At 42.0% G+C, this 99,741-nt stretch carries 98 protein-coding genes and 1 pseudogene; 65 read left to right on the top strand and 34 right to left on the bottom strand.

Features of this window, described 5'->3' with window-relative positions; all coding sequences use genetic code 11:
- Positions 1-776 (bottom strand): TonB-dependent receptor plug domain-containing protein (locus BUC10_RS14730; RefSeq protein WP_165614914.1); only part of this gene is annotated, 776 nt, incomplete at its 3' end.
- 343 nt (positions 777-1,119) lie between these two features.
- On the opposite strand from BUC10_RS14730, the gene BUC10_RS14725 reads away from it, so the two are divergent.
- The 37 genes from BUC10_RS14725 to BUC10_RS14545 all read left to right on the top strand — a co-directional run bounded on the left by BUC10_RS14725 (position 1,120) and on the right by BUC10_RS14545 (position 24,985).
- Positions 1,120-1,899 carry a hypothetical protein gene (locus BUC10_RS14725; protein WP_073181031.1) on the top strand — a complete coding sequence of 260 codons (780 nt, stop codon included), beginning with the start codon at positions 1,120-1,122 and terminating at the stop codon, positions 1,897-1,899.
- A gap of 180 nt (positions 1,900-2,079) precedes the next feature.
- Positions 2,080-2,454 carry a 30S ribosomal protein S12 gene (gene rpsL / locus BUC10_RS14720; RefSeq protein WP_031445118.1) on the top strand — a complete coding sequence of 125 codons (375 nt, stop codon included), beginning with the start codon at positions 2,080-2,082 and terminating at the stop codon, positions 2,452-2,454.
- Positions 2,455-2,460: 6 nt separating this feature from the next.
- Positions 2,461-2,937: a 30S ribosomal protein S7 gene (gene rpsG / locus BUC10_RS14715; RefSeq protein ID WP_073181030.1), complete on the top strand. Its 477-nt coding sequence runs from the start codon at positions 2,461-2,463 to the stop codon at positions 2,935-2,937.
- A gap of 8 nt (positions 2,938-2,945) precedes the next feature.
- Positions 2,946-5,072: an elongation factor G gene (gene fusA / locus BUC10_RS14710; protein ID WP_073181027.1), complete on the top strand. Its 2,127-nt coding sequence runs from the start codon at positions 2,946-2,948 to the stop codon at positions 5,070-5,072.
- 12 nt (positions 5,073-5,084) lie between these two features.
- Positions 5,085-5,390, top strand: a complete 306-nt coding sequence (gene rpsJ / locus BUC10_RS14705) for a 30S ribosomal protein S10 (protein ID WP_007094989.1) — start codon at positions 5,085-5,087, stop codon at positions 5,388-5,390.
- Between the two features lie 165 nt (positions 5,391-5,555).
- On the top strand, positions 5,556-6,173 hold the full coding sequence (rplC, locus tag BUC10_RS14700; protein ID WP_073181025.1) for a 50S ribosomal protein L3: 618 nt from the start codon (positions 5,556-5,558) through the stop codon (positions 6,171-6,173).
- The gene (rplD, locus tag BUC10_RS14695; RefSeq protein ID WP_073181023.1) at positions 6,173-6,802 is read left to right on the top strand and encodes a 50S ribosomal protein L4; all 630 of its coding nucleotides are present in this window, start codon (positions 6,173-6,175) and stop codon (positions 6,800-6,802) included. Before rplC ends, rplD begins: the two co-directional genes overlap by 1 nt.
- A 6-nt stretch (positions 6,803-6,808) precedes the next feature.
- The gene (rplW, locus tag BUC10_RS14690) at positions 6,809-7,099 is read left to right on the top strand and encodes a 50S ribosomal protein L23 (protein ID WP_073181021.1); all 291 of its coding nucleotides are present in this window, start codon (positions 6,809-6,811) and stop codon (positions 7,097-7,099) included.
- 9 nt (positions 7,100-7,108) lie between these two features.
- Positions 7,109-7,933 (top strand): 50S ribosomal protein L2, encoded by an 825-nt coding sequence (gene rplB, locus BUC10_RS14685; protein WP_073181019.1) that lies wholly within the window; start codon positions 7,109-7,111, stop codon positions 7,931-7,933.
- Between the two features lie 12 nt (positions 7,934-7,945).
- Entirely contained in the window at positions 7,946-8,224 is a 279-nt protein-coding gene (gene rpsS, locus BUC10_RS14680; RefSeq protein WP_073181016.1) for a 30S ribosomal protein S19, read from the top strand.
- Positions 8,225-8,231: 7 nt separating this feature from the next.
- Positions 8,232-8,639 carry a 50S ribosomal protein L22 gene (gene rplV, locus BUC10_RS14675; RefSeq protein ID WP_073181014.1) on the top strand — a complete coding sequence of 136 codons (408 nt, stop codon included), beginning with the start codon at positions 8,232-8,234 and terminating at the stop codon, positions 8,637-8,639.
- Positions 8,640-8,647: 8 nt separating this feature from the next.
- Positions 8,648-9,364, top strand: a complete 717-nt coding sequence (gene rpsC / locus BUC10_RS14670; RefSeq protein WP_073181012.1) for a 30S ribosomal protein S3 — start codon at positions 8,648-8,650, stop codon at positions 9,362-9,364.
- 20 nt (positions 9,365-9,384) lie between these two features.
- Entirely contained in the window at positions 9,385-9,804 is a 420-nt protein-coding gene (gene rplP / locus BUC10_RS14665) for a 50S ribosomal protein L16 (protein WP_073181010.1), read from the top strand.
- A gap of 19 nt (positions 9,805-9,823) precedes the next feature.
- Positions 9,824-10,015, top strand: coding sequence for a 50S ribosomal protein L29 (rpmC, locus tag BUC10_RS14660; protein ID WP_073181008.1), 192 nt, complete (start codon positions 9,824-9,826; stop codon positions 10,013-10,015).
- A gap of 13 nt (positions 10,016-10,028) precedes the next feature.
- A complete protein-coding gene (rpsQ, locus tag BUC10_RS14655; protein ID WP_073181006.1) occupies positions 10,029-10,289 on the top strand; it encodes a 30S ribosomal protein S17 in 261 nt (86 codons plus the stop codon).
- 2 nt (positions 10,290-10,291) lie between these two features.
- Positions 10,292-10,660: a 50S ribosomal protein L14 gene (rplN, locus tag BUC10_RS14650; protein WP_073181004.1), complete on the top strand. Its 369-nt coding sequence runs from the start codon at positions 10,292-10,294 to the stop codon at positions 10,658-10,660.
- Positions 10,661-10,677: 17 nt separating this feature from the next.
- Positions 10,678-10,989, top strand: coding sequence for a 50S ribosomal protein L24 (gene rplX / locus BUC10_RS14645; RefSeq protein WP_073181002.1), 312 nt, complete (start codon positions 10,678-10,680; stop codon positions 10,987-10,989).
- 2 nt (positions 10,990-10,991) lie between these two features.
- Positions 10,992-11,543, top strand: coding sequence for a 50S ribosomal protein L5 (gene rplE, locus BUC10_RS14640; RefSeq protein WP_073181000.1), 552 nt, complete (start codon positions 10,992-10,994; stop codon positions 11,541-11,543).
- Between the two features lies 1 nt (position 11,544).
- Positions 11,545-11,814, top strand: a complete 270-nt coding sequence (gene rpsN, locus BUC10_RS14635) for a 30S ribosomal protein S14 (protein WP_073180998.1) — start codon at positions 11,545-11,547, stop codon at positions 11,812-11,814.
- A gap of 17 nt (positions 11,815-11,831) precedes the next feature.
- Positions 11,832-12,230 carry a 30S ribosomal protein S8 gene (gene rpsH, locus BUC10_RS14630; protein ID WP_073180996.1) on the top strand — a complete coding sequence of 133 codons (399 nt, stop codon included), beginning with the start codon at positions 11,832-11,834 and terminating at the stop codon, positions 12,228-12,230.
- A 19-nt stretch (positions 12,231-12,249) separates the two neighbouring features.
- Complete coding sequence (gene rplF / locus BUC10_RS14625) at positions 12,250-12,792, top strand: 50S ribosomal protein L6 (protein WP_073180994.1); 543 nt, start codon at positions 12,250-12,252, stop codon at positions 12,790-12,792.
- Positions 12,793-12,803: 11 nt separating this feature from the next.
- Entirely contained in the window at positions 12,804-13,157 is a 354-nt protein-coding gene (rplR, locus tag BUC10_RS14620) for a 50S ribosomal protein L18 (RefSeq protein ID WP_073180992.1), read from the top strand.
- A 7-nt stretch (positions 13,158-13,164) separates the two neighbouring features.
- Entirely contained in the window at positions 13,165-13,689 is a 525-nt protein-coding gene (rpsE, locus tag BUC10_RS14615; RefSeq protein ID WP_073180990.1) for a 30S ribosomal protein S5, read from the top strand.
- A 12-nt stretch (positions 13,690-13,701) separates the two neighbouring features.
- Positions 13,702-13,881: a 50S ribosomal protein L30 gene (gene rpmD / locus BUC10_RS14610; protein WP_055397075.1), complete on the top strand. Its 180-nt coding sequence runs from the start codon at positions 13,702-13,704 to the stop codon at positions 13,879-13,881.
- 12 nt (positions 13,882-13,893) lie between these two features.
- Complete coding sequence (gene rplO / locus BUC10_RS14605) at positions 13,894-14,346, top strand: 50S ribosomal protein L15 (RefSeq protein ID WP_073180988.1); 453 nt, start codon at positions 13,894-13,896, stop codon at positions 14,344-14,346.
- A gap of 11 nt (positions 14,347-14,357) precedes the next feature.
- The gene (secY, locus tag BUC10_RS14600) at positions 14,358-15,701 is read left to right on the top strand and encodes a preprotein translocase subunit SecY (RefSeq protein ID WP_073180986.1); all 1,344 of its coding nucleotides are present in this window, start codon (positions 14,358-14,360) and stop codon (positions 15,699-15,701) included.
- A 92-nt stretch (positions 15,702-15,793) separates the two neighbouring features.
- On the top strand, positions 15,794-16,009 hold the full coding sequence (infA, locus tag BUC10_RS14595) for a translation initiation factor IF-1 (RefSeq protein WP_014031991.1): 216 nt from the start codon (positions 15,794-15,796) through the stop codon (positions 16,007-16,009).
- 4 nt (positions 16,010-16,013) lie between these two features.
- Positions 16,014-16,130 (top strand): type B 50S ribosomal protein L36, encoded by a 117-nt coding sequence (ykgO, locus tag BUC10_RS14590; RefSeq protein WP_013621733.1) that lies wholly within the window; start codon positions 16,014-16,016, stop codon positions 16,128-16,130.
- Positions 16,131-16,132: 2 nt separating this feature from the next.
- Positions 16,133-16,507, top strand: a complete 375-nt coding sequence (rpsM, locus tag BUC10_RS14585; RefSeq protein ID WP_073180984.1) for a 30S ribosomal protein S13 — start codon at positions 16,133-16,135, stop codon at positions 16,505-16,507.
- 102 nt (positions 16,508-16,609) lie between these two features.
- Complete coding sequence (gene rpsK / locus BUC10_RS14580; protein WP_073180982.1) at positions 16,610-17,002, top strand: 30S ribosomal protein S11; 393 nt, start codon at positions 16,610-16,612, stop codon at positions 17,000-17,002.
- A 101-nt stretch (positions 17,003-17,103) separates the two neighbouring features.
- The gene (gene rpsD / locus BUC10_RS14575; protein WP_073180980.1) at positions 17,104-17,709 is read left to right on the top strand and encodes a 30S ribosomal protein S4; all 606 of its coding nucleotides are present in this window, start codon (positions 17,104-17,106) and stop codon (positions 17,707-17,709) included.
- Positions 17,710-17,727: 18 nt separating this feature from the next.
- A complete protein-coding gene (locus tag BUC10_RS14570) occupies positions 17,728-18,720 on the top strand; it encodes a DNA-directed RNA polymerase subunit alpha (RefSeq protein WP_073180978.1) in 993 nt (330 codons plus the stop codon).
- 61 nt (positions 18,721-18,781) lie between these two features.
- Positions 18,782-19,285: a 50S ribosomal protein L17 gene (gene rplQ / locus BUC10_RS14565; protein WP_073180976.1), complete on the top strand. Its 504-nt coding sequence runs from the start codon at positions 18,782-18,784 to the stop codon at positions 19,283-19,285.
- Positions 19,286-19,382: 97 nt separating this feature from the next.
- Complete coding sequence (gene carA, locus BUC10_RS14560) at positions 19,383-20,495, top strand: glutamine-hydrolyzing carbamoyl-phosphate synthase small subunit (protein ID WP_073181068.1); 1,113 nt, start codon at positions 19,383-19,385, stop codon at positions 20,493-20,495.
- 117 nt (positions 20,496-20,612) lie between these two features.
- Positions 20,613-21,905: a phosphopyruvate hydratase gene (gene eno / locus BUC10_RS14555; RefSeq protein WP_073180973.1), complete on the top strand. Its 1,293-nt coding sequence runs from the start codon at positions 20,613-20,615 to the stop codon at positions 21,903-21,905.
- Between the two features lie 120 nt (positions 21,906-22,025).
- Positions 22,026-23,561 carry a glycogen synthase gene (locus BUC10_RS14550; RefSeq protein WP_073180971.1) on the top strand — a complete coding sequence of 512 codons (1,536 nt, stop codon included), beginning with the start codon at positions 22,026-22,028 and terminating at the stop codon, positions 23,559-23,561.
- A 140-nt stretch (positions 23,562-23,701) separates the two neighbouring features.
- Complete coding sequence (locus BUC10_RS14545) at positions 23,702-24,985, top strand: citrate synthase (RefSeq protein ID WP_073180969.1); 1,284 nt, start codon at positions 23,702-23,704, stop codon at positions 24,983-24,985.
- Positions 24,986-25,041: 56 nt separating this feature from the next.
- Here the strand turns inward: BUC10_RS14545 and BUC10_RS14540 are convergent, their stop codons facing one another.
- A complete protein-coding gene (locus BUC10_RS14540) occupies positions 25,042-25,506 on the bottom strand; it encodes a hypothetical protein (RefSeq protein ID WP_073180968.1) in 465 nt (154 codons plus the stop codon).
- 288 nt (positions 25,507-25,794) lie between these two features.
- On the opposite strand from BUC10_RS14540, the gene BUC10_RS14535 reads away from it, so the two are divergent.
- Entirely contained in the window at positions 25,795-26,709 is a 915-nt protein-coding gene (locus tag BUC10_RS14535) for a dimethylarginine dimethylaminohydrolase family protein (RefSeq protein ID WP_073180966.1), read from the top strand.
- 13 nt (positions 26,710-26,722) lie between these two features.
- Here the strand turns inward: BUC10_RS14535 and BUC10_RS14530 are convergent, their stop codons facing one another.
- On the bottom strand, positions 26,723-27,754 hold the full coding sequence (locus tag BUC10_RS14530) for a LacI family DNA-binding transcriptional regulator (RefSeq protein ID WP_073180964.1): 1,032 nt from the start codon (positions 27,752-27,754) through the stop codon (positions 26,723-26,725).
- 340 nt (positions 27,755-28,094) lie between these two features.
- Here BUC10_RS14530 and BUC10_RS14525 point away from each other — a divergent pair, with 340 nt between their 5' ends.
- From BUC10_RS14525 to ctlX, 6 genes are all read left to right on the top strand, one after another.
- Positions 28,095-29,939, top strand: coding sequence for a sodium:solute symporter family protein (locus BUC10_RS14525; RefSeq protein WP_245812839.1), 1,845 nt, complete (start codon positions 28,095-28,097; stop codon positions 29,937-29,939).
- A 1-nt stretch (position 29,940) separates the two neighbouring features.
- On the top strand, positions 29,941-30,894 hold the full coding sequence (locus BUC10_RS14520; protein WP_073180962.1) for a DUF4434 domain-containing protein: 954 nt from the start codon (positions 29,941-29,943) through the stop codon (positions 30,892-30,894).
- A 10-nt stretch (positions 30,895-30,904) separates the two neighbouring features.
- The gene (locus BUC10_RS14515; protein WP_073180960.1) at positions 30,905-32,059 is read left to right on the top strand and encodes a n-acyl-d-glucosamine 2-epimerase; all 1,155 of its coding nucleotides are present in this window, start codon (positions 30,905-30,907) and stop codon (positions 32,057-32,059) included.
- A gap of 89 nt (positions 32,060-32,148) precedes the next feature.
- On the top strand, positions 32,149-33,174 hold the full coding sequence (locus BUC10_RS14510; protein WP_245812838.1) for a glycoside hydrolase family 10-like protein: 1,026 nt from the start codon (positions 32,149-32,151) through the stop codon (positions 33,172-33,174).
- Between the two features lie 4 nt (positions 33,175-33,178).
- The gene (locus tag BUC10_RS14505; RefSeq protein ID WP_073180958.1) at positions 33,179-35,020 is read left to right on the top strand and encodes an FAD-dependent oxidoreductase; all 1,842 of its coding nucleotides are present in this window, start codon (positions 33,179-33,181) and stop codon (positions 35,018-35,020) included.
- Between the two features lie 114 nt (positions 35,021-35,134).
- Complete coding sequence (ctlX, locus tag BUC10_RS14500) at positions 35,135-36,064, top strand: citrulline utilization hydrolase CtlX (protein ID WP_073180956.1); 930 nt, start codon at positions 35,135-35,137, stop codon at positions 36,062-36,064.
- Positions 36,065-36,215: 151 nt separating this feature from the next.
- On the opposite strand, the gene BUC10_RS14495 is transcribed toward ctlX, so the two are convergent.
- The 3 genes from BUC10_RS14495 to BUC10_RS14485 form a co-directional block, all read right to left on the bottom strand.
- The gene (locus tag BUC10_RS14495; RefSeq protein ID WP_073180954.1) at positions 36,216-37,703 is read right to left on the bottom strand and encodes a peptidase associated/transthyretin-like domain-containing protein; all 1,488 of its coding nucleotides are present in this window, start codon (positions 37,701-37,703) and stop codon (positions 36,216-36,218) included.
- Between the two features lie 96 nt (positions 37,704-37,799).
- A complete protein-coding gene (locus BUC10_RS14490; protein ID WP_073180952.1) occupies positions 37,800-39,236 on the bottom strand; it encodes an SDR family oxidoreductase in 1,437 nt (478 codons plus the stop codon).
- Positions 39,233-39,658, bottom strand: a complete 426-nt coding sequence (locus tag BUC10_RS14485; protein WP_073180950.1) for a hypothetical protein — start codon at positions 39,656-39,658, stop codon at positions 39,233-39,235. The genes BUC10_RS14490 and BUC10_RS14485 overlap by 4 nt, the downstream gene beginning before the upstream one ends.
- Before the next feature lie 105 nt (positions 39,659-39,763).
- Between BUC10_RS14485 and argS the strand changes: the two genes are divergently transcribed.
- On the top strand, positions 39,764-41,542 hold the full coding sequence (gene argS / locus BUC10_RS14480; RefSeq protein ID WP_073180948.1) for an arginine--tRNA ligase: 1,779 nt from the start codon (positions 39,764-39,766) through the stop codon (positions 41,540-41,542).
- Between the two features lies 1 nt (position 41,543).
- Here the strand turns inward: argS and BUC10_RS14475 are convergent, their stop codons facing one another.
- From BUC10_RS14475 to BUC10_RS14465, 3 genes are all read right to left on the bottom strand, one after another.
- Positions 41,544-44,111, bottom strand: coding sequence for a TonB-dependent receptor (locus tag BUC10_RS14475; protein WP_245812837.1), 2,568 nt, complete (start codon positions 44,109-44,111; stop codon positions 41,544-41,546).
- Positions 44,092-45,003 (bottom strand): FecR family protein, encoded by a 912-nt coding sequence (locus tag BUC10_RS14470; RefSeq protein ID WP_073180944.1) that lies wholly within the window; start codon positions 45,001-45,003, stop codon positions 44,092-44,094. Before BUC10_RS14470 ends, BUC10_RS14475 begins: the two co-directional genes overlap by 20 nt.
- A 145-nt stretch (positions 45,004-45,148) precedes the next feature.
- A complete protein-coding gene (locus BUC10_RS14465) occupies positions 45,149-45,646 on the bottom strand; it encodes an RNA polymerase sigma factor (RefSeq protein WP_073180942.1) in 498 nt (165 codons plus the stop codon).
- Positions 45,647-45,759: 113 nt separating this feature from the next.
- Between BUC10_RS14465 and BUC10_RS14460 the strand changes: the two genes are divergently transcribed.
- From BUC10_RS14460 to folD, 3 genes are all read left to right on the top strand, one after another.
- Positions 45,760-47,514, top strand: a complete 1,755-nt coding sequence (locus tag BUC10_RS14460) for a hypothetical protein (RefSeq protein ID WP_073180940.1) — start codon at positions 45,760-45,762, stop codon at positions 47,512-47,514.
- A gap of 99 nt (positions 47,515-47,613) precedes the next feature.
- The gene (ffh, locus tag BUC10_RS14455; RefSeq protein WP_073180938.1) at positions 47,614-48,942 is read left to right on the top strand and encodes a signal recognition particle protein; all 1,329 of its coding nucleotides are present in this window, start codon (positions 47,614-47,616) and stop codon (positions 48,940-48,942) included.
- Between the two features lie 36 nt (positions 48,943-48,978).
- Positions 48,979-49,863: a bifunctional methylenetetrahydrofolate dehydrogenase/methenyltetrahydrofolate cyclohydrolase FolD gene (gene folD / locus BUC10_RS14450; RefSeq protein WP_073180936.1), complete on the top strand. Its 885-nt coding sequence runs from the start codon at positions 48,979-48,981 to the stop codon at positions 49,861-49,863.
- 5 nt (positions 49,864-49,868) lie between these two features.
- On the opposite strand, the gene BUC10_RS17880 is transcribed toward folD, so the two are convergent.
- Positions 49,869-50,015 carry a hypothetical protein gene (locus BUC10_RS17880; protein ID WP_165614913.1) on the bottom strand — a complete coding sequence of 49 codons (147 nt, stop codon included), beginning with the start codon at positions 50,013-50,015 and terminating at the stop codon, positions 49,869-49,871.
- 111 nt (positions 50,016-50,126) lie between these two features.
- Here BUC10_RS17880 and BUC10_RS14445 point away from each other — a divergent pair, with 111 nt between their 5' ends.
- Positions 50,127-50,753 (top strand): DUF2306 domain-containing protein, encoded by a 627-nt coding sequence (locus tag BUC10_RS14445; RefSeq protein WP_073180934.1) that lies wholly within the window; start codon positions 50,127-50,129, stop codon positions 50,751-50,753.
- A gap of 2 nt (positions 50,754-50,755) precedes the next feature.
- Here BUC10_RS14445 and BUC10_RS17920 read toward each other — a convergent pair whose 3' ends face one another.
- Entirely contained in the window at positions 50,756-51,178 is a 423-nt protein-coding gene (locus tag BUC10_RS17920; protein WP_073181062.1) for a VOC family protein, read from the bottom strand.
- Positions 51,179-51,370: 192 nt separating this feature from the next.
- Between BUC10_RS17920 and BUC10_RS14435 the strand changes: the two genes are divergently transcribed.
- On the top strand, positions 51,371-52,168 hold the full coding sequence (locus BUC10_RS14435) for a 3-keto-disaccharide hydrolase (protein ID WP_073180932.1): 798 nt from the start codon (positions 51,371-51,373) through the stop codon (positions 52,166-52,168).
- A gap of 16 nt (positions 52,169-52,184) precedes the next feature.
- Complete coding sequence (locus BUC10_RS14430) at positions 52,185-53,627, top strand: Gfo/Idh/MocA family protein (RefSeq protein WP_073180929.1); 1,443 nt, start codon at positions 52,185-52,187, stop codon at positions 53,625-53,627.
- 72 nt (positions 53,628-53,699) lie between these two features.
- On the opposite strand, the gene BUC10_RS14425 is transcribed toward BUC10_RS14430, so the two are convergent.
- Positions 53,700-54,539: an alpha/beta fold hydrolase gene (locus BUC10_RS14425; protein WP_073180927.1), complete on the bottom strand. Its 840-nt coding sequence runs from the start codon at positions 54,537-54,539 to the stop codon at positions 53,700-53,702.
- Between the two features lie 91 nt (positions 54,540-54,630).
- On the opposite strand from BUC10_RS14425, the gene BUC10_RS14420 reads away from it, so the two are divergent.
- Entirely contained in the window at positions 54,631-55,059 is a 429-nt protein-coding gene (locus BUC10_RS14420; protein WP_073180925.1) for a winged helix-turn-helix transcriptional regulator, read from the top strand.
- On the opposite strand, the gene BUC10_RS17875 is transcribed toward BUC10_RS14420, so the two are convergent.
- From BUC10_RS17875 to BUC10_RS14405, 3 genes are all read right to left on the bottom strand, one after another.
- Positions 55,056-56,018, bottom strand: coding sequence for a YybH family protein (locus tag BUC10_RS17875; protein ID WP_073180923.1), 963 nt, complete (start codon positions 56,016-56,018; stop codon positions 55,056-55,058). The two genes, BUC10_RS14420 and BUC10_RS17875, sit on opposite strands and share 4 nt — an antisense overlap.
- A 76-nt stretch (positions 56,019-56,094) precedes the next feature.
- A complete protein-coding gene (locus BUC10_RS14410; RefSeq protein WP_073180921.1) occupies positions 56,095-56,640 on the bottom strand; it encodes a hypothetical protein in 546 nt (181 codons plus the stop codon).
- Positions 56,641-56,643: 3 nt separating this feature from the next.
- The gene (locus BUC10_RS14405) at positions 56,644-58,161 is read right to left on the bottom strand and encodes a helicase HerA-like domain-containing protein (RefSeq protein WP_073181060.1); all 1,518 of its coding nucleotides are present in this window, start codon (positions 58,159-58,161) and stop codon (positions 56,644-56,646) included.
- A 120-nt stretch (positions 58,162-58,281) separates the two neighbouring features.
- On the opposite strand from BUC10_RS14405, the gene BUC10_RS14400 reads away from it, so the two are divergent.
- On the top strand, positions 58,282-58,914 hold the full coding sequence (locus BUC10_RS14400; RefSeq protein WP_073180918.1) for a 7-carboxy-7-deazaguanine synthase QueE: 633 nt from the start codon (positions 58,282-58,284) through the stop codon (positions 58,912-58,914).
- 21 nt (positions 58,915-58,935) lie between these two features.
- On the opposite strand, the gene BUC10_RS14395 is transcribed toward BUC10_RS14400, so the two are convergent.
- Together BUC10_RS14395 and BUC10_RS14390 are read right to left on the bottom strand one after the other, a co-directional pair.
- Positions 58,936-59,739 carry a hypothetical protein gene (locus BUC10_RS14395; RefSeq protein WP_073180916.1) on the bottom strand — a complete coding sequence of 268 codons (804 nt, stop codon included), beginning with the start codon at positions 59,737-59,739 and terminating at the stop codon, positions 58,936-58,938.
- A gap of 43 nt (positions 59,740-59,782) precedes the next feature.
- Positions 59,783-60,493, bottom strand: a complete 711-nt coding sequence (locus tag BUC10_RS14390; RefSeq protein ID WP_073180914.1) for a class I SAM-dependent methyltransferase — start codon at positions 60,491-60,493, stop codon at positions 59,783-59,785.
- An 82-nt stretch (positions 60,494-60,575) separates the two neighbouring features.
- On the opposite strand from BUC10_RS14390, the gene BUC10_RS14385 reads away from it, so the two are divergent.
- Together BUC10_RS14385 and BUC10_RS14380 are read left to right on the top strand one after the other, a co-directional pair.
- Complete coding sequence (locus BUC10_RS14385; protein ID WP_073181058.1) at positions 60,576-61,070, top strand: YkgJ family cysteine cluster protein; 495 nt, start codon at positions 60,576-60,578, stop codon at positions 61,068-61,070.
- A 21-nt stretch (positions 61,071-61,091) separates the two neighbouring features.
- Entirely contained in the window at positions 61,092-61,928 is an 837-nt protein-coding gene (locus BUC10_RS14380; RefSeq protein WP_073180911.1) for a sterol desaturase family protein, read from the top strand.
- On the opposite strand, the gene BUC10_RS14375 is transcribed toward BUC10_RS14380, so the two are convergent.
- A complete protein-coding gene (locus tag BUC10_RS14375) occupies positions 61,919-63,157 on the bottom strand; it encodes an exo-beta-N-acetylmuramidase NamZ family protein (protein WP_073180909.1) in 1,239 nt (412 codons plus the stop codon). The two genes, BUC10_RS14380 and BUC10_RS14375, sit on opposite strands and share 10 nt — an antisense overlap.
- 3 nt (positions 63,158-63,160) lie before the next feature.
- On the opposite strand from BUC10_RS14375, the gene BUC10_RS14370 reads away from it, so the two are divergent.
- From BUC10_RS14370 to BUC10_RS14350, 5 genes are all read left to right on the top strand, one after another.
- Positions 63,161-64,399, top strand: a complete 1,239-nt coding sequence (locus BUC10_RS14370; RefSeq protein ID WP_073180907.1) for an ABC transporter permease — start codon at positions 63,161-63,163, stop codon at positions 64,397-64,399.
- 136 nt (positions 64,400-64,535) lie between these two features.
- Positions 64,536-65,516 carry a PLP-dependent cysteine synthase family protein gene (locus tag BUC10_RS14365; RefSeq protein WP_073180906.1) on the top strand — a complete coding sequence of 327 codons (981 nt, stop codon included), beginning with the start codon at positions 64,536-64,538 and terminating at the stop codon, positions 65,514-65,516.
- A 35-nt stretch (positions 65,517-65,551) separates the two neighbouring features.
- Positions 65,552-66,958, top strand: coding sequence for a CotH kinase family protein (locus tag BUC10_RS14360; protein WP_073180904.1), 1,407 nt, complete (start codon positions 65,552-65,554; stop codon positions 66,956-66,958).
- Between the two features lie 2 nt (positions 66,959-66,960).
- The gene (locus BUC10_RS14355) at positions 66,961-68,268 is read left to right on the top strand and encodes a M20/M25/M40 family metallo-hydrolase (RefSeq protein ID WP_073180902.1); all 1,308 of its coding nucleotides are present in this window, start codon (positions 66,961-66,963) and stop codon (positions 68,266-68,268) included.
- Complete coding sequence (locus tag BUC10_RS14350; RefSeq protein ID WP_073180900.1) at positions 68,265-69,038, top strand: aldose epimerase family protein; 774 nt, start codon at positions 68,265-68,267, stop codon at positions 69,036-69,038. Before BUC10_RS14355 ends, BUC10_RS14350 begins: the two co-directional genes overlap by 4 nt.
- 287 nt (positions 69,039-69,325) lie before the next feature.
- On the opposite strand, the pseudogene BUC10_RS14345 reads toward BUC10_RS14350, so the two are convergent.
- Together BUC10_RS14345 and BUC10_RS14340 are read right to left on the bottom strand one after the other, a co-directional pair.
- Positions 69,326-70,693: pseudogene (locus tag BUC10_RS14345) on the bottom strand (exonuclease domain-containing protein); the annotation flags it as partial.
- Between the two features lie 70 nt (positions 70,694-70,763).
- The gene (locus BUC10_RS14340) at positions 70,764-71,780 is read right to left on the bottom strand and encodes a helix-turn-helix domain-containing protein (RefSeq protein WP_131819090.1); all 1,017 of its coding nucleotides are present in this window, start codon (positions 71,778-71,780) and stop codon (positions 70,764-70,766) included.
- Between the two features lie 174 nt (positions 71,781-71,954).
- Between BUC10_RS14340 and BUC10_RS14335 the strand changes: the two genes are divergently transcribed.
- Entirely contained in the window at positions 71,955-72,434 is a 480-nt protein-coding gene (locus tag BUC10_RS14335; protein ID WP_073180893.1) for a (2Fe-2S)-binding protein, read from the top strand.
- A 5-nt stretch (positions 72,435-72,439) separates the two neighbouring features.
- Complete coding sequence (locus tag BUC10_RS14330) at positions 72,440-74,599, top strand: xanthine dehydrogenase family protein molybdopterin-binding subunit (protein ID WP_073180891.1); 2,160 nt, start codon at positions 72,440-72,442, stop codon at positions 74,597-74,599.
- A 50-nt stretch (positions 74,600-74,649) separates the two neighbouring features.
- Here the strand turns inward: BUC10_RS14330 and BUC10_RS14325 are convergent, their stop codons facing one another.
- From BUC10_RS14325 to BUC10_RS14300, 6 genes are all read right to left on the bottom strand, one after another.
- The gene (locus BUC10_RS14325) at positions 74,650-77,883 is read right to left on the bottom strand and encodes a VCBS repeat-containing protein (protein WP_073180889.1); all 3,234 of its coding nucleotides are present in this window, start codon (positions 77,881-77,883) and stop codon (positions 74,650-74,652) included.
- Positions 77,884-77,983: 100 nt separating this feature from the next.
- The gene (locus BUC10_RS14320; protein WP_165614912.1) at positions 77,984-80,260 is read right to left on the bottom strand and encodes a TIM-barrel domain-containing protein; all 2,277 of its coding nucleotides are present in this window, start codon (positions 80,258-80,260) and stop codon (positions 77,984-77,986) included.
- Between the two features lie 147 nt (positions 80,261-80,407).
- Entirely contained in the window at positions 80,408-81,940 is a 1,533-nt protein-coding gene (locus BUC10_RS14315) for a RagB/SusD family nutrient uptake outer membrane protein (RefSeq protein ID WP_073180884.1), read from the bottom strand.
- Positions 81,941-81,959: 19 nt separating this feature from the next.
- On the bottom strand, positions 81,960-85,184 hold the full coding sequence (locus BUC10_RS14310) for a SusC/RagA family TonB-linked outer membrane protein (RefSeq protein WP_165614911.1): 3,225 nt from the start codon (positions 85,182-85,184) through the stop codon (positions 81,960-81,962).
- Between the two features lie 237 nt (positions 85,185-85,421).
- Positions 85,422-86,549: a FecR family protein gene (locus tag BUC10_RS14305; RefSeq protein WP_073180880.1), complete on the bottom strand. Its 1,128-nt coding sequence runs from the start codon at positions 86,547-86,549 to the stop codon at positions 85,422-85,424.
- A gap of 117 nt (positions 86,550-86,666) precedes the next feature.
- A complete protein-coding gene (locus BUC10_RS14300) occupies positions 86,667-87,227 on the bottom strand; it encodes an RNA polymerase sigma factor (protein WP_073180878.1) in 561 nt (186 codons plus the stop codon).
- Between the two features lie 309 nt (positions 87,228-87,536).
- Here BUC10_RS14300 and BUC10_RS14295 point away from each other — a divergent pair, with 309 nt between their 5' ends.
- Genes BUC10_RS14295 through BUC10_RS14285 form a run of 3 tightly spaced genes read left to right on the top strand, consistent with a single transcriptional unit; the run spans position 87,537 to position 95,746 of the window.
- A complete protein-coding gene (locus tag BUC10_RS14295) occupies positions 87,537-89,561 on the top strand; it encodes an MGH1-like glycoside hydrolase domain-containing protein (RefSeq protein WP_084732669.1) in 2,025 nt (674 codons plus the stop codon).
- A gap of 3 nt (positions 89,562-89,564) precedes the next feature.
- Entirely contained in the window at positions 89,565-92,591 is a 3,027-nt protein-coding gene (locus BUC10_RS14290; RefSeq protein WP_073180876.1) for an aminotransferase class III-fold pyridoxal phosphate-dependent enzyme, read from the top strand.
- A 14-nt stretch (positions 92,592-92,605) separates the two neighbouring features.
- Entirely contained in the window at positions 92,606-95,746 is a 3,141-nt protein-coding gene (locus BUC10_RS14285) for a glycoside hydrolase family 2 TIM barrel-domain containing protein (RefSeq protein ID WP_073180874.1), read from the top strand.
- A gap of 11 nt (positions 95,747-95,757) precedes the next feature.
- Here BUC10_RS14285 and BUC10_RS18035 read toward each other — a convergent pair whose 3' ends face one another.
- From BUC10_RS18035 to BUC10_RS14250, 8 genes are all read right to left on the bottom strand, one after another.
- Positions 95,758-95,892, bottom strand: coding sequence for a hypothetical protein (locus BUC10_RS18035; protein ID WP_262493206.1), 135 nt, complete (start codon positions 95,890-95,892; stop codon positions 95,758-95,760).
- Between the two features lie 174 nt (positions 95,893-96,066).
- A complete protein-coding gene (locus BUC10_RS14280) occupies positions 96,067-96,369 on the bottom strand; it encodes a hypothetical protein (protein WP_073180871.1) in 303 nt (100 codons plus the stop codon).
- Between the two features lie 150 nt (positions 96,370-96,519).
- Positions 96,520-96,804, bottom strand: a complete 285-nt coding sequence (locus BUC10_RS14275; protein WP_084732668.1) for a DUF2188 domain-containing protein — start codon at positions 96,802-96,804, stop codon at positions 96,520-96,522.
- A 91-nt stretch (positions 96,805-96,895) separates the two neighbouring features.
- Positions 96,896-97,141: a GIY-YIG nuclease family protein gene (locus BUC10_RS14270; protein WP_073180869.1), complete on the bottom strand. Its 246-nt coding sequence runs from the start codon at positions 97,139-97,141 to the stop codon at positions 96,896-96,898.
- Between the two features lie 397 nt (positions 97,142-97,538).
- Positions 97,539-98,213: an MBL fold metallo-hydrolase gene (locus BUC10_RS14265; protein ID WP_165614909.1), complete on the bottom strand. Its 675-nt coding sequence runs from the start codon at positions 98,211-98,213 to the stop codon at positions 97,539-97,541.
- Positions 98,214-98,263: 50 nt separating this feature from the next.
- Complete coding sequence (locus BUC10_RS14260) at positions 98,264-98,539, bottom strand: DUF1801 domain-containing protein (RefSeq protein WP_262493210.1); 276 nt, start codon at positions 98,537-98,539, stop codon at positions 98,264-98,266.
- A 58-nt stretch (positions 98,540-98,597) separates the two neighbouring features.
- A complete protein-coding gene (locus BUC10_RS14255) occupies positions 98,598-99,131 on the bottom strand; it encodes a DUF4199 domain-containing protein (protein ID WP_073180863.1) in 534 nt (177 codons plus the stop codon).
- Positions 99,132-99,211: 80 nt separating this feature from the next.
- Positions 99,212-99,640, bottom strand: a complete 429-nt coding sequence (locus tag BUC10_RS14250; protein ID WP_073180861.1) for a response regulator transcription factor — start codon at positions 99,638-99,640, stop codon at positions 99,212-99,214.
- Between the last annotated feature and the right edge of the window lie 101 nt (positions 99,641-99,741).

Genomic DNA, 99,741 nt, shown 5'->3' with positions numbered 1-99,741 from the left:
GGTCCAGCTTGTGAAGAACCACCTTTGGTTGTAATAAGGATAACCCCGTTACGACCCTGTGAACCGTAAAGTGTTGCAGCAGCAAGACCTTTAAGTACGTTTACACTTTCAATAGTGTTAGGGTCCAAATCCAAGAATCTACTGGAACCGTTGTTACCGTTTACGAAATCGTTACGGTCATCCTTCCTACCTTGGGAGTTGGTATCCGTACTGAAAGGAACACCATCTATAATGAAAAGAGCCTGGTTGCTACCACTGAACGTTGTTTGTCCCCGGATAACGATGTTGGTACCAGAACCTGAAAGACCACTTTGTTGCGTGATCTGTACCCCAGAGGCCTTACCTTGAAGTACCCTGGCAACATCACCTTCAGGACGCTGTTCTAGGTCTTCGGAACCAACTTCGGTTACCGCATAACCCAAAGCTTGCTTCTCCCTCTTAATACCAAGGGCTGTTACAACAACCTCCTCAAGAGCTTGGGTATCCTCCTCCATTTGGACGTTGATAACGTCACTCGCACCAACATCCCTTCTTGCAGGACGTTGCCCGATATAGGTAAAAAGAAGAGCTTGACCTTGACTGGCGCTGATCGCGTAATTTCCATCAAAATCAGTTTGGGTACCATTAGTGGTACCTTCAACGACAATATTGACCCCAGGTAGCGGCAAGCCATCGGCGTCCGTAACATTACCTGTAATCGTCTTGTCTTGTGCAAAGGAAATCTGCACAACAAACGCCAATAACAGCGTTAACAATCCATTAAGTTTTGTTCTCATTTTAAAATTATTTGAATTAGCTAGCCGCTAAAATCATAATTTCATGTTAATAATCCAAACTAATTTTACTAAATTTTTAAGACTAAGTTTACAAATGCGTTTCCGCTAAAAAGACATTTGTAAATTGTTGACTATTCAATTTGAAGCACTCAGAATTATTAGGAATGCAATTTTTAAAGTCTAAAAATCTGTTAGGGTTCTTTGAAATAAGGGGCTTCAATGTTGCAGATGTAAAAAAAACATCTATTTCACCGGAAATAAAACAGGACGGTGTTAAATCGACTTATGCTTGAATTTTACCGGAATATTATTTGTACTTTATACCTTAATATATATAAGGGATATGAGAACAGTTGTTTGCGCATGTTTTTTACTGATTTTTAGTACTTCCGTTTTAGCTCAAGGCAATGCCAATGTGCAACCTGGGGTCATTAATTTTTATGAGAAGGGTTTGCAAGGAATAGGTCCTGATTTTGGCAACAACCCGGCTTCTGAAAATTTCTATAACCAGATGAGGGATAAGTTGGCCGATTTAGGTGTTGAGCAAAAACTAAATCTTGATGATATTGATGGGTCCATTTATTTTAATGAACAGTTTGTAAAAGGAGAAATTCGGTTTAACGGTAAAAAGGAGCGTGATATGTATATGCGGTATAATGCCTTTAATGATGAGTTTGAGATAAAAAACACGAACCTTAAAGAGGACAAGGCGCTTGCTTTGCTAAAAAATGTAAATATTTCCTGCGTGTTGGCGGGAGATGAGTATATATATGGGGTTTTTAAGGATAAGAAGAATGAGAAATCCCAGGGATATCTAAAAAGTGTTTTAAATGTTGGCGGCTATGAACTGCATAAAAGAAATATCAAGCACTTTAAAGCGGGTAAGGAGGCGAAAACTTCGCACGCTGTTTCCTTTCCGCATCGATTTGTTGATGAAACCCATTTTTATATTTCCCTTGATGATGGGGTTCCTGCTTATATAAGTTCCAAGAAAAGGGATTTTTTGTCACTTTTCCTTCCTGACCATCAGCAGAAGATTAAACAATTTATGAAATCCAGAAATATTGATTTGAAGACGGAAAAGGGGTTGGTGAATGTGATTGCATTTGCCGGAAACCTTTGAAGCTTTGGGTGGGTTTTTTCTTGAGTCAATCACTTAACGCCCAGCTAGAATCTGGGTGACTTATTTCTATTTTTAGGAAGTGCCTGAAATTTAATCTTTCAGGATTTGAATTATTCCGAAATATCATTACATTTGCAGCCCTCAAAACGAGGGTTGTTTTGATTTTTAATAGAAATTTTAATGCCAACAATTTCACAATTAGTACGAAAAGGAAGAGTCACCATTACCAAGAAGAGTAAATCGGCTGCTTTGGATTCGTGCCCTCAACGTAGAGGGGTTTGTACGCGTGTATACACAACTACGCCTAAGAAACCTAACTCTGCCATGCGTAAAGTGGCCAGGGTAAGGTTGACCAACGGTAAAGAAGTTAACGCATACATCCCTGGTGAAGGTCACAATCTCCAAGAGCACTCGATAGTATTGGTCAGAGGTGGAAGAGTTAAGGATTTACCCGGAGTCCGTTACCACATTGTTCGTGGTGCATTGGATACCGCAGGGGTAGCAGGTAGAACGCAACGTAGATCTAAATACGGTGCAAAACGTCCTAAAAAATAAGAAGCGATGAGAAAAAGACAGGCAAAGAAAAGACCTTTGTTGCCAGATCCAAGGTTTAACGACCAGTTGGTGACACGCTTTGTGAACATGATGATGTGGGACGGAAAGAAATCCGTTGCCTTTAAGGTGTTTTATGATGCGATTGATATCGTGGATGAAAAAAACACAGACGAAGAGAAAACAGCTTTGGAGCTATGGAAGGATGCGCTTTCCAATGTAATGCCGCACGTTGAGGTTCGAAGTAGAAGAGTCGGTGGTGCTACATTTCAGATTCCAATGCAGATTCGTCCGGACCGTAAGATTTCTACAGCCATGAAATGGTTGATCAGCTATGCCAGAAAGCGTAATGAAAAATCCATGGCCCAAAAATTGGCTGCTGAAATTTTAGCTGCTGCCAAGGAGGAAGGTGCCGCTGTCAAGAAAAGAGTGGATACCCACAAAATGGCAGAGGCCAATAAAGCATTCTCACACTTTAGATTCTAGTCAAAACAATGTCAAGAGATTTAAAATACACAAGGAATATAGGTATTGCGGCGCACATTGATGCCGGAAAAACCACTACTACTGAGCGTATTCTTTTTTATACCGGTGTAAGTCACAAGATTGGTGAGGTGCACGATGGTGCGGCAACTATGGACTGGATGGAGCAAGAGCAAGAGCGTGGTATTACCATTACCTCTGCTGCTACCACTTGTACATGGCAATTCCCTACCGAAAACGGACAGCCTACCGCTGATGCCAAAGGATACCACTTTAATATTATCGATACTCCCGGACACGTGGACTTTACCGTTGAGGTAAACCGTTCCCTTCGTGTTTTGGACGGGTTGGTTTTCTTGTTCAGTGCTGTTGATGGTGTTGAGCCACAGTCTGAAACGAACTGGAGATTGGCCGATAACTATAAAGTGCCTCGAATCGGTTTCGTGAACAAAATGGATCGTCAAGGTTCCAACTTCTTGATGGTGTGTAACCAGGTTAAAACCATGCTTGGTTCCAATGCGGTTCCTATTGTTCTGCCTATTGGTGAAGAAGCTGACTTTAAAGGTATTGTTGACCTTGCTAAGAACAGGGCAATTGTATGGCACGATGAGAACTTTGGTTCTACTTTCGATGTTATCGATATTCCTGAAGACATGAAAGCTGAGGTTAAGGAGTATAGAGCTGCTTTAATTGAAGCCGTTGCGGAATATGATGAGGAGTTGATGGAGAAGTTCTTCGAAGATGAAGATTCCATTACTGAAGAAGAGGTGCATGCCGCTTTGAGAGCCGCTGTTATGGATAGAGCTATCATTCCTATGGTTTGTGGTTCTTCATTCAAAAACAAAGGAGTTCAATTCTTGTTGGATGCCGTTTGTCGTTACTTACCATCTCCAATAGATAAAGATGATATTGTAGGTACTGATCCAAACACTGGAAACGAGATTACAAGAAAACCAGACCCAAAAGAGCCATTCTCTGCTTTGGCGTTTAAGATTGCTACAGATCCTTTTGTTGGTCGTTTGGCATTCTTTAGAGCCTATTCAGGTAGGTTGGATGCAGGTTCTTATATCTTGAACAACCGTTCAGGTAAAAAAGAGCGTATCTCGCGTATTTACCAAATGCACTCTAACAAGCAAAATGCTATTGAGTATATAGAGGCTGGTGATATTGGTGCAGCTGTTGGATTTAAAGATATCAAGACTGGTGATACCATGTCTTCAGAGAAACATCCTATCATACTGGAAAGTATGGATTTCCCTGATCCTGTAATTGGTATTGCTGTTGAGCCTAAAACCAAGGCAGATGTGGATAAATTAGGTATGTCTTTGGCAAAATTGGCTGAAGAAGACCCAACATTCCAGGTTAAAACCGACGAAGCTTCAGGTCAGACCATTATTTCAGGTATGGGTGAGCTTCACTTGGATATTATTGTTGACCGTTTGCGTCGTGAGTTCAAGGTTGAGGTTAATCAAGGGCAACCTCAGGTTGAGTACAAAGAAGCGATTACACAATCTGCTGATCATAGAGAGGTCTACAAGAAGCAGTCTGGTGGTCGAGGTAAGTTTGCCGACATTGTCTTTACTATGGAGCCTGCGGGTGAAGAAGTGGTTGGATTAGAGTTTGTGAACACTATTAAAGGAGGTAATATTCCTAAAGAATATATTCCATCTGTAGAAAAAGGATTTAAAGAGGCTATGAAAAATGGTCCTTTGGCTGGATTTGAGATGGATAGTATGAAGGTTACTTTAAAGGATGGTTCTTTCCACCCAGTGGATTCGGATTCACTTTCCTTTGAATTAGCTGCAAAAATGGGATACAAAGCTGCTGCTAAGTCTGCAAGATCAGTATTGATGGAGCCTATCATGAAGATTGAGGTGTTGACACCTGAAGAAAATATGGGTGATATTGTTGGTGACCTTAACAGACGTAGAGGAACTATTAGCGATATGAGCGATAGAGCCGGTTCCAAAGTGGTTAAAGGGGAAGTGCCTTTATCAGAAATGTTCGGTTATGTGACTTCATTGAGAACATTGTCATCTGGTAGAGCAACTTCAACAATGGAATTTTCACACTATGCGGAAACTCCAACCAATATTGCAGAAGAAGTTATTAAATCAGTAAAAGGGGTAACCGCTTAATTATTCAGCAAGATGAGTCAAAAAATTAGAATAAAACTTAAATCTTACGATCACAATTTGGTGGATAAGTCTGCTGAAAAGATTGTAAAAACAGTTAAGACAACTGGGGCTGTGGTTACTGGACCAATTCCATTGCCTACGCACAAAAAGATCTTCACGGTTTTGCGTTCACCCCACGTGAACAAGAAATCTAGGGAGCAATTTCAGTTGAGTTCTTACAAGCGATTGTTGGATATTTACAGTTCTTCTTCAAAAACCATTGATGCTTTAATGAAATTAGAGCTTCCAAGTGGTGTAGAAGTCGAAATAAAAGTGTAAATTTGCACGCCTTTTAACAGAAAGGTGGAGACATGTCCTGAGCTGCGAGCGAGGGAAAAACGGGAATAAGAAAAATATCTGGGTCACAGAATCTTTTCTTTGACCCAATTTTTTTGCCAAGAAATTGGCGATAGAAAAACTAGAATAATTAATAATTAAATAGATATGTCTGGGTTAATAGGAAGAAAAATCGGTATGACCAGCATCTTTGACGAGAATGGAAAGAATATTCCATGTACCGTTCTTGAGGCTGGACCATGCGTGGTTACCCAAGTCAGAACCGAAGAGGTAGACGGGTACAGTGCCCTTCAACTAGGTTTCGATGACAAGGCAGAAAAACGTGCAAACAAGGCCGAACTCGGCCATGCAAAAAAAGCAGGTGCTTCTCCAAAGAAGAAAGTCGTTGAATTCCGTGATTTTGAAGGTGAGTTTAAATTGGGAGACACTGTTGGTGTTGACTTGTTTGTAGAAGGAGAATTTGTTGATGTGATTGGGACTTCCAAAGGAAAAGGTTTCCAAGGTGTTGTTAAACGACATGGTTTTGGGGGTGTTGGGCAAGCAACGCACGGTCAGCACAATAGATTAAGAGCTCCAGGTTCCATTGGCGCGGCGTCCTATCCTGCTCGAGTATTCAAGGGGATGAAGATGGCCGGTAGAATGGGCGGTGAAAGAGTAACGGTTCAAAACTTAAGAGTATTGAAAGTGGTTCCTGAGAAAAACCTTATTGTAGTTAAAGGTGCTGTTCCAGGTCATAAAAATGCTTACGTAACAATTGAGAAGTAATGAAGGTTGCAGTTTTAGATATCAAAGGAAAAGAAACGGGAAGAAAGGTTGACCTTTCTGATGACGTTTTCGGAATAGAGCCTAATGAGCATGCCATCTACTTGGATGTGAAGCAATATTTGGCACATCAAAGACAAGGAACCCATAAAGCAAAGGAGAGAGCTGAGATTGCTGGGAGTACCCGTAAGATCAAGAAACAAAAAGGAACTGGTACCGCAAGGGCCGGTAGTATCAAATCTCCTGTGTTCAGGGGAGGTGGTAGAATCTTCGGTCCAAGACCAAGGGATTACCAGCAAAAATTGAACAAAAACGTGAAGCGTTTGGCAAGAAAGTCAGCCTTAACGTTGAAGTCCAAAGAGAAGGCGATTACTGTGGTAGAGGACTTCAATTTTGAAGCGCCAAAGACCAAAGATTTTAAGGCGTTTTTGTCCTCACTTGGCATCGAAAACAAAAAGTCTCTAATCGTGTTGGGCGGTACGAATTATAACGTATATTTGTCGTCGCGCAATTTGGAGCGTTCCGAAGTCATAAATGGCTCAGAATTAAATACTTACAAAATAGTTAACGCTAATAATGTAGTATTTACCGAGAGTGCTTTGGAAGGAATAGAATCGAACCTAAAGAAATAAGATATCATGAGTGTGTTGATAAAACCAATCATTACGGAAAAAATGACCGCGGATAGCGAGCTTTTCAATCGTTATGGTTTCTACGTTGACCCATCGGCCAATAAGCTTCAAATAAAGGAGGCTGTTGAGGCTACTTATGGTGTTTCTGTGGAAAAGGTACGAACCATGAACTATGGTCCAAATCGTAGGAGTCGTTATACCAAAACTGGAATCCAACATGGTAAAACAAATGCTTTGAAAAAAGCGATTGTAGATGTTGCTGAAGGTGATATTATTGATTTTTACAGTAATCTATAAAGACAAGAAATGTCAGTTAGAAAATTAAAACCGATAACCCCTGGACAGCGTTTTAGAGTAGTAAACGGATTTGACGCGATTACTACTGATAAGCCGGAGAAAAGCTTGCTTGCTCCGTTAAAAAAGTCGGGTGGTAGGAACAGTCAAGGAAAAATGACCATGCGCCACAGAGGTGGAGGTCATAAAAGAAGATATCGAGTTATCGATTTCAAAAGGGATAAGCAAGGTGTTGAGGCCACAGTGGTTTCCATCCAATACGATCCCAATAGAACTGCATTCATTGCCTTGGTAGAATACAAGGATGGTGAGAAAAGATATGTAGTTGCCCAAAATGGAATGCAGGTTGGTCAGAAAATAGCTTCTGGAGCCAATGTTGCCCCGGAAATTGGAAATGCACTTCCTTTAAGTGAGATTCCCTTGGGTACTATCATTTCTTGTATCGAGTTGAGACCTGGTCAAGGTGCTGTTATGGCGCGTAGTGCCGGTACTTTTGCACAGTTGATGGCAAAGGATGGAAAGTTTGTTACCATCAAATTGCCTTCTGGTGAAACCCGAATGATTTTGGCCAACTGTTTGGCAACTGTCGGAGCGGTTTCCAACTCTGACCACCAATTGTTGGTATCTGGTAAAGCAGGTAGAAGCAGATGGTTGGGTAGAAGACCAAGAACTAGACCTGTAGCTATGAACCCAGTTGATCATCCAATGGGTGGTGGTGAAGGTAGAGCTTCAGGAGGTCATCCAAGATCTAAGAACGGTATTCCAGCAAAAGGATTCAGAACACGTTCCAAGACCAAGGATACCAATAGATATATCATAGAACGTAGAAAGAAATAAAAGAAAAAGTAAATGGCACGTTCATTAAAAAAAGGACCTTACGTTCATCACAGTCTGGAAAAGAAAGTCCAGGCGAATATAGAATCAGGTAAGAAATCAGTTATCAAAACATGGTCTAGGGCCTCAATGATAACTCCGGATTTCGTGGGTCAGACCATAGCAGTACACAATGGAAGACAATTTGTTCCCGTGTATGTTACTGAAAACATGGTAGGGCACAAGCTTGGGGAATTTTCACCTACAAGATCTTTTAGAGGTCATGCAGGAGCTAAAAACAAAGGTAAAAAGTAAGTAAGCTATGGGAGTTCGTAAAAGACAAATGGCCGAAAGGCTTAAAGAGGAAAAGAAGCAGCTTGCTATTGCCAAGTTGAACAATTGCCCAACCTCACCAAGAAAAATGCGTTTGGTCGCTGATTTGGTTAGAGGCAAGCAAATTGAAATGGCCTTGGCTATTTTAAGGTTCAACCCAAAAGAAGCTTCTAGAAAGTTGGAAAAATTATTGCTTTCTGCAATTGCCAACTGGGAGGCCAAAAATGAAGATGCAAGCATTGAGGATGCTGACCTTTATATTAAGGAAATCCGCGTGGATGGTGGAACCATGTTGAAAAGACTGCGTCCTGCCCCTCAAGGTAGAGCACATAGAATTAGAAAACGTTCCAACCATGTAACCATGATTTTGGAATCCAATAACAACGTTCAAAGCTAGAGTATAATATGGGACAGAAGACCAATCCGATAGGAAATCGCTTAGGAATCATCAGAGGATGGGAATCCAACTGGTACGGTGGTAACGATTACGGCGATAAGCTGGCTGAGGATGATAAAATAAGAAAGTATATCCATGCGCGTTTGGCCAAGGCCAGCGTTTCAAGGGTAATTATTGAGAGAACCTTAAAATTGATCACCATCACCATTACTACCGCAAGACCTGGTATTATCATTGGTAAAGGTGGACAAGAGGTGGATAAGCTTAAGGAAGAGCTTAAGAAAATTACCAACAAGGAGGTTCAGATCAATATTCATGAAATTAAGAGACCTGAGTTGGATGCCAATTTGGTTGCAGCTAGTGTTGCAAGACAAATTGAAAGCAGAATCTCATACAGAAGAGCTATTAAAATGGCTATCGCCGCTGCAATTCGTATGAATGCAGAGGGCATTAAGATTCAGATTTCTGGACGTTTGAACGGAGCGGAAATGGCGCGTTCAGAGTCATATAAGGAAGGAAGAATCCCATTGTCAACCTTTCGTGCCGATGTGGACTATGCTTTGCATGAAGCCCACACCACGTATGGAAGATTGGGAATCAAAGTTTGGATCATGAAGGGTGAGGTGTATGGGAAAAGAGAACTTTCTCCACTAGTAGGATTGTCCAAAGGTCAAGGTAAAGGCGACAAGAGGGATGGTAAGAAACCACAACGTCGTAGAAAGTAATAAGATAAAGTAAAGGTAAAATGTTACAGCCAAAAAGAACAAAATTTCGTAAAGCCCAGAAGGGACGTATGAAAGGAAATTCCCAAAGGGGACACCAACTTTCCAATGGAATGTTCGGTATCAAGTCTTTGGACTCCCATTTCATTACTTCCCGCCAGATTGAGGCTGCACGTATTGCTGCGACAAGGTATATGAAAAGACAGGGTCAGCTATGGATCAAGATTTTCCCGGACAAGCCCATCACCAAAAAACCTCTCGAGGTTCGTATGGGTAAAGGTAAGGGTGCTCCAGAATATTGGGTGGCCGTTGTTAAGCCTGGAAGAATCATGTTTGAGGTAGCTGGGGTTCCTATGGATGTTGCCAAGGAAGCGTTGCGACTTGCAGCCCAAAAGTTGCCTGTAAAAACCAAGTTTATCGTAGCTAGGGATTATTCCGCTTAATTTTTAATTGGGAAGAAAGATGAAACAATCAGAGATAAAAGAACTTTCAATTGAAGAGCTAAAGGAGAAGTTGGCTGATTTGAAAAAAGAGCATGCTGACCTTAAAATGGCCCACGCGGTAACACCTTTGGAAAATCCGATGCAGATCAGGAAAACAAGAAGGACGGTAGCAAGACTTGCAACAGAATTAACTAAAAGGGAAGTACAATAATTGGTTTTGCCTTATGGAAGATAAAAGAAATTTAAGAAAAGAAAGAATAGGCGTTGTTACCAGCAGCAAAATGGAAAAGTCCATTGTGGTTTCTGAGGTAAAACGAGTAAAGCACCCTATGTACGGTAAGTTCGTTCTTAAGACCAAGAAGTATGTGGCCCATGATGAAAAGAATGACTGCAACGAAGGTGATACCGTGAAAATAATGGAGACCAGACCATTGAGTAAGACGAAATGTTGGAGGTTGGTTGAAATCCTTGAAAGAGCTAAATAATTATGTTACAGCAAGAATCAAGATTAAAGGTTGCGGACAACACCGGTGCAAAAGAAGTTTTGACCATCCGCGTACTTGGAGGAACTAAGAGAAGATATGCTTCTTTGGGAGATAAAATTGTAGTGACCGTTAAGGAAGCTACTCCCAATGGAACAGTAAAAAAAGGTTCGGTTTCCACCGCTGTTGTGGTGCGGACGAAGAAAGAAGTAAGAAGACCAGATGGATCTTACATTCGTTTCGACGACAACGCATGTGTTTTGTTGAACCCAACAGGTGAAATGCGTGGAACGAGGGTTTTTGGTCCTGTGGCCAGGGAACTTAGGGACAAGCAGTTCATGAAGATTGTTTCACTAGCTCCAGAGGTGCTTTAACAGAAATACCAGTTAAGATGAAGTTGAAAATAAAAACAGGGGATACCGTCAGGGTCATTACAGGAGACCACAAGGGCACCGAAGGAAAAGTGCTTCAGGTAGACCGTGAAAAGAATAAGGCTATCGTGGAAGGGGTAAATACCGTATCCAAACACGAAAAACCTAGTGCAAAGAATCCACAAGGAGGAATTGTAAAGAAGGAAGCACCCATCCATATTTCCAACCTTACATTGATCGACCCAAAATCTGGGGAGGCCACAAGAGTTGGATTTGAGGAAAGGGACGGAAAGAAAGTTAGGTTTGCCAAAAAATCCAATGAAGTAATTTAGTTATGAGTTACATTCCAAGATTAAAGCAAGAGTATAGGGAGCGTGTAATGAAAGCGCTTTCCGAGGAATTTGGTTACAAAAATGTAATGCAGGTCCCAAAATTGGAGAAAATCGTGGTTAGCCGTGGTGTTGGTGCAGCAGTTTCCGATAAGAAATTGATTGACCATGCTGTTGAGGAGTTGACCAATATAACCGGTCAGAAGGCCATTGCCACACTTTCCAAAAAAGATGTCGCTTCCTTTAAATTAAGAAAAGGAATGCCCATCGGTGCAAAAGTGACGCTAAGAGGGGAGCGTATGTATGAGTTTTTGGACAGGTTGATTACCTCTGCCCTTCCGAGGGTACGTGATTTCCAAGGAGTGAAGGCCACTGGTTTTGACGGAAGGGGAAATTACAACTTGGGGATTACAGAGCAAATCATTTTTCCTGAAATCAATATAGACAGAATCAACAGAATCAACGGAATGGATATCACGTTTGTGACTTCCGCTGAAACTGATAAAGAAGCAAAATCATTGTTAACCGAATTGGGATTACCCTTTAAAAAGAACTAGTATGGCTAAGGAATCAATGAAAGCCCGTGAAGTAAAAAGGGCAAAAATGGTTGCAAAGTATGCAGAGAAAAGAAAGGCTCTAAAAGAAGCCGGTGATTACGAAGCCCTGCAAAAGCTTCCAAAAAATGCATCTCCTGTGCGTATGCGCAACAGATGTAAGTTGACCGGTAGACCAAGAGGGTATATGAGAACATTTGGTATATCCAGGGTTACTTTTAGGGAGATGGCCAACCAGGGCTTGATTCCAGGAGTTAAAAAGGCAAGTTGGTAAACAGATAAAGAAAAGAAATGCTTACAGATCCAATTTCAGATTATTTGACCAGAATTAGAAACGCTAGTAGAGCGGGTCATAGGGTGGTAGAGATTCCTGCCTCCAATCTAAAGAGACAGATTACCAAAATATTGTTCGATCAGGGCTATATTTTGAGCTATAAGTTCGAGGATAACAAAGTTCAGGGAAGTATTAAAATTGCCTTGAAATACGATAAGTTTACCAAAGAGCCTGTAATCAAAAAATTACAAAGGGTAAGTAAACCAGGTCTGCGGAAATATGCAGGTTCTGAAGAATTGCCAAGAGTTCTTAATGGTTTGGGTATTGCAATTGTGTCCACTTCTCATGGGGTGATGACCAGTAAGCAGGCCAAACAGGAAAACGTAGGTGGCGAAGTATTGTGCTACGTTTATTAATTGAGTAAAGAGAAAAGAAATGTCTAGAATAGGTAACAATCCAATTACAGTTCCAGAAGGTGTCACTGTTGAAGTGAAGGAAAATGTAGTTACCGTAAAAGGTAAATTGGGGGAACTTTCCCAGGAATTTTCTGGTATTGCAATCAAAGTAGAAGACGGAAGTGTTCAACTTGAAAGACCATCAGATTCCAAAGAGATTAAGGCCAAACACGGTTTATATCGTGCATTGGTATCCAATATGGTGGATGGTGTTTCCAAAGGATGGACCAAGGAATTGGAATTGGTAGGGGTTGGATATAGAGCAAGCAACCAAGGACAAAAATTGGATTTGGCCCTTGGATTTTCGCACAACATTGTGATGAACATTGCTCCTGAGGTGAAGATTGAGACGATTTCCGAAAAAGGAAAGAACCCTATCGTAAAATTAACATCGCACGACAAGCAGTTGGTAGGCCAAGTGGCCGCCAAGATTCGTGGTTTCCGTAAGCCAGAGCCTTACAAAGGAAAAGGAATCAAGTTTGTTGGTGAACAACTAAGAAGAAAAGCAGGTAAATCAGCCTAATTAGTAAGACTATGGGATTATCTAAGACGGAAAGAAGATTACGAATCAGAAGAAGAATCAGAAAGGTTTCTTTTGGTACTGAAGCTAGACCAAGATTGTCTGTTTTCAGAAGTAACAAAGAGATATATGCTCAATTGATCGATGACAACAAAGGGATTACCTTGGCGGCTGCATCATCAAGAGATAAAGATGTTGATGCAAAAGGTACCAAAAGCGAGGTGGCTGCCCAAGTGGGTAAGACCATAGCCGAAAAGGCAAAGAAGCTTGGTGTCGAGGCAGTAGCTTTCGATAGAGGTGGAAACCTGTATCACGGAAGAGTAAAATCATTGGCAGAAGGAGCTAGGGAAGCAGGACTTAAATTCTAATAAAACTATGTACCAGAAATACAAAAACGTAGAAACAGTTAAACCAGGTGGACTTGAATTGAAAGACCGTTTGGTTGGTGTCCAAAGGGTAACCAAGGTTACCAAGGGTGGTAGAGCATTTGGTTTTTCCGCCATTGTTGTTGTTGGTGATGAGAACGGTGTTGTTGGTCATGGTTTGGGTAAGTCCAAAGAAGTAGCCACGGCCATTGCCAAGGCCATTGAGGATGCCAAGAAGAATTTGGTAAGAATTCCTTTGAACAAGGGAACTTTACCGCACGAACAAAAAGGGAAATACGGCGGTGCAAGAGTTTATATCCAACCTGCATCCCATGGTACCGGAGTAATAGCCGGTGGAGCTGTTAGGGCGGTATTGGAAGCCGTTGGTGTACATGATGTGCTGTCAAAATCCCAAGGTTCTTCAAACCCTCATAATGTGGTAAAAGCTACATTTGATGCCCTTTTGCAATTAAGAGGTGCACAGACAGTTGCGAATCAAAGAGGAATTTCTTTGGAAAAAGTCTTTAAAGGATAATAAGAGGATATTATGTCAAAGATTAAAGTAAAACAGGTAAAAAGCGCCATCAAAAGGACCCAAAACCAAAAAAGAACTTTGGAAGCTCTTGGTTTGCGCAAGATAGGTCATGTTGTTGAACACGATGCAACGCCTAATATCCTTGGAATGATTAATAAGGTAAAACACTTGGTTTCCACTGAGGAAGCTTAATATATAAGATACATGGAGTTACATAGTCTTAAACCAGCAGAAGGCGCTGTACAAAAGGAAGGAAAACGTGTAGGTAGGGGAGAAGGCTCCGGTAAAGGAGGAACTTCCACCCGTGGCCACAAAGGTGCCAAGTCCAGATCTGGTTATTCCAAAAAGATTGGTTTTGAAGGTGGACAGATGCCTTTGCAACGACGTGTTCCCAAATTTGGTTTCAAGAACATCAATAGAAAGGAATACCAAGGTATTAACTTGAACAAGCTTCAAGAGTTGGTGGATAAGGGAATCGTGAAGAAGGAAGTAACCTTGGAAACTTTGGTTGAAAACAGGTTAGCACACAAAAACGACTTGGTAAAGATTTTGGGGAACGGCGAATTGAAAGCTTCCCTGAAAGTATCTGTACATAAATTTACTGCTTCCGCAAAAGCCGCTATTGAAGCCGCTGGGGGCGAAGCAATAAGTTTATAAGGAAAAGAAGCATGAAGAAATTTGTTGAGACCATATCAAATATTTGGAAGATAGAAGAGCTAAGGCAACGCATTATTGTTACCCTTGGCTTACTATTGGTATACCGTTTTGGTGCCCAAGTGGTGCTTCCAGGTATTGATACTTCCCAATTGGCACAATTGACCTCAAATACAGAGAATGGTATCTTGGGGATTCTTAATGCTTTTACAGGTGGTGCATTTGCCAACGCGTCGGTTTTTGCGTTGGGAATTATGCCCTATATCTCGGCCTCCATTGTGGTGCAGTTGATGGGAATAGCCATTCCCTATCTTCAAAAACTACAGAAAGAGGGAGAAAGTGGGAGAAAGACCATCAACCAAATTACACGATGGTTGACTATTGCTATTTGTATTGTTCAGGCACCGGCATACCTTTTTGGTTTGGGAGCCCTGGGAGTGCCAGATAGTGCCTTTGTATTGGGCAAAGGTTTGGATTTCATTATTCCTGCAGTGATTATTTTGGTGACAGGTTGTGTATTTGCCATGTGGTTGGGTGAAAAGATTACGGACAAGGGTATCGGTAACGGTATTTCTTTGTTGATCATGATCGGTATCATCGCTACTATGCCACAGTCTTTTGTTCAAGAGTTTATCTCAAGGACTACTAACAACACTGGTGGAATCATGTTTATGTTGATTGAGATCATCATTTGGTTCCTTGTTATTTTGGCCAGTGTGCTCTTGGTGATGGCGGTACGCCAGATTCCTGTGCAATATGCCAGGAGAACAGCTTCGGGCGGATACGAAAAGAACATCATGGGGTCTAGACAATACATCCCACTAAAATTGAATGCTTCCGGAGTTATGCCAATTATTTTTGCCCAAGCAATAATGTTTGCACCAAGTTTGATTGGAAGAACATTCAACGATACCGCAGTAGGACAATGGATGGAAGTTCAGTTTGCTGATATTTTTGGTTTGGCCTATAATATTTTGTTTGCTGTATTGATCATCATCTTTACCTACTTCTATACTGCGATCACTGTTCCTACGAACAAGATGGCGGACGATTTAAAAAGAAGTGGTGGTTTTATTCCTGGAATCAGACCAGGTAAGGAAACCGGCGATTACTTGGATAAGATCATGTCCTTGATAACTTTGCCAGGTTCAGTTTTCTTGGCATTGTTGGCCGTATTGCCTGCGGTAGTGGTTAAGTTGATGGATGTGCAGGCAGGATGGGCTTTGTTTTATGGAGGAACATCCCTACTGATTATGGTAGGTGTTGCAATAGATACGGTACAGCAAGTAAATTCGTACCTACTGAACAGACATTATGACGGTTTGATGAAAACCGGAAAAAATAGAAAAGTAGCATAAAGAAGAAGTTAGAAGCTAGAAGTTAGATGTTAGACTTAGGATTTTGAAAGGCTTTAACGGATAACTAATAACTGAAAACTAATAATTAAAATATGGCAAAACAGCCAGCAATAGAACAAGACGGAACAATTATAGAGGCATTGTCAAATGCTATGTTCCGGGTAGAATTGGAAAATGGGCACGTGGTTACGGCGCACATCTCAGGGAAAATGCGTATGCACTACATTAAATTGCTTCCTGGGGATAAGGTGAAGTTGGAAATGAGCCCTTACGATTTAACAAAAGCAAGAATTACTTACAGATACTAAGACGATGAAAGTAAGAGCATCAATAAAGAAGAGAAGCGCCGAATGCAAGATAGTTCGCAGAAAAGGCAGATTATACGTAATCAACAAAAAGAATCCTAGATTTAAACAAAGACAAGGGTAATTATGGCAAGAATTGCAGGGGTTGATATACCCAAACAAAAGCGCGGAGTAATTTCACTTACCTACATTTACGGAATTGGTAAGAGTAGGGCCCAAGAGATTTTGGAGACAGCCAAAGTAAGTGAGGACACCAAAGTTTCTGATTGGAACGATGATGAAATCGGAAGAATCAGGGAAGCTGTTTCCTCTTACACTATTGAAGGGGAACTTCGCTCAGAAACCCAGTTGAACATCAAGCGATTGATGGATATAGGTTGTTACCGTGGAATTCGTCACAGATCAGGATTGCCACTTAGAGGTCAACGTACCAAAAACAACTCTAGGACAAGAAAAGGAAAACGTAAAACAGTTGCCAACAAGAAAAAGGCGACCAAATAATAAGTAAAGTAGTCATTAGTCTTTAGACGTTAGAAGAATCTGTTTGAAATGTAAAAGTCTAGGATTCCAATAACTAAGAGCTAACACTAAAAACTAAAAAATATGGCAAAGGCAAATACAAAGACAACAAAGAAGCGTAAAGTAGTCGTAGAGTCTACAGGTGAGGCCCACGTTACCGCTTCCTTCAATAACATCATCATTTCTTTGACCAATAAAAAAGGAGACGTGATTTCTTGGTCATCCGCTGGTAAATTGGGTTTCAGGGGTTCTAAAAAGAATACCCCCTATGCTGCCCAAGTAGCTGCTGAGGATTGTGCCAAGGTAGCGCATGAAGCTGGTCTAAGAAAAGTAAAGGTTTATGTAAAAGGACCTGGAAACGGAAGGGAATCTGCAATTCGTTCCATTCACAATTCAGGTATCGAGGTTACAGAGATCATTGATGTTACACCACTTCCGCACAACGGTTGTAGACCTCCAAAAAGAAGAAGAGTTTAATTAATCATAATTCGGCCCGTTAGGGTCTTCACAAAGAAGGTGCACAGAGATTATCGAAGGATAAGCCTTAATTCATAATCGCACTTTCAAAAAACTAGAAGATGGCAAGATACACAGGACCAAAATCAAAGATCGCTAGAAAGTTTGGAGAAGCGATTTTCGGAGACGATAAAGCCTTCGAAAAGAAAAGTTACCCTCCAGGACAGCACGGAAACAACAGACGCCGTGGTAAAAAGTCTGAATATGCAATCCAGTTGATGGAGAAGCAAAAGGCAAAATATACCTACGGTATATTGGAAAGACAATTTAGAAATTTGTTTTCCGAGGCCAAAAGACGTGAAGGTGTAACCGGTGAAGTATTGCTCCAGTTATGCGAGTCACGTTTGGACAACGTAGTCTACAGAATGGGAATTGCCCCTTCAAGACGAGGTGCCAGACAGTTGGTTTCGCACAGACATATTACAGTAAATGGTAATGTGGTAAACATTCCATCCTATTCCCTTAAGGCCGGTGATGTTGTAGGTGTAAGGGAAAAATCAAAATCGGTTCAATCCATCCAGGATTCCCTTGATTCCAATAGCAGTGTTTATGAGTGGATCACTTGGAATTCTGATAAGAAGGAAGGAACCTATGTTGCAGTTCCAGAAAGACTTCAGATTCCTGAAAACATCAAGGAACAACTAATCGTCGAGTTATACTCTAAATAAAAACAACATTAATCCGATATGGCATTACTTAATTTTCAGAAGCCCGATAAAGTTATAATGATAGATTCAACAGATTTCGAAGGGAAATTTGAATTTCGCCCTTTGGAACCTGGATACGGATTAACAGTTGGGAATGCGCTGAGAAGGGTTTTACTTTCCTCCTTGGAAGGTTTTGCAATCACTTCCGTGCGTATTGATGGAGTTGAACATGAATTCTCTGTTATTCCAGGCGTTGTTGAAGACGTTACAGAAATCATCTTGAACCTAAAACAAGTTAGGTTCAAAAGACAAATTGACGACGTGGAGAGCGAAACTGTTTCCGTTTCCGTTAGTGGAAAAGAGCAGTTGACCGCCGGTGATTTCCAGAAGTTCATTTCAGGATACCAGGTACTTAATCCCGATTTGGTGATTTGCAACATGGATCCGAAGGTGAGCATCAACTTGGAGGTTATTATTGAAAAAGGTCGTGGTTACGTTCCTGCTGAGGAAAACAAGAAATCCAATGCTCCTTTGGGAAGTATTGCGGTTGATTCTGTGTACACCCCAGTGAAGAACGTAAAATACAGCATCGAAAACTTCAGGGTAGAGCAAAAGACCGATTACGAAAAATTGATTTTCGAAATCGTTACTGACGGTTCCATCCATCCAAAAGATGCTTTGACCGAGGCTGCCAAAGTATTGATTCACCACTTTATGTTGTTCTCCGATGAGCGGATTACATTGGAAGCTGATGAAATCGCGCAGACCGAGACCTATGATGAGGAATCATTGCACATGCGTCAGTTGTTGAAGACCAAATTGGTAGATATGGACCTTTCCGTAAGGGCATTGAACTGTTTGAAAGCTGCCGAAGTTGATACTTTGGGAGATTTGGTTTCCTTCAACAAAAACGATTTGATGAAGTTCCGAAACTTTGGTAAAAAGTCTTTGACCGAGTTGGAGGAATTGGTTATCAATAAAGGCCTTCAGTTTGGAATGGACCTTTCAAAATACAAATTGGACAAGGATTAATTAATCATATTTTGCTCCCCTTTACAAAAAGGGTTTGGTAGCAAGATGATAAAATAATGATATGAGACACGGAAAGAAATTTAATCACCTAGGTAGAACAGCAGCCCACAGAAAGGCAATGTTGGCCAATATGGCCTGTTCCCTGATAGAACACAAGCGAATCAACACCACAGTTGCCAAGGCCAAGGCCCTTAAGCAATTTGTAGAGCCGTTGATCACCAAATCTAAAACGGAGAACAACCAGACTACTGAGAAAGGTACCCATAACAGAAGGGTAGTTTTCAGCAGCCTTAGAAACAAGCATGCAGTAACCGAGTTGTTCGGTGCGGTGGCAGAAAAGGTAGGGGATAGACCAGGCGGATATACCAGAATCATTAAGTTGGGTAACCGATTGGGAGACAACGCTGATATGGCCATGATTGAATTGGTAGACTTTAACGAGTTGTACAACGCAGGCAAACCTGCCAAGAAATCCACTAGAAGAAGTAGAAGAGGTGGAGGTAAAAAGGCAGAGCCGGTAGCTCCGGTTGCTGAAACAAAAACAGCAGACGATTCAGAAGAATAACAATATGTTATTAACTATTAGATAATTGGAAAAAGGATAAGTGAAAACTTATCCTTTTTTTATGTTTTTTTGTCAAACCGAAATTTTTAAGACCTATATGAAGTATCACAAAAAGAAAAAGGCATTAGTATTATTGGCAGACGGTACAGTGTTCTACGGAAAAGCCGTGGGTAACAGGGAAGGTACCGCTGTAGGCGAGGTTTGTTTCAATACCGGGATGACCGGTTATCAAGAGATTTTTACAGACCCCTCTTATTTTGGGCAGCTTATGGTGACCACCAATGCCCATATTGGAAACTATGGAACACACAAGGACGAAGTGGAATCAGACTCCATCAAGATTGCCGGGCTCATTGTAAAGAACTTTAGCTATGAGTATTCCCGACCCGATGCTGATATAAGCCTTTTGGAATTTTTGGAAAAAAACAACCTCTTTGCGATTTCTGATGTTGATACAAGAGCCTTGGTCAGTTATATTAGGGATAACGGAGCCATGAATGCCTTGATTTCTACACGCGTGGATGAGTTGGATGCACTTAAGGAAGAACTGAAAAAGGTGCCAAGTATGGTAGGCTTGGAATTGGCTTCCAAAGTGTCGACTGAAGAACCCTATTACTACGGGGAGGAAAATGCCAAGTTTAAGATTTCTGCACTTGATATCGGTATCAAGAAAAATATTCTACGCAATCTGGCCAAACGCGGGGCCTATGTAAAAGTATTCCCGTACAACACGCCTTTTAAGGAGTTGGAAGCCTGGAACCCTGATGGTTATTTTATCTCCAATGGCCCCGGTGACCCTGAACCTTTAACCGAGGCCATTTCGACGGCGAAAGAGATGATCGAATCGGACAAGCCTTTGTTCGGTATTTGCTTGGGGCATCAAGTATTGGCATTGGCCAATGGAGTGTCCACCTACAAAATGCACAATGGTCATAGGGGTATTAACCACCCCATTCTCAATTTGGTCACCGGGAAAGGTGAAATCACCTCCCAAAACCATGGATTTGCCATCAATAGGGAAGAGACAGAGGCCAATAAGGATTTGGAGATTACACACTTACATTTGAACGATAATACCGTGGCTGGAATCAAAATGAAGGATAAGGATGTTTTCTCGGTACAGTACCATCCGGAAGCAAGTCCGGGACCACATGATGCCGACTATCTGTTCGACCAGTTTTTTGATGCCATCAAGACAAGCCGCAACTAAAACGTTGTAGTTTATTTTTAGGTTATTATCAGTGTTTTATGAGGGTTGTCATGGAGCAAAACATGCTACCTTTTGTATCTTTGGCAAATTAATTTCAACCATAAATTTTAAGTTCACATGAGCATTATCATCAACATTCATGCAAGACAGATTTTAGATTCTAGAGGTAACCCTACCGTAGAGGTGGACGTGATTACCGAAAACGGGATTTTGGGAAGGGCAGCGGTACCTTCTGGTGCTTCTACAGGTGAGCATGAGGCCGTTGAACTTAGGGACGGAGGAGACACCTTTATGGGTAAAGGTGTTGGACAAGCCGTGAACAATGTAAATACCACTATTGCAGAGGAGTTGGTTGGAACCTCGGTTTTCGAACAAAACCATATTGATGAGACCATGATAGCTTTGGATGGCACACCAAACAAGTCTAAGTTGGGAGCAAATGCCATTCTTGGAGTTTCTTTGGCCGTGGCAAAGGCTGCTGCCAATGAGCTGGGGATGCCGCTGTATCGTTATGTTGGGGGTGTAAGTGCAAATACACTTCCGGTTCCCATGATGAACATCATTAATGGAGGATCCCACTCGGATGCACCGATCGCATTTCAGGAGTTCATGATCATGCCTGTAAAAGCCAAAGACTTTAGTCATGCCATGCAGATGGGAACGGAAATTTTCCATAATCTAAAAAAGGTGCTTCATGATAGAGGTCTGAGCACAGCAGTTGGAGATGAAGGAGGATTTGCACCAACCTTGGAAGGTGGTACCGAAGATGCCCTTGACACCATTGCGAAAGCTGTCGACAAAGCAGGATACAAATTAGGGGATGAAATCATGATTGCCTTGGATTGTGCTTCTGCGGAGTTTTATGTGGATGGCAAATATGATTATACAAAATTTGAAGGTGATAAGGGTGTAGTGCGCACCTCTGAGGAGCAAGCACAGTATTTGGCCGACCTTTGTAGCAAATATCCCATCATTTCCATTGAAGATGGAATGGATGAGAATGATTGGGACGGTTGGAAGGTATTGACCGAAAAAGTTGGAGACAAGGTTCAACTTGTAGGAGATGATCTGTTTGTAACTAATGTGGAGCGTCTTTCCAGAGGTATTGAAAATGGCATTGCCAACTCCATTCTGATCAAGGTGAACCAGATTGGAACCCTAACAGAGACCATTGCTGCCGTGAACATGGCAAAAAATGCTGGGTACACTTCGGTAATGTCCCACAGGAGCGGTGAAACAGAAGACAATACCATTGCCGATTTGGCGGTAGCTTTGAATACGGGACAAATTAAGACCGGTTCCGCTTCGCGTAGTGATCGTATGGCCAAGTACAACCAATTACTTAGAATTGAGGAGGAATTGGGAAGTACAGCATATTATCCACAGGAAAAAGCTTTCAAAGTAAAATAATTCATAATGTTTTTTTAGCATAAGCAAAGCCTTTCCCAAACGTGAAAGGCTTTTTTTTGCTTCCGAAATAAACTTTGGTTAACTTAATTGAATTAATCCAAACCAAACAAACTTAACGCAATGAACAATTTTGTTTTTGTGGCAGCCGAAAACGATGCCTTGGCCAATTGTAAAGCAGGAGGAATGGGAGATGTGGTCCGGGATGTTCCACGGCAAATATCGGAACGCGGGGATAAGGTCCATGTGGTTGTCCCTTCCTACGGAAGATTACATCATGGCGGACTTTTCAAGACCAACCTGAATTTTAATCTACGGGGCCTGCCCTATGCAGCTGAGTTGTACGAGGTGCAACCCAAAAAGGAATTTCCCAATATTGTACATTATGTAATTCACCACCCAGAAATTGAGGCTGGTGATATCGCCCATATTTATCACAATGACCCGGAGGAGCCTTTCTATACCGATGCGATAAAGTACTTCATCTTCAATACGGCCATGGCCGAAGCAATTAAGAAGGGCGCATTTGGCAAGGTGGATATCATTCATATGCACGACTGGCACTCGAGTCTCCTATTGTTTCTTAGAGAATACCATGAGGATTATGGTGGCTTAAAAGACATTCGAACAGTATATAGCATCCATAATTTGGCCATTCAAGGGATCAGACCTTTTGAGGATAATTACTCCTCGGTACGGAATTGGTTTCCTGATGTGGTGTTCGATTACCGGACTTTGATGGATTATCGCTATCAGGATTGTATCAACCTTATGGCAGTGGGGATTCGTTTTGCCGATGCTGTTCATACTGTATCCCCTTCCTACAAAAAAGATGTGATGCTGCCCAGCTCACCACCAGAATTTATTGGCGGAGAGGGTCTTGAAGAAGATTTGCTCAAGGCAGATGAAGAGGGAAGACTCTTTGGAATCCTTAATGGATGTAATTACAAAAACATAAATAAGGAGGAAAAGGGCTTTATCTACAGGAATACGGTTAAGGCATTGTTTAGATGGTTACAAGAGGAATCCAAAAAATATAAGGCCGATTTTTTAGCCCATACCGGAGAGAAAATCATGGAGTATGTGGACAATCGCCCCAAATTTATCGTTTCCAGCGTGGCCCGGCTTACGGAGCAAAAATTCTATTTTTTTAGAAGATCACCGGAGGCATTTGTGGAAATTCTGAAAAAGCTGGAAAAGGTGGACGGTATTTTTATGCTTCTAGGTACAGGTGCGCCCGAATATGAAGAACTGTTTAGAAAACTGAGCTACGAGCATAAAAACTTCATATTTACAAATGGTCAGTCAGAAAATCTGATAGATTCCATTTACTTGGAGTCAGATCTCTATTTTATGCCGAGTTTGTTTGAACCTTGTGGCATTAGCCAGATGTTGGCCATGAGAAATGGAAATCCATGTTTGGTGCACCATACAGGGGGGCTCAAGGATACAGTAAAGCACATGAAAACGGGATTCAGTTTTGATGGCGATACGTACGACGATAAAATTAAAAGTATGTTGGATGGTTTTGACCTTGCTTTGGATGTCTATAAAAACGACAAGCCCACTTGGAAGAAAATCCAAACAGCTGCCAAAAAAATGAGGTTTACCTGGAAAAAATCGGTTGACAACTATTACAAGGAACTTTATAATTTTTAGGCGTCCAAACCTGTTGGAAACTTAACATTTATTTGTGCTTTTGCCCATTGAGAAAGAGCGCGCAGAAATTGTTAATGGTTTTGCTTTTTCGTAATTTTCACCTTCTATTTTATTAATCTATTAATCTATTAATCTTAAATATGTCGGACAAAGCTGTACTGGAATATGGTGGTGAAAAATATGAATTTCCTGTTATTGAAGGTTCTGAAAATGAACTTGCTATAGATATCAAAACCTTACGATCTTCAAGTGGAATGGTAACAATAGACCCGGGTTATAAGAACACCGGTTCTTGTGAAAGTGCCATTACCTTTTTGGACGGAGAAAAGGGAATTTTACGTTACCGCGGATACTCCATAGAGGATTTGGCCGAGAAAGCAGATTTTTTAGAGGTGGCCTACCTCTTAATTTTCGGGGAACTACCCAATAAAGAACAGCTTGCCAATTTCCATAACGACATAAAGGAAGAGTCCCACGTGGATGAGGAAATGAAGAAGATTTTGGATGCTTTTCCAAAATCTGCGCACCCAATGGGTGTTTTATCCTCTTTAACGAGTGCCTTGGTAGCCTTTAATCCTACTTCGGTAGATGTGTCTTCGGAAACGGCAATGTACCATTCCATCGTGCGTATTTTGGCCAAGTTCCCAGTACTGGTGGCTTGGACACAACGCAAGAAAAAAGGACTTCCTTTGGACTATGGTGACGATTCGTTGGGTTATGTGGAGAACATTCATAAAATGATGTTCAAAAAACCCAACCAAGAATACAAACGTGACGATATCGCAATAGATGCGATAGACAAACTATTGATTTTGCATGGGGATCATGAGCAAAATTGCTCTACTTCTACAGTTCGAATCGTTGGATCTTCGCATGCCGGCCTTTTCGCTTCGTTGTCCGCAGGCATCTCTGCACTTTGGGGACCACTTCATGGTGGAGCCAACCAAGCGGTTTTGGAGATGTTGCAGGCCATCCAGGAAGATGGTGGCGATACCAAAAAATATATGGCCAAGGCCAAGGATAAAAGCGACCCCTTTAGGTTGATGGGGTTCGGACACCGCGTTTACAAGAACTTTGACCCGCGAGCTCGCATTATTAAAAAAGCTGCAGATGAGGTTTTGGGCAATTTGGGAATAGATGACCCTATTTTGGATATTGCCAAAGGTCTTGAAAAAGAAGCATTGGAAGATGAATACTTTGTAAAACGCAAACTATATCCAAATGTGGATTTTTATTCAGGTATTATTTATAGAGCTTTGGGGATACCTACAGAGATGTTCACGGTAATGTTTGCACTGGGTAGATTGCCTGGATGGATTGCCCAGTGGAGAGAAATGCGTTTAAGAGGTGAGCCAATAGGAAGACCTAGACAAATCTATGTCGGTGAAAACCTTAGGCCTTTCATTCCCGTTAAAAAGAGATAAAAGACAACACGTAATTAGTAAACAAAAAACGGCCTTTGAGCCGTTTTTTGTTTGAACTAAGGTTGGGGGAGATGGTTTGAGTCCTGGTTTAACGACTTATCCAAATTGAAACAGACTTTCATGGCACCTGCGAGATAATAAGCTCTGACTCCAGAAAGCGTCTCCTGGCTCATTTCGGTTTTGTAACGTTCATACTCGGAATGTAAAAAGTCGTGGGCGTCAATGGCGTTAAGGTTTTCTATAGTGACTTCTAGAGAGCGTTGATAATTTTCCAAACTTTTATCGATGCTCTTAACCGGGAGTTTGGTGGTTTTAAAGTTTGTTTCAAACACTTGCTTGGTGAAGGAATCCAGCTCAGAACCATTGATGCAATCTGAATATTTGTTGCCGTACTCCTTCATGTCCATGGAGCTCACATTTTCTGTGTTGGAAGGGGATATTTTGTTAGAAAATGAGTTTAGTGACCATGCTCCAAGGGCAATAATCATAATAGAGAAAAAGAGAATGGCTGCCTTTTTCATAATCCTGTGGATTTTCTTCAAATAAAAGTAGTAATACCATAGAAATTATTTACATTTTTAACGCTTAAAATTTAGCTTTTTTTCAATTTAAAAAGTTGAATATCAGTTATTTAAAAAGACAAGGGTTTTTGGATAATCTTGCTGTTGTAAAACCCTTTTACGAATTATTATTTTTCTGAATTTGCAAATGGAAAATTGCAGGCAAAGCACTAGTTTTGCCTTAGAATTTTTAGGGATTTCCTTCTATGGGATACGAATTGGGATTCCTTTTCTAGAAAATGAAATGAAATGATGCAATTGCATATTGAAGATGAGACCAGCTCCTTAAAGGCGGTAATTTTGGGAACTGCAGAAAGCTGCGGGCCAACACCCACCCCGGAGCAGGCATACGATCCAAAGTCTCTTGAGCATATTTTGGCAGGTACTTATCCCCTGGAGGCCGATATGGTAAAGGAAATGGACGCCTTTGCCGAGGTTTTTGCAAAGCATGGAGTTAAAGTGTATAGGCCTACGGTGCTAAAGGACTGTAATCAGATTTTTTCAAGGGACATTGCGTTTGTTATTGAGGACCGAATTTTTCACTCTAACATCCTCCCTGATAGGGAAAGGGAATTTGAGGCCATACAGCATGTATTGGATCAGATAGATCCCTTGAAAATTATTAGGCCTCCCGAGGAGGTTCATATTGAAGGCGGGGATGTAATGCCGTGGAATAACTACATCTTTGTGGGGACCTATACCGGAGAAGACTACCCCGATTACATTACTGCTAGAACTAATAAACAGGCTGTGGAGTTCCTTAAGGAACAGTTTCCAAACAAAACGGTAAAATCGTTCGAGCTTCGAAAATCCAATACTAATGCCAAGGACAATGCCCTTCATTTAGACTGCTGTTTTCAACCTGTGGGAAAGGATAAGGCCATTTTGCATAAAAATGGGTTTTTGGTAGAAGAAGAGTACCAATGGTTGGTAGATTATTTTGGGCAAGAGAACATTTTCGAAATTACCAAAGACGAAATGTACCAAATGTTCAGCAATGTTTTTTCCATTTCCCCAGAGGTCGTCGTCTCCGAAAAGAATTTTACCCGACTTAATAATTGGCTGCGGGAGCAAGGTTTTATTGTAGAGGAAATCCCATATGCCGAAATCGCTAAACAGGAAGGGCTGCTAAGATGCAGTACCATGCCTTTGATTAGAAGCTAGGTAGCATTGAAAATTAGAGATAACTTGGCAAATTTTCTGTCAATACAATATCAATAGGAAATAGCTTTTTCTTATCAACGGCTATGTTGTATAGTAAATGGTTTGAAAGATGGTCAATACAGGCATGACCTTGCATTTTTGGGTTCTGGTTTAGAAGCATATTGATAGTGCCTTTCCTTAACAGTTCTATGTTTCTTGGAACCAAGTCATAGCCTATGACCTTAATTTTAGGATGACTACTTAGATATTCCGATAGCAAATGGGTCTTGGAAGTGGTAACATAAACCCCTGCAAAATCAGACATAAATGAATCCAAATTCTTGGATACATTATCAGTGCGGAACGAGATTGTCTCAATTTCAAAATCAGGGATACGTTCGGCGAAGTACTCCCTAAAACCTTTCTCTTTGTCATGTAAATGAATTGCGTGATCGGTATCTACGCCAATATGGGCAATCAGGATTTTCTGTGGTGGATAGGATTTTATAAGATTTTCCATAAGTTGTGCCGCCAGCCTACCGCTCTTCTTATAATCTTGTCCTACAAAGGTCAAATAGTCGACCTCCTCAATAGGAGTATTTATAAATCCAATAGGTATATCTAGCTGTTCAATTTGTGGAAACACCCACTTTAACTCTTCATAATAAATGGGCGCCATCAAAATTGCATTTGGACCTGTCTGCCATGCTTCCATAAGGGTTTTTACAAAACTCTCCTTACTTTTCTGATAGTAAAAATAGTTGAGTTCAATTCCAAACTGACTCCATTTTTTGCCAGCTTCCTGAATTCCTTGGGCGCATTGGTCCCAATAAACATCATGTTGATTGTGCTGTGGTATCACAACAGCTATTGCAAGATTTTTATGCCGCTTCAAAGACCTTGCAATTAGATTTGGTTTATAATCTATTTCCTTTAAAACTTTTTCTACTTTCTCCTTGGCTTTTGCCGAAACCTTGCCCCTATTATTTACCACCCTGTCCACAGTGCCCCTGGAAACTTGGGCGAGTTCAGCGATATCTTGGAGGGTATATTTTTTGGGATGCATGTGCTGGGTATATTGTTTCGGAGATTACATTGGTTTCCTATAGGTGTAAATCAGGCTTTTATGCTATAAAAGTCAAACTGGGCGATTATAAACAGCCAAAAAATACTATCAGAGACAAATTGGGAACCAAAGTAGTAAAGTTGGCATGCAATAGCAATAAATTAAAAATTAAAATCAAATCGAATCATTGAAAATTATTTATCAAATAACTTATTTTATTGTCAATTCTATAAATGTGCTCGTGAACACATTCTATATTGTCATAATCATTTAGATTTGCTTTGACTCAATACTTTTTGATCAATCAAGTTGAACTTGGAAAGGTCAATAACACCAAAACATGCTATTGTCCGGTAATATGGAGATTTCAAACATTGATATTGCAATTGTTCTTGCCTATGTGGTTGGGGTACTTGCTCTTGGGTTCTACCTATCCAAAAAGTCGTCTAAAAACCTAGAGTCTTATTTCTTGGGAGGTAATCAGTTGCCATGGTATTATCTGGGATTAAGTAATGCCTCAGGAATGTTCGATATTTCAGGGACGATGTGGACCGTGGGCATCCTTTTCGTATACGGACTTAAAAGCGCCTGGTTGCCCTGGTTGTGGCCCGTTTGGAACCAAGTCTTCATTTTTGTCTATTTGGCTATTTGGATGCGAAGATCTAATGTAATGACCGGAGCGGAGTGGATTACCTTTCGCTTTGGAGATGGAAAAGGAGCTAAGCTCTCGCATATTATCATAGTTATTTTTGCCGTCATCAGTGTCTTGGGGTTTATCGCTTATTTTTTTGAGGGAATAGGAAAGTATTGCACCTCTATTTTGCCTTGGGACCTGGCTTTTGAATTTTTCGGATATCACGTTTCCTCTGCCAAAAGTTATGCGTTGCTTATATGTGGACTTACCTCCTTGTATACTGTTAAGGGAGGAATGCACAGCGTTGTGGCCACGGAGGTGATGCAGTTTGTAATCATGACCATTGCCTGTATAGGTGTGGGTATCATCGCATTCAATATGGTTGATGCAGGTCAGATTGAAACAATTGTGCCAAATGGTTGGAAGGATTTATGGTTTGGTTGGAACTTGGACTTGGATTGGAGTAATAGTGCCTTTCCCCAGGTAAATTCAAAGATTGGAAAAGATGGATTTGACCTTTTTGGTCTACTTTTTATCCTTATGGTGTTGAAGGGCATCCTTGCATCGACGGCGGGGCCGGTACCAAGCTATGATATGCAACGGATTCTGGCGACGCGTAACGCTGCCGAGGCTGCCAAAATGAGCTTCCTTACCATTTGTGTGCTATACATTCCCAGATATTTTATGATTGTGGGGTTTGCCGTCCTTTCCCTAGTTTACCTAGGACCGGAACTTTCAGCCATGGGTGGTGAAATCGACTTTGAACAAGTGCTTCCTATGGCCATCAATAAATTCCTTCCCGCTGGCCTAAAAGGATTGATGTTGGCCGGGTTTTTGGCAGCATTTATGGGCACCTTTGCGGCATTTGTCAATGCGGCACCTGCTTATATCGTAAACGATATCTATAAGAAATACATCAAGCCAGGCGCTTCGGATAAACGCTTAGTCAACCTGAGCATATGGTCTTCCTTGGCCATGGTGGTGGTAGGAATAATTTTTGGTTTGAACGCCGGATCGCTCAACGAGTTGATCCTTTGGCTTAGTTCAGCCTTGTACGGTGGATATGTGGCGGCCAATGTATTAAAATGGATTTGGTGGCGCTTTACGGGTAACGGCTACTTTTGGGGGATGCTTTTCGGTTTGATTGCCTCCACCGTTAAACTGTTTTTCTTCCCTCAATATGTGGACATTTTTGTCTTCCCCATCATCTTTCTGTTTTCCTTTTTGGGATGCATCATTGGAACCTATTTGGAACCCCTGCCCAATAAGGAAGCCGTGAAAAAGTTTTATAAACAAACACGACCTTGGGGATTCTGGGGACCGATTAAAAGGGAGGTCTTGGCAGAAGATCCAAGCTTTGAACCGAACCAAGATTTTCGTCGCGACAGTTTCAATGTGGTAGTGGGAATCATTTGGCAGATGGCCCAAGTGGTCATTCCCATTTATTTTATGCTGCGCGAAAATACCCAAATGGTGATTTGGTCCGCAGTGTTGATTTTAACAAGTTACTTGCTCAAAAAGTTCTGGTGGGATAAATTAAAGGAAGTTTAGCATGAACGGCGATTTAAAAATCACTGGCACTTTCTTGGACGAGATAAGTCACGATATCCCCCATCAGAATTGGGGTAGGAAGGAGTGGGAGAATGATTTCAGGCACATGAAAAAAATGGGTATAGATACCGTTATTCTGATTCGGTCAGGATATCAAAAGTTTCTTACCTATCCATCGGAATATCTCATAAAGAAAAAAGATTGTTTTAAACCGCCCACAGATTTGGTCAAGCAATTTCTGGAACTTTCGGATGAATTTGGGATGCAGTTCTATTTTGGAACCTACGATAGTGGGGCTTACTGGAGAACGGGAGATATGACCTTGGAACTGGATTCCAACCTGCATGTAATTGATGAGGCCTACAGTACCTATGGTAGTTATAAGAGCTTTAAAGGATGGTACCTAAGCTTGGAATTGAGCAGAAGAACCAAAGGTGCCGTGGATACCATAGCGCGACTTGGAAAACACTGTAAGGAGGTAAGTGGGGGACTACCGGTTTTGATCTCCCCTTGGATTGATGGAAAAAAAGCGGTCATGGCCTCAGAACATGCTATTACCAAGGCAGAAAGCGTGTCTTTGCAACAACATTTCACGGAGTGGAACGAAATATTTGACGGCGTACAGGGCGCTATAGATGTAGTTGCTTTTCAAGATGGGCATGTGGACTATGAGCATTTGGAGGACTATCTTAAACTGAATAAAAAGTTGGCGGATCGCTATGGCATGCAATCCTGGACCAATTTGGAATCCTTTGATAGGGATATGCCCATAAAGTTTATGCCCATCAAATTTGAAAAACTACTACTTAAGCTGGAAGCCGCAAAAAGAGCGGGCTGCGAAAAGGCCATCACCTTTGAATTTTCCCATTTTATGAGTCCCCAGTCGGCGTATGCACAGGCTGGGCACTTGTACAATAGATATATGGAATATTTTGAGAATCTAAACCATAGTTAAAACCAAGTCTCTGAAAAACTACGCCCAACAATATCGCTCAGAACTTCTAGAAGAAATTATCCCATTTTGGGAGAGCTTTTCCGTGGACCGCCAACATGGTGGGTATTTTACCTGTCTCACACCACAGGGTAAGGTGTACGATACGGATAAGTTTGTATGGTTACAGGCCCGTCAAGCTTGGATGTTTTCCAAATTCTATAGCACAATAGAGCAACGTAAGGAGTGGCTGGAGATGGCTGGGAACGGCGTTCAATTCTTAGAAAAGTACGGCAGGGACTCGGAAGGCAATTGGTATTTTTCTCTGGATAAAAAAGGGAATCCGTTGGTCCAGCCGTATAATATTTTTTCAGATTGTTTTGCCGCCATGGCTTTTGGTGCGTATTCCGAGATTACCGGCGATCAAAAGTATGCTGCGATTGCCAAGGAAACCTTTGGGAACATTTTGAAGCGACAACACAATACCAAAGGAATCTACAATAAAAAATTTCCGGGTACACGGGAGCTGAAAAATTTTGCACTGCCCATGATCCTATGCAATCTGTCCTTGGAACTGGAATCGATTTTGGATGCTGGCCAAGTTGAGAACCTTACCAATAACATCTCCAAACAGATTTTGGAAGAATTCTACGATGAAAGCCGGGGTATTGTCCTAGAAAACATCTCAACTGATGGACATTTTGTAGACAGCTTTGAAGGTCGTTTGCTCAATCCTGGACATGCCATAGAGGCGATGTGGTTTATCATGAACATTGGTATTCGCAACAATGATGATCGGTTGGTGAAAAAAGCAGAACGAATCATGTATCAGCAACTGGAATTGGGCTGGGACCATACGCATGGTGGGATTTTCTATTTTCTGGATGCCAAAGGCCACCCCCCGGAAAAATTGGAATGGGACCAAAAGTTGTGGTGGGTACATTTGGAGACATTAGTGGCCTTGGCCAAGACCTATGCCTACAATCAGAGTCCCTTGGCCAAAGATTGGTTTAAAAAAGTTCATGACTATACCTGGAACCATTTTAGGGACCTCGAACATGGTGGTGAGTGGTACGGATACCTGAACAGAAGGGGGGAACTATTGCTGCCGTTAAAGGGGGGTAAATGGAAAGGCTGTTTTCATGTGCCTAGAGCACTACTTGAAATTTCAAAAACACTGGATATCTAACACGGATGATGTATAATATGTCAAGGTTTTATGGGCTTATACTGGTCTTGGTGATTTGTTTGATAAGAACCCCGGCTAACTCACAATCTGTGAAAGGAGTTTGGTTAACCGATGTGGCAAGTAAAGCCTTAGATTCCAGAGAAAGTATTGAAGAGGTAGTCAGGAGGTGCAAGGCTATTGGCCTAGATAATATTTATGTCGTGGTGTGGAATCGGGGATATACCCTTTATCCAAGTGCGATTATGGAGGCGGAATTCGGTAGAAGTGTAATGCCGGGATTTTCAAAGTTTGATATGCTGGCAACCCTTATCGAAGAAGCCCACAAGGAGAGTCTAAAAGTACATGCATGGTTCGAATTTGGTTTTTCCTCCAGCTACCAAGAAGAAGATGGGGGGCACATCTTGAGGAAGAGAACAGAATGGAAGGCGTTGGACAATCAAGGTAAATTGGTGAGCAAAAATGGGTTTCAATGGATGAACGCGTTTCATCCAGAAGTCCAGGAGTTTTTGTTGTCGCTTATTGTGGAAGTAGTTCAAAACTACGACATTGATGGGGTGCAAGGCGATGATAGACTTCCTGCAAATCCCTCCACGGCCGGGTATGATGCATATACGGTAGCTGCCTATAAAAAAGAACATAACGGTGCGTATCCTCCGCAGGATTATAGGAACAGAGCTTGGGTGGATTGGCGGGCCAAGCGGTTGAATCGTTTTGCCGAGAAGATTTTTAAAACGGTAAAGTCGATAAAACCTAAAATAATGGTGACCATGGCACCAAGTATTTTCCCTTGGAGCAAGGAGGAATATTTGCAAGATTGGCCTACATGGGTTGAACATGGTTGGGTTGACCAAATCATCCCTCAGGTCTATCGCTACGATATTGAGGCATATACCAAAACTTTAGCGTCTAATTTGGAGTTTATGCCGGAGAACTGCAAAAATCTATTTGTTCCTGGAGTTCTGCTCAAGGTGAATGACTACCTTCCTTCGGAAGCATACCTCAAAAACATGATCAAAGCCAATCGAAAACTGGGTTTAAAGGGAGAGGTATTTTTCTTTTATGAAGGTTTAAAAGGGCACGATTCCTTTTTCCGAGATAAGTACCCTAAAATGTAAAGTTATGCGAAGAACATTAGTAATGATTTTTTTGTTGGGTACGATGCTCCCCATTTTTGGACAACACCAGGTAGATGTGCTGATTATTGGCGGGGGAGCTGGAGGTACTTCGGCTGGAATCCAGGCGGCCCGAATGGGAGCGAAAGTGCGGATTTTAGAGAAAACCACCTGGCTGGGCGGGATGCTTACCAGTGCAGGTGTTTCCGCTATTGATGGCAACCATCAACTACCTTCAGGGATTTGGGGTGAGTTTCGGGAAAAACTGTATGCTCACTACGGAGGACCCAAAGCAGTGGCTACCGGATGGGTAAGTCATACGTTGTTTGAACCGTCCGTCGGGAATAAAATTTTAAAAGAGATGACCAGCATACCCAACCTGGATATTGTTTTCAATGCAGTCTATCAAAAAATTATAAAAAGAGAGGATATATGGGAGGTGACGTATACCCAAGGTAGAAAAACTGAATCCATAGAGGCCAGCATTTTAATCGATGCCACTGAAACTGGTGAATTGTTACCCCTTGTGGACGCCGAATACCGGTTGGGGATGGATTCTAAATCGGAGACAGGGGAACAGGAAGCACCAGATGAAGCCAACAACGTTGTTCAGGATTTGACCTATGTGGCCATACTAGAGGATGTAGGAGTGGTAAAACACCGTAAGGGATTGGTGAAAAAACCAAGAAACTATTCATCTGAACCCTATGCCTGTGCGTGCAAACGGGAAGACGGTGAAATGTTCGGAGCGGTATCGGGCTGTGAACAAATGTTGAACTATGGGAAACTTCCCAACAGCAAATATATGATCAATTGGCCCAATTGCGGCAACGACTTTTTTGTAAACTGGCCAGAACTATCTGCGTCAGAGCGAATGGAACAATTCAAAAAGGCCAAGGACTTCACCCAAGGTTTTATCTATTATATTCAAAATGAACTGGGCTTCAAAAATTTAAGATTGGCAGAGGAATTCCCCACAAAAGATGGATATCCCATGATTCCTTATCATCGGGAGGGTAGACGAGTCAAAGGGAAGACCTTTCTGGTGGTGGACCATCTAGAAAGGCCCTATGATTTTGGTTTGTACAAAACGGGTGTGACCGTTGGTGATTATCCTATTGATCATCACCACGATAAAAACCCCGAAGCGCCGGAAATTGATTTTATCAACATTAAGGTTCCCAGTTATTCCATCCCCATGGGGAGTTTGGTGCCCCGACAAGTGGATAATTTTTTGGTAGCCGATAAAAACATTAGCGTCTCCAATATTGTGAACGGCACCACACGGTTACAGCCTGTAGTGCTAGGTATTGGCCAAGCGGCCGGGGCCATTGCCGGACAGGCTGTTTTAAAGCAAAGCAAAACCTCTAAAGTGTCTATCCGAGAGGTACAGCGGGCCCTATTGGAACAAAATGCCTATCTGATTCCTTTTATGGATGTTACCCCATCGGACATAGGGTTTGGGGCAATCCAACGAATTGGGGTTTCGGGAGTGCTCAAAGGTTATGGTGTACCTTATAAATGGGCCAACCAAACTTGGTTTTATCCGGAACGATTGGTATCCGAATACGAATTGAAAACAGGTCTGGAACCATTGTATCCAAAGTTGGACAAATTACAAGCTTCCGGAGCCCCCGTTTCATCAAAGTTTTTAATTGGGATGTTACAGCTATTGGAAAGGGAGGCATCTTTTGATACCTTGAAAACTATTTGCTCATCTGTGGGCTATAGAGGTGCTTTTTCGGAAAGCACCCCACTGGATAGAAGGATGATCAGTATCCTTGTTGACCAGCTTTTGAACCCTTTCCAATTTGAGGTGGATTACCAAGGTAAACTGCTGGAAAAATAGTCGATAAATTGCCCGGATTCTTCGATATTATTTTACTTCCATTTTAGGTGAATCTTGACTAAGATCATATCTTTGCGCGCACTACATTTTTCAACAAAAATTTAGATTTTAGGGATGCAAGTAACTAATACCATCTTAATGATTAGGCCGGTCAATTTTAGAATGAACGAGCAGACCGCCGTGAATAATTATTTTCAGGAGCAACCCAACCTGAGCAAGGATGAGATTAATGCCAAGGCACAGCGCGAATTTGACAGCTTTGTGGCCAAGCTCAGAGAACATGGAGTAAACGTTGTTGTGATTGAGGATACCAAAGAGCCGGATACTCCGGATTCTATTTTCCCAAACAATTGGGTTTCCTTCCATGCAACAGGTACGGTTTGTGTGTACCCCATGTTTGCTGAGAACCGAAGAAAAGAACGAAGGGAAGATATCTTTGATAAGTTGGAAAATGAGGGCTTTGTCATTGACAATGTGATGGACTATACTGCTGCAGAAGAGGAAGGAGTTTTTCTGGAAGGAACAGGCAGTATTTTAAAAGATAGGGTACACCAAAAGGCCTATTGTGCACTTTCTGAACGTGCCCATGAGGAACTTTTTATTGAATTCTGTGAGGATTTTGATTGTTTTCCGGTGATTTTCCATGCCAACCAGAGTGTTGATGGGGAACGCCTTCCCATTTACCATACCAATGTAATGATGGCCATGGCGGAAACTTTTGCCGTAATTTGTTTGGATACTATAGACGACAAAAAAGAACGCAAGTATGTCGTGGAACATCTGAAAAAAGATGGTAAGGAGGTGATTGATATTACCGAAGAACAGATGTACAACTTTGCGGGGAATATGTTGCAGGTGATTGGAGCTGAAGATCAACGCTATATGGTGATGAGTTCAGCCGCATACAATAGCTTGCGGGAAGACCAGATTTCGGCTATTGAAAAACACTGTCCCATTATCCACAGTTCATTGGATACCATTGAAACCTGTGGAGGTGGTTCCGCACGCTGTATGATGGCGGAGGTGTTTTTACCGAAAGCATGATCCCTCTGTGCGATTCCGACCCCTCCGGTTTGGTATGAAATACCAAACCACCTCCCCTAATTTAGGGAAGGAATCTATAGGGTTTGCCGATAAGCTCCTCCCATCAGGAGAGGGGAGGTGGTTCCAGCAAAGCTGGAATCGGAGGGGTGAACTACTCCTCCACCGTAAACTCACGTATGGCCTGGTTGGGTTCCATAATATTGTATCCTTTCCAGAATTCGGGATTATACGCGGAGAGGTAAGTGGCCTTGGCTGTTTCATCCTCTTTTAATCCCTCAATTTGGGATTTGGATACCGACTTCGCGTCAAAAACCACCAACTCGTATTTTTCCGTATTGTAATTTACAATGTCCAGAGCCAAGGAGAGTTCGTTCTGTTTTCTTCTACCTTTTACGTGTTTGTTCTTTTCAATGACCTTTAAAGGTCTGTCCACACCCATCTTGCGGCCAAAGGTGAAGTTCATGAACTTTAAGCGGTATTGTTCACCGCTGAATTTGGAAAACACCGAACTGCCAAAATACTGCTGTTCCCGATAACTAAAGCCCAGCAATTTGATGCTTCGCAATGGTTTTACATTCTCATAATCTATGCGCACAATGGCAAAATCCTCAATATTTACAAAAAGTTTACCTTGAAAGTCACCCCGTCCCTTTGGGACAAAACCAATGACGTATACCCCTTGGTTTTCCAATTCGGAATAGCCCGCTAATTCGTACTCATAGCGATTAAGTTTTTTGGGGACATCCAACTTTGATTTCTTATTGAAAAACTGGGAATGAATTTCATTCATGACATACTTTCGATTCCCCAAAAAATCACTTTTTTCTGGTTTTTTTAGCTCATCAGCAATCTCGTCTGTTTCCTCCTCCGCCTCTAAAATGGAATCCACTGGTACTTTTTCGCCAAAAATTCCCGACTTGATTTTAAGGTAGGAATCGGGCTTTACGTTAGCCTTAAAGATAGCTTCCATTTTGTCAGATAGCGCTTCCATGGAACTTTCATTACTCTTGTCGTACAGTTCAGCCGCCTTTATCACTTCCAGCTTGTTTTCTTCGCCTCCTGTATAGTAATCGCCCAAGGTCTCTGTATAGTAGGAGGAACGACGGGGGAGAATGGACACAATGCTGTCGATTAGTTTTTTGTTGAGCTCGGCAATGGTGGATTTCTTGAACTCAATATCAAGTTTTTGAACCGTATTGAAGCTGGATTGTCTTAAGAAAAAACGCTGTTTGGCTGGAGTCTTTGCATAGTTCTTTGGCATGTTTTCCTCTACGCGTTCCATGATTTCCTCCACTGACAGTTCCTTGTCGAACAGATAGACCCCGCTAAGTTCTATGGCTTTTGGAGTTATGGCGATGCTACTATCTTGGAGTTGCTCCAAGGTAAAGCCCATTTTCTGGTATCCCATAGAGGAGATGTAAACTGAATCCTGTAATGGTACACCTGCATCCAAAATAAATGCAAATCGGCCTTCTTCATTTGTGATGACACCCTGGTGCTCACCATATTGCACAGTGGCGTAGGGAATACCTTTTTGGGTCTTGGCATCCACCAAACGGGAACTGACACTTTGAGCAGAAAGGGTATGACTCAAAGAAAGCAAAACGGCGAAAACAAAAAATGGGGTTTTAGCTGACATAAATATGTTTTTTGATTGTCTATGTAATAGACAACTAAATAGGTAAAAGGGTTGCATCTGATATAGGACGAATTGCAATGGACTTTGTAACAAATTTTATTCCAAAGACTTGGTTTTGGTAAGATTGCGGATCATTCCGCCAAAGATGAAATAATGGAATGGATAAACACTGAGCCAGTAAAGTCGACCGCGTAAACCTCGCGGCCTGAAAGTGGCCACCTGATGGAGCCTATTGTCAGAATCAATCTTGAATTCGAGCCATGCCTCTCCTGGCATGCGCATCTCTGCAAACAACAGCAGGCGCTTTGCCTTTTTATCTGCCAATAGCACGCGCCAAAAATCCAGCGCGTCACCTGGGAATAGTTTGTCTGGATGTGTACGTCCCCGGCGTAAACCCGGTCCCCCGTTGAGTTTGTCCATGAATCCCCGAATTTTCCACAACCAGTTAGCGTAGTACCAACCTGTATCGCCACCTATTTTCCATATATTCTCCAGGGTGCCCTCAACATCCTGGACTACCATGGATTTGGCATCCGTTAGAACCCCATATTTAGGCACTTGGATGTATTTGCCGAGGTCTTCCTTTATCTGCCCACTGGCAATGCTGTCTTTCCAGCTGCTTATGACCAAGTTCTGCTCAATTTTCTTAAATGCCATGGCTATGGCTTCCTCATAACTATGTGTTTGGATACCTAAAAGTTCTTGAAGCCGATTGTCCTTCGCCACAACTTCCATCTTCATACTATTGACCAGGTTCACTGCTAACTTGTAGGATGTTGAGGTAACAAAATAGAGCCAATAGGAAGATAGTTTGGGAGTCATTATCGGAACGGTCAAAATCCAATTTTTAAAACCTCGGACCTTGGCATATTGACGCAACATTTCCTTGTAGGTAAGGACATCAGGGCCTCCAATATCAAATGATTGCCCATAGGTTTGGGGGGTTCCCAAAACACCGGTCAAAAAGTTGATGATATCCCTTATGGCAATGGGTTGGGTTTTGGTAAGTACCCATTTCGGGGTAATCATAACCGGTAACTTTTCGCAAAGATCCCGAACAATCTCAAAGGATGAACTTCCCGAACCCACAATGATTCCTGCCCGAAGTACTGTGAGCTCAAAACTTCCCTGATAAAGAATGTCCTCCACATTTTTCCGCGACTTAAGATGTTTGGAGAGCTTTACATCGTTGACAATGCCACTGAGGTAAATCACTTGCTCAATCTGGGTATGTGCTACCCAAGTGTTGAAATTTTGTGCCGCTTTGGCTTCCTGCACGTCAAAATCCCCAATGGAGGAGGTCATGGAATGAATAAGATAGTATGCAGCATTGCAATCCTTCGGTATTTTTGAAGGGGAGCTATCATCCAAAAAATCGATTTCTACCACCTCAATTTTTGAACGTGTGCCCTGATCAATGGAAAAACGTTTTTCATCCCGCACGGCGCAGACAATCCGGTGTCCCATTTCCAACAACTTGGGAAGCAGCCGCATACCAATGTATCCGTTAGCGCCGGTAAGGAGTATTTTCATAAATCTTCAATCGAGGTTGGGGCATTGTCAGCCTTATAGTCCAATAGCTTCTTAAAATATTTTTGGATGGCCTTGGTGTCGGATTTTACTTTGATGAAATATTGATCGCGATGTATGGAATATGCAGCGAAGTCGCCCTTGTAAAGTGTGAGTTTATAGTAGGGGATGATGAGACCATAGGTTTCCAACAACGAACGGAAACGCACAATGATACCTTTGGGCCGCATTTCAATATTGCAGGTGTTCAAATTGTTGTCCAAAATGAGAAGATTCTGGATTTCCACACTGGCATCCGTCATAAAGAGTTTGGGTGAACCTATTCCCCCAAGTGCCCATCGTTCTTTAAGCGTGAAGGGCTTCCCTACCTCGGCATCTACCTTTTGCTTGACCTTTGGGTCGTTGTACGAAACATTTAACAGCATGTCTAAATTTAGCCAAAATCCATGGTTTTCTTATGGACGATGCCTACGAATAATAGCTGAAAAGGGTAAAAAATATGTAGTTTTGCAGGCTGAAAAGCCTGATACATGAGTTTGCAAAAAGTTTTGTCACAATGCGTCATTGATGCAGTGAAAGAGTTATACCAAATGGAACTGCCATCTGTCGAGTTTCAACCCACTCGAAAGGATTTTGAAGGCGATATAACCGTGGTAGTTTTTCCTATGCTCAGATTTGTAAAGGGAAACCCTGTTGAAATCGGAACGAAGATTGGAGAATACCTGCAAGAACATGTGGATGAGGTAGCAAAGTTCAATGTGGTCAAGGGCTTTTTGAACGTGGTCATCGATGATCAGTTTTATCTGGATTTCTTCGATACCATTCGAGAGGAAGCAAATTATGGTTTTGCAAAGGATATTTCTTCGGATGCAATGATGGTTGAATATTCCTCTCCTAACACCAACAAACCACTTCATTTAGGGCATATTCGGAACAACTTATTAGGCTATGCGGTATCCGAGATATTGAAGGCAGCTGGTAAAAAGGTATATAAGACCCAGATTATCAACGATCGAGGCATCCATATCTGCAAAAGTATGTTGGCTTGGCAAAGGTTTGGAGAGGGCGAAACCCCTGAATCTTCAGGCTTAAAGGGTGATCATTTGGTGGGCAAGTACTATGTGGCATTTGATAAGGCTTACAAGGAACAAATTGCCGAGTTGGTCGACAATGGAACAGCAAAGGAAAAGGCAGAAAAAGAAGCACCAATTCTTCTTGAGGCCCAGGAAATGCTTCGGAAATGGGAGGCCGGTGATGAAGCAACAGTTTCTCTCTGGCAAATGATGAACGGCTGGGTCTATGAAGGTTTTGATACGACCTACGAAAACCTTGGGGTCGATTTTGATGTGCTCTATTATGAAAGCAACACCTACCTACTTGGAAGGGATGTAGTAAAGGATGGCCTGGAAAAAGGGATTTTCTTCAAGAAAGAAGATGGCAGCGTTTGGATAGACCTTACCGATGAAGGTTTGGATGAAAAAATTGTGCTCCGCTCGGATGGCACAGCGGTCTATATGACCCAAGACATCGGGACCGCGATCCAAAGGGTTACGGACCACCCAGATATCAACGGAATGGTATATACCGTAGGTAATGAACAGGATTACCATTTTAAGGTGTTGTTCCTTATCCTTAAGAAATTGGGCTATACCTGGGCGCAACAACTATACCACCTAAGCTATGGGATGGTGGATTTGCCAAGTGGTAAGATGAAAAGTAGGGAAGGAACCGTGGTGGATGCCGATGACCTTTTAACAAGCATGGAAAACACGGCAGAGGAACTTTCCAAAGAACTTGGTAAGTTGGATGGCTACTCGGAAGAAGAAAAAAAACGACTGTACCGTACCATTGGTTTGGGTGCATTGAAATATTACATTCTAAAAGTTGATCCTAAGAAACGGATTTTGTTCAATCCGGAGGAGTCAGTTGACTTTCAGGGAAACACAGGGCCCTTTATTCAGTATACCTATGCCAGGATACAATCCATTCTAAGAAAGGCAGATTTTGACTTGAGCATTGACCTAAAAGCCACATTCGATTTGCACGGAAAGGAAAAGGAGCTGCTGAAATTGATCCAATTATTTCCCGAAACTGTTCAATTGGCTGCAGAGAACTATAGTCCGGCCCTCATTGCCAACTACACCTATGATTTGGTAAAGGAGTTCAATTCTTTTTACCAGCAAGTTTCCATTTTAGGGGAATCTGATGGCACCAAAAAACAATTTCGGGTATTGTTGTCCAAAAAGGTAGGAGAGGTCATTCAATCGGCCTTTAGACTCTTGGGAATAGATGTTCCCGAGCGAATGTAGCCTAGAACGTTACCCTGAAGCTCACGTTTGGCGTTAGACCTAGGGAGATGTTCTCTACGGTTTCAATCTCATCATCATCATTAACACGGTAGTATTTGTTGAGACTGTTTCTTCTATTGGTCATATTGATTAGGGAAATCCCTGCATTGGCCTTCACTCTTTGACCAATATTGAATTTGTAAATAGCCGAGGCGTCTGCCCTGAAGTACTCGGGGAGTCGGCTACTGTTGGGAACTTGATAGTTGATTCTGGCCGGGAAAACCGAGGTGTCCACAACGTTTCCATCGGTTTCCGGTTCCGTAAATGGTTTTCCGGAACGATAGTTAAGGCCAACACTCAATTTCAAGTTCTTATAAGTATATGTACCTGCAAAGGTCAAGGTATGCCGAATGTCCAAATTATTAGGGAAACTGTTCGGGATAATCGTCTCAAAAGTATAGTCGTTTTTGTTGTACGTATAGCTTAACCATGTGCTGTAATTAGCTCCCTTTTTATTGATGAGGAATTCCAGTCCTTTTACATCATAACTGCCAATTTCCCCACTAAATTGATTTTGATTCTGAAATCCTTGGGTGCTAGTGCTTATACCGTCCACTTTTTTGTAAAAACCTTCTACTCCAAGGTAGATGTCATTCTTATCATAATTGATGCCCAAGGAGCCTTGTTTACTCTTGGTGATGGGGAGTAAATTATCATCCGAAAGTACCCATCTTCGTTTTTCAATACCTAAAAAGTTCTGCTCCAAATCAATGACCTGGTTGGTACTCTGACTTTTGAACTCACCCAACACCTCGGCCCTTAAATGGTTGGCCAATCTGAAACTGAGGTTCAATCTGGGCTCTATCAAAAGTTCAGCGAACGTATTTAAGTTTTCAATGTAGTTGACCCGTACACCGCCCCTGCCCACAAATTTGTTGCCTTCTGACCGATACCCTATTTCGGAATATGGAGCATGAATTCGGATAACCCCGGTGATATTACTAAGAAAGTCTGGTTGGCTTACTATGGTGAAATTCTTGATTCCCGTCTCTATATATTGATATCCATTGTTCCAATCGAAGCCTTCTGAAAGAATATATTTAGTGTCCAGTTTAAGGGCGTTTTCTATGACTCGATTGTTTTGAAAAAGAATCTGTATTTGATTGGCAAAAAGACTTTCTGCATCCAAATTGTACCTGGAATAATACACGTTTAAGTTTGATGAGAGTCGGTCTGTCCATTGACTTTGCAATTGACCTCCTAGGGACAGATTGTTCTGGTCCAGCAGACTATTGGTGGTTCTCAGTTGGGACAGGTTACTTTCCGTATAGTCCAGGTTGTTGGTAATGCTTATGAAGTTCAGGCGGAGCTGATGGTCATCATTGATATCATACAGAAGTTTTCCGGTGAAATCGTAAAAGAAGAAGTTCTCACTTCTAGCGATTTCTTGATCTACGGCCACATTATTTGCGTTGGTCACTTCGCTGTCCTGAAATGCCCTGTCAAAAAACTTGTTGTAAGTCGGGGTGTTTAAAAAATCCGTTGTAGAACGACGTGCCGAAAATTGAAAACCGAGATTATGGGTTAAGGGCACTTGACCATAAACATCCCCGCTGATAAAATTGAATCCGGCACCTCCAACGAAATCATCGGAGAGCTCATTTCTGGTTTCCATTCGGATTACGCTACTCACCCCGTCCCCGTAGGCTGAAGGAGTTCCGTTTTTATACACGGTAATTTTATCCGTGAGATAAGGGTTGAAGGCGGATATCAAACCAAAGAAATGCCCGGATTGGTACATTTTTATCCCGTTCCAGAGCATCAGGTTCTGGTCGTTGGTACCCCCGCGGACATTTATGTCCGAAACCGTTTCATCTATACTTTTGATCCCGGGAAGCGATTGCACCGTTTGCAATATATCCGGCTCAATAAGACCGGGAAGGATGCCAAAATCTGCCGTATTCAGTGTGATGCTCGCATCAGTTTCTTTTATGATTCCCGTGGTTAGGAACTTATAAACAATCACCTCTTTCAATTGCTCATAGTGCTGGGCCATCAATATCTTGGGGCAGCCTCCTCCTTTGAGTAGTTCATCTACCGTTACATACTTGGTGTTAAAGCCAAGGTATCTAATTTTAAGGGTTGCATTTCTTGGGATATCAAATAGGCGAAAAGCACCGTCTACATCAGTAGTTTGGGCTATGGAGGTTCCAAATACCTCAACCGTTGCTCCCGGGATGTTGTTTTCGGCGAAATTATCGAGCACTCTTCCGCAGACCTTAACGAGTGTACTTGTCGTCAAGGTATAGTACCTATCGTTTAGTTTTTGGGCCTTAATCTGAAACTCTGAAGAAATATGGGCAAGAATATCATCCAGAGCGACAAGGTTGCTTGGAATTTGGATTGTGAATCCTTCCAAATCCTTGTTGATATATGAAAATTTAATATTGAATTGCTCCTCGAGTTGTTTAATATAGGGCACAAGTTCAAGCTGTTTTCCCTTTTCCTCTTGGGCGGTTGTGTTGACCCCCAGAAAAAGTAAAAACAGTAAAAAGAGGCAAAAGCGGCCTCTAAGGAGTCTTTTCAGCATAGAAAAGTACATTATCGCCCTCAAGTTTGTAATTAATTCGAGATGGGGTGCTTATACTTTTTAACGCCATATTTATGTCTGTGTTGCTAAAAGTTCCTGTAAATAACAGATTCTTATCAACATTTTGTGTTTTTACCTCAATATTAAACTGTCTTTCCAATTCGGCTAAGACATATCCTAATGGAATGCTTTCAAAAGAACTTTCGTTGTTGACCCATGAAGGTTGGGCCGTATTTGGCTTTGGGGAAGCGATAAGGGCTCCATCAATGACCATAAAGGAAGTTCCGGCCGGCAATTGGGTTTCCGTGTCGTTGTAGGTAACGCTTACCAGACCTTCATAACAAGTAACCTCGAAAAAACCTTCCCTATTTTCTACATTAAACTGAGTACCCAGTACCGCAACGGTTCCTTGGGATGTGGAAACGGTGAATTTTTCACCTTTTGCAACCTTAAAAAAAGCCTCGCCGTCAAGGGCTACACTTCGCTTTTTATCCCAGTTTTTTTCGCTAAAAGAAACGCGGGAACCTGCATTTAAAATAATTTCTGAGTTATCTGGTAGGGTGATTTGGGAACGCTCTGCATATTCAGTGGAGATAGATTCGTCCAGGGTATTCACATAGAAATAGGAACCGGTCAATAGCAGGGCAATGACAGCCGCAACGCGCAAGAATTTTTTGAAAGGGTGAAGCGCAATAACCTTGGGCGTTTCACCTATTCGCTCGTTCTTGAGTTGCATAAGTGCTTGGTCAACGTCAAACTCCGGAGCTTCAAGACGACCCGAGACCTCCTTTAGTTTCTGATATGAAGCATAGGCCTCGGACTTCTTGAACTCTTCCAGTTCCTGACCGGAAAGCTCTCCGCTAAGCCATTTTGCCAAATAATTCTCCTGCATGATTTCTATGCTTTACACATTAATAACAACTAACTTCCTAAAAACCCTACTTTCAGATTATTAATTATCAATTTCTACTATTTGAATGTTCCATTTAAGACCCAATTCTTTGGGTAATCCAATATCACAAATTCAAGGTTCTAATTTATATTCCGTCAATTTGCTCCCTCAGCGCTTTTAGGGCTAGGTGCATCCGTTTTTCAATGGCTTTTACGCTTACACCCTCCATCTCGGCAATTTCCGCATATTTTTTTCCATCAATCCGATTGAGCAAAAATGTGGTGCGTTGGTTTTCGGGCAAATCGTTCAGGGCTTTGTCCAACTTCTCCTTGTATTGCTTTTCCTCCATTAAGAATTCGGGCGACTCATTGGAATGTTCCAAGCTGGGACTGGCATATTTAAGCCTAACTTTCTCCGCTTTGATGACATTTAGGTATAAGTTGTTTGCCACCGTGTACAAATAGGACTTTGCCTTTTCCGGTGCCACCTTGGCACAGTTTTCCCAAAGTTTTACAAATGCCTCCTGCACAGCATCATGGGCTTTTTCCTCATTGCCGAACTTATAATATATATAGTTGAATACCGTTTTGGAATTAGCCTTGAAAACGGAGCTGAAAACCTGCTCTTCGCAAACGTTGTTCATTTAGGAGGTGTTGACTTTGAATCAAAGATATTTTAAAAAAAATTAAGATAAAGTAGGGTTTTTTTCCGATGAGTTGTTTTAGGATTGAATTCTAACTAAAAATCCAAATCGTTATGAAAAAGTTGATAAATAACTTATTGTATGCAGGCCTGGCTCTTATGGCACTGACATTCACAGCTTGTCAGGAAGAGTTTGAAGAGGTGACCGGTGGAACTGAAAACGAAACCATCCAAGCCGATTCTTCCACTGCGCAGTTAATAGAGAAAACGTCCTCCAATGACGGTTCTTTTGATAATATTGTGGATAGCGCCAGTTGTATAGCACTTAAATTTCCTTACACAGTTGAAGTAAATGGTGTCATGGTGACCATTGATTCCAAAGAGGACCTCCATACCATTGAAGATATTTTTGATGAGGTTGATGTTGACGAAGACATTCTTGAAATTATTTTTCCCATTACAATAACCCTTGCAGATTTTACCGAAGTGGTTATTGAAAATGTGGAAGCCCTTCGTGAGCTAGCCGCCCAATGTAAAGAAGGTGGTGATGATGATGATATTGAGTGTATCGACTTTGTTTACCCTATTACCCTGTACACCTTTGATATCAATAACCAGCAAACTGGTCAGGTAACAGTGGAAAGTGACGAGGATATGCGCAAGTTCTTTGATGGATTGGAAGACAATGACCTGGTAAGTATTGAGTTTCCAGTAACCTTGAAGAAATTCGATGGAACTGAAGTTGTTGTGGATAGCAATGCCGAATTGGCCCGTGCTCTGGAATTGGCTGCTGATGAGTGTGATGAAGACGATGATGATGATTTCAACGATGACGATTTTGATGAAGAAAGATTTGATTTCTGTTTGACCCAATGCCCATGGAGCGTTATGGAGGTGATTCGGGATGAAGTGAACCAGACCGATCAATACCTAGCTCGTATTATGACCTTTAATGAAGATGGAACAGTTAGCGTTTCAGATGGTTCTGGAGGTATGGTACAGGGTACATGGAGCAGCAGTTTTACCGACCGTGGACCACTTTTGACCTTGGAATTTGAGGATTTGGTTGACTTTAACTCAGAGTGGTTGGTGTATGAAATTGGTGATCATACCATTAAATTATATACTGATAATGGCAATAAGATCATATTAAAACAACTTTGTGAAGACGATGTAGATCCAGATACCTTGCGTGGCATTTTGAAGGAATGTGAGTGGATCATCAAAAAAGTGATTAACCAAGGAGAGGAAATTGATAGACTTTTAGGATATAAGTTCAAGTTTTTGCCAGATGGTGTCCTGCAACTTACCAACGGAGAAAATACTTCTGAGGGTACTTGGGAAGTAGGGATGAATGAAGATGAAGTTCCGGCTCTCTTGATTTCCATCGGGGATGAGAACAGTATCAATTTTGACTGGCCGCTTAGAGATCTTGATGATGCAAGGCTGAAATTTGGAGTGGAGGAAGTTGGATATAGACTGGTACTTCAAAGAACCTGTGATGATGACGCTAATGACGAAGACGTAGCGGAAATCAGAAATATCATGCAAGGCGGAACATGGAATGTTGCCCTATATGATAACGAAGGCATGGATGGAACGACCAATTATGCCAGCAAGGATTTCACTTTTTCAACAGCAAATCTAGTTGAAGTGACTGAGAATAGCGACCCAATAATCAGTGGTCTTTGGAGAATTGCTAGAAAACCGGGATCTGATTTGCTGTTTTTCTTGAACTTCCAAGAAGATGCCACCTTTGGCGAATTAACCGAAGCCTGGTACATAACCGAGGTGACAACCGATCGTATTGAATTGGTTTACGAAGACGAGAATGTCAATTATAAATCGCTTGTTTTCGAAAAACAATAAGATTTTTCCCCTATCTTTTTTGAAAAGGACGGCTCTCCCCAAAGCCGTCCTTTTCTTTTTATTCTTAAATTTGTGCCTCCTTTAAAATGACGAGAGCATATGTTCGATAATTTAAGTGATAAGCTGGATAAGGCACTCCACGTCCTCAAGGGCCACGGGCAAATTACAGAGATCAATATAGCGGAAACCCTCAAAGAGGTGCGCCGGGCATTACTGGACGCTGATGTCAATTTTAAAATTGCCAAGGAGTTTACCAATAGGGTCAAGGAAAAGGCCATGGGACAGAACGTACTTTCCAGTCTCAAGCCGGGCCAGCTCATGGTCAAGATCGTAAAGGACGAGCTTACCCAGCTCATGGGAGGCGATGCCGAAGGAATTGACCTTTCTGGAAACCCATCGGTTATTCTCATGTCCGGTTTACAAGGTTCTGGTAAGACAACCTTTTCGGGTAAACTGGCCAATTACCTTAAAAATAAGAAGACCAAAAAACCACTTTTGGTAGCCTGTGATGTGTATCGTCCTGCAGCAATTGATCAATTGCATGTGGTAGGGGAGCAAATCGGTGTAGAAGTCTATTCGGATAGAGAGAACAACGATCCAGTGGCCATTGCCAAGGCTGGAGTGCAGCATGCCAAGAGCAATGGTTGTAATGTGGTGATCATAGATACCGCGGGACGTTTGGCAGTGGATGAGCAGATGATGACGGAGATCGCTAATATCCACAAGGCCATAACACCGCAAGAAACCCTTTTTGTGGTGGATTCCATGACTGGTCAAGATGCAGTTAATACAGCCAAAGCTTTCAACGATGTCCTCAATTTTGATGGTGTTATACTGACCAAGTTGGATGGTGATACAAGAGGTGGTGCCGCCATTTCCATCAAATCCGTGGTCAACAAACCTATAAAGTTCATTGGTACCGGGGAAAAAATGGAGGCCATAGACGTTTTCTATCCCTCGAGGATGGCTGATCGTATCTTGGGCATGGGAGATGTGGTTTCTTTGGTAGAAAGGGCCCAAGAGCAATTTGATGAGGAACAAGCGCGGAAAATCCAGAAAAAGATTGCCAAAAACCGCTTTGGTTTTGATGACTTCCTGAGTCAAATCCAGCAGATTAAGAAAATGGGGAACATGAAGGACCTCATGGGTATGATCCCGGGTGCGGGAAAGGCTCTAAAAGGTTTGGATATCGATGATGATGCCTTTAAGCATATAGAAGCCATAATCCATTCCATGACCCCGGATGAGCGTTCTACGCCGTCCAAATTGAACGCAAGTCGCAAAAAACGCATTGCAGCAGGTAGTGGCCGCACCATCCAAGAGGTCAATCAGCTTCTAAAACAATTCGACCAGATGAGTAAAATGATGAAGATGATGCAAGGCGGCGGCGGAAAAAAGATGATGCAGATGATGCAGAATATGCGCTAATACCAAATAAGAACCACAACCAACAACCAATCAAAAATGGAAATTCTCGACGGTAAAAAGATATCGAACCAAATTAAGGATGAAATAGCCGTAGAGGTTGCCCAAATGAAGGAAAGAGGTGAAAAAGTGCCTCATTTGGCGGCTGTTTTGGTAGGGAATGATGGGGCTAGTCTCACCTACGTAGGTAGTAAGGTAAGGTCCTGCAAAAAAATAGGTTTCGAATCCACTTTGATCCATCTTCCCACAGAAACCACAGAGGCTGAATTGCTCGATCAGGTCCGGTCCCTAAATGAAAATACGGACATTGACGGTTATATTGTTCAGTTGCCATTGCCAAAACATATCGATGAACAAAAAGTATTGATGGCCGTTGATCCTGACAAAGACGTGGACGGATTTCATCCCACCAACTTTGGAAAAATGGCGCTGGATATGGAATCCTTCATTCCTGCAACCCCTTTCGGAATTATGGAATTGCTTCGCCGTTATGAGGTGGATACCCAAGGCAAGCATACTGTAGTTATTGGTAGAAGCCATATTGTGGGAAGGCCTATAAGTATTTTGATGAGCCAGAAAGGCAAAGCGGCCAATGCAACGGTTACCTTAACACACAGTAGGACCAAGGACATTAAAGAACTCACTTTGCAGGCAGATATCATTGTTTCTGCCCTTGGGGTTCCCAATTTTTTGAAGGCGGATATGGTGAAGGATGACGTGGTCGTAATCGATGTGGGCATCACTAGGGTGCCAGACACTTCCCGGGAAAGAGGATACTACATTACAGGGGACGTTGATTTTGAAAATGTTAGCGAAAAAGCTTCCTACATTACCCCAGTACCAGGGGGGGTGGGGCCAATGACCATTGCCATGCTTCTAAAAAATACACTTTTGGCACGGGAAAGGCACCAACAAAACAAATAGATTTCCTATTCTTTGGAAACTTGTTGGGAAACTACGTTTTCTTCTTCGTCGGGGCTTATAAAGTCCAGATCATTTTCCCCTTCATCATTGGTGCATCCGGAAAGGGCCAAAGCGGAAAAAAATAAGGTAATAAACAATAGAACAATTTTCATAGGCTTCAATTTGGGTTTTCAAAGGCCGTTCACATCTTTTATAACGGTTTGGAATGCGTCATCTTGCCTTTTTTCGCATTTATTCGATAAATTGTAGCAAACAAACTCAACGTGTCCAAATCCGCGAGAAATAAGATAGCTTGGGTAATATTCGCCTTTTTGGCCATTGGAGTGGGCCTTTATCCTCTTTTATATTGGCTGGCCCCAGAGCCTGTGGGTCTTTTGCTCAGTAAATCTGCGGAGCTGATTTCAAATCAGCTGTGGAACATTGGATTTTATGGGCATATAACCTTCGGGGGTATTGCATTGCTTACAGGTTGGTCCCAATTCAGTAAAAAAATTCGCTCCAAAAAACTGAAACTGCATCGAAACTTGGGTAAGATTTATGTAGCGTCCGCATTGTTAAGTGGAATTTGTGCATTATACATTGGGTTTTACGCCACAGGTGGATTAGTAACTGCGGCCGGTTTTATCGGTTTGGGCCTGGTTTGGTTGTATACAACTTTGAAGGCTTATTCAGCAATACGGACCAAGGATATATCTTTGCACCAGGGCATGATGATATATAGTTATGCGGCCTGTTTTGCCGCAGTCACCCTTAGACTTTGGCTGCCACTATTAACAATGATTTTTGGTGAATTCTTAATTGCCTATAAGATTGTAGCGTGGTTATCGTGGGTTCCGAATATCATTTTTGCCCACTTTTGGGTGAAACGCAAAGGATTGAATATTGTCTGAAATTATTTGGCAAACAGCTGACCCATATCTTTAAACGACTTGAACTCCAGTGCGTTTCCCGCGGGATCTAGAAAGAACATTGTGGCTTGTTCTCCTACTTCTCCCTCAAATCGTATATATGGCTCAATGACAAAATCGACATTCTTGGACTTAAGTTTTTGCGAGAAATTTTGAAAATCCTCCCATGGTAAAACCACTCCATAATGAGGAACGGGCACATTTTTTCCGTCGACTGGGTTAGTGTGCAAATCTTCGTCCGACTTTGGTTTGTAATGAATGACCAGTTGGTGTCCAAAAAGGTTGAAATCCACCCAATGGTCACTGCTTCGCCCTTCTTCGCATTCAAGGACAGTACTATAAAATTCACGGCATTCTTTCAGATTGTATACAGGAATGGCTATGTGAAAGGGATTAACTTGTTTCATGGAACTAAAAGTAATTCCCCACAACCAACTATACAAATGGATGTTGGGTGATTTCATCACATTATGTCAAAGACTTCCTATGAATTAACATTCGTGGTTCATCATGTGTTGATGGTATAAAAAAGTTTTGGTGACTCACGAATGTCACTATCTTTAGTAACTATGTTCTTAATCCATTGAATTACAGATTATATGAAAAAAACAGCAATGCTTTTAGCGTTGATTGCCCTAGGTGCATGCAAGCAAACCAAAAAAACCGAAATTACCGACCAATCTGAGGAACCAATTGAGCCCTTGGAAAAATGGACCTACCTATTTGATGGTACCAGTTTGGAAGGCTGGAGAGCCTACAATGGGGAAACGCTTCCGCCAGGATGGACCATAAAGGACAGTACTTTGACCTTCGATACGGAGTTGGGTCTTGAGCAGGATTACAAAGGCGGAAAGGACATCATTTATGGAGCTGCGGAATATGATAATTTCGAGCTTTATCTCGAATGGAAACTTCCCGAAGGAGGTAATAGCGGTATCTTTTATCATGTTAAGGAAGGTTATGGCGGACCACCTGAGGTTTCCCCGGAATATCAGCTCATTGATGACGAGAATTATGCCAAAATACACGATTTGACGAGCTATAACTCCCAATTCGGAGCTGAACATCCTGCTGAGCTACAGGATTGGCAAAAAACCGGTGCCGACTATGCGATGCATGTGGCCGATGAGTCACAGAAAATATTGAATCCGGTGGGCGAATGGAATTCCTCCAAAATTGTTTTCACTCCAGAAAAAGTGGAACACTGGCTCAATGGTAAAAAGTTATTGGAATTTCAACCGTGGTCCGAAGAATGGAATAAAAAGAAAAACTCTGGAAAATGGGACAACACACCGGACTACGGAAAGTACAAAAAAGGCTACATTGGCTTACAGGACCATTCCAGTCCCATATGGTTCAAGAATATTAAAATCAAAGAGCTGACATCGAAAAACTAATCAATAACACAATAGTATGAGTAAGAAGATATCAAATCAAGATAGGAGGGATTTTCTAAAGAAAAGCGGTGTAGGTGCCCTCGGTTTGCTTGCCGCACCTTCCGTTCTTAGTGCCCACGAAAAGCTTAGGGCAATCAAACCGGATGGAAGGATACGAACGGCGCATATAGGGGTTGCCAATATGGGCGCTGCAGACCTTAACGATATTTCCTCGCATCCCCAGGTGGACGTGGTGGCACTTTGCGATGTTGATGCAATCAACTTATCCACCGCACGGAAGAAACATTCCAAGGCCCGGGTATTTTTTGATTACCGCGTGATGTTGGATGAGATGGCCGATGAAATTGATGCTGTAATTGTTTCTACCCCAGACCATACCCATGCGCCTGCCTCATTGATGGCAATGCAAAAAGATAAGCATGTGTATTGCCAGAAACCTTTGACGCATTATGTCTCTGAATCTAGAGCCATGAAGAAAATGGCCCAGGATAAAGGTCTTGTTACCCAAATGGGTATACAGGTGCACTCTTTCTACGATTACAAATTGGCCACCCTGCTGATACAAGATGGTATTATAGGAAAGGTGCATACCGTACATGCATGGAGTCCAAAATCTTGGGGTTACAACGGTGCTGAGCCGGAGGGGGAAGACCCGGTACCGGCCCAGTTGGATTGGAACCTTTGGTTGGGCACTTCGGCGGAACGTTCGTACAAGGAAGGATACTACCATCCCGGAAACTGGAGAAAACTCATGGATTATGGATGTGGTACTTTGGGCGATATGGGCGTTCATATTTTTGACACCCCCTACAATGCTCTGAACTTGGATGTCCCCAGAACCATTAAAAACGAATGCCGTGAACCGAACGGTTATGGCTACCCTGAAAATAATACGGTTACCTACGAATTTCCCGGAACCGAATACACGGGTAAATCGTTAAAATGGATTTGGTACGATGGCCCAGGAATGCCTCCCTCACATGAAGATTTGGTGCTGCCCGGAGCCAAAAACAAGACCAACGCCAAGAAAACATCGCAAACAGATATTTCCCTTGATGCCAAAGTTGCGGGAGAGGGTGAACTGCCAGAACAGGGAGCTATGTTCGTAGGTACAAAGGGACGCTTGCTTTTACCACATTTTATGCAGCTGCCCAGAAAAATAGTTCGAGGCAAATATGTGGACATTTCCAAAGATATTGCAAAACACAATTTGGGAGAACCCGTTAGAAATTATGCCAGCGAAGGTCCCAAGCATTATCACCAGTTTATCGATGCTTGCTTGGGCAAGGATAAATGTACTGCTCCTTTTGAATATGCAGCGCGTTTGACCGAGACCATTCTTTTGGGGGTTATCGCAGGACGTTTTCCCAATCAAACCCTACATTGGGACAGTGAAACGGCAAAATTCGCGGAAGAAGAGGCAAATCAATATTTGGGAGGAGATTATAGAGAGTTTTAGCTCGATTATTGTATTGAAAAAGCTAAAAATCCCAAAAGCCGAACTGCGTTTGGGATTTTTTATGCATTGGGCCTAACCGGCTAGAAAATCAATGATTTGATTATTTACTTCTTCCTGGTGCATGGAATGTCCAAGTCCTTCAGTGCTGACCAGTTGACTACCCTTCCAGTTTGCATGTACCTTTTCTGATGCATGGTATGGGGCAACCGCATCCCATTTGTCATGAAACAACAACCCCTTTTTGGTGTTGTTCTTAGCGAACTTGGAACTGGAGAAATCGCGTATATGAAATCCAAACCGATTTTTTATATAATGATCAATAACACCCATAAACCGATCATTGAACCTGAGGATGTCCTGGTATTGGGCCATAATTTCATGAAATTCTGATGGAGCACCAATGACCACCATTTTTTCAACCCCTGGGTTGGGATTTTTGTATTCGTTGTACATCAAGGTCATTCCACCCACCGAATGTCCCACTAAGTACTTTGGATTGTATTTTTTTACCATATGGTGAACCGCTTCTTCATAAAGGGGAACATACAATAGTTTGCCGGAAGAGTACCCATGCGAAGGAGCATCAAAGGCAATGATGTTAAAATTTGCCTCTCTTAGTTTTTGGATTAAGTTCCGCCATCTAAAGGTGTTGCTTTCCCATCCATGGACAAGGAGGACGGTTTCCTTTTCTCCTGGCCAATGGTAGGATTGTAGTCGATGTTCCGCAACGATCTCTACCTCTTTTTTTGCCTGTTCCAAATAGGGTTCCTGTTGGGGCAGGACCCGTCCTTTTCTAACTGTGCAGAAAAGATTGAAGGCTTTATGGGCCATTTTTTTTGGGGCAAAAAGGGAAATTAGGTTAAAGTATTGGCCATAGGCCAACGGAACAATTTTTGTAATTAACTTTTTCATTCGGTTACTTTTTGTAACTTACTCTATATCTGAAACTAAAAATACAGATTCATTTCGGAACAAAAAAGAAGTCACCTTAACAGAACTAAGTATGGAATCAGAAACTATCGCTGATAATCAGAAGATTAGAACGGCAAAAAAGTTGCAAAAAATGTTTGGCCACATTGATTATAAGAACCCGCCTGAATTATGTCCGGTAAGGGATGTGATGTCCGTGGCATCTGACCAATGGAGCGCATTGATTATCCTATGGTTGGGATACTTCCCGGTATTACGGTTCAATAAGCTTAAAAAGTTTGTGTACGGAATTTCAAATAAGGTTTTGAGTCAGCGCTTGAAAGTGCTGGAAGCAGATGGTTACATCCAAAGAAAAGCCTATGCCGAAGTACCAATCAGAGTGGAGTATAGGCTTACCGAGTTTGGGCAGTCCTATGTAGAAAAACTACTGGAGCTGACAGAATGGATGCAGACCAACAGCCCCAAAGTACTGGCAAATAGAGAAAAATATGGACTGCTTTAATCCTTGAGGCGATTCCAAATATCAATATACATTCTCCAAGAACCTTCCTCTTTTTTCCAGACCACCACATACTTTCCCTTCCATTCGGAAATGGGTTCATCCCCTTTCTTGCTGGTTCCTTTATAATAGCCATAATCGTAGGCTTGGTCTCCTAAAACGGTAATTTCGGTATCATCCATACTATGACTAAGGACCTTGGTGTCTTTCCCCAAAATCCATCGTTGTTTTATGGCTTCCCTACCTTCCACAATGGGAGTGCCCAAAGGAATGAGTTTGGCATCCTTGGTATAGGAATTGGCCATGGCCTCAAAATCTTGTTCGATAAAGGCTTTGGAAAACTTTTTAGAGGCTTCCCTTATGTAACGTTTTTCGTCTTCATTTCCTTGTTGGATTTTACCGTTGGAACAATCAATTTTCCAAGTTGGGAAAACAACAGATTCGTCTTTGTTCACCCATTCCCCAATCCATTTGAAGCCTTGCCCGTCGATATCATAGAAAGAAAGGCGATAATAACCATCCATCCCATTGGGAGCTTTTTGTTCCCTATATAATATGATCTTTCCTTCTTTGGCTTTATTACCTTCCCAAGTAGGCAACGAAGGAGATGGCGAGCCCGAACTGTAGTAATGTACATACCATCGAGTGCTATCTGGAATAAACTGACGAATACTCCCTGAGTAAGTGCCGTCCTCCTTTAAAGTTTCATCCTGTACCCCCATACCGTTCATAATGTATTTAAAGCGCCAAACCATACTCACAGGTTCTGCCCAGGTTTGATCTGGGTTCCTGGTTGCAGATGTACAATTGCATTCACCGATAAGAGGCGCAAAATCCAAGAGCTCGGTTGGGGCATTGGGATTTGGTAGCCCAAACGGATGTTCGGCCGAAGGTTCGTAATCGTATTGGGCCATTCCTAAATAAGGCAACAAGAGAAGCAAGCTTAAATATCTATTTTTCATTGGGTTGGAGTTTGTCCTCAAATTACCCAAATGAAGGTAAGCCTGCCCGCTCTTTAGGAATTAATTAACAAGCGGTCTATTCCCAGCCCACCATCAAATATTTGATTTTGGCCGTTCCAGGTATTTGAACGGCCTCAATGTTGGCTACGGTGTAGCGTAAGTTGGAAGGAAGTTCCTCCTTGTCTATGGTAAAATAAAGATTGCTGTTTTTTGGAAAAACCACCACGCTGTTCAGGGTAGTTACAATCTTTTTAATACCATAGTTTCTTTGGATATCCTGAAAAGTGCTATGCAGGCCTACGCCACTGCTCGTGGTGTATCGGGAATCAAAAACCCTTATATTTTCTATGCTCGGGATACTATCCGACGATGGTGTAAGGGTAAGCAGATGTTTTCCACCTTTTTCGAAAATCTTAATTCGGTCGGTTTTTCCACCAATGTTCGTTTTGAGAGAGTCCTGTACAATGGAATCTCCAACAAAAATGGTTTCAATTTCTTTTACAGGTGTTGTTCTTTGAAGAGGTCCCACGCTGGTTTCAGATATGAGGAAGGTAGTATCTTTTTCTGCACAGGACTGAAGGATTACCATGCTCATACCCAATAACAAAACAATCTTTTTCATTAGTTATCGTATCACTTTTTTTAAGACGCCCAAAACACCACGAATAAAAGTAGCGCTGGTTAATACTTTTACAACGGGGTTCATTCGTGTGCTTCTTCGGGATGAAGAAGTTCTTCTTGATGAGGTTTTTCGTTCCCTCTCCTTCTCCTTTTCCGCCTCTTCCTGCGCCTTTTCTATTTTTTCATTTAGGATTTCATAAGCACTTTCCCTATCGATTTCATCATTATATTTTTTGATGAGACTGGATTTTCCTAGGGTTTCTTTTAGCTCTTTTGCCGTGAGCACATCCATACGACTCATTGGAGCACGCAGTAAGGTCGCGGCCAACGGGGTAGGTCGGCCTTTTTCGTCCAATGCGGATATTAGGGCTTCCCCTATACCTAGAGACGTAAGTACTTCTTTGGTGTCATAGAATTCCGAATCAGGGTAATTTTCCGCAGTCAGTTTGATGGCCTTTCTGTCTTTGGCTGTAAATGCTCTTAAGGCATGTTGCACCTTTAACCCCAATTGGGCCAGAACATCATCTGGTACGTCCGTTGGGTTTTGGGTCACAAAATAAAGACCAATTCCCTTAGATCGAATCAATTTAACGATGCTCTCTATTTGATCTAACAGAGCCTTGGATGCTTCTTTGAAGATGAGATGGGCCTCATCAATAAAAAGGATCAATTCTGGACGGTCACTATCTCCCTGCTCTGGAAACGAACTATAAATCTCTGCCAAAAGACTTAACATAAAAGTGGAGAACAGTTTCGGTCTGTCTTGGATATCTGTCAATCTTATGATATTGATATAGCCCCTGCCGTTTTCATCGATTCTGACCAAATCATCCACTTCAAAGGATTTTTCTCCAAAAAAGAGGTCTGCACCCTGCTGTTCCAATTCGATAATCTTTCGGAGAATTGTACCTGTGGAACTTGTGGAAATACGACCATAATCGGCCTGAAATTCCTTTTTGCCCTCACCGGTGGCATATTGCAACACCTTTTTAAGATCTTTTAGATCCAAAAGGGGAAGCTTGTTGTCATCACAATATTTAAATACCACGGCCATAATCCCTTCTTGGGTAACCGTTAGGTCCAAAATTCGACTTAAAAGTACGGGTCCAAATTCGGATACGGTGGCCCTCAATCGAACGCCATCTTGCTCGGAAAGCGATAAAATCTCCACTGGAAAGGCCTTTGCATCAAAAGGAATTCCAATTTTTTCATGGCGTTCATCAATTTTGGGATGCCCTGGACTAGGTTGGGCAATGCCGCTTAAATCCCCCTTAAGATCCATCAATAGAACAGGAATTCCCTTATCGGATAGATTCTCAGCAATCACCTGGAGGGTTTTGGTCTTTCCCGTACCCGTCGCTCCGGCGATAAGACCATGTCTGTTCAATGTTTTTAAAGGAACTTTTACCAAGGCATTGGTCACTGCTTCCCCATCCAACATTCCAGCACCCATAGTAATGAAATCGCCTTTGGTGGTATATCCTTTTTCTATATGCTCAAAGAATTTATCGGTGGCTCCCATGGTTTTCAATTTGGCATAAAAATAGGGTAATTTTAGCCATGATGTCAATTCCTTATCACTCATGGATTTGGGAATGGGCATTCTTTCCAAAAATCCAAACATCCAATGTATCTTTGCCGAATGGTTACAGCGGATGTCATGCAATTAGTGGAACAGGGTAAGATGCTACCTTTAATGGAGGAATTTTATACCATTCAAGGTGAAGGTTACCATAAGGGTACTGCAGCCTATTTTATTCGAGTTGGTGGTTGTGACGTAGGATGCCATTGGTGTGATGTAAAGGAAAGCTGGAATGCAGAAACGCATCCACCCACAGCTATTGAAAATATTATTGAAAATGCCAATACCTATTCTGACACCATTGTAATTACTGGCGGTGAGCCCCTTACTTGGGATATGGGACCGTTGACCACCGGGTTAAAGGACAAAAAACTGCAGACCCATATAGAAACTTCAGGGGCCTATACACTCACTGGGATTTGGGATTGGATATGCCTTTCCCCCAAAAAGAACAAACTTCCTGTACCTGAAATCTATCCACTCGCCCATGAGTTGAAAGTGATAGTGTACAATAGACATGACTTTGTATTTGCCGAGGAACAGGCCCAAAAAGTTAGTGAAGACTGCATATTGTATCTTCAGCCTGAATGGAGTGTCAGGGAAAAAATGGTACCCTTGATTGTAGATTATGTCATGCAGCACCCCAAATGGAAGGTGTCATTACAAACGCATAAATATTTGAATATTCCCTAGTCTGGGTTTTCAAAGAAAGTTTTACCTGCCTCCGTTGGCCTGCAGGTCCAACATACATTCGGCGTCTAAAACCGGAACTACTGCGGAGCCTTTGGCGGCGTTGCTTTCCAAAAGTTTCATCATTGGACCACCAAATTCTATTTGGGCCCGCATGAGACAACCATCCACCACGCAATGGTTTTCCGCTTCGGGATCTTCATGTGGGTTTACTTCGTCCGTACCCAAGTCCACCAAACCTAAAAGATGACCAAATTCATGATGCAGTGTGGCACTTTCCACATCGGTGACCGTAATGGTATTGCTTCTGCTGGCCAAATCCCTAATAGTGGATTCGTAGATAACCATGGACGTGTTCCTGTAAACGGCTCCCAAGGTAACTAGACCTTCATCCAAATCATCACCTACTGAAGGAGCATCCGCAAAATAGATATATGTGGCCAAAGTAGTACCATCATTATACACGGTTCTGTTTTCTTCTTCCAAATCCGCTACTTCCTGAGTGGTTAAATCTGTCTCACCCGGAGAGGGAAGACTTAGGAAGGTAAACTCGATATTGGTCTTAAAAGTAGTTTCCCTTATAAAATTCTCAAAATTGGCAATAGTGGTTGCCGTAGGTCTGAATCCCTCCACATGGGCAATCTCAAATACAAGTCGATCGAAATTGGCATTGGAAAGAAAATCATTGGCGGAAGAGCCGGTAACCTGAAGATTGGCAGTTTTGTCCACCTGGGCGACTGGTTCCGGTGGAGTGTCATCAGAATCTTTGGAGCAACTGATTACAAAACCTAATCCAAGCAAGGTGTAAAGGAGAAGTTTCTTTTTCATGGGTAATACTATGTTTTAGTAGAACGGTGTAAGACCAATTCTATTATTGTTGAAACGAAAGTTTTGCTAAATAGTCGTAATGATTTCCCTCACTTACAAGCTCACACGCTAAACCGTTGGCCCAAGAAGCGTTCTGTAAGGTGTTAAAATCCAAATAGAGCCATGGAAAAGGGGCGCTTTTTTCCCCTTTGTACTCCATGGTAAAAGTTACTTCCCCGTAGTATTGGTCGCTGGATGGAATCCAATACCCGCCATCCTCATCTTGTTCGTACATATAAATGATATCGCTGGAGTCCAACAGTACTTGGCCATTGGGTTTCAACAGTTTTTTAAGATGGTTTAGGAACTGGACCATATCGACCAGCCTCCCGGCCAGTCCAATGCCGTTCATCAAGAGCAGAAGAGTGTCGTATTTTTCCTTCTGATAGCTCAAAACCGAGCTGTGTACCGTTTTTTTTACACCTCTTTCCTGGCATACTTGTATTGCCCCTTCCGACTGATCCAAAGCAGTTACGGCAAGACCCTTTTCTTGCAGGTAAAGGGCATGTCCGCCAGCACCACAACCAATATCAAGGATGGTGCCCCGTGCTAGCTGAAGTGCATTTTGTTCCAGTGGTGGCATTTGATCATAATTCCTAAATAAATAGGGCAAGGGAATCACGTCCTCTTCGTCCAGTGATGAAATGGTTTTAATATCCTCCGAATAGTTGTTGGAGTGATAGTCTAAAAGTGCTTGGCCAAACACATCTTCCATGATTCAGAATTACTGCTACAAAAGTGGGACATTAATTGCAGATAAAGGTTTAAATGAAAACAGTTTTTTAAGTTTGTCCGAGATGGAAAAGGAAATCGAACAATTGCCCCAAAAAGCTCGGGAAAAACATGCGGAGAACAAAAAGTTCTTCGCAAAGCTTAAAAAACGTCCGCCCAAGAACTTGGACTATGTGATGCAGGAACTGCACCAAGATGAATTTGAAAGAACGGATTGCTTGCAATGTGCCAACTGCTGTAAGACCACGGGTCCTCTTTTTACCAATACCGACATTGAGCGAATTGCGAAGTTCTTCCGACTAAAACCATCCCAATTCATCGCCCAGTACCTCCGTTTGGATGAAGAAAACGATTATATATTGCAAGAAGTACCTTGCGCGTTTTTAGGAGCTGATAATTATTGTTCGATTTATGATGTTAGACCCAAAGCTTGTCGGGAGTTTCCCCATACGGACCGAAAAAAGTTCCAACAAATCAGCAATTTGACCCTTAAAAATGTGGCCATTTGTCCTGCCGCATTTCATATTGTGGAGGAAATGAAACGAAGATTGAAGCTCTAACGATTTCTTATATTTGGGAATATGGAGCAGATTATTCACTATTTCGAAAACATTCCAGCCTTGCACCGAAGCCTTATTTTGGTTGGGGGGATAACTTTTTTCTGGATACTTGAGGGGATTGTGCCCTTGTTTAGGGTGGATTACAAGAAATGGCGGCATTCCGTTCCTAATTTCTTTTTTACATTGACCACCATCTTGGTCAACTTTCCGTTGGCATTTTTACTTTTAAAGACATCGGATTGGGCAGTGGCCAACGACTTTGGAATTATCAATTGGTTGCCCCAAATACCACTCTGGTTATATGTATTCCTTGGTGTACTGCTTTTGGATTTAATTGGCGCTTACACCGCGCATTTGGTGGAGCATAAGGTGAAGCCTTTGTGGATGGTTCATTTAGTGCATCATTCCGATCATAACGTGGATACCACAACAGCTAATCGGCATCACCCATTGGAGAGCCTTATTCGCTATTCATTTACCCTTATTGGAGTTTTTATAGTCGGTGCCCCAATAGGAATTATCATGCTTTACCAAAGCCTTTCAGTGGTTTTGTCTCAATTTAATCATGCCAACATCCAATTGCCCAAAAAAGTGGATAAAGCCATAAGTTGGATTATCGTAAGTCCAGATATGCATAAAGTGCATCACCATTATAAGCTTCCCTATACCGATTCCAACTACGGAAATATTTTTGCGATTTGGGACCGACTTTTTGGCACCTATATGTATCTCGATACGGATAAAATCGTGTATGGGGTGGATACCTTTCCAGATGAAAAGGAAAACAGTAGCGTGATGGGACTTTTAAAACAACCTTTTCATAAATACCGAAAACCAACTACAGAAAGTCAATCGTAGAGCAGGTATTTTTCTCTAATTTTTTTGAATTCGTCCAAATCATTTTGCCAACTAGCTGCAATTTCCGATGCAGTTTTTCCATTGGTTATTTGCTGTTGGAGCAATGCTGTTCCCGCATGTTTGGTAAAGGAATCGGTCCTAAAGAATTCTGATTTATCAATGGAATTATGATAAGCTTCCAATAGCCACTCCAGGTTCACCAAATGCATTCGTTCATGTTCCGTTAGATCCTTTCCAAAACATTTTTTACCATCTTCTTTTGGATATTTGGAACCAAAGTTAGGCTTGGGAACATAGTTAAAATCATACTTGGTACTATCTAAAAAGGAAGCCCCATAGCGTTGGAATTGAAATTCGGTTCCACGACCTGCATTAACATTGGTACCTTCAAAAAGTCCCAAACTTGGGTAAAGCGTAATGGAAGTGTCATTGGGTAAATTGGGAGAAGGCCTTATAGGTAAGTGATATGCCGATTGATGGGTGTAGTTTTCCAACGAAATTATGGTCAGGTCCACCTTTTTTCCATTTTCAAGCCATTTTTCCCCATTGATTAGTTGGGCATATTCCCCAATGGTCATCCCATATACCAACGGAATTGGAGTCATACCCAAGAAACCTGTATGTTCTAACTCCATCGAAGGGCCATCTACATAATGTCCATTGGGGTTGGGTCTATCCAATACGATTATAGGAATACCTTTTTCTGCGCAGGCTTCCATTACCAATTGCAAGGTGGCGATATAGGTGTAAAAACGCACACCAACATCTTGTATGTCAAACAAAACCAAATCCAAACCTTCCAATTGTTCTTGGCTGGGCTTTTTGTTTTTTCCATAGAGGCTAAAAATGGGCAATCCTGTTTGGGTGTCCGTACCATCTTTCACCAATTCTCCAGCATCCGCTTTTCCACGGAAGCCATGTTCTGGAGCAAAAACTTTTGCGATATCAATTTCAAGTGCAAGAAGCGAATCCACCAAATGGGTATGTCCTGTTTTATGGAATACTACACTGGTCTGATTGGCCACCACAGCTATCTTTTTGCCCCGGAGCAAGGGAAGGTAGGCTTCGGTCCTGTTGGCGGCAACTATTATGGTGCCTGGTTCGCTCTTGCGTATTTCAGCAGGAGCGTCCTTTGCTACCTTGGCTTTCAGGCTCTCGCCGCATCCGCCAAGAAACACGGTAAAAACCAACAATAAAACTGTACTTTTGAAGAGAGATAAAATGGGCATTCGTTGAATTTAGAATTGTTTATTGCCAAACGCCTGATTACAGGGAAGGAGCATAAAATTAGCATTTCCGCCCCTATAATAAAAATTGCCATTGCTGCTATTGCAATAGGGTTGGTGATGATGCTCATAGCTATAGCCACCGGTGTGGGCCTCAAGTATAAAATAAGGGAAAAGGTCTCTGCTTTTCATGGCCATATCCAAATTTCCAATTACGATAACAATGCCTCGGAAGTTTCCGTTGCTCCCATTTCTATAAAACAAGATTTTTATCCTGAATTCAAGGACGTGGAAGGAGTTGATCATGTCCAGGCGGTTGCGACTAAGGGAGGAATTATCCGGACAGAGGATACCTTTGAGGGCATGCTGGCCAAAGGAGTGGGAACGGATTATAACTGGCATTTTTTTGAGGAATTTCTTGTGGATGGGCAACTCCCAGATTATACTGGAAAGCTGAATGATGAGGTGCTAATATCCAAATTGTTGGCCAACAAACTTCAATTGGGTGTTGGTGATTCCTTCTTCTCTTTTTTCTTAAAGGATGGGGACCCCTCCAGAGTACCAAATAATAGAAAATTCAGTATTGTTGGTATTTATGAAAGCGGATTTGATGAGTTGGATACCTATGTCTTTATCGATATCCGTCATATTCAGCGCATGAACAAGTGGAAGAATGATGAGGTGGGAAATTTTGAAGTGTTTTTGGAGAATTTTGATGAGCTCGAAGCCAAGAGCAATGAGATTTACGGAAAAACACTTTCCAATTTGGATACCCAGAACATTAAGTCCAAATATTTTAGAATTTTTGAATGGATCGGCCTGTTTGACTTCAATATTGCCCTTATCATTGGTATTATGATTATTGTGGGCGGCATAAACATGATCACGGCTTTGCTGGTACTGATTTTGGAGCGTACCCAAATGATAGGGGTTCTAAAGGCACTCGGCTCCGAAAATTGGAGTATACGCAAAGTGTTTTTGTATAATGCAACCTATCTGATCACCATCGGATTGCTTTGGGGAAATGGACTTGGATTGGGCTTGCTGTTTCTTCAGAACAAATACAAATGGTTCAAATTTCCCAATCCGGAGGAATACTATATCGAATATATTCCCGTGCACATCGACATTCCGACCGTACTCTTATTGAACCTCGGAGTGATGCTGTTGTGCCTTTTAATGCTGCTATTGCCATCCTATATCATCACCAAAATAAGCCCGGTAAAAGCTATCAAATTCGAATAATTTCAAAAACGCAATCTAGGATATATGACGTTTTCAATGGATTGTTCTGAATGAAATCTGATACCTTCCTAGAATCCGTTTCAAAATTCCGATAATCAAAAAAACAATACCCCAAAAGATTACCTTTGCAGCGACTATGGAATATGCAAATAACATTTTAGAAACCATTGGGAATACTCCCTTGGTAAAATTGAATAGGCTGACCTCCGAACTTCCATGTTTGGTGTTGGCCAAATACGAAACTTTTAATCCCGGAAACTCTGTTAAAGATAGAATGGCCCTTCAAATGGTGGAGGATGCTGAAGCATCAGGTTTACTAAAAGCTGGGGGAACGATAATCGAGGGAACTTCTGGAAATACAGGTATGGGGCTGGCCTTGGCTGCAGTGGTCAAGGGATATCGTATGATCTGTGTGATCAGCGACAAACAATCCAAAGAAAAAATTGACATTCTTAAGGCTGTTGGCAGTGAAGTCCATGTGTGTCCTACAGATGTGGCACCTGATGATCCAAGGAGTTACTATTCGACCGCAAGGCGATTGGCCACGGAAATCCCAAATTCCTGGTACGTTAACCAATACGATAACCCAAGCAATACAAAAGCACATTTTTTAAGTACTGGGCCAGAGATTTGGAAACAAACCGATGGAAAGGTGACCCACTTCGTTGTAGGTGTTGGCACGGGCGGCACAATTTCTGGGGTCGGAGGGTATCTAAAAGAGCAGAACCCAAATGTAAAGGTATGGGGAGTGGACACCTATGGCTCCGTTTTTAAGAAATACCACGAAACCGGAATTTTTGACGAGAACGAAATCTATCCCTATGTTACCGAAGGTATTGGTGAGGATATCCTTCCAGAAAATGTGAATTTTGAGCTGATAGATGGGTTTACCAAGGTAACCGATAAAGATGCTGCCGTATATACTCAGCGATTGGCCAAAGAAGAGGGTATGTTTTTAGGTAATTCCGCAGGGGCTGCCATAAAAGGGCTATTGCAACTAAAGGAGCACTTTTCCAAGGATGATGTTGTGGTTGTGCTCTTTCATGACCATGGAAGCAGGTATGTGGGTAAAATGTTCAATGACGACTGGATGCGGGACAAGGGATATATAGAGTAGCTGCTCTTTTTTGGTATCTTAGGGGAAAAAGAACGATGATCAAGCAACTTCAAAGCCTTATATTTTCCCTGAGACACATTGTTTTGGTTGGAATATTAGGACTGCTACTAGGGTGCAGTTCAGATAATTCGGTGCCAGATGGTGATGGTGAAAATCAGGAAGAACCTTCTATTGAACCAGAAAACAAACTACCCCATTTCAATATTGATACGGATGGTCAAGTCATTCCAGATGAGCCAAAAATAGCAGCAAATTTTTCCATAACCAAGGCCGAAGAGGTTGTCTATGAAGGAAACATGGGTATAGAAATCCGTGGCGCGTCATCCCAGTTGTTTCCCAAAAAATCATACGGTTTCGAAACTTGGGATGAGTCCAATGAAGACTTGGATGTTTCCCTCTTAGACTACCCGGAAGAAGAGGATTGGGTACTATATGCCCCCTATAGCGATAAATCTTTGATGAGGAATATGCTCATCTATGACCTCTCCCGTGATATGGGTCGGTACGCAAGCAGAACCCAGTTTGTGGAGATTTCAATTAACGAGGTCTATCAAGGCGTCTATGTCTTTATGGAGAAACTAAAAAGAGATTCCAACCGGATTGATATCAACAAACTCAAGGAGGATGAAAATACCGGGGAAGATCTTACTGGGGGCTACATTCTTAAAATTGATAAGACCGCGGGAAGCAACTTGGGTGAGGGATACAATGAGTTAAATTCTTTTGTTTCCAATTACGACCCGCCATTGGCCAGTTTTGATCAGGAAATCTATTTTTTATACGAGTATCCAGATGCTGAGGATATTACCGACGAGCAAAAGGCATACATTTCTGGCTATATGGGTGATTTTGAATCCGCTTTGGCGTCAGATGATTTCATGGATCCAGACTTGGGGTATCAAGCTTATATAGATGTGGATAGTTTTATTGATTTCTTTATCCTGACCGAGCTTTCCAACAACGTTGACGGGTATCGTTTAAGCACGTTCATGTCGAAGGAAAAAAATGAAAAACTAAAAATGGGGCCAATATGGGATTTCAATCTGGCTTTTGGAAATGCCGATTATTGTTCGGGCGGCAATACAAACGTATGGGCATACCAGTTTAATCAGCGCTGTCCGAATGATGTATGGCTGGTTCCATTTTGGTGGACCCGGTTGTTGGAAGATCCCGATTTCGTTTCAAAATTACAATCCAGATGGAGTTCTTTAAGGGCAGGTGCTCTGTCCAATCAGTCCATTGTTAACAGGATTGATGACTATGAAACCACGCTAACGGATGCTGGAGCGGTGAAAACCAACTTTGAAAAATGGCCCGTGCTGGGCATTTATATTTGGCCCAACGAGTTTGTAGGGGATAGCCATGACGAAGAACTTACTTATTTAAGAACATGGATTGAAGACCGTTTAACTTGGATGGACGGTGCAATAAATACCTTGTAACAATGAGAAAATTACCATTGATCGCGTTCCTAACACTCTTTTTTGCATTCCAACCTTTGGCGCAAGGCCAGAAATTGACTCGGACAGAAAAAAAGATTGTCAATACAGTTTCCAAAAACAATGACGAGGCCAGAACTTTTCTGGAGCAAGTAGTCAATATAAATAGTGGTACGCTAAATGCAAAAGGGGTTAGGCAAGTGGGCATGGTTTTTAAGGAGGCCTTTGATAACTTGGATTTTAATACCCGCTGGGTCGGGATGCCGGAAGAGATGAACAGAGCTGGACATCTGTTTGCAGAAATATCCGGAAATAAAGGAAAAAAACTATTGCTTATTGGCCACTTGGATACTGTTTTTGAGGAGGATAGTCCCTTCCAAAAGTTTAAAATGGTGAACGATAGTATGGCCCATGCTCCTGGTGGCAACGATATGAAGGGTGGGGACGTGATTGTCTTGTATGCCTTGAAAGCACTGCATGAAAATGGGCTTTTAAACGACGCCCAAATTGTTGTAGCCTTTACAGGAGATGAGGAAAGTACTGGAAAACCACTAACGGTTAGCCGTAAAGATTTAATTGAGGCCGCGAAACGAAGCGATATAGCACTGGGCTTTGAAACCTCCACAGGGTTCAATTATGCCACAGTAGCTCGAAGAGGCGCATCGGGATGGGCTGTGGAAGTGGAAGGAAAAAGGGCACATTCCTCAGGAATATTCAGTGAAAGAACCGGAGCCGGGGCCATTTTTGAAATGTCACGTATCCTACATCAATTCTATACAGATGTCAAAGGAGAAGATCTATTAACCTTCAATCCGGGAACGGTGTTGGGCGGAACTTTTGTGAATTTTGACCCCATGACCAGCAAGGGCGATGTTTTTGGTAAGGGAAATGTGGTGGCCCAAAAGGCAATGGCAAGGGGTGGTCTTCGATTCATTTCAGAAGAACAAAAAGAAAGGGCACGTGAGAAAATGAGGGAGATTGTTGCCAATAACCTCCCCAAAACATCCGCTAGTATATCCTTTACGGACAGTTACCCAGCCATGGGGCCTACCGAGGGAAATCATCAACTGTTGGGCACATTGAACCAGGTTAGCTTGGATTTGGGCCAAGGGGAAGTATTGGCCTATGATCCAGGTAAACGTGGAGCGGCTGATGTATCCTTTGTGGCCGAATATGTTGATTGTTTGGACGGACTTGGTACTATGGGAACTGGGGCACACACCCCCGAGGAGACGGTGAATTTGAATACGATAGAAGCCCTTACCAAACGCACGGCAATACTCATTTACAGATTGATCAATACCAAATCATGATACACTTACGACTTGGAGAATGTAAGGTCTCCTTGGACCAAGGGGAATTGGTAAGCTTTAAACATCTGGAACATGAGTTTATCCATCAGAAGGGGAGTCCAGGATGGCGTAGTGCCGACACGGAAATGTTCCCGATTATAGGCCCCGTAAACGAGGCCAATTTTAGGGTAGAAGTACCAGAAGGGACCGCAATACAAGATCAGCATGGCTTGCTTCGGGAACTTGACTATGTATTAGAGGATAAATCCGATGTCCATGTCGTTTTCAGCAAGACTTATGTTGCTGGTACAAAGGTGAAAAATTCCAAATTTCCAGCTAAATCCACCGAAGAATGGCTATCCTGGCCCTACAGTTTTAGTTTTACAAAACGTTTTGATTTAACGGAAAATCAGCTGGAGATTTCCTTTTCCATTTCGGGAGTGGTAGGTATGCCGTTTATGCTGGGTTACCATCCTGCATTTAAAATTCATACGGACACTCCCATAATTTTGGCATCAGGAAAGGAAATTACCTTGGATGAGGTTTTGGCCGTTGGAAGTAGGGCATTGCAGGTAGAAGACTGCGAATTGATTACCTTAAAGGATAAAAGGAATATCCATATTAAAACCGAAGGCTTCGGTCACTTTATGTGCTGGACGGAAGTCCGAAACATGGTATGCATAGAACCAATTTCGTTTTATCCCTATGCCGTTGCACAAAAGAATCTACATGAAGGATTTCTGGAACTGTCTGATCAAGAAACAGTTTTCAAGACGATTTTAAAGGTCTAGTTTTCGACAAACTGTTCGAAATGAAACGATTACTTTGCCTCTCGTATCTTATTTCTTACTAAATTTAGATAGGTGAAAGCCTATATGTTTGGCTTACAGCGTTCTTTTCCATGGGAAACATTAAGAATTCCTGCTTCTGGAATTCCGGTATGGGGGCTTACTCGATTGAACAATAACCAGTCATGGATATTATTTTACCATATATTGTATTTGGAGCCCTTATACTAGTAGCTTGGATTGTTTTTATGGTTAAAATGTTTCGAAGAATTAAAAAGTGACCTAATAACTTAAAGCACAAAAGATTCCAACCTAGGTAAAAGGGATTCGACAATACGTTGGGCTTCCACGGTGTTTTTTTGGGGAATGATATAGGCTTCAATATCCGCCAAGGACGATACTTCGAGCTCCCTGTTGATGAATCCATAACCCCTGTAGATTCCCTCCGAAATCAAAACCACAGCATTTTCCTCAGGTTTGCGACCCTTTTCCCTTATAATGCGGACCTCACTTTGTGCAGATTTAATACTTGCAATGGCTTGGGTAACCTTTTTGTTATAATGGGCCACAGTTTCTTTTGATGTACAGATACCTTCACAGCTTGTAATTGAATGATGGGAACAAGCCGTATTGGTCTGTTGTAAGTGACAGTACTTTGGACAAAGTAAGAACGTCTTGCAAAGCTCCTCCAAAAAAGCACGGCAATCCGTTTGGTTGTAAAAGACTTTGATGGGGTTTGGAATTCCTTTTATGGAATTATAGGCCAGATGTATGATTCCATTTCTATCTTCATATGCAAAAAGCGCATAGCGTTTGGAAACCCTTTTTTGGGCGCTGTTGTATGGTGGGAAAAGCCTCTTGATTTCGGCGGACTCCATCAATAGCGCCACCAACTCACTCCCTGAAAGTTTAAAATCAATATATGCAGTTTCACTACACATTTGTGTTTCTTTACTGCTTTTGTCGTAAAAATGACCTAGCACTCTTTTCTTAAGGTTGATGGCTTTTCCAACGTAAATAATCTCTCCTTTCTGGTTCTTAAAATAGTATATGCCTGGTTGTTCAGGGATGGCATCAAAAACCGATTTGGGCAAATGGGGCGGAAGCGTAGCTTCTTGGCTTCTGGCATTCAAGAATTTTTTGATGATATCTTCTGAACCCTCCAAATTGACTAATTTTTCAAACAGCAGGGTAGTAGCGTGGGCATCACCTCTGGCCCGATGCCTGTTTTGCAATGGTATTTGTACCGCGGAGCATAATTTTCCAAGGGAATAGGACCGCAATCCCGGAATTAGTTTCCTGGACAGTCGGACCGTGCAGAGTTTTTTGCGAATGAAGTCGACTCCTATTCGCCGAAATTCCTCTTTTATGACACCGTAATCGAAGTTAACGGCGTGGGCCACAAAAATACAATCCGAGGTAATGGCTTGAACCTTGTCTGCAATTTCTGAAAAAATGGGTGCTTGTTGCACCATTTGGTCATCAATCCCGGTAAGTCCAGTGATAAAACTTGGAATGGGAGCTTCGGGATTCACAAGGGACGTAAACTCATCCACAATCTGAACCCCATCAAACTTAAAAATGGCTATTTCCGTAATCTTGTTGCCTTTGATTCCGTTTCCAGTGGTCTCTATGTCGATTATCGTGTACAATTCCCTAACTAGTGAGCCTTGAAATTAGGAATTATGGAAACCGCTTACAAATCATAATCGTAACAAGTCTGGTAAATCAATCCAACATATGGTTCTTGGCCTCATATTCTTTTCGGAAAGCTTGCGGGGTAAGACGGGTTTGTTCCTTAAAAGCTTTGTAGAGGGAAGCAGTACTTGAAAATCCAACTTCTTTGGCAATGACCTCTATTTTGGAATTCGCATCCAAGTCTTTGAGCCTAGTCTTGACTTCCGAAACCCTATAGGCATTTACAAAGGCATTGAATTTTGTGTTCTTATGTTCTTTGATGGCTTGGGAAACCAGGTACACGGGATGGTTCAACTCTTGGGCTACGGTGGCCAATGTTAATCCCTTTTTGCGATAGATTTTTTGTTCATCAAATAACTGTCCAATGTCCTCAATAATAACGGCCAATGCATCTGGTCGTACCTTTTTGGACTTTGATTCCGCGGATTTAAGAATGGTTCTATCCCTTAAGATCATAAAATTGATACAGTACAGAATAATTAAGGTTAGGATGGTCCCAACGGTATAGGATTGAATCGTACCTATAAAAATATGAGAGGTGAAAATAAGACCGATTAGACCGATGCTAGTACCAAAAAGTAGAAATCGTCTTTTGTTTCCTTGCCATTTTCCCAATCTAAAAAGTAGGAAACTGGCAGCGATGTAAAGCACAAGAATAATCGCTCCAGCGTTGAACAGGGGCAACAATGGCCAACTTGGATTGGCAAATGTGCTTATGAAAACAAAGATTATGGATGGGATATAATGCAGATAGTCCATTTTTCTAATCTTGTTGGGTCCGCTGGATAAGGTATAGAGCCAGAAGGAAGGCCCAATGGCCCACAGACCTGCAATAGCTATCCAAACGGACCAAGTGGGAACCATCGCAAAGAGATAGTAAAAGTAGGTTTTGGAAAGTCTTAAGGTAAGTGCCAGAAGCATCAGGCTTAAAAAAAATGCGGGGAGAAATCGCCTTTGACCCCTTATTAAAATGTAGAGACTTAGAAAAAGCCCCTGTGCAATGGCAATTCCACTTACGATAACGATAACCAGTTTCCAAATATTCATTCGATATGCCTTGTGTCTATGATTTGTTTCAGATTCCAAGAATCTGAAAATAGTAATTGATGAAAATGGACCTTCAATGTTCGCAACACACTAATTTGTGGGCATCATTCATAGGTCAAAAACGAAAAGCATTCTGCTCAAATATATAAGATTAATCAGCTCTCAATTTTTTTTATGAAAAATTTAATGATAAACGGAAAACCCCATTCGGTGGAAGCTCCCGATACCATGCCTTTGCTTTGGGCACTTAGGGATTTGTTGGATTTTAATGGAACCAAATACGGTTGTGGCAAAGGTTTGTGTGGTGCATGTACGGTTCATGTGAATGGTGAGGCGGTACGCTCATGTGTAACACCGATTTCCTCCTTACAGAATAAAGAGATTACCACCATTGAAGGAGCGGATGGGAATACTCTTCTGAAAACGGTGCAGGAAGCTTGGTACGACGAGGACGTTCCACAATGTGGATATTGCCAAAGTGGCCAAATTATGAACGCTGCCGCCTTCCTTTCCAAGAATAAGAATCCTGATGATGACGCCATTAATACCGCTATGAACGGAAATCTTTGCAGGTGTGGCACCTATGTTAGGGTTCGAAGGGCGATAAAGAAAGCTGCCGAAAAAATCAATGGGGAACAAGGATCAGAAAACTAGCAATCATGGAACGTAGAAACTTTTTCAGAATAACTTCACTGGCTGGAGGAGGCCTTTTATTGGGAACCTATCTTCCCTTTAGTTGTACAACTGTTGATGAAAGCATCGTGGATTGGGAACCAAATTTTTTCATCCGAATAGGTTCTGATAACACCATTACCTTCATTTGCAGTCAATCTGAGTTGGGACAGGGTACCTCTACAGGATTGGCCATGGTGGCAGCGGATGAATTGGGAGTATCCATGGATAAACTGAAGCTCGAATTTGGACCCGGCAGTTCTGAGCGCTATGGTTACCTGCAAGATACCGGTGGAAGCAATGGACTTCGGATGGTTTGGCAGTCTCTGCGGGAAGCTATGGCCACGACGCGGGGAATTTTGGTTCAGGCAGCGGCGCAGAAATGGAATGTGGCACCAGAGGAATGTTATTGTGAAGATGGACATATTCACCGCAAAGACCTGAATGAAAAACTACCTTTTGGAGCCGTTCTTGACATAGCCTCTACCTTACAGGCACCAAGGGAGATTCAATTAAAAGAACCTTCGGAATTCAAGTATATTGGGAAACCGGTCAAAGGGGTGAAAACCAAATGGGCCACAGCCGGGACCACCCCATACTCCATTAACACCAAACTGCCAGACATGGTTTATGCCGCCATTGAAAGATGCCCTGTATGGGGAGGAGAACTAGTGTCTTTTGATGGGAGTAAAGCCTTGGAAATTCCCGGAGTTGTTGATGTGATGGAAGTGGAGCCCACAGAACTACAACAGGAAGATTATAGAGGTGGAGTGCGGCCTGGGGTGGCCGTATTGGCAACAAGCACTTGGGCAGCCTTTGAAGGAAAAAAGGCCTTGGAGATACAATGGGAAATGGGGAAGAACGGCCTTAAATCCAATGATGACATTAGAAAGGAATTGGAAGCCGATTATCAAACCAAAAGCGAAGTCGTTGCCAATCTTTATGATGCTGAAAAACTGTTTCCCAGAGGAAGAAAATACATTTCTGGAACCTACGACTCCCCATTTCAAGTGAACGCGTGCATGGAACCCTTGAATGCAACAGCCTATCATCAGGGACATAAACTTGAAATCTGGGCAGGAACACAGGCTCCCCAACTCACCAGGGAACGAATCGCAGAACTTACCGGTCTACCAGAGGCGGCCATAAAGGTGAACAACCAGCCCTCAGGTGGTGGATTTGGGCGGAGATTCTTTTGTGATTATGTGGAAGAGGCCGTCATCCTTTCCGAAAAACTTCGTAAGCCGGTCAAGGTAACATGGAGCCGTGAAGATACTTTCCTTACCTCAAAATATCATCCACTTTGCAAGGATTATTGGGAGGCAGCTTTGGATGCCAACAATTTTCCAGTTTCCATCAGGTATCGCGGTTCTATCAACCGACCAGGCGCATACCGCTGTTATCCCTATAGCATTCCCTTTATGAGCCATAGCTATTTAAAATACAAGGAGGGAAGACTTTTGCCACGAGCTTCCTGGCGTAGTGTCTTTGCACATCCATGGGGTTTGGGGATGGAATGTTTTATGGACGAGCTGGCCCACAATGCTGGAAAGGACCCCCTTCAATTTAGACTAGAGGTATTGAAGAACGCGGAAATTCAGGAACAAAAACAATGGCCTTGGGTTGGTAGCGATCTCTATCCGAAAAAGTTGCACAATACCCTGGAATTGGTAAAAGAAAAATCAAGTTGGGGGAGGTTAAGGACCAATGGGATTTTTCAGGGAGTATCGGCTATGTGTTACAATGGAAGTTATTGTTCCATGGTGGCCGATATTTCTGTTCGCGAAGGGAAGATTCAGGTTCATAAATTCACTGCAGTCATAGATTGCGGGTTGGCCATAAACCCAAGTCAGGTGAAAGGGCAGATTGAGGGCAGTATCATGTGGGGTTTAACGGCATTATTAAAAACGCCTATCACGGTAAAAGAAGGTGTTGTGCAGGAAAGCAACTATGATTCATACGATTTATTACGAATGCAAGAAGCTCCTGATGTGGAGGTGCATATTGTGGAAACTCAGGATACACCTAGTGGAACGGGCGAAGTGGGAGTGCCCGGAGTAGCCCCGGCAGTGTTGAATGCCATTTTTGCCGCAACCGGAAAACGCATTAGGCAATTACCTGTAACAGAGGAATTGTTGATGGTGTAGGCAACTTCTAAAATTAATTATTGATGACAAAGGATTTGTCAAAGTCTTTTTTATGGCCGGTGCGCTAACAATTTTAGAGATGAATTGTTGGGGGCCACTAAAATTCCAGTTCCTTCTTCCCCAAGGGATATAGCTTTCATTTTCTTTACATCTGAATTCAATAAAACACCACTTTTATTACAAGGGACGGGTTCAAAACCAAAATCGCCCCTGCCTTTTAACAATAGACCAATGCTGGCATCATTTCTGGGTGTTTCCACTTCTGATTGATATAGATTTCCAGCAATTAATATATCTGCATTCCCGTCCTCATCAAAATCCTGCACTTGTATGGCGTTTATGGATGAGATTTGTGCAGAATTGGGCAATTGATGCATCTTAAACTTCCTTTCCCCAAGGTTTTCCAAACAGATGGATGCAAAGGTATATGCCGATTTATGCAGAGCTTTCTCCAATTTATCTTGCCCGTATACCTGCAAAAGATTAGCGGAACCAAAACTATGGTAGGTTGGAAATTTCTTTTTGATAAAGGGCATTTGTTGGGAAGAGCACTCCCTTCCCCGCAATGGAAAGAGGTTCCCCTCATTATAATATCCAAGAACCACATCGTTGGTTCCGTTGTCGTCAAAGTCTGTGGCATAGACCTCAAACGGTGCTTCATGAGAAGCTTTATACTTGTAATTTAATCCGAGGTTTCCCACGACATAGTCCATATCACCATCGTTATCCATGTCAGCTTGTGCGATACTGTTCCACCAGCCCTCGGTTTTGGAAAGTATGCGATTCTCCTTGGTTAATTTTCCTCTATCATTTTTAAAGAATTGGATACTGGTCCATTCCCCTACCACAATAAGGTCGGTTTGTCCATCCGAATCAAAATCCGTCCAAATGGCGTCCGTTACCATTCCGGCTTCGGAAAGCTCTGGGGCTACTTTTGGGGTTACATCTTCAAAAACACCGTTTCTGTTTTCTAATAGTAAGCTTGACTCCGAGAAGGGATACTTTTGCGGGTGTAGTCTACTTCCAACAAATAAATCCAAATCTCCATCTTGGTCAAAATCAAAAGGTTTTGCACAGCTTCCACTGATGGAAATTTTTGGAAGACTTTTAAAATCACGATCAAAACGTCCACCTGTATTTAGATAGAGCCGGTCTTGGTAGTAATGATGGCCCTGTTTCCATTCGTTGCCCCCACTTACGATGTACAAGTCAAGGTCTCCGTCATTATCCACATCAAAAAAAACGGCATCCAGATCTTCTTGTATGGCATCGGATTGCCAAGGTTGGTTTGTTGAACGGGCAAAAGTGCCAGAAGCATCTTGTGTGTACAGTGCACCAGGCTTTCCTGACGCTCCGCCTACATAAAAATCCTCAAGACCGTCGCCGTTAATATCGGCAACCGCTAGTGCAGGTCCAAACTGTGACATTTTATGGGGAAGAAGACTTTCGATGGCAAAATCATCATAAAGGTTCTCTTCGTGCTTAAAATCAATTTTAGCTGATGAAACTTCCGAAAAAATGGTGACTGGCAAGTTTTTAGGGACGGGAGCTGGAATAGTAGCTCTATTATAATCTACGCTAAAAACTTGATTGGCTTTTAGGTCATGCATTACACTTACTTTGTCGTCTGGCCATGTAATGACGACCTTTTTGATATTCGAAATATTTGACAGGCCGAAATGAAGTTTAGATTCAACCGAAGACTGGTATCCCCGGGTTGGATAGTTTTCCAAGAACTGGGTTCCTTCTGCTGTCTCAATGTGAACTTTTGTTCCAATCCCAAACTTATTTTTGGAGCTCCCGATGAGTTGAAATTGTATGAAGTTTTGCTCTGAGTTGTTTTTTAGAATTATAGCCTCTTCATCAATATTGTTCACCACTAGATCTAAATCACCGTCCAAATCCAAGTCGGAGTAAGCGGCCCCATTCGAGAAAGTGGGACGATCTATTCCCCACTTTGATGATGTTTTGGTAAATGTTAGGTCCCCATTGTTTTTAAAAAAGTAGTTCTGCGTTTTCCGTTGAGGTGTTTTGTGTACCAATTCCTCAATGACTTTTGGCATATTTTCACCATTTTGCTGTGCGAGCTTTAAGCGTTCCAACTTGTATTTTTTAAAGTCATTGTTTCTAAAATCCCTTTTTAAGCCATTGGTTACAAAAAGGTCTTTTAGTCCATCATTGTCAAAATCCGCAAACAAGGGTCCCCAACTCCAGTCGGTACTTGAAACATTTGCCATTTGACCTATTTCACTGAATTTTCCGCCACCTTGGTTAAGTTGAAGGGTATTATACATGTATTGGTAATGAAAGCCATGGTCAACTGCATGATTGAAAGCTTTTGGATTCATACCGCTCATGCTGGTCTTTATACCGTAATTATCTTCTGCAACCATATCCAATGAAAGAATTTCCGGCAGTCCATCGTTGTTTATATCCGCCATATCGGTGCCCATGGAAAAATTGGAAACATGACCAATCGCAGATTTTAGACTTTCGGAAAAAGTACCATCCCCATTGTTGAAATACAGGTAATCTTGTTCAATATAGTCGTTGGCCACATAGATATCTGGCCAGCCGTTGTTATCAACATCCCCAATGGAAACACCTAGCCCAAATCCAAGGGAATTGCTTACAATTCTGGCTTGTTCAGATATATCTGTGAAATTTTCACCATCATTTCTGTATAATTTATCCCCAACAAGTTCATTTGAATCTTTTTTGAACTCCTCGGGGTTATCGGTATTTATCGGACTCACATTATGATTGAGCAGGAACATATCCAAATCCCCATCTTTATCAAAGTCAAAAAAAGAAGCTTGTGTGCTATAACCATCAAAGTCAAGCCCAAATTGTTCCGCCCTTTCTACAAAAGTGCCATTTTGGTTGTTGATGTATAATAGATTCTTTCGGTCCTTGGATTTTCCTTTTCCAGATTTACAGACATATATATCAAGCCACCCATCGGCATTTACGTCTGCCATGGTTACTCCAGTGGTCCATCCAAAACTTCCCATTACACCGGCTTTTACCGTGATATCCTCAAATGTAAAATTGCCCTTGTTCTTGTACAGTTTGTTTTCCATCAGATTGGCGGTGAAATAGATATCTGGTAGTCCGTCATTGTCCACATCACCTACGGCCACGCCCCCTCCGTTGTAAAAATATTCATAGACCATACTATTCATGGCACTGCTTTCAGGAATCTCATTGATAAACTGAATTCCTGAAATGGAACTGGGAATTTCAGTAAATAGTTTCTCCGTTTTTGGGGTATTTTTTTCCATCTTCTCCTTGCAGGAAACGCATGCGAAGAAAACTAGAAGTATAATTTTGACTAGACTTGGATTTGTATGTTGAGACGAATTCTTTGGCATTTGATGGAATCTATTTGAATACAATGACGGTAGCCTCATTAGTAAGGGTCTTTAACGTTACTTCCTTAAAGGCATCGTTTAGCGCCAAACCGGTGGCTTCGATTCTTGAAGGAACCCCAAACACTAAGTTAGTGCCTTTGGATGAAGCTGACCGATATTTGTTATCCAAGTCCAGCACCCGTATTTTCCATAATCTATTCGCCAATTTGTTCTGAAAATCACCCTCGATGGCACCTATGGTCAGTTTTAAATTGTTACTTACCGGGTCCATTTCCCAATGAACTTTGGTTTTGCCATATTCCCCTTCTTGATAGGCTATTGATTGGGCATCGTCCTCATAAATCGTAGTTTCCCCCTTTTGTCCGGGGTAAATCTCCAGCCAAAGTACTTTTTCCTGTTCTCCCGGTACAATCCAGTTTCGATTTTTTCCATAGACCAAAGTAGCGCCTTCAGGAATCAGTAAAGGAAGTTGATCTGGATTACTGGAGTCATAATTAATGATTTGCCCTCCCTCATACTTTTTTTTAGACCAGAAGTCGTACCACCCTGATTTTTTGGGAAGATATATCTGGTGTTGTAAACCATCGTGATATACAGGAGCTACCAACAGCGAGGACCCAAACATATATTGATAGGGCCATTGGTTTCTATTGCATTTTTCATCCTCCCGATATTGAAGCAACATAGGTCGTGTAATGGGCATGCCGCTCAGGTAATTTTCATACGCCAATGAGTAAATGTAAGGGAGGAGTCGATAGCGCAATTTGCGATGTCTTCGAATGCTTTTTTCCGCTGTATACTCCCCAGCTTTCGCAAGTCTTTCTGAATTTTCTTGATTCTTTGAGGTTACTAGTGAACGTTCGATTACAATGCGTTCTTTCCATTGGTTTATGTCTGAGCTAACGGACCAAGGTTTGAGATTATGTGATCGGGAAACACTTAAAAAATCCACAAACTGATTCATTCTTGCCTGAATTAATGGGGTTTTTCCATATACATCCCAGGTAAGGTTTGACATGCCCTTCATGGCACCATGAGTGTTGGTAATCGCATTGATTTGCCATTTCATTTCAGACCAAGTGAAATCAGAATCCCCTACCCATCTAAAAGGGTATCTTCGTTGTCCTATCATGGCATTCACGGGAAGCTGTGTGTGTTCACCGCCCCAGGGGTTGGTTTCCTGCATCCGTCTGCACCCCATGAACAATACGCGTTTATCTGCACCTATGTATTCCTGGGTGCCATTCCAGATTTCTGCATCAGAAATATTGTTTCTTCTTGTGTCTTGCCAAGTACCGGCAATACCCATATCCAGTTTTTCCTTATATCTTTTCCACCAGAGGTCTTCTTCAAACAATGATTCTGTCCATCCATGGTTTTCCCTATTTGGATGATTGGGTGCATTATGGTGAATGAGCATTAGATCTAGATTCATTTTTTTTAAGGAATCGATCATTTGATTTGCAGAAAGTGGATGGGTATAGTTCTCGGACCAATCCAAGCTACTTCCCCATGTAATTTCCTTATCACCAATACAGGCATCTCCCCAACCAAAATCAAGAATTAGATTATCGCAAGGGATGTCCCTCTCCCGGAACATTTGTGCGACTTCCATAAAGTCGTTCTGGTTGCCAGAGCAGGATAGATGCTGGGTTTGGAAAAACCCATACCCTTTTTTAGGCAAAAGTGGCTCAGGACCCACTAAATCATTGAATTGTGAGAAAATGGTTTGGTAGTCTGGTCCATATATGAAGTATTCGTCTTTAATCAAGCTGTCCTTGATAAAAATGTCTGAATAACTATTTGACTCTTTGTTGTAAAACCAATGGGAATATCGACTGTTCAGGTTGAATTCATTGAAAGCACTAGCATTGTCAAATTTGGAATAACCATCTCGGAACATACCATATATGGGGCCTTCGGATGGATAAACATGGACATCTGCGGCGTCACGTATTTCCCATTTCAAGTCTTTTTTGTCAATTAATAGGGTAAGGCCCGAAGTTTTAAGGATATGGTTCATCTCCGTTTCTTCATAGGTGCATTCTACCTTTTTCCAAGGTTCTTTATGACCATTTAGAAATGGAATTTCGTATTGAACAGGAAACTTTTCACCTTGAAGTCCGGAAATACGAAAACGGAACATTTTGGGTGAATAAAATGAGATTTCGATGGAATCTCCTAAATAGGCCTTAGTGGCATATCCATCATATCGAATGTTATTGCCACCGGAACCACACCCTATAAGAAAAAGGGCCAAGAAAAGCTGATATAAAAGGGTTTTCATATGTTGCGACGGTGTTTTGTGAATTACTGTTTGATTGATCATGATACTATAAAAAACCACCTAGGAAACCAGGCAAATGGTCCTAGGTGGCACGTGACGCAACTTAAATACGAAACTAACTCAAACTGCTAACTAAACATCTTTAACCTACCACCCAGGATTTTGATCTAGGTTTTCATTGATGTTGATTTCCTGAAGTGGTATCGGATAGAGTATGTGTTTATCTTGAAAGTTCTCAGCGAATGGTTTGCCATGATCTTCAAGGGTCGTCTTTATGGATTCTGTGGCGGTACTTCCCCGTTGCCATCTGTAGAGGTCAAACCAACGAATACCAAATTCCATGGATAGCTCTACGGGCCTTTCATGGTGTCTTATTTGGGTTCTCAAATCGCTTTGTGACATCGCTGCCAGTGGTACTGCTCCGCCTCGTTCCCTCACTTTATTTATCTCAATGATGGCTTCGTCCGTTTTTCCATTTTCATTAAGAGCCTCCGCATACATCAATAGCACATCGGCAAATCGAATAATGGAAATGTTGGTACCGTTGTAAAAGTTGGTATCCTCATTAAAGGAATACTTTTTAAAATATTTTGGATGATTCAAATCTCCCGCCGCATCAGTATACGCTACATTATCATCAATGTCCCTGCTATACATTTCTGACCCTGGGTCATCAAAGAAAATACTTGCATAAACACGATCACTGGGATCACCCTCGGTATTTAGGTCCGTTCGCATTTCATCTACCAACCACTGGGAAGGATAAAACAGTTCCCATCCACCAAAGGCATAGGGTGATACCTCAAAATTAAAAACTTGACGCTCGTCATTACCGTTGGATCTATCTCCTGTAAACTGAATTTCAAAAACACTTTCACTGCCGTTTTCTGCGCTTCCATTAAAGTTGTCCTCATAGTTTTCCAATAAGGCATAGTCCATGGCCAATACTTCTGCCAGTTTGGTTTCTGCTTGAGCCCATTTCTCTTGAAATAGATAGGCCTTTCCCAAAAGGGCCTTTGCAGCTCCCTGTGTGGCTCTCCCGAGCCATTCACCGGAATGTTCTACAAGCATGGCACCTTCGGCTTCGGTTAGATCTGTCTCAATTTGAGCCCAGATTTCGGCTGGAGTCACCTGATTCGGGAAAAGATTGTCAGGATCAACCTCATAGGAAGTAACCAATGGGACATTTTCAAAACCCGTGACCAACCAAAAATAATAGTAAGCCCTTAAAAACTTAGCCTCCGCCATGATTACATCCTTACTTTCTTGAGAAAGGGCCTCCATATTGGGTACCTGAAGCAAAATCTGATTGGCTCTGCCAATTCCTGCATAGGCACTTCTCCAGATGTTAAAAGGCCCACTTTCTTCCGTGGTATTGGTAAAACTGGCCAAAGACCTGCTATAGGTTTCGGCAGTGTTGTTGACCATCTCATCCGCTTTGTAGGCCATAGCGGTGTAAATCTCCTCAAAAAATGCCCATTTACTTCCACTGGAACTATGTAAAGCGGCGTAAGTGGCGGTTAGCGCTTGAAGGGCATGATCTTCCGTTTGCCAAAAACTGGACTCGGTAAGTACTTCCCTATTTTCAACTTCTATGAAATCATCACTACAGGAGTAAACACCCATCAGGGCTAAAACTGCAATGAGCGTATACTTGCTCTTTTTTATAATCTTGATCATTATAGTTTCAATTTTTTTGTTAGAGTGTAAGATTCAATCCTAGGATGAGAGATTTGGATAAAGGATAGAAACCTCTATCGACGCCTCTATTAAAAGTTCCTCCATTACCTAGGGCGGGATCGAACCCGGAATAATCAGTAATCGTAAATAGATTGGTGGCCGTAACGTACAATCTGAGATTGTCCACAGGTAAATTCCCCATAATATTCTGTGGGAAAGTGTAGCCTACCTGAAGGTTCCTAAGTCTGAAATAAGACCCATCTTCCAAGAAATAGCTTGATGGTCGAATGTTGTTGTTGGGATCTCCAAAAACATTCCGAGGAATATTACTTCCGGTGTTGCTAGGAGACCAAGCATTCAGAAGATCAGCTGACATGTTTTGCCTGTCCGTTCTGTACAACCACATTCTAACACCGTTGTAGATGTTGTTACCATGGGTTCCTTGGAAGAAAAGGCTCAAATCAAAATTTTTATAATTGGCGCTGAAGTTGATTCCATACTCAAAATCTGGAAGTCCACTGCCCATGAACTGTTTGTCATCGTCATCCAAAGCACCATCACCATTGGTGTCTACAAATCGAAGGTCTCCGGGAGCGGCATTGGGTTGCACTCCGTGGGCATCTACTTCTGCCTGAGTCTGGAAAATCCCATCCGCTTCGAACAGATAAAACCGTCCAATTTCGCCACCTACTTCCGTTCGTGTTGTTGGGAAGTTGTTGAACTCAATGAATCCATCAGTAAACGCCTCATCTGCTATTCCCAATTTAGTGACCTCATTAGTGGAACCACTGATGTTTGCGCTTACACTATAACTGAAGTCGTTGTTGGAGTTGTTATATGAGGCTGAAAATTCCCAACCCTTGTTTTCCAGATTACCACCGTTGGTCAAAGGAAATGAGGTTATTCCCGATGTTGCAGGAATAGGTACATTTACCAACATGTCGGTTGTCTCGGAGGTGAAATAATCAAATGAGAACTTCAATTGGTTCTGTAGAAGACCAAGGTCCACCCCAATATTGGTGGTAGCAGTCTCTTCCCATTGGATATCAGGTGTAGGCAATGAGGTTGCAATGGCACCTACAATCACAGGTTGACTTTGCCCTGCACCAAAAGGGTAATTTAGCTGTTGTCCGCCTGACCCAATTCGGGCCAGGAACAAATGATCCCCGATCAACTGGTTCCCCAAGGTACCATAGCTGAAACGTGGCTTTAACTGACTGATTAACTCTGAATTGAAAAAACTTTCGTTATGAACTGCCCATCCAAGGGATATTGAATAAAAGTTTCCATATTTATTCGTGGAAGCAAATCTTGACGAACCATCTCTTCTAACACTACCCTGAATATAGTACTTGTCGTCTAGATCATAGCTTAATCGTCCAAAATAGGATTGTAAGGTACTTGTGGAGTTAAAACCAAAAGATGACTCATCACCAATACCAGCACTTAATCCTCGTAGTTGATCAGATGCCAGTTCGTTGTTGGATCCCCCGGCCGACCTAAATTCGCTTTTCTCCCTTGAAATACCTAGTAGAACCTCAATATCATGTTTGCCGAAGGATTTACGATAGTTCAACGTGTTGTTGAGTGTCCATTCGTTGGATCTGGTCCGAAGCTCCGAAAGGGAAGGATTCTCATTTACCGCTTGGGGGCCAAAATTATAGGTCGGCAAAAAATTGGCGAAATGCGTATTTTCAATATTTGCACCATATTGAAAACGATAATCCAGTCCATCAAAGAGTTTTAAGGTAGCGGCCACATTAAATTGTAGGTAATCATCTTCGTCCGTTCTATCATTCAATTGCGTTTCGCCTACAGGGTTCCCTGATCCAAGTTCGGATGGAGGTGTGGCAAAACCATTTAAGGAATTAGAGTCGAAAATGGCTTTATGGGGCAAGGTCTGATAGATTTGTAGGAAAGGTGAAAAACTGGCGTTTCCTTCCTCGGTTGGTTCAAAAATTCCCCCTGTGGTTTCACGAGTGTAACTTACACCTGGGGCAATCTTTAAGCGACCCTCCAACAAATTAAAATCCAAATTTAATCGGGTACTTAGCCTGTTAAAATCTGTATTCACTACTGTACCCGTATTTTCAAAATATCCTGCGGAGAAACTATACTTCATGTTTTCTGTTCCTCCGGAAATACCTATATCATGTTTTTGCTCAAAGGCATTGTCAATATAGGCGCCAACCCAATCAGAATCTGCATACTGTGCTCCGCTGGTTAGATAAGGAGCTGGGGCTTCACCGGCATTGTTAAATGCTTCCAGTTTAATTTGATCATGTTGTGATCTGTTGGCGACATCTACACCGTTACTGAACCACTGGGTGCTGGCATAAGAGCCTATAGTCACCCTAGGGTCACCTGTCCGTCCTCGTTTGGTGGTCACAATTACGACCCCGTTGGATGCCCTGGAACCATAGATGGTTGCTGCAGATGCATCCCTAAGAATACTAATATCCTCAATATCCGACGGATTGATATAAGAAAGTTCCCCAGGAATACCGTCTATAACCACTAAAGGATTGTTGTTTCCAATGGTTCCGAGTCCCCTTATACGGATAATAGGTTCACTTCCCGGAGCACCTGTAGCGATGGCCACATTTAAACCCGCCACTTGACCTTGAAGTGAGGTAGCGACATCGGCGGTAGGAATCTTTTGAATTTCTTCTATGTCCACGGAGGAAATTGCTGCAGTTACCTCTGCTTTTCGTTGGGTACCAAAACCTACAAGAATTACCTCTTCCAAGCCTTGGGCATCTTCATCCAAGGTGACGTTTATGGTGGTTTGGTCACCCACGACTACTTCCTTGGTCGTAAATCCCAAATAACTAAAAACCAGGGTGGATTCAAATCCAGGGACCATAATGGAATAGTTGCCATCAAAATCGGTTTGGGTTCCTACGGTGGTATTTTCCTTAATTAATACAGAAGCCCCCGGCAATGGAGTTCCATTAGTATCGGTAACGGTCCCGGTAATCTCCTGCTGTACTTTTTCCTTCTTTCTTTTGACCTGTTTTTCCTTCTTTATTAAAAGGATGGCCCCATCGGGTGATAATTCGTACTCAAAATCTGCAAACGACAAGGTTTTTTGGAGTAATCGGTTTATGCGGGTTTCTCCTTTTTTAACTTTAACCCTTGGTGCTTCCGAAAATAAATCCGAACGATAGATAAATGAATAGTCCGTTTGTTGTCTAATGAGGTCAAAGACCTGTTCCACAGAGAGTTCTTGATCTCTGTCCACAACAATTTTTTTGTCCTGTGAGAATCCTATTTTGGTTGAAAAACCAAAGGTTGCCATGCAACATAAAAAGATAAAGGTCCTCATAATAACGAGTAATAGTGTCTTCCTATAGTAAATAGGTAGTCCAACAAATTTTGTTTTCATAAATTTGATTGCGTTAGTTAGTTAATATTTAATTAATTGATCGACAGCAGGGATGGGAGTTTAAATTGTCCAGGTCTAAGCCCCATCCCTATTTTATTCTACCATAATTGTTTTCCCTTTAGTTGTGAATTTTGCTTCGTTCGTGTTTTCTATGATTGAAAGAATGTTCTCTAAGTCCTGATTTCGATTAAAAACACCATGAAATGAAATGTTCTCTACCGAAGTGTTCCTGATTTCAACTTCTACATCGTACCATCTGGAAAGCACAGTCATAATATCCTTTAAAGCCATATTCTTGAAGCTGAAAAGACCATTTTTCCATGAAATGGTATTGTAGATATCTGCAGGAGCTATACTGATCTGCTGAGATCCCTTATCCAATTTGGATTGGAAGCCCGGGCTCAGATTATTGACATTGCCCCCATTTCTAATGGCAACCTTGCCGTTGACCAAAGTTGTTTCTATAAAGTCATCTTCTTTGAAAGCTTTGATGTTAAACTCTGTTCCCAGCACGTCCACTTCTTGTTCTTGTGTGGCAACAAGAAAATGGGTTCCATGGTTTTGGGTACTGGGTGAAACTTCGAAATAGGCCTCACCATATACCAATTCCACTTTCCTGGGTTGGTTAGGAGAAAAGGCAACCGGATAGCGTAGTTCTGAATCTGAGTTTAGCCAAACCTTGGTTTCGTCCGAAAGGACAATATAAAATTGTCCCCCTCTCGGAATTGTCAAGGTGTTATAGGTTGGCGTTTGTGTTTTGTCGGCAACTGGTTTTGAATAGACAACTTGCTGTCCATTGCTGGTTAATGCAGTTGTTCTAAAGGTCTTACCTTTTTCCAAGGGAACCTTGGTGCCATCTTCCAAGGTCAGGGTAGCCTTATCAGAACCAATTTCAATGGTCTCCGTGGGCACGTTCACTATGGGTTCGGTAATGGGTTCTTGCTTTGTGAATAAAAAAGGCAAGCTAAGTAATACCAGCAGCACTGCGGCCGCTGCATATTTCCAGTACATGATCGTTCGTTTCTTTGATTTTAGTTGAGAATCCACACTTTTCCATCCGGTCCGCACATCAATGGCCTCGGGAGATTTTAAGTGATTTTCCTTAACTTTTTGAAAATAGGCCCGATGGGTTTCTGACTCGGAAATCCATTCTTGAAAAATCCTTGCTTCGTCTTTGGTAAGGGTATTATTTAGTTTCTTAAGGATTAACTTAAACTCCATTTTTATGTTGACTTCTTTTTACTAAGACAATCAAATTCTTAAAATGGGTGACAAAAAATTGAGAAAAATTTAATAGTGTGTTAATAAACCGGCGGATTTACTACGTATTAATGCAATTTATTGGGTGAAAAGTAATGTGAGAATCAATGCCATTTGCTGGGATATTTTGAGTTTGGCCCGCTTCAATTGGGTCTTGACCGTATTGACCGAAACCCCAAGTTCTTCAGCTATATCAATGTACTTATAGTTGTCAATAAACCGCATCTTCACAATTTGCTTCATTTTTGAAGGAAGGTTTTCAACGACTTTTAATAGCTGTTGATGCACAATTTTAAGATCATCGTCCGAGAAAATTTGCAAATTATAATCAGATGCGATCAAGGACTGCAAATCCATAACATTTGCTGTATCCGTGATTTTTATGGATTTAAGATAATTGAGGCATTTGTTACGCACCATGCTGTACAAATACCCCCTTAACGAACTTTTGATTTCCAGTTCTCCTGCCCTTTCCCATAAATAGATAAAAACTTCTTGCACCATATCCTCACTGTACCCCGGGTCAAAAAGGTAGCTGTTGGCATAATGGACCAATTCTTCATAGGTGTCTTCAAAAAACTTTTTGAACACAAATTGATTGCGTTTTTGAATTTCCCTTAAAATAGAATTCGAATCCAAAATTGGTTTGGCTGTTAAGGTTGACTAAGGAAAAGATATAAGACTGATTGTGCTTTTTTTAGGTTAGCTTGAAGTCTAATTTTACCCATCCTATAATTCTGGTTTTGAAAAAATGTCAAGATTAAAAGTATGAATTAACCATGATTTTAGTTTGTCGTGGCTGTTAAAATGGTTTTTTTTGTACCTTTCGCAAGTCCATAGTTAGCAGCGTGTTTCCCTTTTCGTTGTAGTTTATCATATCGTTCGTATAATGTTTGAAAGAAATTTCGTCACTTGTGAAATTTATAATCATTGTATGATATTTAACCCATGGACAACTCATTTTTCTTTTGCCTAATTGCATTTCTTTTTTTGAACAGCTGCCGTGATGTGGGCGAATCGGAACCCTCGACTTTACATCAGTTCTCGTTTTCTGAAAATGTGCTTGATTATAAAGGAGCGCCAAATTCTCCACGAGATAGGGATATGCTCATGTTCTCTGATCAAGGGGCATGGTTTGCCTATGGCCTTCCAGATACTATCGGTTATCATGGTGGATTTTCTGGTCCCTTTTTGATGACCCAGGAAAACGGGGTTTGGTTGAGTCCCGTCCTCCAACGGTTAGAATTTAATTTAATTGACCCTGGGAAGCAACCATCTTCTTTGACCAATGCATTGATATCCCAAAAAAGCTATGCCAGTCACTTGGAGCAAGTTTATGTGGGATCGGTACTTAATGTTAAACAAGAATTGGTGTACCTGTCTGCTCATACGGCCTTGCAAAGAACCGTGGTCACCAATAGGACAGATAAGTCTATTTCTTTGGATGCCCAATATTCGGGTCAACTCTTTGACGTTGGGGTGCAAGCAGAGACCAAAGGGGATCAAATCGCGCTCATATCGGAAAAAAGTGATGCCGTAGGCTATTTACTCTTTCTAGATGGGGCAAAAGGAATACAAATTCAGGATGGCTTGTCCTATAATTTGGAAAAGCATCGGTTTGTTCTAAAACCACAAGAATCAAAGAGTTTCTTGGCTTCCCAAACCTTTATTTTTCCCGAGTATTCTTGGGAAAAAGAGAAAAGGGCCATTGAGGCGATTAGTTTTGATACCCTTTTAAAACGCCGGAAAGTTGAAGCACAAAAAGAACTTTTGTCACTTCAATCCAAACTTCGTGAAAAGTTCAACGATAGTTTGTATCTCACGCTAGCCGCAAAAGCTCGTTTGACGATGCAAAACAATTGGCGGGTTCCTGCGGGGGAACTGAAACATCAGGGATTGTTTCCGAGCTATCACTACGAATGGTTTCATGGATTTTGGTCCTGGGACTCTTGGAAGCATGCCGCTGGTCTTTCCCTCTACCATCCCGAATTGGCAAAAGATCAAATAAGGGCCATGTTCGATTTTCAACATGAAAATGGATTTATTGTGGATTGTGTTTATAGAGACACCACGATAGAGGCCCACAACCTAAGAGATACTAAACCTCCATTGGCTGCGTGGGCGGTAGCCAAAATTACCCAGCATAGTTCGGATACAAGTTTTGTTAAGGAAATGTACCCAAAGCTAAAAAAGTATCATCGTTGGTGGTATTTGGATAGGGATCATGATCAAGATGGACTATGTGAATATGGATCTACAGATGGTACCTTGATTGCCGCTAAGTGGGAGAGTGGCATGGACAACGCTATTAGATTTGATGGAGCCAAGATGCTCAAAAACTCAGAAAGAGCCTTTTCTATGAATCAAGAAAGCGTAGACTTAAATTCCTACCTCTATGCAGAAAAGTTGTATTTGGCCAAATTGGCAGCTTTTTTACATTTGGAAGACGAATCCAAGAACTGGACAGATGAAGCCCATGTTTTGAAAGAACGCATTCAAAAGCAGTTTTTTAGTGAGAAAGATGGATGGTTTTACGATACCAACTTAAAAGGTGATGTTTTTGTTGAAGGAGCAGGGAGTGAGGGTTGGATTCCACTCTGGGCCAAAGTAGCTTCATCAGAACAGGCCAAAGAGGTGAAAGATAAAATGATGGATCCCATGAAATTCTATGTCAAAGTACCCTTTCAGACCATGGCTGCCGATCATCCCAAATTCAACCCCTTGAAAGGATATTGGAGAGGTCCTAATTGGTTAGATCAGGCATACTTTGGCATCAAAGGCCTTAGAAATTATGGATTTGAAGAAGAAGCGGATGTTGCTACCATAAAACTATTGGAAGGAGCGGAGGGCATTTTGGACAAGGGAACTCCCATTTTTGAGAATTATCACCCACTTACCGGGAAGGGACTTAATGCTCCAAATTTTAGTTGGAGTGCTGCCCATATCTTAATGTTGCTGACAAACGAGGAATAGCCAATGGAATACGGGATTTTGAAAATCACTACAGAACAAGCGCAGGAAATTACGGAACAACTTTTTGGTATCAAAGGAGTTGCCTTTCCACTGCCTGGAGAGGTCGATTTTAACTTCAGGATTAAAACCAACAAGGGGCATGGTTACATTTTAAAAGTCTCACGTCCAGAAGAGGATACGGATTATTTGGACTATCAACAGCAATTACTGCTTTATGTTGAGCAACGTGCCGAGGGGATCATTTCTCCTAAAGTGATTAAAGATACATCTGGCAATATGGTCTCGGACTATAGGGATGAACAAGGCAAACTTCGTAAGATACGCTTGTTGAGTTGGGTTCCCGGTCGTATTTGGAGCGGGGTGAATCCACAGTTGGATGATTTACGTTTTAGTTTGGGAGAACAATGCGGACTTTTGGCAAGTGCATTGAGTGGATTTGACCATCCACAGGCCCATCGAAACTTTGAGTGGGATGTGGCCCAATCGCTTTGGATTAAGGAACACCTGGATTTATTCGCGACGGATGAAAAAGAAATACTTCAGTTTTTTGTTGAAGGATTTGAAGAAGTGCAGGAAACCTATGGCAAACTCAGAAAATCGGTAGTACATAACGACGCCAATGACAACAATATTATTGTTACGGAAGATTTGATCCACCCCAGAGTGCGGGCATTTATAGACTATGGTGATGCCATCCATACCCAAATTATAAATGATGTGGCCATAACCTGCGCCTATGCCGTTATGCATCATAATGACCCTTTGGAGGCTTCCTTGTCGATTGCTGAAGGGTACCATTCTTCCTTTCCATTAAAGGAAGAAGATGTATCACATTTGTATTGGGCCATTGCTATGCGATTAGGGATCACAGTAACCAAATCGGCCTTAAATAAGATAAAAGAACCGGACAATGCTTATTTGTTAGTGAGTGAGAAACCGGCTTGGGAAGTGCTCCGAAAATGGTGTAAAATCCACCCTGAATTTGCGCACTACAGCTTCCGGAAGGCATGTGGATATCCAGCTCATCCCAAAAAGTCAAAATTTGAAACATGGTCCAAAACAAATGCTTTTTTATTATCGAATTTGTTTCCCACCGTATCTAGGGACCAGGTGGAGCATTTGGACTTAAGCGTTTCCAGTAGGTGGGTGGGACATCAAGAAGAATTCAATGATTTGGAACTCCTCCAGTTTAAATTGGACCGACTTCAAAAAGAACATCCAAACAAAATTTTGGCAGGTGGGTATTTGGAACCCCGTTCGCTCTATACCACATCGGCCTATGATAAAATCGGGAATAGTGGAAGGGAAAGCAGAACCGTACATCTTGGGGTGGACTTTTGGCTTAGGGAGAACACCCCTGTCCATGCGCTTTTGGATGGAGAAGTGGTCACTGCTATCAATGATGCAGGAGATAAAGAGTATGGTGGGCTGGTAATTTTGAAGCACAACATGGATGGTTTCGAGTTTTATACGTTGTACGGCCATTTGATTCCGGAAAGTGCCACCAAGCATGAGGTTGGCAGCCAGATTAAAGCTGGGGAAAATATAGGTCTTCTGGGCAATTTTCCCGAGAATGGGAATTGGGCACCACATCTTCATTTCCAGATTATGCTGTCGATGCTTGGTTATAAAGATGACTTCCCTGGAGTTGCCTACCCCAACCAGTTGGAGGTGTGGAAAGATTTATGCCCTGACCCTAACCATTTGTTCAAGGTCAAGGGGCTTGAACCGGTGAAAAGCAATTCCAATCCGGAGCTAATCGAATATCGGAAAAAACATCTGGGTAAAAGTTTGAGCCTTCAGTATAAAATACCGATTAAGATGGTAAGGGGAGCAGGTCAATATCTCATTGACCAATGGGGACGAAAATATCTGGATACGGTAAACAATGTGGCCCATGTTGGGCACGAAAATTTCAAGGTGGTAAAGGCGGGCCAGATCCAAATGGCATTGCTCAATACCAATTCACGCTATTTACATGATAATATTAATGCCCTGGCACAAGAACTATTAGAAACGCTGCCTCCCGAACTTTCCGTATTACATTTTGTAAACTCGGGGAGCGAGGCCAACGAGCTGGCCATCCGGATGGTGAAGGCCGCTACCGGGCAAAAGGATATTATTGCCTCCGAGGTGGGTTACCACGGTAATGCTAATATATGCGTAGATATTAGTTCCTATAAGTTCGATGGAAAAGGTGGTGCAGGAGCTCCTGAGCATACCCATATTATCCCTTTACCAGATGCATTTCGGGGGAAATACCGTGGAGACAATACCGGAGACCTTTACGCAAAGGAGGTCCAGCATCGGATAGACGATATACGGGCCAAGGGAAGGGACGTAGGAGGGTTTATCATCGAATCAATAATCAGTTGTGGTGGTCAGATTGAACTTCCGCAGGGCTTTTTGTCAAAAGCTTTTGAATTGGTTCGAGCCGCTGGAGGACTGTGTATCTCGGACGAGGTGCAGGTAGGCTGTGGTAGAGTAGGGAAAACCTTTTGGGGCTTTCAATTGCACCATGTGGTTCCTGATATCCTAACCATTGGTAAACCCTTGGGTAATGGACATCCATTGGCTGCGGTTGCATGTACCCAAGAAGTGGCGGAGAAATTTGCCAATGGGATGGAATACTTCAACACCTTCGGCGGAAATCCGGTCTCCTGTGCCATAGGAACGGAAGTACTTAGAACCGTGAAAAGGGAAAATCTACAAGCACATGCGCTAGAGGTAGGCAATTTCCTAAAGCAGCAGCTAACGACCCTGCGAAAGGATTATCCTATTATTGGCGACGTGCGGGGTCAAGGGTTGTTTTTGGGTTTTGAATTGGTGGACCAGCAAATGCAGCCTTTAGGAGAAAAAGCAGATTACCTTGCCAATCGTATGAAGGACCATGGCATCCTAATGAGTACGGATGGCCCAGACCATAACGTCTTAAAGATTAAGCCGCCAATGGTCTTTACCAAAGACAATGCGGAGGAGCTGATAAACTACTTGATGAAAGTTTTCGGTGAAGATTATATGAAAGCATAAATTTATATCACCCAATGAGAATAATCATCCCCCTGGTGTTGGCATTGTTGGTTTTTGGCTGTAAGAATAATTTTATGCCAGAAGTCCCAAATCAGTTCAACCACTTCAATCACGAAATTTTTGAGGAGAACAAATTACCTCCAAGGGCAACTTTTTTTGCCTTCGAATCCATAGATTTAATGGAACAGGAAGATTCTAGACGTTTCATGAACTTAAATGGCGACTGGAAGTTTCAATTTGTAAAGAACCCAAAGAATAGGCTTACCACTTTTCAAAATATAGGTTTTGATGATAGCGATTGGGACACGATACCTGTACCCGCCAATTGGGAAGTGGAAGGTTACGACCACCCCATATATTTGGACGAGCGTTATCCTTTCGACACAGACTGGCCGAATATTCCCGCTATGTACAACCCAGTTGGCACCTATCGTAAGGAAATTACACTTTCCAACGATTTTCTCAAAGAAGATGTAATCCTGCATTTTGCTGGAGCCAAGTCGGCCATGTATGTGTATGTCAATGGCCAGTATATTGGATATTCCCAAGGAAGCAAAACACCAGCGGAGTTTAACATTTCTAAAAATCTAAGTGAAGGAAAAAATCTAATTGCCTTGCAAATGTTCCGCTGGAGTGATGCCAGCTATCTGGAAAGTCAGGATATGCTTAGAATGAGTGGCATAGAGCGCGATGTTTACCTCTACACAAGGCCAAAGACCCACATAGCTGATTACCATATTTATACAAATTTGGACGATACTTATTCCGATGGAGTATTTCAAGGAACGGTTAGAATTAAAAATGAATCTATAGTCACTGTTGCAAGAAATGTTGGATTGGAACTTTGGGATGGAGCAACTTCGGTCTACAACGAAATATCGTCGGTTAAGATCCCACCGGGAAAAGAAGTAAAAGTCAGTTTTGATCACCTTTGCAAAAGAGCAAAGCAATGGTCGGCGGAAATTCCAAACTTGTATCGCCTTAAAATCTCATTGGAAGATAGTTTGGAGCCGAATCATAATCAATTCATTAAAAGCCATGTAGGATTTAAGCGGGTTGAAATCAAGAATGGGCAGGTTCTTATCAATGGTAAGGCGGTATATATCAAAGGGGTTGACCGTCATGAAACAGACCCTTTCACGGGACATGTGGTATCCAAATCTTCCATGGAAAAAGATATTCGATTAATGAAGCAAAATAACATCAATGCTGTTCGAAGTTCACATTATCCCAATGACCCCTATTGGCTTGATTTATGTGATAAATATGGATTATACGTTGTTGATGAGGCCAATATTGAGAGCCATCCTTTGGCTATTGATGAGAATACCCAAATTGGAAACGAAATGGCTTGGCTCCCCGCTCATATGATGCGTACCCAACGGATGTATTTTAGGGATAGAAACCACCCATCCATTTATTCGTGGTCCTTGGGCAACGAAGCAGGTGAGGGCAGCATCTTCAAAACAACTTATGAATGGCTCAAAGAGCAGGACAATAACCGAATTGTGCAATATGAACCTGCCGGGAAAGATGATTATACAGATTTGTATTGTCCTATGTACCCTAAACCAGAGTTCTTGATAGAACATGGAAAATCTAATTCGGATAAGCCTTCCATAATGATCGAATATGCGCATGCCATGGGCAATTCTGTAGGGAACTTGCAAGATTATTGGGATATCATAGAAAAATATCACAATCTACAGGGAGGTTTTATTTGGGATTGGGTGGACCAGAGTTTGGAATACAAGGATGAGAACGGAAAGCCTTATCTGGCCTATGGGCACGATTATCACCCAGACCTACCTACGGATGGTAATTTTTTAAATAACGGATTGGTAGATCCTTACAGAAATCCACATCCACATCTATCCGAAGTCAAGAAAGTATACGAACCAGCTCAATTTCAGTATTTAGGCAATGGGATGGTATTCCTAAAAAATAAAAACTTCTTTGCCGATTTCTCCGATAAAGAGGTGAGGGCGAAGCTTCTGGTTAATGGAAAACTGGAGTCCGAGCAGTTGGATATCCGTATCGATGTTGGGCCGCAAGAAACCAAAAAAATCGGTATTAAGGGAATTCCAACTTCCTTTCGAAACAATGATGAGTACATTTTAGAGTTGAGCTTGGTCCAAAGGGAATCCGCAGCTACTGTTCCTGAAGGTCATGAAGTCGCTTGGGATCAATTTGTATTGCAAAAAGGCAATTTTCAGGATGCAAAAGAGACGTCAAACAAAAACTTTGAAATAAAAAAGGTGGGGGATTCTTATAACATAACGAATGATAAGACCAGACTTACAATAGATGTTATGACAGGAGAATTTCAGGGTTGGGAGTTTGATGGAGCTTTGATTTCAAATATTCCTATTAGACCCAATTTTTGGCGACCACCTACGGATAACGATTTGGGCAATGGAATGGACAAATGGGCCAAAATATGGCAGGATGCAACCTACAACTATGAAGCAAGTCTAGTTGAAGTTCCATCTTTAGATTCTGATGGGGCCGTCAGTTTTAAGGTTGAATATGACCTGCCGCAGGGAGTGGCCGAGTTGACCACCGTTTATACGGTGCTGCCCAATGGAAATCTTAAAGTAGCGTATCAGTTTGTGCCTAAAGATTCGGAACTGCCCAATATTCCTAGATTGGGAATGTATCTAACGCTTCCCGATAGCTTTACAGAGGTAAGTTGGTACGGGAATGGACCACAAGAAAGTTATTGGGACCGAAAAACTGGTGTTAAAGCAGGTTTGTATAGTGGCAGGATAAAGGACGAATTTCATCGCTACCCACGTCCTCAAGAAACAGGAAATAAAACTGATGTACGCTGGATGGAAGTTTCTTCCAATGACTTAACAATAAGAATGGTTGGGGATAGGCAGTTGAATGCCAGTGTTTGGCCCTTTTCCATGGCTGAATTGGATTTCGATTCAGAGAAGGATGGCGCGGCTTCAGCCTCAGGGTTGGTGCCTGTGACCAAAAAACATGGAGCAGATATTAAAACTGGTGTCAGCGTCCAATGGAACATTGACCTACAACAAATGGGAGTGGGAGGTGATACATCATGGGGCCGATTGGTCCATGACGCTTACACCATTGCACCGGTTGCCCGATCCTATACTTTCACGTTGATACCCGTCGCTAAAAAATAAGTCGCTAAAGGTTACAGTAAAATCTGTCTGTTAATGACCCCCATAATAAAGAATATGGTGATGGACAGAATCAAACAACAAATGGCAGCTGCAAGATTATCAGGGATTGAAAATTCCTTTTTAAGGTTGTAAATAATGGCTTTCATAGGTTAAATCTTTGGAGTAAAGATGAAGACCCATGCAGATTCGGACCAATTCATTGGTTAAGCGCAGCAAACCTTGGATAAATGGAAGTGTGTCTTGTTTTTATCGAAAAAATGCGTGTTTGGGCCAGTTTTTTGGTCGATGAAAGCGTGTCCGTGGACAGGAATTTACCCTAACTATCCACCAATCCCATCCAAAAATTCGGCCTCCTCATGCGGAATCAGTTTTGCGGCCAATTCCAAAACGGCTTGGATATGCTCATCCGGTTCCAAAATATCTTGATGGTTGCCCGAATTGGGGTTTTCCAAGGCCAAAATACAGACGTTAAGGAGGGACTCCAATTTAAAAAGCAGGTCTCGGTAGCCCTTTACCCGTAAACGGGTTAATGAATAATCCTTTTTTTGCCGCTCCAAGGTTCCAAAATAGGCTTCAATAGGGAGTTCCAGGTCATCTAGGTTGATCTTTTTCTTATCTTTCATAGGAAATTATTTGGGATTGCTATTCAAAGGAAAAACAAAGATTCGAGAACTCCGCGGACGTTTGTCCGCAGGAGGCTAGCTTTTACATTTAATTTTTTTGACTCTTAAGTAAAACGATATGCGGGTCGACTCAAATTAACCAGCTCAATGTTAATCGTCATAGCTGATTCGCTCTCGAATACCTCCACTGGCCCTATGGATAACAACGTCTGCCTTATATTTTTTGGCCAGACTTTTGGCTTTTCTAATCGCCGTACTCTGCTTACGATGTTTACTTGTTACGCGTTTGTTGCCCTCGCGGCGTACGGCCCAACCTTCTTCATAGGGCACCACATGTTGATGCCATGTGCGACCTCGCTTGTTGCTCGCCTTACTGTTGATAAAAACCTCAATAAGGTCGATAAGGATTCGTAACCAGGATTTTCCTTTGGACATTGGAGTACTAGATAATCTCGAAGATAATGGTAATCAACGAAATTGTGAGGCCCTCCTTCACTTTTCGCTTTGCTCAAAACTACGAGGCGTGTTAAACCAAACGTTTGTTTCTAAATGCTATGCCAGAGCCAGTTTTGAGGTATCGCTCAAAATCGTACGCCCTTAGTTTATTGGCAAACTTGGAAACATGGACTAATTCAATGGGCAATTTGTCCCTAGTAAAAGATACTTCGCCCTTGGCATGGGCTTTTAATCGCTGACTTAAATTAGCTGAGAAACCAGTATAAAACTGTCCATTAGAGCATTTTAAAATATAAACAGAATAAGGGAGTGCCATAAGATTTGGGTATAAATGGACGGCGTCCACCGTAGCTCACCGCTCGGGGACGCGGATATTTAAAGACCAGAAAGATATGTAATTAAAGAAAAAAGCTCCCCTTCGCATAAAGCTTCGGGGAGCGAAGGTGGAGCCGGGGAGACTAGAACCTATCTCTTAAATCCCCAATAAATATAGGCTTTCAAACATAATAAAAGTTTATGCTCACCGAATAGGTTACTCCGTCCAGAAAAGCAGGGTTCGATTCCTTACACGACCTCAAATAGATACAAATTTTAGCATAGTAGTGATAGTAGTTAGAGTTTAATTAAGATTTTTGATGCCCAAAAAAGGTTGGTTTTTTGAGCCCATGATAAACACACTGGTTTCGTGAATAGAAAATAGCCTAAAAGTAGCGCTATAAATTTTCGAGGTACTTTTCCAATCTTTGCTTTCCCTCTCCAATAATGGATGTATAATGGAAAGGATATACGTTTTCAAAATCATAATTTAAGAGCTTTTTACAACTCTCGATTCTGTCCGCTGGATTTTCATAGTCTTCTGAACGCTCTCTTGTAAAGTCTCTGATTTCTCCATTTTTATTGCCATAAAATGTATCACCTGTAAAAAGGGATTTCGATTCTTTTTCCAACAGACAAATTGCCCCCGCACTATGTCCCGGGGTATGGATCACTTCGAAATTCCCACCGAAATTGGGCATCTGTGCAAAGAAGACATCCGGGGCCATCCGCAACCATGGATGGTCGGTGTCGTCTATATGGGCATGGACAGTAAGGCCAATCTCTTTTTGCCATTTGGTTCCATCCACTATTCCGCAGGACCCGTGGGAGAGTATGGCGATTACAGGTTTGTCAAAAGATGTTATAAACCTCTTTACATCTTCCGAATATGTGGGAATATCAAAAAGCAACACTTGATCCTTCAACTCGATGAGATATGTATGCACCTTTTCTCCATAAAAATACTGGTTGTTGATCTGGTAAATGTTGGGTTGCAGCTTGGTATGCACACGTTCGTTTGTCATCTTGCAGGAGACCAACCAGGTCAATAGACCTACATATGTCAGCATCATTTTCATTTATTTCCCTTTAGTATCCCATCAGTGTCTTATTGGCATGGTGCCTATGCCGTTAATTCCGCCAACCATTGGGCTATCTGTCCCTTAAGCTCCGCATCCAAGCTAGTTAATTTAATGTGCCTTAGCGTGTTTCCATTCCCTTCCAACGGATTATCCGGGTCCCTTAGTTTATCTATGTTGTAAAACCCCAGCGTAATATGGTTCTTGGAAAATCTAAGATATGCAAAATCTTTTCCGTTGTTGAATACGGGCATTTTCCATTTCAGTTCCTCCCCCACATCTTCCACAGTCTGATGGATAAGCTCCCTGAGCTTCTCCAGGACAATAATTTGGTCAGGGGTTGCTGGGCTATGTAATCGGTTATTTGGGGATTAAGGCTCATTTCTTGGTATTGGATTTTAGGAAGAAGCTCAACAGCAATGTGAAGGCAGTACCGGTTATAAGGTTTCCAACAAAGGAAAACAGGCTTTGTGAGGAAGTGCTGAAGTACGCCTCCTTTTCTTCCAGTTTGGCTATTAGTTTGCCAGTTGGAACGCCCATGGCCTCCATTTTCAGTTTTAGAGCTTCAATGGTCTCGGCCACATAGGAGGGATACAACAGTTCATAGAAAACTATGGTAAGGACCACGCTGAAAAGAGCTGTGGCAAAGCTTACCACCAACCCCTGAACGATGGCCTCCTTGAACGGGATACCGCTCCCAAGTGCCTCCTTCCTTTTTTTGATGGCAAAGTATATGCCAAACAGCAAGAAAAGGTAAAGCATCAAAAAGAGGATGGTCCCTCCCGTCATTTCGGTTTCCAACGCTATGGCTTTGGGCCCGATCAGGTTCAGCGCGATCAATGTCAGCATGAGTACGCTCCCGGCAAGGGCGACTGCTAATCCGTATACCATGGGGGTCTTTAGTCTTTCCATTTTTTTGTGTTTTGTTTTCCACAAAATTCACGGACAAAACGCTAAGCATCAAGTAAAAAGGGTTGGAAAAAAGGATGGATTTACGGGTTTCCAAACCTCTCCATGGCCTCTTTACCGTAAAACCGAAGTTCTTTTCGGTTTTTCATTCCTGTCTTTTTGTAAATTCTGTTGATGTGGGACTTAATAGTGCTCAAGTCCACAAACAGTTCATCCGCGATTTCCTGGTTCTGCTTGCCCGCGCTAATGAGTTTGATGACTTCCCGCTCCCGTTTTGAAAGTTGGTTTTGATAGACCCGTTCAATTTCGTCTTGGCCCTTGACCGTGCCCAAAGCCATTCCAAGCCCATAGACCAATAGTATGAAGGGCACCAAAAACAGGGAGTTTATATTGTTGATTTCGACTATACCGTAACTGGCGGAATACTGGAATACATTAAAAATCAATACTCCGATGATTACAATCATCGTCGAAAAAACCAAAAGTCTGTTTTTTTTGATTGCGTTTACCATTACACTTTAAGGTTTGATACGGGGCAGCCCCAATTTAATATACACCTTCTGTCCCCCTTTGACTTTACCCACTTTAAAAGTAATGAATTGAACCTATTGGG

Source organism: Flagellimonas flava (assembly GCF_900129665.1).
Taxonomy (GTDB): domain Bacteria; phylum Bacteroidota; class Bacteroidia; order Flavobacteriales; family Flavobacteriaceae; genus Flagellimonas; species Flagellimonas flava.
The sequence above is the reverse complement of the archived record's forward strand: the minus strand, read 5'-3'. Positions and strand labels throughout refer to the sequence as shown.

Excerpts from the sequence above, each read along its gene's own strand:
- BUC10_RS14725 (WP_073181031.1), top strand. The coding sequence starts at position 1,120 with ATGAGAACAGTTGTTTGCGCATGTTTTTTACTGATTTTTAGTACTTCC.
- rpsL (WP_031445118.1), top strand. The coding sequence starts at position 2,080 with ATGCCAACAATTTCACAATTAGTACGAAAAGGAAGAGTCACCATTACC.
- rpsG (WP_073181030.1), top strand. The coding sequence starts at position 2,461 with ATGAGAAAAAGACAGGCAAAGAAAAGACCTTTGTTGCCAGATCCAAGG.
- fusA (WP_073181027.1), top strand. The coding sequence starts at position 2,946 with ATGTCAAGAGATTTAAAATACACAAGGAATATAGGTATTGCGGCGCAC.
- rpsJ (WP_007094989.1), top strand. The coding sequence starts at position 5,085 with ATGAGTCAAAAAATTAGAATAAAACTTAAATCTTACGATCACAATTTG.
- rplC (WP_073181025.1), top strand. The coding sequence starts at position 5,556 with ATGTCTGGGTTAATAGGAAGAAAAATCGGTATGACCAGCATCTTTGAC.
- rplD (WP_073181023.1), top strand. The coding sequence starts at position 6,173 with ATGAAGGTTGCAGTTTTAGATATCAAAGGAAAAGAAACGGGAAGAAAG.
- rplW (WP_073181021.1), top strand. The coding sequence starts at position 6,809 with ATGAGTGTGTTGATAAAACCAATCATTACGGAAAAAATGACCGCGGAT.
- rplB (WP_073181019.1), top strand. The coding sequence starts at position 7,109 with ATGTCAGTTAGAAAATTAAAACCGATAACCCCTGGACAGCGTTTTAGA.
- rpsS (WP_073181016.1), top strand. The coding sequence starts at position 7,946 with ATGGCACGTTCATTAAAAAAAGGACCTTACGTTCATCACAGTCTGGAA.
- rplV (WP_073181014.1), top strand. The coding sequence starts at position 8,232 with ATGGGAGTTCGTAAAAGACAAATGGCCGAAAGGCTTAAAGAGGAAAAG.
- rpsC (WP_073181012.1), top strand. The coding sequence starts at position 8,648 with ATGGGACAGAAGACCAATCCGATAGGAAATCGCTTAGGAATCATCAGA.
- rplP (WP_073181010.1), top strand. The coding sequence starts at position 9,385 with ATGTTACAGCCAAAAAGAACAAAATTTCGTAAAGCCCAGAAGGGACGT.
- rpmC (WP_073181008.1), top strand. The coding sequence starts at position 9,824 with ATGAAACAATCAGAGATAAAAGAACTTTCAATTGAAGAGCTAAAGGAG.
- rpsQ (WP_073181006.1), top strand. The coding sequence starts at position 10,029 with ATGGAAGATAAAAGAAATTTAAGAAAAGAAAGAATAGGCGTTGTTACC.
- rplN (WP_073181004.1), top strand. The coding sequence starts at position 10,292 with ATGTTACAGCAAGAATCAAGATTAAAGGTTGCGGACAACACCGGTGCA.
- rplX (WP_073181002.1), top strand. The coding sequence starts at position 10,678 with ATGAAGTTGAAAATAAAAACAGGGGATACCGTCAGGGTCATTACAGGA.
- rplE (WP_073181000.1), top strand. The coding sequence starts at position 10,992 with ATGAGTTACATTCCAAGATTAAAGCAAGAGTATAGGGAGCGTGTAATG.
- rpsN (WP_073180998.1), top strand. The coding sequence starts at position 11,545 with ATGGCTAAGGAATCAATGAAAGCCCGTGAAGTAAAAAGGGCAAAAATG.
- rpsH (WP_073180996.1), top strand. The coding sequence starts at position 11,832 with ATGCTTACAGATCCAATTTCAGATTATTTGACCAGAATTAGAAACGCT.
- rplF (WP_073180994.1), top strand. The coding sequence starts at position 12,250 with ATGTCTAGAATAGGTAACAATCCAATTACAGTTCCAGAAGGTGTCACT.
- rplR (WP_073180992.1), top strand. The coding sequence starts at position 12,804 with ATGGGATTATCTAAGACGGAAAGAAGATTACGAATCAGAAGAAGAATC.
- rpsE (WP_073180990.1), top strand. The coding sequence starts at position 13,165 with ATGTACCAGAAATACAAAAACGTAGAAACAGTTAAACCAGGTGGACTT.
- rpmD (WP_055397075.1), top strand. The coding sequence starts at position 13,702 with ATGTCAAAGATTAAAGTAAAACAGGTAAAAAGCGCCATCAAAAGGACC.
- rplO (WP_073180988.1), top strand. The coding sequence starts at position 13,894 with ATGGAGTTACATAGTCTTAAACCAGCAGAAGGCGCTGTACAAAAGGAA.
- secY (WP_073180986.1), top strand. The coding sequence starts at position 14,358 with ATGAAGAAATTTGTTGAGACCATATCAAATATTTGGAAGATAGAAGAG.
- infA (WP_014031991.1), top strand. The coding sequence starts at position 15,794 with ATGGCAAAACAGCCAGCAATAGAACAAGACGGAACAATTATAGAGGCA.
- ykgO (WP_013621733.1), top strand. The coding sequence starts at position 16,014 with ATGAAAGTAAGAGCATCAATAAAGAAGAGAAGCGCCGAATGCAAGATA.
- rpsM (WP_073180984.1), top strand. The coding sequence starts at position 16,133 with ATGGCAAGAATTGCAGGGGTTGATATACCCAAACAAAAGCGCGGAGTA.
- rpsK (WP_073180982.1), top strand. The coding sequence starts at position 16,610 with ATGGCAAAGGCAAATACAAAGACAACAAAGAAGCGTAAAGTAGTCGTA.
- rpsD (WP_073180980.1), top strand. The coding sequence starts at position 17,104 with ATGGCAAGATACACAGGACCAAAATCAAAGATCGCTAGAAAGTTTGGA.
- BUC10_RS14570 (WP_073180978.1), top strand. The coding sequence starts at position 17,728 with ATGGCATTACTTAATTTTCAGAAGCCCGATAAAGTTATAATGATAGAT.
- rplQ (WP_073180976.1), top strand. The coding sequence starts at position 18,782 with ATGAGACACGGAAAGAAATTTAATCACCTAGGTAGAACAGCAGCCCAC.
- carA (WP_073181068.1), top strand. The coding sequence starts at position 19,383 with ATGAAGTATCACAAAAAGAAAAAGGCATTAGTATTATTGGCAGACGGT.
- eno (WP_073180973.1), top strand. The coding sequence starts at position 20,613 with ATGAGCATTATCATCAACATTCATGCAAGACAGATTTTAGATTCTAGA.
- BUC10_RS14550 (WP_073180971.1), top strand. The coding sequence starts at position 22,026 with ATGAACAATTTTGTTTTTGTGGCAGCCGAAAACGATGCCTTGGCCAAT.
- BUC10_RS14545 (WP_073180969.1), top strand. The coding sequence starts at position 23,702 with ATGTCGGACAAAGCTGTACTGGAATATGGTGGTGAAAAATATGAATTT.
- BUC10_RS14540 (WP_073180968.1), bottom strand. The coding sequence starts at position 25,506 with ATGAAAAAGGCAGCCATTCTCTTTTTCTCTATTATGATTATTGCCCTT.
- BUC10_RS14535 (WP_073180966.1), top strand. The coding sequence starts at position 25,795 with ATGATGCAATTGCATATTGAAGATGAGACCAGCTCCTTAAAGGCGGTA.
- BUC10_RS14530 (WP_073180964.1), bottom strand. The coding sequence starts at position 27,754 with ATGCATCCCAAAAAATATACCCTCCAAGATATCGCTGAACTCGCCCAA.
- BUC10_RS14525 (WP_245812839.1), top strand. The coding sequence starts at position 28,095 with ATGCTATTGTCCGGTAATATGGAGATTTCAAACATTGATATTGCAATT.
- BUC10_RS14520 (WP_073180962.1), top strand. The coding sequence starts at position 29,941 with ATGAACGGCGATTTAAAAATCACTGGCACTTTCTTGGACGAGATAAGT.
- BUC10_RS14505 (WP_073180958.1), top strand. The coding sequence starts at position 33,179 with ATGCGAAGAACATTAGTAATGATTTTTTTGTTGGGTACGATGCTCCCC.
- ctlX (WP_073180956.1), top strand. The coding sequence starts at position 35,135 with ATGCAAGTAACTAATACCATCTTAATGATTAGGCCGGTCAATTTTAGA.
- BUC10_RS14495 (WP_073180954.1), bottom strand. The coding sequence starts at position 37,703 with ATGTCAGCTAAAACCCCATTTTTTGTTTTCGCCGTTTTGCTTTCTTTG.
- BUC10_RS14490 (WP_073180952.1), bottom strand. The coding sequence starts at position 39,236 with ATGAAAATACTCCTTACCGGCGCTAACGGATACATTGGTATGCGGCTG.
- BUC10_RS14485 (WP_073180950.1), bottom strand. The coding sequence starts at position 39,658 with ATGCTGTTAAATGTTTCGTACAACGACCCAAAGGTCAAGCAAAAGGTA.
- argS (WP_073180948.1), top strand. The coding sequence starts at position 39,764 with ATGAGTTTGCAAAAAGTTTTGTCACAATGCGTCATTGATGCAGTGAAA.
- BUC10_RS14475 (WP_245812837.1), bottom strand. The coding sequence starts at position 44,111 with ATGCTGAAAAGACTCCTTAGAGGCCGCTTTTGCCTCTTTTTACTGTTT.
- BUC10_RS14470 (WP_073180944.1), bottom strand. The coding sequence starts at position 45,003 with ATGCAGGAGAATTATTTGGCAAAATGGCTTAGCGGAGAGCTTTCCGGT.
- BUC10_RS14465 (WP_073180942.1), bottom strand. The coding sequence starts at position 45,646 with ATGAACAACGTTTGCGAAGAGCAGGTTTTCAGCTCCGTTTTCAAGGCT.
- BUC10_RS14460 (WP_073180940.1), top strand. The coding sequence starts at position 45,760 with ATGAAAAAGTTGATAAATAACTTATTGTATGCAGGCCTGGCTCTTATG.
- ffh (WP_073180938.1), top strand. The coding sequence starts at position 47,614 with ATGTTCGATAATTTAAGTGATAAGCTGGATAAGGCACTCCACGTCCTC.
- folD (WP_073180936.1), top strand. The coding sequence starts at position 48,979 with ATGGAAATTCTCGACGGTAAAAAGATATCGAACCAAATTAAGGATGAA.
- BUC10_RS17880 (WP_165614913.1), bottom strand. The coding sequence starts at position 50,015 with ATGAAAATTGTTCTATTGTTTATTACCTTATTTTTTTCCGCTTTGGCC.
- BUC10_RS17920 (WP_073181062.1), bottom strand. The coding sequence starts at position 51,178 with ATGAAACAAGTTAATCCCTTTCACATAGCCATTCCTGTATACAATCTG.
- BUC10_RS14435 (WP_073180932.1), top strand. The coding sequence starts at position 51,371 with ATGAAAAAAACAGCAATGCTTTTAGCGTTGATTGCCCTAGGTGCATGC.
- BUC10_RS14430 (WP_073180929.1), top strand. The coding sequence starts at position 52,185 with ATGAGTAAGAAGATATCAAATCAAGATAGGAGGGATTTTCTAAAGAAA.
- BUC10_RS14425 (WP_073180927.1), bottom strand. The coding sequence starts at position 54,539 with ATGAAAAAGTTAATTACAAAAATTGTTCCGTTGGCCTATGGCCAATAC.
- BUC10_RS14420 (WP_073180925.1), top strand. The coding sequence starts at position 54,631 with ATGGAATCAGAAACTATCGCTGATAATCAGAAGATTAGAACGGCAAAA.
- BUC10_RS17875 (WP_073180923.1), bottom strand. The coding sequence starts at position 56,018 with ATGAAAAATAGATATTTAAGCTTGCTTCTCTTGTTGCCTTATTTAGGA.
- BUC10_RS14410 (WP_073180921.1), bottom strand. The coding sequence starts at position 56,640 with ATGAAAAAGATTGTTTTGTTATTGGGTATGAGCATGGTAATCCTTCAG.
- BUC10_RS14405 (WP_073181060.1), bottom strand. The coding sequence starts at position 58,161 with ATGGGAGCCACCGATAAATTCTTTGAGCATATAGAAAAAGGATATACC.
- BUC10_RS14400 (WP_073180918.1), top strand. The coding sequence starts at position 58,282 with ATGGTTACAGCGGATGTCATGCAATTAGTGGAACAGGGTAAGATGCTA.
- BUC10_RS14395 (WP_073180916.1), bottom strand. The coding sequence starts at position 59,739 with ATGAAAAAGAAACTTCTCCTTTACACCTTGCTTGGATTAGGTTTTGTA.
- BUC10_RS14390 (WP_073180914.1), bottom strand. The coding sequence starts at position 60,493 with ATGGAAGATGTGTTTGGCCAAGCACTTTTAGACTATCACTCCAACAAC.
- BUC10_RS14385 (WP_073181058.1), top strand. The coding sequence starts at position 60,576 with ATGGAAAAGGAAATCGAACAATTGCCCCAAAAAGCTCGGGAAAAACAT.
- BUC10_RS14380 (WP_073180911.1), top strand. The coding sequence starts at position 61,092 with ATGGAGCAGATTATTCACTATTTCGAAAACATTCCAGCCTTGCACCGA.
- BUC10_RS14375 (WP_073180909.1), bottom strand. The coding sequence starts at position 63,157 with ATGCCCATTTTATCTCTCTTCAAAAGTACAGTTTTATTGTTGGTTTTT.
- BUC10_RS14365 (WP_073180906.1), top strand. The coding sequence starts at position 64,536 with ATGGAATATGCAAATAACATTTTAGAAACCATTGGGAATACTCCCTTG.
- BUC10_RS14360 (WP_073180904.1), top strand. The coding sequence starts at position 65,552 with ATGATCAAGCAACTTCAAAGCCTTATATTTTCCCTGAGACACATTGTT.
- BUC10_RS14355 (WP_073180902.1), top strand. The coding sequence starts at position 66,961 with ATGAGAAAATTACCATTGATCGCGTTCCTAACACTCTTTTTTGCATTC.
- BUC10_RS14350 (WP_073180900.1), top strand. The coding sequence starts at position 68,265 with ATGATACACTTACGACTTGGAGAATGTAAGGTCTCCTTGGACCAAGGG.
- BUC10_RS14340 (WP_131819090.1), bottom strand. The coding sequence starts at position 71,780 with ATGAATATTTGGAAACTGGTTATCGTTATCGTAAGTGGAATTGCCATT.
- BUC10_RS14335 (WP_073180893.1), top strand. The coding sequence starts at position 71,955 with ATGAAAAATTTAATGATAAACGGAAAACCCCATTCGGTGGAAGCTCCC.
- BUC10_RS14330 (WP_073180891.1), top strand. The coding sequence starts at position 72,440 with ATGGAACGTAGAAACTTTTTCAGAATAACTTCACTGGCTGGAGGAGGC.
- BUC10_RS14325 (WP_073180889.1), bottom strand. The coding sequence starts at position 77,883 with ATGGAAAAAAATACCCCAAAAACGGAGAAACTATTTACTGAAATTCCC.
- BUC10_RS14320 (WP_165614912.1), bottom strand. The coding sequence starts at position 80,260 with ATGAAAACCCTTTTATATCAGCTTTTCTTGGCCCTTTTTCTTATAGGG.
- BUC10_RS14315 (WP_073180884.1), bottom strand. The coding sequence starts at position 81,940 with ATGATCAAGATTATAAAAAAGAGCAAGTATACGCTCATTGCAGTTTTA.
- BUC10_RS14305 (WP_073180880.1), bottom strand. The coding sequence starts at position 86,549 with ATGGAGTTTAAGTTAATCCTTAAGAAACTAAATAATACCCTTACCAAA.
- BUC10_RS14295 (WP_084732669.1), top strand. The coding sequence starts at position 87,537 with ATGGACAACTCATTTTTCTTTTGCCTAATTGCATTTCTTTTTTTGAAC.
- BUC10_RS14290 (WP_073180876.1), top strand. The coding sequence starts at position 89,565 with ATGGAATACGGGATTTTGAAAATCACTACAGAACAAGCGCAGGAAATT.
- BUC10_RS14285 (WP_073180874.1), top strand. The coding sequence starts at position 92,606 with ATGAGAATAATCATCCCCCTGGTGTTGGCATTGTTGGTTTTTGGCTGT.
- BUC10_RS18035 (WP_262493206.1), bottom strand. The coding sequence starts at position 95,892 with ATGAAAGCCATTATTTACAACCTTAAAAAGGAATTTTCAATCCCTGAT.
- BUC10_RS14280 (WP_073180871.1), bottom strand. The coding sequence starts at position 96,369 with ATGAAAGATAAGAAAAAGATCAACCTAGATGACCTGGAACTCCCTATT.
- BUC10_RS14275 (WP_084732668.1), bottom strand. The coding sequence starts at position 96,804 with ATGTCCAAAGGAAAATCCTGGTTACGAATCCTTATCGACCTTATTGAG.
- BUC10_RS14270 (WP_073180869.1), bottom strand. The coding sequence starts at position 97,141 with ATGGCACTCCCTTATTCTGTTTATATTTTAAAATGCTCTAATGGACAG.
- BUC10_RS14265 (WP_165614909.1), bottom strand. The coding sequence starts at position 98,213 with ATGATGCTGACATATGTAGGTCTATTGACCTGGTTGGTCTCCTGCAAG.
- BUC10_RS14255 (WP_073180863.1), bottom strand. The coding sequence starts at position 99,131 with ATGGAAAGACTAAAGACCCCCATGGTATACGGATTAGCAGTCGCCCTT.
- BUC10_RS14250 (WP_073180861.1), bottom strand. The coding sequence starts at position 99,640 with ATGGTAAACGCAATCAAAAAAAACAGACTTTTGGTTTTTTCGACGATG.